Here is a 113046-nt window from a genome sequence, read left to right as displayed (position 1 = left end):
GTGGGGCGGCCGGGCGAACGCGCTGCCGGGGCTCCGGTCCTCGCTGGCGGCCCATTTCGGGCTGGACGAGAAGGAGCTGCTGGCCGAGCCCGGCGCGCCGGTGAAGGTGCCGGTGGAGCTGACGGAGCTGGTGGAGGGCCCGGCGCGGACCGCGTCCGACGCGATCGACCTGCTGGAGAAGCTGTGCCGGGGGATCGCGGAGGGCATGGAGGCGCGGGCGTGGGACCGTGCGGTCGTCCCGGCCGTCCTGCGCGGGGTGCTCCGCACCGAACTCCCGGACGCCGTGGCCGTGCTGGAGTTCGCGTGCGACGAGGTCGTACCGCGGCTGGCGAGGACCACGGACGAGATCGGGCACATCCTGCGGGCGCTGGACGGCGGTTACGTCCCGGCGGGTCCGTCGGGTTCGCCGACCCGCGGCCTGGTGAACGTGCTGCCGACCGGCCGGAACTTCTACTCGGTCGACCCCAAGGCCATTCCGTCCCGGCTGAGCTGGGAGGTCGGGCAGTCGCTGGCCGACTCGCTGGTGCAGAGGTACCTGCAGGACACGGGCGGCTACCCGAAGTCCGTCGGCCTCACGGTGTGGGGTACGTCCGCGATGCGTACGCAGGGCGACGACATCGCCGAGATCCTGGCGCTGCTGGGCTGCCGTCCGGTGTGGGACGACGCGTCGAGGCGGGTGACCGGGTTCGAGATCGTGCCGCTGGAGGAGCTCGGGCGGCCGCGCATCGATGTGACGGTCCGTATCTCCGGGTTCTTCCGGGACGCGTTCCCGCACGTCGTCGGGCTGATCGACGACGCGGTGCGGGCGGTGGCCGAGCTGGACGAGCCCGACGAGTCCAACTTCGTGCGGGCGCATGTGGAGGAGGACGCGGCCGAGCACGGTGACCGGCGGCGCGCGACGGCGCGCGTCTTCGGGTCGAAGCCCGGGGCGTACGGCGCGGGTCTGCTGCCGCTGATCGACGCCCGCAACTGGCGCAGCGACGCGGACCTCGCCGAGGTGTACGCCGTCTGGGGCGGCTACGCCTACGGGCGGGGGCTCGACGGGCGGGCGGCGCGCGGGGACATGGAGACCGCGTTCCGGCGGATCGCGGTGGCGGCGAAGAACGTCGACACCCGTGAGCACGACCTGGTCGACGCCGACGACTACTTCCAGTACCACGGCGGCATGGTCGCCATGGTCCGGCACCTGACCGGCGCCAACCCCGAGGCGTACGTGGGCGATTCCGCCGTACCGGACCAGGTGAGGACCCGCACGCTGGGCGAGGAGACGCACCGGGTCTTCCGGGCCCGGGTGGTGAACCCGCGCTGGATGGCGGCCATGCGCCGGCACGGCTACAAGGGCGCCTTCGAGATGGCGGCGACGGTGGACTACCTGTTCGGCTACGACGCCACGGCGGGCGTGGTCGACGACTGGATGTACGAGAAGCTCAGCGCGGAGTACGTCTTCGACCCGGAGAACCGGGACTTCATGAAGGCGTCCAACCCGTGGGCGCTGCGCGGCATCACCGAGCGGCTGCTGGAGGCGGCGGACCGCGGCCTGTGGGCGGAGCCGGACGCGGAGACGCTGGAGCGGCTGCGCGCCACCTACCTGGAGCTGGAAGGCGACTTGGAGGGCGACGACCAGTGACCACCCCCTTTCCTTTCACGGCCGTGGTCGGCCAGGACGACCTGCGGCTGGCGCTGCTGCTGAACGCCGTGTCCCCGGCGGTGGGCGGGGTGCTGGTGCGCGGCGAGAAGGGCACGGCCAAGTCGACGGCCGTGCGTGCTCTGTCGGCGCTGCTGCCGGAGGTGGCCGTCGTCCCGGGGTGCCGGTTCTCCTGTGATCCGGCGGCTCCGGACCCGTCGTGCCCGGACGGCCCGCACGAGCGGGGAGCGGGCGCGGCCCGTCCCGCCCGGATGGTCGAGCTGCCGGTCGGTGCCTCCGAGGACCGGCTGGTCGGGGCCCTGGACATCGAGCGGGCGCTCGCGGAGGGCGTGAAGGCGTTCGAGCCGGGCCTGCTGGCCGACGCGCACCGCGGGATCCTCTACGTCGACGAGGTCAACCTGCTCCACGACCACCTGGTCGACCTGCTGCTGGACGCGGCGGCGATGGGCGCGTCGTACGTGGAGCGCGAGGGTGTGTCCGTACGGCACGCGGCCCGGTTCCTGCTCGTCGGCACCATGAACCCCGAAGAGGGCGAGCTCAGGCCCCAGCTTCTGGACCGGTTCGGGCTGACCGTGGAGGTCGCGGCCTCCCGGGAGCCGGACCAGCGGGTCGAGGTGGTGCGGCGCCGGCTGGCGTACGACGACGATCCGGCCGGCTTCGCCGCCCGGTGGGCCGAGGAGGAGGCGGCCGTACGGCAACGGATCGTGGCCGCACGGGAGTTGCTGCCGCAGGTGCGGCTCGGTGACGGTGCGCTGCGGCAGATCGCGGCGACCTGCGCGGCCTTCGAGGTGGACGGCATGCGGGCCGACATCGTGATGGCGCGTACGGCGACCGCGCTGGCCGCCTGGGCCGGGCGGACGGACGTCCTCGCGGAGGACGTCCGGCAGGCGGCGCTGCTGGCGCTGCCGCACCGCAGGCGCCGCAACCCCTTCGATGCGCCGGGCCTGGACGAGGACAAGCTGGACGAGACGCTGGAGCAGTTCTCGGGCGAGAGCGAGGGCGACGACGACCCCGATCCGGACGGTCCCGGCGGGGGCGGTGGCCGGCCGCAGCCCGACTCCGGTCCGCAGGGGGGCGGGGACGCCGCCGCGCGGCCGGAGACCGGTGAGGGCGGGGAACCCCAGGCCTCCGGCGCGCGGGAGCAGTCGGCCGTACGGGCCGCCGAGCCGTTCCGGACCAAGGTGCTGAGCGTGCCCGGGATCGGCGAGGGGGCGGCCGGGCGGCGGTCACGGGCCCGGACCGAGCACGGGCGCACGACCGGGGCCCGGCGGCCCCGGGGCGCCCTGACCAAGCTGCACCTGGCGGCGACCGTGCAGGCGGCGGCCCCGCACCAGCGGGCGCGCGGCCGGTCCGGGCCGGGGCTGGTGGTCCGCCGGGACGATCTGCGGCAGGCGACCCGGGAGGGCCGCGAGGGCAACCTCGTGCTGTTCGTCGTGGACGCCTCCGGGTCGATGGCGGCGCGGCAGCGGATGAGCGCCGTGAAGGGGGCGGTGCTGTCGCTGCTCCTCGATGCCTATCAGCGGCGGGACAAGGTCGGGCTGGTGACCTTCCGGGGTTCCGGTGCGGACGTGGCGCTGCCGCCGACCTCGTCCGTGGAGGCCGCCGCCGCGCGGCTGGAGTCGCTGCCGACGGGCGGCCGTACGCCGCTGGCCGCCGGGCTGCTCAAGGCGCACGAGGTGCTGCGGGTGGAGCGGCTGCGGGACCCGGCGCGGCGGGCGCTCGTGGTCGTGGTGACCGACGGGCGGGCCACCGGCGGCCCCGAGCCGGTCGCCCTCGCCGGGCGTGCGGCGCGGCTGTTCGCGGCCGAGCAGCTCGCCTCGGTGGTCGTGGACTGCGAGTCGGGGCCGGTGCGGCTCGGGCTCGCCGGGCAGCTCGCGGGTGAGCTGGGCGGTACGGCGGTGACGCTCGACGAGTTGCGGGCGGACTCGATCGCCGGGCTGGTGAAGGACGTACAGAGGAGGGCCGCGTAATGCCGCAGGGGCAGCCGAGTGTCGTACCGGACGACGGACTGACGACCCGTCAGCGCCGCAACCGTCCGCTGGTCGTCGTGCACACCGGCGTCGGCAAGGGCAAGTCCACCGCCGCGTTCGGGCTCGCGCTGCGCGCCTGGAACCAGGGGTGGCCCATCGGGGTGTTCCAGTTCGTGAAGTCGGCCAAGTGGAAGGTCGGCGAGGAGAACGCGCTGCGCGTGCTCGGCGCCTCCGGCGAGGGCGGCACCGTGGACTGGCACAAGATGGGCGAGGGCTGGTCGTGGGTGCAGCGCGACCAGCAGATGGACAACGAGGAGAAGGCCCGGGAGGGCTGGGAGCAGGTCAAGCGGGACCTGGCCGCCGAGAGGTACCGGCTGTACGTGCTGGACGAGTTCGCCTACCCCATGCACTGGGGATGGGTGGACACCGACGAGGTCGTGGACGTGCTGCGGAACCGGCCCGGTACCCAGCATGTCGTGATCACCGGGCGCAACGCGCCCGACAAGCTGGTGGACTTCGCGGACCTCGTGACCGACATGTCCAAGGTCAAGCACCCCATGGACACGGGCCAGAAGGGCCAGAAGGGCATCGAGTGGTGATGTCGTCGGTGCCTCGGCTGGTCGTCGCCGCGCCCTCCTCGGGCAGCGGCAAGACCACCGTCGCCACGGGGCTGATGGCCGCGTTCGCCGCGCGGGGGCTCGCCGTGTCCCCGCACAAGGCCGGGCCGGACTACATCGACCCCGGGTACCACGCGCTCGCGACCGGGCGGGCGGGGCGCAACCTGGACGCGTACCTGTGCGGGCCGGAGCTGGTCGCTCCGCTGTTCCTGCACGGGGCGCGGGGGTGTGACATCGCCGTCGTCGAGGGTGTGATGGGGCTGTACGACGGTGCGGCGGGCGAGGGTGAACTCGCGTCCACCGCGCATGTCGCCAAGCTGCTGCGGGCACCGGTGGTGCTGGTGGTCGACGCGTCGTCGCAGTCGCGGTCGGTGGCGGCGCTGGTGCACGGGTTCGCTTCCTGGGATCCGGGGGTGCGGGTCGGGGGCGTGATCCTGAACAAGGTGGGCTCCGACCGGCACGAGGAGCTGCTCAGGGAGGCGTTGGACTCCTCCGGAGTGCCGGTGCTGGGTGTGCTGCGGCGGGTGCCGCGGGTGGATACGCCGTCTCGGCATCTGGGGCTGGTGCCGGTCGCCGAGCGGCGGTCCGACGCGGTGGACGCGGTGGCGGCGATGGCCGCTCAGGTGGAGCGGGGGTGTGATCTCGACGCTCTGCTGCGACTGGCACGGAGCGCGGGAGACCTGTCATGCGCTCCTTGGGAACCGCCCGTCACCCCGACGGGGAAGCGTGAGGTGGTCGCCGTGGCTGGCGGGTCCGCGTTCACCTTCTCCTACGCCGAGCACGCCGAGCTGCTCACCGCCGCCGGGGCCGAGGTCGTCACCTTCGATCCCCTGCGGGACGAGCAACTGCCCGACGGCACGGCCGGGTTGGTCGTCGGCGGCGGTTTCCCCGAGGTGTACGCCGCCGAGCTGTCCGCCAACGAACCGCTGCGCAAGGCCGTCGCCGAACTCGCCCTGAGCGGTGCTCCCGTCGCCGCCGAGTGCGCCGGGCTGCTCTATCTGTGCCGGGAGCTGGACGGGCAGCCGATGTGCGGCGTCCTCGACGCCACCGCGCGCATGACCGAACGGCTGACCCTCGGCTACCGCGACGCCGTGGCCGTCGGTGACAGTGTGCTGGCCGTCGCCGGGACCCGGATGCGGGGGCACGAGTTCCACCGCACGGTCGTCGAGCCCGGCGCCGGTGCGGCTCCCGCCTGGGGCGTGCGGGCGCCCGTACGGCGGGTCGAAGGTTTCGTACAGCAGGGCGTGCACGCGAGTTACCTGCACACGCACTGGGCGTCCGAGCCCGGTGTCGCCCGTCGGTTCGTGGAGAGGTGCCGGACGTCATGAGCAGCAGGCTGGTCGGAGTCGGCGTCGGTCCCGGTGATCCGGAGCTGGTGACCGTCAAGGGGGTCAACGCGCTGCGGGCCGCCGAGGTCGTCGTCGTACCCGTCATGGACACCGGTGAGCGGGGACGGGCCGAGGCGACCGTGTTGCACTACGTGCCCGGGGACAAGGTCGTCCGGGTGGTGTTCGCGCTGAACGAGCGGACCGACCGGGCGCGCCGGGAGGCGGCCTGGGACGCGGCGGGCGGGCGGGTCGCCGAGCTGCTCGCAGCCCACGGGTCCGTCGCCTTCGCCACCATCGGCGATCCGAACGTGTACTCCACGTTCACGTACCTCGCGCAGACCATCGTGGAGCTGGTGCCGGACGTGGTCGTGGAGACCGTGCCCGGGATCACCGCCATGCAGGATCTGGCGGCGAGGTCCGGTGCGGTGCTGACCGAGGGCACCGAGCCGCTGACCCTGGTGCCGGTCACCGCCGGGTCCGCCGTGCTCAAGGAGGCGCTGGCCGGACCGGGGACCGTCGTGGCGTACAAGTTCGGGCGGCAGGCCGCCGAGGTCGCCGAGGCGCTGCGGGAGACGGGCCGGCTCCAGGACGCCGTGTGGGGTTCGGCGCTGGGGCTGCCGGAGGAGTCGGTGCGGTCGGCCGGTGAGCTGGACGGGACGCCGTTGCCGTATCTGTCGACGCTGATCGCGCCCCCGCTGCGGGACGGCGGGCGGGGCGGGAAGCTGTGAGGCGGCCGGGGCGACCGGCCGGATCAGCCGCCGGAGAGGCCGACCACCAGCCAGATGAAGGCCGCGCCCGCCACCGTGCACAGCAGGGTGGAGCGGGCCGGGTGCTCGTGGTGGGCCTCGGGCAGGATCTCGGCGGCGGCGAGGTAGAGCAGTACGCCGCCGAAGAGGCCGAGATAGCCGCCGAGCACCGGCTCGGGGATGTGGATGAAGGCGGTCGACACCGCGCCGAGCAGGGGTGCGCACGCGTCGGCGACCAGCATGGCGATCGCGCGGCGGCGGGCGTTGCCGTACAGGCTCGTGATGGTGAAGGTGTTGAAGCCGTCCGCGAAGTCGTGCGCGATCACGGCGAGCGCGACGGCCGCGCCCATGCCGCCGCCCACCTGGAAGGCCGCGCCGATCGCCACACCGTCCATGGCGCTGTGCCCCACCATGGCACCGGCCGCCGTCAGGCCCACCTCGGGCGCCCTGTGGTTGTGGCCCTCGGCGCCGCCGTGCGCGGCCTGCCGGGCGGCCAGGGTGCGCTCCACCAGGTGGGCCAGCAGGAAGCCGGTCACGAACAGCAGCAGGGCGGCGGGTACGCCGAAGACCTCGCGGTGGGCCGCGTGCAGTGCCTCCGGCAGCAGGTCCAGGCCGACCACGCCCAGCATCAGACCGCCGGCCAGGCCCAGGACCAGGTGCCGACGGTCGGTCACGCGCTGTGCCGTCCAGCCGCCGGCCAGCGTCATCAGGAACGCGCCGAGCGCGACGAAGACCGCCATAGGCCCTTGCTATCCGATGAAGGCGCCTTCGCGCACATCCGGCCACGCCCACACCGGCGCAGAACCTGATATTTCCCCCGCTTTCCATTCGTGACCCCGTACGAGAGGACCCCTCCCATGGCCGATGCCCCCACCGGCAAGGTGACGTTCGTCGGCGCCGGCCCCGGCGCCGCCGATCTGCTGACGTTCCGTGCCGCGCGCGCGATCGCGGAAGCGGACGTGGTGATCTGGGCGGCGAGCCTGGTCCAGGCCGAGGTCCTGGCGCACGCGCGCGAGGACGCGCAGGTCCTCGACTCGGCGGCCATGTCCCTGGAGGACGTCGTCGCCGTCTACCGGCGCGCCCGTGCCGAGGGCCTGAAGGTGGCCCGGATCCACTCCGGCGACCCGGCGCTGTGGGGCGGCACGCAGGAGCAGCTGGACCGGTGCGCCGAGATCGGCATCGCGACGGAGGTCGTCCCGGGGGTCTCGTCCTTCTCCGCCGTCGCCGCGCTCGCGCAGCGTGAGCTGACCATCCCGGAGGTCGCGCAGTCCGTCGTCCTCACCCGGCTGGGCGGCGGCAAGACGCCGATGCCGCCCGGCGAGGAGGTGCGCGAGTTCGCCCGGCACGGCACCACCATGGCGGTCTTCCTGTCGGCGGCGCGCAGCGGACAGCTGGTGCGCGAGCTGCTGGAGGGCGGCTATCCGACGGACACGCCGGTGGTCGTCGCCTACCAGGCGACCTGGCCGGAGGAGCTGATCGCGCGCTGCACGGTGGGCACGCTGGAGGAGACGGTCAAGGAGCACAAGCTCTGGAAGCACACGCTCTTCCTGGTCGGCCCGGCGCTGGCCGCGCACGGCACCCGTTCGCACCTCTACCACCCGGGGCACTTCCACGGATACCGCAAGGCCGACCCGGAGGCCCGGCGGGCCCTGCGCGAGCAGCGGGCGAAGAGTTGATCACGGTCGTCGGTACGGGGACGGGTGCGCCGGTCGGCGAGGACGTCCTCGCGGGAGCCGCGCTGGTGGTCGGCGGGCGCCGGCACCTGGACGCGGTACGGCTGCCGGACGGCGCCGAGCGGGTCGTGCTGGGGCCGCTGGCACCGGCGCTGGACGTCATCGAGCGGCATCTGGAGAAGGAGAGCCGGGTCGTCGTGCTGGCCTCCGGTGACCCGGGGTTCTTCGGAATCGTGCGGGTGCTGGCCGAGCGGTTCGGCTCGCGGCGGCTGGAGGTGCGGCCCGGCGTCTCGTCCGTCGCCGCCGCGTTCGCACGGGTGGGCCTGCCGTGGGACGACGCCGTGGTCGTCAGCGCACACGGCAGGGAGCTCCGCACGGCGCTCAACGTGTGCCGCGCGCACCCGAAGGTGGCGGTCCTGACGGGACCGGGCGCGGGTCCGGCGGAACTGGGAGCGGCGCTGCGGCACCACGCGCGGGACGCCTCGGCCGGTCCGGTGGCCGTGCCCGCGGCCGGCTCCCCCGAGCCGGAGACCGCGTCGGCGCACGCGCCCCGCGAGCGCGTGCTCGTCGTCGCCTGCGCCCTCGGCTCCGCGGAGGAACGCGTCGAACGGGTCACGCCCGCCGAGGCCGCCGCCCGGAACTGGGGCTCGGACGTCAGCGTGGTGCTGTGCCTCGACGAGACACGCGCCCTCGGCGGGGTGCGTACGGTCGCCGGGGCACCGGCCGGACCGGCCCGATGGGCGCTGGACGAGGGCGGGTTCGCGCACCGCGACTCGATGATCACCAAGTTCGAGGTACGGGCGCTGGCGCTCGCGCGGCTGGGGCCGCGCCTCGGCGACCTGGTGTGGGACGTGGGCGCCGGCTCGGGCTCGGTGGCGGTGGAGTGCGCGCGGCTCGGCGCGGCCGTCGTCGCCGTGGAGAAGGCGGCGGACGGGGTGGCGCGGATCCGCGCCAACGCGCGCGCCCACGGGGTCGACGTGGACGTGGTGCACGGCTCGGCCCCCGAGTGCCTGGACGCGCTCGACGATCCCGACGCGGTGTTCGTCGGTGGTGGCGGCCGGGAACTGCCCGCCGTCGTCGGCGCCTGCGCGCGCCGGGCCCGGCGGACCGTGGTCGTCGCCATGGCCGCGCTGGACCGCGTACCGGCCGCCCGTCAGGCGCTCACGGCCGCCGGGTTCACCTGCGACGGGGTGCTGCTGCAGTCCTCGCGGCTGGCGCCGCTGCCCGGGGACGTGACCCGGCTCGCGGCCACCAATCCTGTGTTTCTGCTCTGGGGTGACAGGACCCCGGTACCGAGTGAGGGAGTTGTCCAGTGATCGGCCTGATTTCCGCCACCGCGGCGGGGGCGGTGGCGCGGGACCGGCTGGCCGCGGCCTGGCCGGACCGTACGCGCGTGTACGAGGGTCCCGTCGGGGAGGCGGTACGGGCCGCGTTCGCGGAGTGCGAGCAGCTGGTGTGCTTCCTGGCGACGGGCGCGACGGTACGGCTGCTCGCGCCGCTGCTCGGCGACAAGACGGCCGACCCGGGTGTGGTGTGCGTGGACGAGGGCGGCCGGTACGCGGTGTCCCTGGTCGGCGGGCACGGCGGCGGCGCCAACGAACTCGCCCGCGCGGTCGGCGCGTTGCTGGGCGCCGAGCCGGTGGTGACGACCGCGACGGACTCCGTGGGGCTGGCGGGCCTGGACACGCTCGGGCTGCCCTGCGAGGGCTCGGTCGCCCTGGTCTCCCGCGCCCTGCTGGACGGCGAACCGGTCGCCCTGGAGGCGGAGGTGCCGTGGCCGCTGCCGCCGCTGCCGGTCTCGGCGCAGGGGCCGTACACGATCCGGCTCACCGACCGCGATGTCGCACCGGGCGAGCGTGAGGTGCTGCTGCGTCCGCCGTCCCTGGTGGTCGGGGTCGGCGCGTCCAGGGGCGCGCCGGTGGACGAGGTCCTCGGGCTGGTCGAGGAGACGCTGCGGGAGGCGGGGCTCACGCCGAAGTCCGTGGCCGAACTCGCCACCGTGGACGCCAAGGCGGAGGAGCCGGGTCTGCTGGCCGCCGCCGAACGGCTCGGGGTGCCGCTGGTGACGTACTCCGCCGAGGAGCTGGCGGCGGTCGAGGTACCCAACCCGTCGGACGCGCCGCTCGCGGCGGTCGGCACGCCGTCGGTGGCGGAGGCGGCGGCTCTGCTGCGCGGCGGCGAACTCCTCGTGCCCAAGCGGAAGTCCAAGGCGCGGCCCGCGATGGCGACCTGCGCGGTCGTACGGCGTCCGGGACGCGGGCGGCTCGCGGTGGTCGGGCTCGGGCCCGGCGCCCGGGACCTGCTCACCCCGCGCGCGGCGGCCGAGCTGCGCCGGGCCTCGGTGCTGGTCGGGCTCGACCAGTACGTGGACCAGATCCGCGACCTGCTGCGGCCGGGCACCCGGGTGCTGGAGTCGGGGCTCGGCGCCGAGGAGGAACGGGCCCGCACGGCGGTCGCGGAGGCCCGCGAGGGGCATGCGGTGGCGCTGATCGGCAGCGGGGACGCGGGCGTGTACGCCATGGCCTCCCCGGCGCTCGCCGAGGCGTCGGACGACATCGACGTGGTCGGGGTGCCCGGGGTGACGGCCGCCCTGGCCGCGGGGGCGGTGCTGGGCGCGCCGCTGGGCCACGACCACGTCTCGATCAGCCTGTCCGACCTGCACACGCCGTGGGAGGTCATCGAGCGGCGGGTGCGGGCGGCGGCCGAGGCGGACCTCGTGGTGACCTTCTACAACCCGCGCTCCCGGGGCCGCGACTGGCAGCTGCCCAAGGCGCTCGCGATCCTCGCCGGGCACCGGGAGCCGACGACACCGGTGGGCGTCGTACGGAACGCCTCCCGCCCGGACGAGTCGAGCCGGGTGACCACGCTCGCCGGACTGGACCCGGCGACGGTCGACATGATGACCGTCGTCACCGTGGGCAACACCGCGACCCGCACCGTCGCGGGCCGCATGGTGACCCCGCGCGGCTACCGCTGGCAGGAGAGCGCCCGGTGAACCCCGCGGCCCGTGTGGTCCATCCGATCGAGCAGGAGTCCTTCCGGCGGCTGCGCGCCCGCCTGGACACCTCGCACCTCCCGCCGCTGACCCGGGCGGTGGTGGAGCGGGTCATCCACTCCGCCGCCGACCCGGAGTACGCGACCGACCTCGTCATGGCCGAGGACGACCTGGTCACGGCGCACGCGGCGCTGCACGCCGGGGCGCCGGTCGTCGTGGACGTGGAGGTGGTCGCGGCCGGCATCACCCGGCGGGAGACCGTGTGCCGGCTGGCGGACGCCAGGTCCGGCCCCGGGCCGACCCGTTCGGCACACGCCGTCCGGCTCGCCTACGAAGAGGTCGGGCCGGGCGCGCTGTGGGTGATCGGCTGTGCGCCGACCGCCCTGGAGGAGCTGCTCACCCTGGACGCCTCCCCCGCGCTCGTCATCGGCCTGCCCGTCGGCTTCGTCGGCGCGGCCGAGTCCAAGGCCGCGTTGCGCGAGAGCGGGCTGCCCGCCGTGAGCAACGTGTCCGAGAAGGGCGGTTCGGCGGTCGCCGCCGCCGCGCTCAACGCCCTGCTGTACCACCCCCTTTCGTCTGAGGAGATCTCGTGACCACCCCGCCCGCCCTGCTGATCGCCGGACACGGCACCCGTGACGACGCCGGAGCCGAGGCGTTCCGTGACTTCGTCCGCGAGCTGGGGCACCGCCACCCCGGGCTGCCCGTCGCGGGCGGCTTCATCGAGCTGTCCCCGCCGCCGCTCGGCGAGGCCGTCAACGAGCTGGTCGAGCGGGGCGTACGCCGGTTCGCCGCCGTGCCGCTGATGCTGGTGTCCGCCGGGCACGCCAAGGGCGACATCCCGGCCGCGCTGGCCCGCGAGAAGGAGCGCCACCCGGGCATCTCGTACACCTACGGCCGCCCGCTGGGCCCGCACCCGGCGCTGCTTAACGTGCTGGAGCGGCGGCTGGACGAGGTGCTGGGGGACACGGACCGCGCGGAGGTGACCGTGCTGCTGGTCGGGCGCGGGTCCACCGACCCCGACGCCAACGCCGAGGTGTTCAAGGCGGCGCGGCTGCTGTGGGAGGGGCGTGGGTACGCCGGGGTGGAGACGGCGTTCGTGTCGCTCGCGGCGCCGGACGTGCCGAGCGGCCTCGACCGGTGCGCGCGGCTGGGGGCTCGGCGGATCGTCGTCCTGCCCTACTTCCTGTTCACCGGGATCCTGCCGGACCGGGTGCGGCAGCAGACCGAGGAGTGGGCGGCCGGGCACCCCGAGACCGAGGTGCGTTCGGCGGACGTCATCGGGCCCGAGCCGGAGCTGCTGGACCTGGTGATGGAGCGGTACGAGGAGGCCGTCAAGGGCGATCTGCGGATGAACTGCGACTCGTGCGTGTACCGGATCGCGCTGCCCGGCTTCGAGGACAAGGTGGGGCTGCCGCAGCAGCCGCACTTCCACCCGGACGACGACGGCCACCACCACGGCCACGGGCACCACCACCACGGCGGGCACTCGCACAGCCATGCACACTGACGGCACCGGCGGGTCCGGGCACGATCTGCGGCACCACGGGGACGCCGAGGTGCGGGACGACGGGGCCGCGTTGACCGACCTCGCCGTCAACGTCCGCGCGGACACGCCCCCGCCGTGGCTGCGGGAGGAGATCGCCGCCTCGCTGTCGTCCCTCGCCGCCTACCCGGACGGGCGGGCCGCGCGGGCGGCGGTGGCGGCACGGCACGGGCTGCCGGTGGAGCGGGTGCTGCTGACGGCCGGCGCGGCGGAGGCGTTCGTGCTGCTGGCGCGGGCGCTGAAGGTACGGCGGCCGGTCGTGGTGCATCCGCAGTTCACCGAACCGGAGGCGGCGCTCAGGGACGCGGGGCACACCGTGGAGCGGGTGCTGCTGCGGGAGTCGGACGGGTTCCGGCTGGATCCGGCGGCGGTGCCGGAGGAGGCCGACCTGGTCGTGATCGGGAACCCGACCAACCCCACGTCTGTGCTGCATCCGGCCGGGGAGGTCACCCGACTGGCCCGGCCCGGGCGGGTGTTGGTGGTCGACGAGGCGTTCATGGACGCGGTGCCGGGTGAGCGGGAGGCGCTGGCCGGGCGGACGGATGTGCCGGGTCTGGTGGTGCTGCGCAGTCTGACCAAGACCTGGGGGCTGGCCGGGCTGCGGATCGGGTACGTGCTGGCTCCCGCGGACATCGTCGCCGAACTGGAGCGGGCTCAGCCGCTGTGGCCGGTGTCGACGCCCGCGCTCGCCGCGGCCGAGGCGTGCGTGACGCCGCGGGCGCTGGCGGAGGCGGGGCATGCGGCACATCGCATCGCGGCGGACCGGGCCCATCTGGTGGCGGGGCTGGCCGGGTTCGCTTCGCGGGGCGTGCGGGTGGTGGAGCCTGCCGAGGGGTCCTTCGTCCTGGTCCGTATGCCGGGGGCCGCGGTCGTACGGCGGCGGCTGCGCGAGCTCGGTTACGCGGTGCGGCGGGGGGACACGTTCCCGGGGCTCGGTGCGGACTGGGTGCGGATCGCCGTGCGGGACCGGGCCACCGTGCACGGCTTCCTGTCGGCACTGTCGGCTGCTCTGCCCTGACCGGGGCCCGGACGGCGTCGCCGCCGGAAGCCCGGTACGGCTGGGACAGCAGCGGCCCCAGCCGCGGCCGGGCCCGGCGGCGGCGTCAGCCCTTGCGGCGCCGGGCCACCGTCACCGCTCCCCCGCCCGCCAGCACCAGTGCCAGCGCCCCGCCCGCGACGTACGGGGTCGCGGAGCTGCCGCCGGTCTCCGCCAGGTCGGTGCGGGCCGTCTGCGGCCTGACGTCGGCGGCCGGGTCGTGGCTCGGCACCGGATGCCGGGCCGTCGGGGACTCGCAGGTCGCCTCGGCCAGGGTGACCGTGCCTTCGACGTCGGCCACGTTGAGCTTCAAGGGGTTGACGGACACCTTGAGTTCGAGGGCGGTGGCGGCGGCGGTGCGGGTGGTGGTGTGCCGCTGGGCGAGGGCGAGGCGGACCTCGCCGACGCCGGGCACCTTCACCTCGGCCGGGCCGCCGGCGGTGAGGGTGACGCGCTTGCCGAGGACGGTGACGCCGCCGAGGACGTTCGCCGAGGCGGCCGGTGCCCGGCCGGCCTCGCAGGTCGCCTCGGCGGTGACCGTACCGAGCTCGATCAGGGACAGCAGGGGCAGGCCGGGGACGTGCAGCCGGGCGCCGACGAGCCGGACCGAGCCCTCGGCGCGCTGGGCGGTCGCGGTGGCCTTCGCCGAGGCGGCGTCGGCACCGAGGACCGTGAACGGCTTGCCGCCGGCCACGCCGTCGAGGCGGGCGGACAACGCGGTCCGGTCGGCGCTCTGCGGTGCCTGGACCGCGTTGAGGGAGACCGCGAGCGGGACGTCGACGGTCTTGTTGAGCAGGGACACGTCGAGCCCGGTGCGCAGGACGACGGCGGAGGCGCGGCCGTGGCCGGTGGTCGCGTGCGCGGTGCCCGCGCCCAGGACCGCGGGACCGGCGGCCAGGGCGGTGACCGTCGCGGCGGTCGCGAGACGGCGTGCGGGCATACGGAAGTTGTTGCTGTTCAAGGCGGTGGGACCCCCAGAGGAATCGTGCTTGGGACCCGTCAACCTTGTACGCCCTGCGGGTGAACGGTCAGCGATCCCCGACCACTTCACCCGAACGTGAATACCCCGTACTCCCCTTCGAATCGCCGGGTACGGGCGTTCGCTCACCGCTACTGCACGATCCGCCCGTTCAGCACCACCCGGCGCGGCGCGGCCAGCACGCGTACGTCCGCGCGCGGATCGCCGTCGTACACCACCAGGTCGGCCGGTGCGCCCTCCTGAAGGCCGGGGCGGCCGAGCCAGGCGCGGGCGCCCCAGCTCGTCGCCGACACGGCGTCCACGGCCGGGATGCCGGCGGTGACCAGCTCCGCCACCTCGGCCGCGACCAGTCCGTGGGCGAGCGAGCCGCCGGCGTCCGTGCCGACGTACACCGGGATCCCGGCGTCGTAGGCGCCGCGCACCGTGTCGTAGCGCCGCTCGTGCAGCCGGCGCATGTGCGCGGACCAGCGCGGGTACCTGGTGTCGCCGCCGGCCGCGAGCTGCGGGAAGGTGGCGATGTTGACGAGGGTCGGGACGATCGCGACGCCGCGCTCGGCGAAGAGCGGGATGAGGTCGTCGGTCAGGCCGGTCGCGTGCTCGATGCAGTCGATGCCCGCCTCGACCAGGTCGCGCAGGGAGCTTTCGGCGAAGCAGTGCGCGGTGACGCGGGCGCCGAGCCGGTGGGCCTCGGCGATGGCGGCCTCCACCGCCTCGCGCGGCCAGCACGGCGAGAGGTCGCCGAGGTCGCGGTCGATCCAGTCGCCGACCAGCTTGACCCAGCCGTCGCCGCGCCGGGCCTCCTGGGCGACGTACGCGACCAGGTCGTCCGGTTCGATCTCCCAGGCGTAGTTGCGGATGTAGCGGCGGGTACGGGCGATGTGCCGGCCGGCCCGGATGATCTTCGGCAGGTCCTCGCGGTCGTCGACCCAGCGGGTGTCGGAGGGCGAGCCGGCGTCCCGGAGCAGCAGGGCGCCCGCCTCGCGGTCGGTGAGCGCCTGCTTCTCGGCGGTGTCCGCGTCGACCGGGCCGTCCGCGCCGAGGCCGACGTGGCAGTGCGCGTCGACCAGGCCGGGCAGCGTCCAGCCCTCGACGGTACGGATGTCACGTGCCCCGGCGGGGCGGTCGTAGGAGATCCGTCCCCCGACCACCCACAGCTCGTCACGGACGTCGTCCGGCCCGGCCAGAACCCGGCCCTTCACGTGCAGCACCGCGCCATCGCTCATGCACCGCACCCTAACGGCCTACGGCCGGTCCTTCCCCACCTGGCCGGAGGTCTCCTCCTCGACCTCGGCCATCGCCGGGTCGAGCAGCCGGGAGAGGAAGTGGCGGGTGCGCTCGTGCTGCGGGTCGCCGATGACCTGCTCGGGGCCGCCGTCCTCGACGATCACGCCGCCGTCCATGAAGACGACCCGGTCGGCGACCTCGCGGGCGAAGGTCATCTCGTGGGTGACGACCATCATCGTCATGCCCTCCTCGGCGAGCCTGCGCATCACCGCGAGGACGTCGCCGACCAGCTCGGGGTCGAGCGCCGAGGTCGGCTCGTCGAAGAGCATGACCTCCGGGCCCATCGCCAGCGCCCGGGCGATGGCCACGCGCTGCTGCTGGCCGCCGGAGAGGGAGGAGGGGTACGCCTCCGCCTTCTCGGCCAGGCCGACCCGGGCGAGGTTCTCGGCGGCGATCCTCGCTGCCTGCGCCTTGTCCCGCCGGAGGACCCTGCGCTGCGGGAGCGTGAGGTTCTCGGTGACGCTCAGGTGCGGGAAGAGGTTGAACTGCTGGAAGACCATGCCGATGCGGCGGCGCGCGGCGTCGATGTCGACGTCCGGGTCTGTCAGCTCGGTGCCGCCGACGATGACCTGGCCCCGGGTGGGCTCCTCCAGCAGGTTCACACAGCGCAGCAGCGTGGACTTGCCGGAGCCCGAGGGGCCGATGACGCAGACGACCTCGCCCTGGTGGATCTCCAGGTCGATGCCGCGCAGGACGTGGTTGTCGCCGAAGGACTTGTGCAGGTTCCGTACCTGAATCTCCGGGCGGCTCACCGGATCGCCTCCTGGGCCTTGGACTCCATGCGCCTGACGACATAGCTGAGCGGGATGGTGATCAGCAGGTAGCACAGGCCCGCGACCAGGATCGGCGTGGAGTTGGCGGTCGTGCTGGCGAGGTCGCGGCCGAACTTGGACAGCTCCCGCTGCTCCAGGGTGACACCGAGGAACAGCACCAGTGAGGAGTCCTTGAACAGCAGGACGAGTTCGTTGGTGAGCGGCGGCAGGATGATCCGGAAGGCCTGCGGGATGATGATCGAGACCATGGCCTTCGTGGGCGAGAAGCCGAGCGAACGGGCCGCCTCCATCTGTCCCTTGGGCACGGCCTGGATGCCGGCGCGGATGGTCTCCGCCATGTAGGCGGCCGAGACCAGGCCGAGCGCGATCGCGACCTGGCCGTAGGTGCCGCCGGGGATCTCCGTGCCGGGGAAGGCGAGCGGGACGGCCACACCGACGAAGATGAAGATCAGCAGGGCGGGCAGGCCCCGGAAGATCTCGATGTAGATGCCCGCCAGCCAGCGGTACGGGGCCACGGAGGACAGCCGCATCAGCGCGATGACCATGCCGAGCACGAGTCCGACGACAAAGCCGGACAGCGTGTAGAGCACGGTGTTCTTCAGCGCGAGCGTGATGACGTCCGGGAACATCTGCTGGGCGATGTCCGCCTGGGCGAACTGGTTCTGCAGCCGTCCCCAGTCCGCCGTGACCGCGAACGCGACCACGGCGGCGGCGAACACGACGTACTGCGCGCCTCGGGACAGACGCCGCTTCTGACGGCGCGTCAGTCCCTTCTTCTTCGGCTGGATCCGTACGTCCGTGTCGGTCATGAGGCGGCGGGAGAGGCCACGGAGGCGCTGTACGGGCCGATCCACTGCTCGTAGAGCTTCTTGTAGGTGCCGTCGGCCTTGGCGTCCTTGAGGGCCTTGTCGATGGCCTCGCGCAGCGCGGCGTTGCCCTTCTTGACCGTGAAGCCGTACTGCTCGCCGGTCTTGAGGTTGTCGACGACCTTGAACCTGTCCGCGGTGGCCTTGTCCTTCAGCCAGCCCTGGACGACCGGGTAGTCGATGACGACGGCCTGGACCTGGCCGGTGCGCAGGCCGTTGAGGACCGCGTCGGAGGACTCGAAGGAGATCGGGTCGTAGCCCTTGCTCTTGACGTAGTCCTCGCCGGTGGTCTGCGCCTGGGCGCCGAGCTTCTTGCCCTTGGCCTTGACGTCCGCGAGGGAGTTGACGCCGCTGTTCTTGGCGACCAGGACCGCCTGGGTGGCCTCGAAGTACGGGTCGGAGAAGTCGACGTTCTTCTTGCGCTCGGCGGTGATGGTCATGCCGGCGGCGGCCAGGTCGCACTTGCCGGAGTTGAGGAAGGCGCCGGTCTTGAAGTTCTCGAACGGCGTGTCGACGATCTGCTGCTTGACGCCGAGGTTCTTGGCGACGAGGTCGATGAGGGAGACGTCGAATCCCTGCACCTTGCCGTTGACCTCCGACTGGAACGGCGGGTAGGGCAGGTGGGTGCAGGTGGTCAGCTGACCGGCCTTGACGACGTGGACCCCCTTGACGGTGGCGCCGCCCCCGCCGGACGACGAGGAGCAGCCGGCCACGACGAGAACCAGCCCGGTGGTCGCGGTGGTGGCAGCCAGGAGGCGGGTCCGGCGCCCGAGGAGCGTTTTCATGGGGGATCTCCCTAGGGGGGAACTGAGGGTTCCGATTATAAGGAAAAGTTTGAGTCTCTCAAATCAAACCGATGGTAACGAAGCCGTTGCACCTAAGATCGGGGGAGTCCCGATGTCCGCACATGAAGAGAGCGCCGCCGTGAGCCACCCCTTCCTCGATCTGCCCCCGCTGAGTGCCGAGCGCTTCGCCGCCATCGAGGACGCCGTCGCCCGGCTGCTGGACACCCGGCAGGACGTGCTGATCACACAGGGTGAGGCACTGCTTCCACTGGAGGGCGCGATCCGCGCGGCGGCCGGTCCGGACACGGTGGCCCTGAATGTGATCACCGGCCCGTACGGGCAGACCTTCGGGAACTGGCTCCGGGACTGCGGCGCGACGGTGTACGACCTCTCGGTCCCCTTCCACACGGCCGTGACCGCAGGGCAGATCCGGGAGGCGTTCGCCGACCACCCGGAGATCGACTTCGTCTCGCTGGTGCACGCGGAGGCGGCGACCGGCAACACCAACCCGGTCGCGGAGATCGGTGAGGCGGTACGGGAGCAGGGTGCGCTGTTCTACCTGGACGCGGTCGCCTCCGTGGGCGCGGAGCCGGTGCTGCCGGACGCGTGGGGGGTGGACCTGTGTGTGATCGGCGCGCAGAAGGCGATGGGCGGTCCGGCGGGGGTGTCGGCGATCTCGGTGAGCGAGCGGGCCTGGGCCCGGATGGCGGCCAACCCGAACGCCCCGCGCCGCTCCTACCTGTCCCTGCTGGACTGGAAGGAGCGCTGGACCGACGCCGGCCGCGCGGTACTGCCGCACGCTCCGGCCCAGCTGGAGATGCTGGCGCTGGAGGCGTGCCTGGAGCGGATCGAGTCGGTGGGCCTGGACGCGGTGATGGACCGGCACCGGGCCGCCGCGCTGGCCACGCGGGCGGGTGCGGTGGCCCTGGGCGGGGGCCTTGAGCCGTATGTGCACGAGGCTTCGGACGCGGCCCCGGTGGCCACGACGCTTCGGGTGCCGTCGGGGGTGGTGGCGTCGGAGGTGGTGGCGCGGGCCCTGACCGCCGACCCGACGCTGCCGATCGCCGCCGGCGGCGGTGCGCTGGCCAAGGAGATGATCCGGGTCAACCATTACGGGGCAGACGCTTCCCCGGAGACGGTGGAGAGGTGCCTGACAGCGATCGGGGCGGCGCTCGGCAGGGCTTAGGCACTGCCGCCCTCCTCGCGGACGCGCGGCCCTGTCGATGTCAGCGCCCCGTGCGATCCTCCCCGCATGACCACGCCACAGACACCGCAGACCCTTCCCGACGGCCGGCCGGTCCCTCTGCTGACCGGCCCCGAGCGCCCCACGCTGGAAAGCTGGCTGGACTTTCACCGGGCCACGCTGGAGCTGAAGTGCCGGGGACTGGATGACGCGCAGGTGCGGCAGCCCTCCGCGGAGCCGTCGTCGCTGACGCTGCTCGGCCTCGTGCAGCACCTCGCCGAGGTCGAACGGAACTGGTTCCAGCGGGTGGTGGCCGGGCTGGACGTGCCGCCGGTGTTCGAGGAGGAGACGGGGTACGCCCTCGTTCCCGTGCGGGGGCTCGAAGAGGCACTGGACGTGTGGCGGCGGGAGATCGCGCGCGGCCGGGAGCTGCTCGCCGGACGGGCCCTGGAGGACACCGGACGGATCGCCGACGGGCCGATGGCCGGCGTCGAGGTGAGCGTGCGCTGGGTGCTGGTCCACCTCATCGAGGAGTACGCCCGGCACAACGGACACGCCGACATTCTGCGTGAACGAATCGACGGCGCCACCGGAGCCTGAATTCAATTGAGCTTCACAATTCTTTCCAATTTCCCAGACGACAGCTTCCCGTCTTCTTCTGCCCGCTTTTTGCAAGGCTAAACAGGGAAGTTTCCTGGCGGTTTTCTGACGGTTTCCGCGCTGTGACACACTCCACAGCGAGGTACCTTTGCCCCGATTTGATGTGGGTTAATTCGGGCATTTCACCTAAGCCTCTGCGCGGCGCAGTGACGACGGCCGTGCATTTTCTAATTCGCCTCGCTAAATTCGTGCCGCATGACTGCCGCACCCGCAGACCTGTTCATCGACCAGCCGGCGGTGACCGACGGAGCCGCGCTCTGGCGTCTCGCCAAGGACTCGAAAACCCTCGACCTGAACTCCTCGTACAGCTATCTGCTGTGGTGCCGGGACTTCGCCGGCACCTCGGCGGTGGCGCGCGGTGCGGACGGGGAGCCGGTCGGTTTCGTCACCGGCTATGTGCGGCCGGAACACCCCCGCACCCTGCTCGTCTGGCAGGTGGCCGTCGACGACGCACACCGGGGTCGCGGCATCGCCGCCCGGCTGCTGGACGGGCTGACCGCGCGGCTCGCCGACGCGCACGGCATCACCGGCGTGGAGACGACCATCACGCCCGGCAACACCGCATCCGAACGGCTGTTCACCTCGTTCGCCGCCCGGCACGGGGCGCACCTGGAGCGCGAGGTGCTGTTCCCCGCGGCGCTGTTCCCGGACGGCCCGCACGACCCCGAAGTCCTCTATCGCATCGGTCCGCTGACCGACTTCACCGCCCACTGAGGAGCGATTCACCGTGACCATCACCCAGCCCGACCTCAGCGTCTTCGAGACCCTTGAGTCCGAGGTGCGCAGCTACTGCCGCGGCTGGCCCACCGTCTTCGACCGCGCGCGGGGCAGCCGGATGTACGACGAGGACGGTCATGCGTACCTCGACTTCTTCGCCGGTGCCGGCTCACTCAACTACGGCCACAACAACCCCGTGCTCAAACGGGCGCTGATCGACTATCTGTCCCGGGACGGGGTCACCCACGGCCTGGACATGTCGACCACGGCCAAGCGGTCCTTCCTGCAGACCTTCCAGGATCTGGTGCTGCGCCCGCGGGACCTGCCGTACAAGGTCATGTTCCCGGGGCCGACCGGGACCAACGCCGTGGAGGCGGCGCTGAAGCTGGCCCGGAAGGTGAAGGGCCGGGAGGCGATCGTGTCGTTCACGAACGCCTTCCACGGGATGTCCCTGGGCTCCCTCGCCGTCACCGGGAACGCCTTCAAGCGGGCCGGCGCCGGCATCCCGCTGGTGCACGGCACGCCGATGCCGTTCGACAACTACTTCGACGGCACGGTCCCGGACTTCCTGTGGTTCGAGCGGCTCCTGGCGGACCAGGGCTCCGGGCTCAACAAGCCCGCCGCCGTGATCGTGGAGACCGTGCAGGGCGAGGGCGGCGTCAATGTCGCCCGGCCCGAATGGCTGCGCGCGCTCAAGGAGTTGTGCGAGCGGCAGGACATGCTGCTGATCGTCGACGACATCCAGATGGGCTGCGGGCGGACGGGGGCGTTCTTCTCCTTCGAGGAGGCCGGGATCACGCCCGACATCGTCACCGTCTCCAAGTCCATCGGCGGGTACGGGCTGCCGATGTCGCTGTGCCTGTTCACGCCGGAACTGGACATCTGGGAGCCGGGCGAGCACAACGGCACCTTCCGGGGCAACAACCCCGCGTTCGTGACGGCGACGGCCGCCCTGGAGGCGTACTGGACCGACGGTTCGGCCATGGAGAAGCAGACCCGCGCCCGTGGCGAGCAGGTCGAGCAGGCGCTGATCGCCGTCACCGAGGAGAACCTCGCCGATGTGAAGGAGTACCGCGGGCGCGGTCTGGTGTGGGGCATGGAGTTCCACGACAAGGGACGGGCGGCGCGGGTCGCGCGGCGGGCCTTCGAGCTCGGGCTGCTCATCGAGACGTCCGGGCCCGAGGGCGAGGTCGTCAAGCTGCTGCCCGCCCTCACCATCACCCCGGAAGAGCTGGACGAGGGCCTGAGCATCCTCGCCCGCGCCGTCCGCGAAACCGCGTGATCAACTAGGAGTTGCACCACTGTGATCGTCCGATCGTTCAAGGACATCGAAGGCACCGACCGGCACGTCAGGGCGAAGTCCGGCACCTGGGAGAGCAAGCGGATCGTCCTCGCCAAGGAGCGGGTCGGCTTCTCCCTGCACGAGACCGTCCTGTACGCCGGGACCGAGACGTCGATGTGGTACGCCAACCACATCGAGGCCGTCGTCTGCACCAAGGGCGAGGCCGAACTGACCGACCACGAGGCCGGGAAGACGTACACGATCACCCCCGGCACCATGTACCTCCTCGACGGGCACGAGCGGCACACCCTGCGCGTCAAGGAGGACTTCCACTGCATCTGCGTGTTCAACCCGCCGGTGACCGGACGGGAGGACCACGACGAGAACGGCGTCTACCCGCTGCTCACCGAGCCCGAGGAGGTGTGAGAACCCATGACCACCGCCCCCGTGAAGGATCTCTACCCGACCCGCGGCACCACCGAGGTGACCGTCCCGCGCCAGGACCCGGTCATCTGGGGCTCCCCGGACACGCCGGGCCCGATCCCGGCGTCCGACCTGCAGGCGTACGAGCGTGACGGCTTCCTCGCCGTCGAGGAGCTGATCACCCCGGACGAGGTCGAGGTCTACAAGCGTGAGCTGGACCGGCTGGTCACCGACCCGGCGATCCGCGCCGACGAGCGTTCCATCGTCGAGCCCAGGTCCAAGGAGATCCGCTCGGTCTTCGAGGTGCACCGGATCAGCGAGGTCTTCGCGAACCTGGTGCGCGACGAGCGGGTGGTCGGCCGAGCCCGGCAGATCCTCGGCTCGGACGTGTACGTCCACCAGTCCCGGATCAACGTCAAGCCCGGCTTCGGTGCGAGCGGCTTCTACTGGCACTCGGACTTCGAGACCTGGCACGCCGAGGACGGCCTGCCGCACATGCGCACGGTGTCCGTCTCGATCGCGCTGACCGAGAACCACGACACCAACGGCGGCCTGATGATCATGCCGGGCTCGCACCGGACGTTCCTGGGCTGCGCCGGTGCCACGCCCGAGGACAACTACAAGAAGTCCCTGCAGATGCAGGACGCGGGCACCCCGTCCGACGAGGCGCTGACCGCCCTGGCGGGCGAGCACGGCATCCGGCTGTTCACCGGCAAGGCCGGTTCGGCGACCTGGTTCGACTGCAACTGCATGCACGGCTCCGGCGACAACATCACGCCGTACCCGCGCAGCAACGTCTTCATCGTGTTCAACAGCGTGGAGAACGCCGCCGTGGAGCCCTTCGCGGCACCGGTGCGCCGACCGGAGTTCATCGGCGCGAGGGACTTCACCCCGGTGAAGTGACCCCCCGAGCACCGGGCCGGGGCCTCCTCGTGTGGGACGGGGGGCTCCGGCCCGGTCATGCCGTCAGCCGGCGAGCACGTCCAGCAGGCGGTCCACGTCCGCTTCCGTGGTGTACAGGTGGAAGGACGCCCGCAGGTTCCCCGCCCGGTCGGAGACCTCGACGCCCGCCTCGCTCAACTCGGGCTGCCGGCAGCCGAGTCGCGGCACCGAGACGATCGCCGAGCCGGGGGCGGGCACCGGCTCGTGGCCGAGGCGGGCCAGCCCCGCCCGGAACCGGTCGGCGAGGGCGATGTCGTGGGCGTGCACGGCGGCCACGCCCAGTTCCTCGATCAGCTCCAGCGAGCGTCGCAGGCCCGCGAAGGTGAACAGGGCGTGGGTGAGGTCGAACCGCCGTGCCGAGCGGGCGAGTTCGGCGACCGGGCCGTAGCAGCTGTCCCAGGGCCTCTCGGCCGCGACCCACCCGGCGAGCACCGGGCTCAGCCCGCCGAAGTCCTCGGGGACCGTGAGGAAGGCCGCGCCGTGCGGGCCGAGCAGCCATTTGAAGGAGACCGTGGCGGTGAAGTCGTAGGCGTCCGCGTCCATCGGCAGCCAGCCGGCGGCCTGGGAGAAGTCGACGTAGGTGCGGGCCCCGTGCGCGCGGGCGGCCTCCCTGAGGGCGGCCAGGTCGGCGATGCGCCCGTCGGCGGACTGGGCGGCGCTGACCGCGACGAGCGCGGTGCCGGGCCGGACGGACTCGGCGATCCGCTCCAGCGGGACCGTGCGGACCTTGAGGTCGCCGCGGACGTGGAACGGGTTGAGCACGGAGGTGAAGTCGTCCTCGGCGGTGAGGACCTCGGCACCGGCGGGCAGCGAGGCGGCGATCACCCCGGTGTGCGCGGCGACCGAGGCACCCGCCGCCACCCGGGTGGCCGGGACTCCGGCGAGCCGGGCGTACCCGGCCCGGCAGGCCTCCACGTCCTCGTACAGCGGGGTCAGCGGCCGGCCCTCGGCCCGCAGCAGCGCCGCCTCGTGCAGGGCGGCGACGGTGCGGGAGGGCAGCAGGCCGTTGCCGGCGGTGTTGAGATAGGTGCTCTTGGGGGCGAACTCGGCGCGGACGAGGCTTTCGAACGTCTCCGTGGTCTCCATGGGACCACTGTGCGGCCCCGTGAAGTCGTAGTCCATTGCGGATTTTTACGTGAATCCGCTTAGGAAGCCTTATACGTCCGCGCCGACCTGCGATTTCTCACTGCCGCGGCACCGCGCAGCCGTCCGGGCCGCAGGCGTCGGCACCGGTCTGCTCGACCGGCTTCAGCGGGGAGCGCTCGCCCCACGCCTGGGTCAGCGCCTGGGTGAAGACCGCGGCGGGCTGGGCGCCGGAGACGCCGTACGTCCGGTCGAGGACGAAGAACGGGACGCCGGTCGCGCCGAGCTCAGCGGCCTCGCGCTCGTCGGCGCGGACCTCGTCGGCGTAGCGGGAGGGGTCCGCGAGCACCGCGCGGGCGGCCCCGGTGTCGAGACCGGCCTCCACGGCCAGCTCGACGAGCCGCTCGTCGCCCTCGGTGAACACGGACCGCTCCTCGGCGAAGTTCGCCCGGTACAGGATCTGGATGAGCTCGTCCTGCCTGCCCTGCTCCTTGGCGAAGTGCAGCAGGCGGTGCATGTCGAAGGTGTTGCCGTGGTCCCGGTCCCGGGTGCGGTAGTCCAGGCCCTCGGCGGCGGCCTGGGCGCCCAGGTTGTCCTCGCCGGCCTGGGCCTGCGCCTCGCTCATGCCGTACTTCCTGGTGAGCATGGTGATCACCGGCTGCACGTCGCCCTTGGCGCGGCCCGGGTCCAGCTCGAAGGAGCGGTGCACCACCTCGACGTCGTCACGGTGCGGGAAGGCAGCGAGCGCCTTCTCGAAGCGGGCCTTGCCCACATAGCACCAGGGGCAGGCGATGTCGCTCCAGATCTCGACGCGCATGTCTTCGGCTCTTTCCAGGTCGTACGGGTGCGAAGGCCTTCTCCGCACCAGTACGTGAACGTTCAAACAGCCAGGTTCATTCCCTCCTGGAGGCGGCTGAACTGGGCCCGGTACGCGCTCGGGGTGAGGCCGGTGCGGCGGACCAGGTGGGCGCGCAGGGAGTCGGCGGTGCCGAGGCCGCAGGCGGCGGCCACCTGGTCCATGGGCAGGGTGGTGGTCTCCAGCAGTTCCTTCGCCCGCTCGACGCGCTGGTGCAGGAGCCACTGCAGGGGGCTGACGCCGCTCTCCGCGTGGAAGCGGCGGGTGAGGGTGCGCACCGAGACCCCGGCGTGCCGGGCCAGGTCGGTGAGGGTGAGCGGCTTGTCGAGGTTGCGCATGGCCCAGCCGCGGGTATCGGCGCAGGCGGTGCCGCGCTCGGGCGGCAGCGGGGTGTGCGCGAACTGGGTCTGGCCGCCGGGGCGGACCGGGGCGACCAGGGCGAGGCGGGCGACCTCGTTGGCGACGGCGGCGCCGTAGTCGCTGCGGATGAGGTGCAGGCACAGGTCGATGCCGGCGGCGTAGCCGGAGGAGGTGACGTACGGGCCGTCCTGGACATACAGAACGTCGTCCTGGAGCTGGACCCGCGGGTACCGCTTGCGCAGCTCGGCGGCGTGCGCCCAGTACGTGGTGGCCTTGCGGCCGTGCAGCAGGCCCGCCTCGGCGAGCTGGAAGGCGCCGGTGCAGATGGAGGCGATCCGCTTGCCGTCGGCACCGGCCGCACGTATGGCGGCGACGATCCGGGGCTCCGGCTCGAACGGGGCGCCGGTGCCCGCGACGACCACCGTGTCCGCCTCCCGCACGGCGTCCAGCCCGTGGCGTACGTACAGGTCGAGACCGCCGGTGGTGGGCACCGGGCCCGGGTCCGCGGCGCAGACGATCACCTCGTAGCACGGCCGGCCGTCCGCCTCCACCTTGCCGAACAGCAGCTCGGGAATCGCGACGTTGAACATCGAGACCGGCGACGGTGCGATGACGGCGACACGGTGCGGCATGGCCAGAACCTCCGGATGCATGGCATTCAGGCCACTACTGTACGGCAGCGGAGATACGCAGCATGGGGGACATGCCAACGAACCAGATGTCCAGGGCCGGACAACTCGCCCCTGACCAGGGCGGCTTGACGCCCCCGGGATCATCCGCCGCGCTCACCCTCACCGCCGCCCTGCTCGGCTTCGGGCTGATCTGCCTCGACGCCTCCGTGGTCAATGTGGCCCTGCCCGCCATCGGCTCCTCCCTGGGCGGCGGCATGTCCGGCCTGCAGTGGGTGGTGGACGCCTACACACTGGCCTTCGCGGCGCTGATGCTGTCCACCGGGGCCTTCTCCGACCGGGCCGGGGCGAGCCGGGCGTTCGCCCTCGGCACCGCGGTGTTCACGCTCGCCTCGGCGGCCTGCGGACTGGCGCCGGACCTGCCGGCCCTGATCGGCGCGCGGGTGGTCCAGGGCGTCGCTGCGGCCGTGGTCCTCCCGGCAACGCTGGCGCTGGTGCGGCAGGCGTACCCGGAACCGGCGCGGCGGGCCCGCGCGGTGGCGGCCTGGGCGGCGGGCGGTTCACTCGCCGTGGCGCTCGGGCCGGTGGCGGGCGGTGCGCTGACCACCGCCTGGGACTGGCGCGGCATCTTCTTCGTCAACCTGCCGGTGGGCGCCGCGATCCTGGCCCTGCTCGTCCGCGCCCCGCGCTCACGGCCCCGCCCGGCACCGCTGGATCTGCCCGGCCAGCTGATGGCGGTGGCGTCCCTGGTGTCCCTGACCTTCGCGGTCATCGAGGGCGGGACGGCGGGCTGGGCGGCACTGGCGGTGGCCGTCCTCGCGGGCGGGGCGTTCCTGCGCGTCGAGGCGCGCCAGTCGCACCCGGTGGTGCCCCTCGGTCTGTTCCGCAACCGGACCGTGGCCACGGCGGTGGCGGCCGGCTCCGCCTGCAGCGTGGCCTTCTTCGGCATGGTGTTCGTCTTCTCGCTGTTCTTCCAGCAGGTCCAGGGCCACTCCGCGCTGTCCGCCGGGCTGATGTTCCTGCCGATGACGGGCCTGATCGCGGTGACGAACGTGGTGGCGGGCAAGCTCGCGGGGCGCTACGGCCCCCGGTTGCCGATGCTCGTGGGCCAGCCGCTCGCCGTCGCCGGTCTGCTCCTGCTGCTGTACGTCGACGCCGGCACGTCCCCGGCCCTGGTGTCCGTGCTGCTGGTGCCGCTGGCCCTGGGCTGCGCGCTGACGGTGCCGCCCCTGACCGCCGCGATGATGGACGCCGTACCCGCCGAACGGGCGGGCCTGGCGGCCGGGGTGCTCAACTCGGCCCGGCAGGTGGCCGGTGGCCTGGGCATCGCCGTGTTCGGAGCGCTGCTCGGCCACGGCTTCCAGGCCGGTGTGCGCTGGAGCCTGGTCATCAGCGCGGCCCTGCTCACGGTGACGTTCGCGCTCAGCTTCCGTCTCGCAGGTCGCTCGGCCAGGAAGTCCTGAACCCGATGTGGTCGTACGTCACCACGCACCCCTCCCCCAGCGGCGACTGGGTCATGAAGCCGACCAGCGCGTCATCGGTCTCCTTCTCGTCGCCGAGGGTGAACAGCCGGACGAAGGTCCACCGCTCGCCGTCCCGCGAGGCGTGGAAGGCGAAGGCCCGCCCGGTCCGGCTGACCCGCAGCCACACCGAACTCCCCTCCACCGTGAAGGAGTTGGCGTCATCGGAGTGCCCCCGGGTGACCACCGTGCAGACGGTGGGCAGGTCCGGGGAGTACTCCAGGCACAGCTTGGCCCAGGCCCGCTCGCCGACGTGGACGTACAGGACGCCCGCGTCGAAGGCGGCCCGGAAGCCCACGGTGACCCGCGCGATCAGCTGGAAGTCGCCCTCGGGCGCGCCCAGCAGCCGGGGCGCGTCCGAGGCGGGGTCGAGCGCCTCCCCGGTGGGCGTGACGAACCGGTCCTGCCGGGGCCCGGCCCAGCCGGTCAGCACGCCGTCCTCGTACTCCCAGTGCCCCTCGGGTCCGTAGGTCCGGAGGGCGAAAGGGAGTTCGGGAAGTTCCACGTCCATCGCCCCATTGTCCCGCAGTGCCGTGAGCTACCGCTCCAGAACCCCGTTGAAGCGCCGGGGAAGCCCCAGCGGGTTCTCGTCGCGGAGCTCCTTCGGCAACAGAGCCGACGGCGCGTTCTGGTAGGCCACCGGCCGCAGCCACCGCTCGATGGCCGTACCGCCCACCGAGGTGGACGTGGAGGTCGTCGCGGGGTAGGGACCCCCGTGCTGCTGGGCCGGAGCAACCGCGACACCGGTGGGCCACGCGTTCACCACCACCCGCCCCGCCAACGGGGTCAGCCCGGCCAGGAGTTCCGGTCCCCGTCCCTCCCCGGCCGCCTCCTGAGAGGACAGCTGGACCGTCGCCGTGAGGTTCCCCGGCAACCGCGACAGCACGAGGGCGGCCTCCTCCTCGGAGGTGTAGCGGGCCACGACGGTGACCGGCCCGAAGCACTCCTCCAGCAGCAGGTCGTGGGTCCCCTCTTCGGCCAGCCGCTGTGCCGGCACCGTGAGGAACCCGGCGCTGACCGTGTGCTCACCGCCCGCGCCCGGCGTGACCGGCGTCTCCACACCGTCCAGGCCGGCCCGCTCCCGCACCCCGGCGACGAAGTCGTCCCGCATGCGGTGGTCGAGCAGCACCCCCGCGCCGGTGTCGCTCACGGCGTCGGTCAGGGCCTTCACCAGCCGGTCGCCCCCGGCGCCGGACGGCACCAGCACCAGTCCGGGCTTCACGCAGAACTGCCCGACGCCGAGCGTCATGGACCCGGCCAGCCCGGTGCCGATCTCCTCGCCGCGCTCGGCGGCGGCGGCCTCGGTCACCAGGACCGGGTTCAAGGACCCCAGCTCACCGTGGAACGGGATCGGCACCGGACGCGCGGCCGCCGCGTCGAACAGCGCCCGCCCGCCCCGTACCGAGCCGGTGAAGCCGGCCGCGGCGACCAGCGGGTGCCTGATCAGCTCGACGCCCGCCTCGAAGCCGTGCACGAGGCCGAGGACACCCTCGGGGATGCCGTGCTCGGCGGCTGCCCGGCGCAGCACCTTGGCGACCAGCTCGGACAGGGCCGGGTGGTCGGGGTGGGCCTTGACGACGGCCGGGCAGCCCGCGGCGAGCGCGCTGGCGGTGTCGCCGCCGGCGACGGAGAAGGCGAAGGGGAAGTTGGAGGCGGAGTAGACGGCGACGACGCCGAGCGGGACCTTGTAGCGGCGCAGGTCCGGGATGGGCGGGGTGGCGGTGTCGTCGGGGTGGTTGATGATGACGTCGAGGAAGGCACCCTCGTCGACGATGTCGGCGAAGGCCCGCAACTGGTAGCTGGTGCGGGCGAGTTCACCGGTCAGCCGGACCGGGCCGAGGGCGGTCTCGGCGTCGGCGGTCTCGACCAGGGCGTCCCGGGCCGCGTCCAGGCCCGCGGCGGCCGAGCGCAGGAAGGCGGAGCGCACCGCGCGGTCGGCGAGGGCGCCACGTGCGGCGTGGGCCGCCCCGACCACCGTGTCCACCTCCTGCGCCGTGGCCTCCACCGCAACCTGTTCACGCTGCTTCCCGGTGCGCGGGTCGACACTCCAGACTGGTGCTGCTGCCACCGCGGGTCCCTCCAGTAAGGCCGCAATATCCAAGGGCGGGCTTGGGTCGACCATCAGGGGCGTTCGATATACTGAACACCGTCTCTGATGATGAATGTGCTGCTCGGAGACTATTTCCCGGCGATTGAAGGGGTCAAGGGCGATGTCGGCTGGCGAGACAGGCGGGGCCCAGGTCAAGTCCGCGGTGCGGACCGTTGAATTGCTTGAGTACTTCGCCGGCCGGCCCGGAATGCACTCCCTCGCGGCCGTCCAGGAGGCCGTGGGGTACCCCAAGTCCAGCCTGTACATGCTGCTGCGCACCCTCGTGGAGCTGGGCTGGGTGGAGACCGACGCGACGGGCACGCGGTACGGCATCGGGGTCCGGGCGCTGCTGGTCGGCACGTCGTACATCGACGGCGACGAGGTGGTGGCCGCCGCCCGGCCCGCCCTGGACCGGCTCTCCGACGACACCACGGAGACCATCCACCTGGCCCGGCTCGACGGCACCAACGTGGTCTACCTCGCCACCCGTCAGTCCCAGCACTATCTGCGCCCCTTCACCCGGGTCGGGCGCCGGCTGCCCGCCCACTCCACCTCCCTCGGCAAGGCGATCCTCGCCACGTACAGCGACGAGCAGGTGCGCAAGCTGCTGCCGGAGACCCTGCCCGCGCTCACCGAGCACACCCTGACCGACCGCGAGAAGCTCATCGAGGAGCTCCACCAGGTGCGCGAGCAGGGCTTCGCGGTCGACCGTGAGGAGAACACGCTGGGCCTGCGCTGCTTCGGCGTGGCGATCCCCTACCGCACCCCGGCCCGGGACGCGATCAGCTGCTCGGTGCCGGTGGCCCGGCTGACCCCGGCCCACGAGCAGCTGATCAAGGACGCGCTGTTCGACGCGCGTGACCGGCTGGCCCTGGCGACGCGCCGGCTCTGAGCGCGGGCGGTGGCGGACGCGGCGCGGGAGCCGTCGTAGGCTCGGGCCCCATGGAGATCGCCCTGCGCGCCGTGGAGGACGGTGACCTGCCGGTGTTCCACCGGCAGATGACCGACCCGGAAGCCGTCCGGATGGCCGCGTTCGGCCCGGAGGACACGTCCGACCCGGAGGCCTTCGCGGCCTACTGGCTGCGCGTGCGCACCTCCTCCTTCGTCCTGCGCACGGTGCTGGCCGACGGCGAGGTGGCCGGTAACGCGGCCGTCTACGGCGTGACCGGCGAGCGCGAGGTGACGTACTGGATCGACCGCGCGTACTGGGGCCGGGGCGTGGCGACGGCCGCGCTGCGGGGTCTGCTCGCCGAGGTGTCCGAACGGCCGCTGTACGCGCGGGCGGCGGCCGACAACGCGGCGTCGCTGCGGGTGCTGGACAAGTGCGGCTTCCGCGAGACGGCCCGGGCCCGGGGGTATGCGAACGGGCGGGGGCAGGAGATCGACGAGGTCGTGCTCGTCCTGGAGGGCTGAGGCCCTCCGCCGTGCGGCGGAGACGGATCGTCGGGCCGCAGGAGGTGCGCACCCGGCGCGGCGCGGGAGCGTGGGGGCATGACGATCCCAACGGCCGCCCTCCCCGCCGGCGTCTCCACGCGACGCCGCCGGCTCCGACGCGTGGCCATCACCGCCTGCCTGCCGTACCTGTCCCTCAAGGCCGCCTGGATCGCCGGCAGTCACCTCGGCATCCCGGACGGCAGTCCGCTGCTGGAGCACCGGCTGACCGCGGCGCTCGCCAACGGCGTCACCGTGCTGATGGACGCGGCCGTCGTCGTGCTGGCGCTGCTGCTGACCCGTCCGTGGGGCCGGCGGGTGCCGGCCTGGCTGCTCGCCGTGCCGATGTGGCTCGCCGTGGGACTCCTCGCCCCCATCATGGTGGGCTTCCCGCTGCAACTGGTCCTGCACGGCGGCGGGGGCGGCCACGGCGACGGCGAACCCTTCCTGGCCGACTGGGTCTTCGCGGTGGTCTACGGCGGCTTCATCGTGCAGGGACTGGCGCTCGGCGCGCTGTTCACGGGGTACGCCCGCGAGCGCTGGGGTCACCTGTGGCAGGGCCGGGTGCGGGAGCTGCCGGCCGGGGGCGCGACGGGGGCGCAGCGGCTGACGGCCGTGACGGCCGCGCTTCTCGCGCTGCTCCCCGGCGCGGTGCGGCTGCTGCGCGCCGTCGGGGCGGCCGCGGCGGACGGCAGCGGCGCCCGGTCCATGCAGTGCGTCTTCGTCCTCTTCCTCGCCATGGCCGTCACCGGTGCCTGGCAGCTCGCCTTCCGCCGGGGCCGTGCACTGCCGGTCGCCGTGCCGCTGGCGCTGGCCTGGACCGGCTCCGGGGCCGTGGCGTGCTGGGGCGGCTGGATATCGCTCGGAACGCTGGTGACGGCTTACCGGCCGGCACCGCTGACCAGCCTCACCTACGCTGGGCAGATGATCACCGGCCTGCTCGTGGCGAGCGTCCTCGCCCACTTCCTCACCGACCGGACCGCCAAGGCACCGCGGTGACACGGGCGTTGCGGCCGCTCTTCGGCGGGCGGGCGCGGCGCCGCTGGATCCATCTGATCCTGGGCGGCGCGCTCGCCATGCCGTACGTCTTCGTCGGCTCGGTGATCGTCGGCCCGCTCACCGGCGTGGACGACGTCTTCCATTCGCTCCCCCTCCAACTCGGCTCGTTCGCCGTCGGGTTGCCCATCGCCGCACTCACCTCGCTGTTCCCGCTGACCCGGCCGCTGGAGTCGGCCGCCGTCCGGGCCCTGTGCGACGTCGACGCCGACGCTCTGGCCACCGGACCGGCCCGCACGGCGGCCGAACGGGCGCGTACGGCGGCCTGGTTCACGCTGCATCTCGGGCTCGGCGGGATCATCGCCGGCATGTCGCTGGCCGTGCCGCCGTTCGCGGCGGTGCTGGTCGTCCTGCCCGTGTTCGCCGGGCTGCGCCACTCCCCGCTCCGCCTGCCCGAAGCCCTCGACCACGGCTGGGCGCTGGCCCTGTCCCCGGTTGCGGGCCTGGCCATGCTGTGCGCGCTCGCCGGGTGCGCGGCGGGCTGCGGTGCCCTGCTGGCCCGCTGGGCGCCCGCGCTGCTCGGGCCCACCCCGCAGGACCGGCTGGCCGCCGCCGAGGCCCGGGCCGCCGACCTCGCCGTGCGCAACCGGCTCGCCCGCGAGCTGCACGACTCCGTCGGCCACGCCCTGAGCGCCGTCACCCTCCAGGCGGGCGCGGCCCGCCGGCTCCTCGGCACGGACCCGGAGTTCGTCCGCGAGGCGCTCACCGCCATCGAGGAGACCACCCGGCGCACGGTCGGCGAACTCGACGCCGTCCTCGGTGTGTTGCGGGACGGGGACGCGCCGGGCACCGCGCCGGCACCCACCCTCGCGACCGACCTCGACGGGCTGCTGCGCCGGACCCGGGCCGCCGGGCTGCCCGTGACGGCCACCGTCGGCCTCGACCCCGCCGCGCTGCCGGCGCTGGTCTCCCGGGAGGCGTACCGGATCGTGCAGGAGGGCCTGAGCAACGCGCTGAAACACGCCGGCGCACCCGTCGCCGTGCGCATCCGCGCCGGGGCCGGCCGGCTGGAGATCACCGTCGAGAACCCCCTGGGCACGGCCACGCCGCCGCGGCCCGGCGGCGGCCACGGTCTGCGGGGCGTCGCCGACCGGGTGCGGCTGCTGGGCGGCACGGCACAGGCCGGACCGTCGGACGGCAACTGGCGCCTGCACGTCCGACTGCCCCTGACCACGCCCGGGACGGCGGCCGACGCACGGCCCCGACCGCTTCCGAAAGGACCCGCATGACCCAGCCCGCCATCCGGATCGTCCTCGCCGACGACGAGCGCATGGTCCGCACCGCCCTGCGCGCCATCCTCTCCGCCGAGCCGGGCCTGGAGGTCGTCGGCGAGGCGACCACCGGCGCCGAGGCCGTTTCCGTGGTCCGGGAGCTGCGGCCCGACGTCGTGCTCATGGACGTCCGGATGCCCGAGGTCGACGGCATCCGGGCCACCGAGCAGATCGTCGCCTCCCTGGAACGGCCGCCGCGGATCGTCGTCGTGACCACCTTCGAGAACGACGCGTACGTGTACGACGCCCTGCGCGCCGGTGCCGCCGGCTTCCTGCTGAAGCGGTCCGACGCCGATGCCCTGGTGCAGGCGGTACGGCTGGTCGCGCGCTCCGACACCCTGCTGTTCCCGTCGGCCGTGCGGTCCCTCGCCGCCCAGCACGCGCGCGGCGCCGGCCGGGCCGCGCCCTGGGTGAGCAAGCTCACCGGCCGTGAGCGCGACGTGCTGCGGCACATGACCGACGGACTGACCAACGCCGAGATCGCCCGGCGGCTGGACGTGGGCCCCGCGACCGTGAAGTCGCACGTGGCGGCGGTCCTCGCGAAGACCGGCGCCCGGGACCGCACCCAGGCGGTGATCGCCGCGTACGAGGCCGGTTTCCTGAGCGGGGGATGAGAAAACGGGGCGTACGGGAACGATCGGCCCCGTCCCGATCGTCTTCGGAGCGGGATGAACAAGACGATCAGGCGGGCGTCCGTCTTCGCGCTGCTGCTCGTGCTCGCTCTGCTGGTCAGGGCGACCTGGGTGCAGTTCTACGACGGCAAGGCCCTCGCGGACGACAACAGCAACCGGCGGAACGCGATCCAGACGTACTCGCGGCCGCTCGGGAACATCATCGTGGCCGGAAACGCGATCACCGGCTCGACGCGGACGAAGGGGAGCGACCTCGCGTACAAGCGGACGTACACGGACGGCAAGCTCTACGCCGCGGTGACGGGTTACGCCTCGCAGGCCTATGCCCCGACACAGCTGGAGGGCATCTACGCGGACCTGCTGAACGGCACGGACAACCGGCTGAAGACCGTGATGGACACGCTCACCGGCAAGCGCGCCGACCCGGGCAACGTGCTCACCACGATCGACCCGGACGTGCAGAAGGCGGCGTACCGCGCGCTCGGCGGCAACAAGGGCGCGGCCGTCGCGATCGACCCGAAGACCGGCAAGATCCTCGCGGTGGTGTCCACGCCGTCGTACGACCCGTCCTCGCTCACCGACGCCAACACGGCCGGGATCGCCTGGAAGCGGCTCAACGCGGACAAGGAGAAGCCGCTCACCAACCGTGCGCTGCGCCAGCCGCTGCCGCCCGGCTCGACGTTCAAGCTGGTGGTGGCCGCGGCCGCGCTGGAGGACGGGCTGTACAAGAACGTGGACGACCCGACCGACAGCCCGGACCCCTACACCCCGCCGGGCACGACGCACGTGCTGGTGAACGAGAACAAGTCGGCGCCGTGCAGGAACGCCTCGATCCGCAAGGCCCTGCAGTACTCCTGCAACAACGTCTTCGGTCATATGGCCGTCCAGCTCGGCCAGGACAAGGTGAGGGCGATGGCCGAGAAGTTCGGCTTCAACGACGACGAGCAGGACGTGCCGGTGCGGGCCTACGCCAGTGTGTACCCGTCCGGCATGGACCAGGCGCAGACCGCGCTGTCCGGCATCGGTCAGTTCGACGTCACCGCGACCCCGCTGCAGATGGCCATGGTGTCGGCGGCCATAGCCAACGGCGGCAAGCTGGTCTCGCCGCACATGGTGTCGCAGATCACCGACAGCGGGGGTGCGGTGCTGCAGGACTACGACGACGACGCGGACAGCAAGGAGATCGTCAGTTCCTCCACCGCCGGGCAGCTCCAGTCGGCGATGGAGACGGTGGTCAAGGACGGCACCGGCACCAACGCCCTGATCGACGGCGTCACCGTCGGCGGCAAGACCGGCACCGCCCAGCACGGCGAGAACAACAGCAAGACGCCGTACGCCTGGTTCACGTCCTTCGGCAAGTCCGGCAGCAGCGGCAAGGAGGTGGCTGTCGCCGTGATGGTGGAGCAGTCGGACGCGGCACGGTCGGAGGTCAGCGGTAACGGTCTGGCGGCGCCGGTGGCCAAGGCGATGATGCAGGCGGCACTGAAGTGAGCGGCCTGACCGCCCGCCGGCCCTCGCCACGGCACGGTGCCGCCGGTGACGAGGGCCGGGTACGAGCGGCTGCTCACGGCCTGCGGATGACCGTCAGGAGACGAAGTAGGTCGGGTTCGGCAGCTTGTACGTGCGGTCGGCGTAGCCGCCGTCGAGGTCCGAGTACTGGTCGCCGAAGTTGGCGATGATCTCGTACCCCAGGTCGTCCTCGATGTGCTTGCGCGTTCCGGACTTGTACTGCACGGTCGTGCAGTTCCAGGCGCTCGGGGTGGCGCAGTCACCCAGGTAGGCCGGCGGGTTGGCCTTGTCCTTGAGGAACATGTGGTCGGCGTCCAGGTTCACATCGGCGCCGACCTTCTTCAGGTTGGCGACCGCGGCGGCGCGCTGCGCCTCGCTGAGGCCGGAGTTGTAGAAGACCTCGACGCCCTTGGAAGCGGCGTACTGGACCAGCTCGGGGCTGCCGAAGACCGCCGGGCGGTCGGCGCGGTTCACGTAGTCGTTCCACGTCGTGGGGTTGTACGTGTAGTTGTAGCGCTTCTCGTAGTCGAGGCTGAGCAGCAGCGTGTCGTCGATGTCGAAGACGACGGCCGGCTTCTCGCCGTGCCGGTGCGCCTTGCGAGCCGCCTTGTCGATATAGCGCTTGGCGGCTGCGTCCATGTCCGCCAGGTCCTTGGCGTACGGGCTGTCCGGGGACGCCTGGTAGACGCCGTTGCTGTCGGCGGTGGTGCCGTAATAGGTGTCTATGTCCTTCACCAACTGCCCGATGTTGTAGGGCTCGTGGGTGGAGTTCGCCGTCGACTGACCGGCGGTGGCAGCGCCCGCGCCGTACAGCGCGGCACCGGCGAGGGCACAGGCGGCACCGGCGGCGACGACTCTGTGGGACTTCCGCATGGATTCTCCGGATCTGGTGGATGAGAGCGATGTGCCAGGTCGGAGTATGTCTACGCGCATAACACCCTGCCCTGCGAGTAGTGTTATCCGATCGATATGAGAAAGGGAGCGCCACCCATGCCGTTCGCCGCCGCAGGGGCCCAGGGACCGTCACCGGTGTTGCTCGTCGTCTTCGCCGCGGGCGGCCTGACAGCCCTGTGGTGCGGGGTGAACTGGGCCTTCGACGTGCGGGGCATCACCACGAGCCGGTCCGAGCGGATTCGGCGCAGGTGGGGGGTCGCGGGGCGGCCCACACTCTTCTCGTCCGCGGGTTATCTGCGGTTCCTGGGCGCGGTGTTGGCGCTGGCGGGCTCGGTCCTGCTTCTCGCCGCATACGAGCTGTGGCATCTGAACTGACACTCACCACCAGGTAGGCGATGAAGCCCGGCATCCGCAGGGCCGCCGGGGCGCTCAGCCGGCGTAGGGGTCCGGCACCTGGCCCGGCCGGGCCAGGAACTCGAAGTCGCAGCCGGTGTCGGCCTGGGTGATGTGGCCGTTGTGGAGGACGCCGTAGCCGCGCTCGTACCGGGGCGGCGGCGGGGTCCACGCGAGCCGCCTGCGCTCCAGCTCCGCGTCGTCCACGTGGAGACGGAGGCTGCGTGCCTCGACGTCCAGGGTGATGAGGTCCCCGGCGCGCACGAGCGCGAGCGGGCCGCCGATGTACGACTCCGGGGCCACGTGCAGCACACAGGCGCCGTAGCCCGTCCCGCTCATCCGGGCGTCGGAGATCCGGACCATGTCCCGCACGCCCCGCTTGAGCAGGTGGTCCGGGATGGGCAGCATGCCGTACTCGGGCATGCCCGGCCCGCCCCTGGGCCCGGCGTTGCGCAGCACCAGCACGCTGCCGGCGGTGATGCCGAGGGCGGGGTCGTCGATGGTGCGCCGCATGGTCCGGTAGTCGTCGAAGACGACGGCCGGACCGGTGTGCCTGAGCAGGTGGGGCTCGGCGGCGATGTGCTTGATGACCGCGCCGTCCGGGCAGAGGTTGCCGCGCAGGACCGCGATCCCGCCCTCGCTCGCGACCGGGTTGTCGCGGGGGCGGATCACGTCGTCGTCGTGCACCCGCGCGCCCTGCAGCTGCTCGCGCAGGGTGTCGTACGACACCGTCGGCCGGTCCAGGTGGAGCAGGTCGGTGATCCGGGACAGGAAGCCGGGCAGGCCGCCCGCGAAGTGGAAGTCCTCCATCAGGTACCTCTCGCCGCCGGGGCGGACGTTGGCGAGGACGGGCACGGTGCGGGCGATGCGGTCGAAGTCGTCGAGGGTGAGTTCCACCCCGGCACGGCCGGCCATGGCGATCAGGTGGATCACGGCGTTGGTGGAGCCGCCGAGGCCGAGCACGGTGGTGACCGCGTCCTCGAAGGCCTCACGGGTGAGGATGTCGGTCGGTTTCCGGCCCCGGCGGACCAGTTCGACGGCCGTCATCCCGGCCTTGGCGGCCATCCGGTCGTGAGCGGAGTCGACGGCGGGGATGCTGGACGCGCCCGGCACGGTCACGCCGAGGGCCTCGGCGGCGGCCGTCAGCGTGGACGCCGTACCCATGGTCATGCAGTGCCCCGGGGAGCGCGCGAGGCAGCTCTCCAGCTCGCTCAGCTCGCAGTCGCCGATGAGACCCGCCCGCTTGTCCGCCCGGTGCCTCCACATGTCCGTACCGGACCCGAGCACCTCGCCCCGCCAGTGCCCCGGCAGCATGGGCCCGGCCGGCACGAAGACGGCGGGCAGATCCGCGCTGGCCGCACCCATCAGCAGCGCGGGCGTGGACTTGTCGCAGCCGCCCATCAGCACGGCCCCGTCGACCGGGTAGGACCGCAGCAGTTCCTCGGTCTCCATCGCCAGCAGATTCCGGTAGAGCATCGGCGTCGGCTTCTGGAAGGTCTGGCTCAGCGTCGAGACCGGGAACTCCAGCGGAAACCCGCCGGCCTGCCACACCCCCCGCTTCACCGCCCGGGCGCGGTCCCGCAGGTGCACATGGCACGGGTTGATGTCGGACCACGTGTTGAGCACGGCGATCACGGGCTTGCCGAGATGCTCCTCGGGCAGGTACCCGAGCTGCCGGGTCCGGGCGCGGTGGCTGAACGAGCGCAGCCCGTCGGTCGCGTACCACTGGTGGCTCCTCAGCTTCGTCACGGGGACCATCCGGCGGCGATGGCGGCGGCCTCGGCGCGCTCGTGTGCGGGCAGGGCCCGGCCGAGCAGCGGGTTGCCGCACGGCAGGTACAGGGCGCGGTGGAACTCCCGGTTGGCGAGCGGCCGTTCGGCGGCGTCGGTGGCGTGGTCGGCCCGGACCAGCGCGTCGCGCGCGGCGTCGAGGGAGGCTCCTCGCCCGACGGCCCGGCACAGCGCTTCCGGCTCCGGCAGCAGCCGCACGTCGTAGACCTCGCGCGCCATGTCCGCCGGCTCCGTCTCGACCAGGGCCTGTCCGGGCGTCAACCGGCCGGTCGGGATGCGGTGTTCGATCGCGTCCGGTACGTACTGCGTGCGGGACGGGATCGGGGTGGGCACGGAGGTCATGCGGCCCTCTCACATGTCGCGTCCCGTATATGACGTACGAAGTACGACGCGGTGAAAGGTAGGAGGGGGGCCGGTGTTTCGTCAACGCTTCTGACAAAAGAAGGACGGTGCCCCCCTCACGGGGCGGGCAGCGTGAGCACCAGGAACAGCACCCCGAGGGGCGGCACCAGTGCGAGGACCGCCGCCCAGGCGCGCGTCACGGACCAGCGGCGCTTCCAGGGCAGCAGCCAGGCCGTGAGCAGGGCGACCAGGCCCAGCGGGCCGCCGAGGACGAGCAGGTGGAAGATCCAGGACAGGGACCTGTTCAACGCGGCCGAGCAGTCGTCGGGGCCGCAGCTGTCCGTCGCCATCACGGAGAGCCCGGCGAACGCGACGGCGGCCGGACCGAGCACGCCCAGCAGAGCCGTCGCGATCGCCGGTGCCACCCAGGCCCGGGGGTCCCGCTCACCCAGGCCGGCCGGTCCCGGAAGCGGTGCGATGTGCTGTGTCGTCATGCGAACACTGAACCGGTGCGGAGGGGGCCGCCGCACCGGTGCACCTACTCAGGTCGTGGAGGTCCGCCTACTCAGTCACCGGGACGCCATCCCGGGTCCCGCCCGCTCAGCCCGACCGCCCGGTCCAGCAGGGGTGCCTCCGCCGGCACCGGGACGACCGGGCCGAACAGGCCGTTTCCGCGGTGCGGGTCCTCGGCGGCCGCCAGCAGGAAGCCGTGGGCCGAGTCCAGCGCCGCGGGGTCGGGAGCGTAGGGCCGGCCGATGGCGCGGGCCAGGTCCCAGCCGTGGACGACCAGTTCGTCGGCGACGACGGCACCGGCGACCTCGCCCGGCAGGTCCACCCCGCCCGCGCGGGTCATACCGGTCCAGGCGGCCGGGTCACGCCAGGCGTCGGCGACTTCTTCCAGGGCCTTGGGCAGCTCCTCGCGCCAGCCGGGGCCGATGTCCGGGACGGCGGCGGCCGGGTCGGTGTCGGTCGTCGTACCGAGATCCTTGCGGGCGGCGTCACGGAAGGCCACCGAGAGCAGCAGGATGTGGCCCAGCAGATTCCGCACCGCCAGGTCCGGGCACGGCGTGGGAGCGGACAGCCGCGCATCGGTCACGGACTCGGCGAGCCGCGCCACGATCCGGGCCTGCGGGCCGAGGTCGACGATGGTCATGCCGCACTCCTTCGGGTTGCGCTCGTCCTCCTCAGGGATGACCGGCCGGCAGGAGAGAACTCATCGGTGCGGGGCGCGGGAAATAAGGCGTTTCACCGATCCGCGCCCACCCCCCTCAGACCCACGATTCCCAGGCATGACGACTTCCCGGACCCTGCTGCGCGCCCTGCGCGACCGCGACGCGGGGCTGTATCTCACGGGCCTGGTGGTGTCCGCCTTCGGCACCTCCTCGCTGTCGCTGGCGTCGGGCATGTGGGTCAAGGACCTCACCGGGTCCGACAGCCTGCCCGCCCTGTGCATGCTCGCCGCCTGGTCCCCCACCCTCGCCGGCCCGGCGCTGGGCACCATCGCCGACCGGGTGCGCCGCACGCCCCTGCTCATCGGCCTGAACCTGGCACTGGCGGCGGCCCTGCCGGCGCTCTTCGCCGTCCGCTCGGCCGACGGGCTGTGGCTGCTGCTCACCGTCCTGTTCCTGTACGGCACCGCCGGCGCCGTCGCCGAGGCCGCCGAGTCGGCCCTGGTCACCGCCGTCGTCCCCGCGGAACTCCGCGGCGACTTCAACGGGCTGCGGATGACCGTCACCGAGGGCATGAAGCTCGTCGCTCCGCTGACCGGGGCGGGCCTGTACGCGGCCTTCGGCGGTCCGGCCGTCGCCTGCCTGGACGCGGTGACCTTCGTGATCGCCGCCGGGCTGTACGCCCTGCTGCGGGTGCGCGAGGAGCGGCCCGTCCCCTCCGGCGGCGGCTGGCGGAAGGAGACCGCGGAGGGCGTCCGGCACCTGCGGCGGCACCCGGTGCTGCGCCCGCTGGTCCGGGCCGGCGGCACGACGATGCTCCTCGCCTCGCTGAGCAGCACGACGGTGTACGCCGTCGTCGACCGCCTCGGCCACTCCGCGGCGTACACGGGCGTCCTGTCCGCCGTCCAGGGCGCCGGTTCGGTGACGGCCGGGCTGGTGTCGGGGACCGCGCTGCGGCGGCTCGGGGCGCGCCGGTTCGCGGCGGCGGGGATCGTGCTGACGGCGCTCGCGGTGGCCGCGCGTGCCGTGCCGTCGGACGCGGTGGCCCTCGTGTCCGCCGCGGCGATCGGGCTCGGTCTGCCCTGGGTGCTCGTCGCGGCGTTCACCGCCGTCCAGCAGCACACGCCCGGACCGCTGCTCGGCCGGGCGACGGCCACCGCCAACACCCTGGTCCTCGCCCCCACCGTCCTCGGACTGGGCGTCGGCGCCGGTCTGCTCGAACTCGCCTCCCCCGCCCTGCTGTCGCCGCTGTACGGCCTCGCGCTGCTCGGGACGGCGGCTTCGCTGGCTCAGCGCACCGGCAGCGCCTCGCGCACCGCGGCGAGGTCGCCGTCCGACGCCAGCCCGACGTGATAGAGCCGCAGTTCCGTCGCGCCCTGCGCACGCGCGCGTGCCGCGTCCGCAGCGAGGGTGCCGGGGCTGCCGCCCGCCCCGGAGACGACGGTGAGGTTGGCGGCCAGCACCGTCCGCTCCCCGGCCTGTTCGGCGAAGGGTGCCAGCAGGGCCGTACCCCCCGTGCAGGGCACCACCACGCCGTCGGCGACGGACAGGACGCGCGCGGGGTCGACGCCGGCGTCGGCACCGCAGTGGTAGGAGACCGGGTCGGCGTGCAGCAGGACCTGGAAGCCGGCCGGTGCGGCGGCGCGTACGGCGGCGACGGTCTCCTCCTGGAGGGTGCCCGCGGTGCCGTCACGCCACGCGCGCGTGCGGGCGGCCGTCTCCTCGCCGAGCGACCCGGCGACCGTGGGCCAGCCCTCGTCGTCCGCCGTGCCCCGCCACAGCGGCTCCAGCGCGGCCCGTACGGACGCGGCCAGCTCCTCGGGATCCAGGCCCTGTCCGGCGTACCCGGCGCGGCAGGACGGGCAGAAGCACAGGGACATCAGGTACTGCCCGGCCTCCCCCAGTCCCACCCCGGAGGTCTTGTCGTGGGCGTGCAGGTGCTGCAGTCCGTACCAGCCGAGGGACTCCAGCTCGGTGCCGTGCGCGCCGGGGCGCACGGCGGCCTCGGCGGCCAGGTCGACCAGGTACGCGCGCGTGGCGGGCTGGGCGATGCAGGGCGCCCAGGGGTAGGGGTCGCCGTAGGCGTTGACGACCGAGGTGTCCGGATGTTCGGCGCCCAGGCGGGAGTTGTGGGCGAGGACGACCCAGCTGTGGACCTCCAGGCCCGCCTCGGCCAGGGCTTCCGCGGCCTCGCCGTAGGCGTCGCCGGGGGCCCAGCGGCCGGCGGGGTACGGTCTGAGGCCGCGGCCCGCCCAGCGCTCGCCCGCCGGGTACAGGACGGCCGCGTGCTCGGCGGTGACGATGCGGTGGCGGGGGTGGCGGGGGGTCAGGGCGCGGGTGGAGTGGTAGGCGGCGGCGAGGGTCACCTGCTCGACGCCGAGCCCGGCGATGCGCGCCGGGGCCCCGGGGTCCCCGTTGACGTCCCAGGGGTAGACGAACGCCGACGCCTTCACCCGGCCTCCTCCGAGCTGTGCGGACGCCTGCTCACGCGTCGTCCCGCAGCAGCTCGTGTCCCCGCTCGATCAGCCGGGCGAGTTGTCCGACGTGGTCCTCCGACGGCTCGTGCAGCGGGGGCCGGACCTCGCCGACGTCCGGGCCGCGCAGCCGTACGCCCGCCTTGACGAGCGAGACGGCGTAGCCCCGGCCCTGGGCGCGCAGTTCCACGAACGGGCGGTAGAAGCCGTCCAGCAGGCGCTGGAGGGTCGCCGTGTCGCCCGTGGCCAGGGACCGGTGGTAGGCGAGGGCGATCTCGGGGGCGAAGCAGAAGACGGCCGAGGAGTACAGGGTGATGCCGAGGGCGTGGTAGGCGAGCTGGGTCTGCTCGGCGGTGGGCAGGCCGTTGAAGTAGAGGAAGCCGCCGGGAGCCTCGGTGCGTACGGCGCTGACGATCCGCTGCATCAGGTCGAGGTCGCCGAGGCCGTCCTTGAGGCCGACGATGCCCTCGGTGCGGGCGAGTTCCACCACCGTCCGCGGCGTGAAGACGGCGTTGTCGCGCTGGTAGACGATCACCGGCAGGGCGGTGGCCGCGGCGATCTCCCGGTAGTGCCGCAGCAGTCCCTCCTGGCCGGCGAGGACGAGGTAGGGCGGCATGGCGAGGAGGCCGTCGGCGCCCGCGGCCTCGGCCAGACGCGCGTAGCGGACGGCGAGCGCGGTGCCGTAGCCGGCGCCGGCGACCACCGGGACCCGTCCGTCGGCCGTCTCCACGGCCACCCGCACGCAGGCCTCGAACTCCTCCGGCAGCAGCGCGTGGAACTCCCCGGTGCCGCAGCAGGCGAACACGGCGGCGGCGCCGTCCGTGACGCCCCGGCGCACATGGGTGCGGTAGGCGTCGAGGTCGAGTGAGCCGTCGTGGCCGTAGGCCGTGACGGGGAAGAAGAGCGGCCCGCGTGCGTCGCTGAGCCGTTCGGTGAGAGGAGCTGGCGTCACGGGCTCTCCCTTGGGGCACGCCGGTACATATTTCTGATCAATGTCTATATTCCTGAACGCGTCCACGCTAGAGGCGCCCTGCAGGGCGGCTCAAGCAGGCGGACTCGCACCCACTCAAGCTTTCCCGGGAGACTTGACGGTGCACGGCAACACTCCTTAGCGTGTCCATACATGTGAATTCTGTTCACAAGGAGAATCCTGGATGCCCGCTCCCCGCACCGTTCTGCTCACCGGCGCCGCCGGCGGGCTCGGCACCCTGATGCGCTCCCTGCTGCCGGAGTACGGCTACACGCTGCGCCTGTTCGATGTGCGCCCCGTCGAGGGCGTGCCGGACGCGGTCACCGCCGACCTCGCCGACGGGGAGGCGCTGCGCGAGGCCGTGCGGGGCGTGGACGCGGTCCTCCACCTCGCGGGCATCTCCCTGGAAGCCCCCTTCGACAAGATCCTGAAGTCCAACATCGAGGGCACCTACAACCTCTACGAGGCCGCCCGCCAGGAGGGCGTGCCCCGGATCGTCTTCGCCTCCTCCAACCACGCCGTCGGCTACACCCCGGCGCCCCGCCCGGGCGAGCCGCTGATCCCGGTCGACACCCCGCGCCGCCCGGACACCTTCTACGGCCTGTCCAAGTCCTTCGGCGAGGACCTCGCCCAGCTGTACTGGGACAGGCACGGCCTGGAGACCGTGTCCGTGCGCATCGGCTCCTGCTTCCCGGAGCCGACCAGCGTGCGCATGCTCTCGGTGTGGATGAGCCCGGCCGACGGCGCCCGCCTCTTCCACGCGGCCCTGACCGCCGAGGAGGTGGGCCACACGGTCGTCTACGGCTCCTCCGCCAACACCCGGCTGTGGTGGGACCTGACCACGGCGCGGGCGCTCGGCTACGAGCCACAGGACGACTCCGAGCCGTACGCCGGGAAGCTGATCGCCGAGCAGGGCGAGCTGGACCCGGAGAACCCGGCGCACAGCCACCTCGGCGGGCACTTCGTGAGCGACCCGCCGATCTGGCCGTACTGAGCTGCTGAGGGCTCCGGGCGGCGGAAAACGATCGCTCACGCGCGCGGGCGGGCACCGAACGGGCCCGCCCGCCGCCGCATCCGGGCATCAGGGCCGCCCGCTCCCACCCCGCCGGGCACGGCCTCGCAGGTCCGCGCCGGGCACCGCCCCCGGTGAACGGGCGCAAGCGGGCAGTATCGGGCCGGCAACAAGCCTGGTCAGTGCCGCGCACCCGCTGTAGAACTTCCCCCATGGGCCCGAACGGGCGGTTCCGCGGGAAGGCGGGTGACGGCATGAGCACAGGGACGGCGGAAGAGCGCCGGCGCGCCATCGTACGGGCCGCGCGCGCCACCGGCTCGGTCGACGTCACCGCGCTCGCCACCGAGCTGGGCGTGGCCAAGGAGACCGTCCGGCGCGATCTGCGCGCCCTGGAGGACCACGGCCTGGTCCGTCGTACGCACGGCGGCGCCTACCCGGTGGAGAGCGCCGGTTTCGAGACGACCCTCGCCTTCCGCGCCACCAGCCACGTGCCCGAGAAGCGCCGGATCGCCGCCGCCGCGGCCGAGCTGCTCGGGGACGCGGAGACGGTCTTCGTGGACGAGGGCTTCACCCCGCAGCTCATCGCGGAGGCCCTGCCGACCGACCGGCCGCTGACGGTGGTCACCGCCTCCCTGCCGGTCGCGGGCGCCCTGGCGGAGGCCGGGCAGATCTCGGTGCTGCTGCTCGGCGGCCGGGTGCGGGCCGGGACGCTGGCCACCGTCGACCACTGGACGACGAAGATGCTCGCCGGTTTCGTCCTCGACCTCGCCTACATCGGCGCCAACGGCATCTCCCGCGAGCACGGCCTGACCACACCGGACCCGGCGGTCAGCGAGGTCAAGGCACAGGCCGTACGGGCCGCGCGCCGGACCGTCTTCGCGGGCGTGCACACCAAGTTCGGTGCGGTCAGCTTCTGCCGGTTCGCCGGGATCGGCGCGCTGGAGGCGATCGTGACGAGCGCCCAGCTCCCGGCCGCCGAGGCCCACCGCTACTCCCTGCTGGGCCCGCAGGTCATCCGGGTCTGAAAGTCCACCTCACCACCCGCAGGGGCGTTCCCCGCCCCTCAGTGCCCCTTATATCCACAAACCTCCTATCCCCGAATCTCCAGGAGCGATCCATGCGTATCCCGAGCCGACGGAGGCCGCGAGCCACGCTCGCCATGGCCGCCGCAGGGACGCTGCTCGCCCCGCTGCTCTCCGGCTGCTGGGTCGGTGCGGGCGGGACCGGTTCCGGCGGCGACTCCATCAATGTGCTGATGGTCAACAACCCCCAGATGACCGAGCTGCAGAAGCTGACCGCGGCCCACTTCACCAAGGAGACCGGCATCAGGGTCAACTTCACCGTGCTGCCCGAGAACGACGTGCGCGACAAGATCAGCCAGGACTTCGCCAACCAGGCCGGCCAGTACGACGTGGCCACCCTCTCCAACTACGAGATACCGATCTACGCCCGCAACGGCTGGCTGCACGAGATGAACGGGTACGTCGCCAAGGACCCCGCGTACGACGAGCAGGACGTCCTGAAGCCGATGCGCCAGTCCCTCACCGGCGACGACGGCAAGCTCTACGGTCAGCCCTTCTACGGCGAGTCCTCCTTCCTGATGTACCGCAAGGACGTCTTCGCGGCGAAGGGCCTCACCATGCCGGCCCACCCCACCTGGCGGCAGGTCGCGGACCTGGCCGCGCGGGTGGACGGCGCGAAGCCCGGCATGAAGGGCATCTGTCTGCGCGGACTGCCGGGCTGGGGGGAACTGACGGCCCCGCTGACGACCGTCGTGAACACCTTCGGCGGCACCTGGTTCGACCGGCACTGGAAGGCCCGCCTGGACTCCCCGGAGTTCGAGAGGGCGACGAAGTTCTACGTCGACCTCGTCCGGGCCCACGGTGAGTCCGGCGCAGCGCAGTCCGGGTTCGCCGAGTGCCTCAACGACATGACCCAGGGCAAGGTCGCCATGTGGTACGACGCCACCAGCGCCGCCGGCCTGCTGGAGGCCGCGGGCTCGCCGGTCAAGGGCAGGCTCGGCTACGCCCCGGCCCCGGTCGAGAGGACGCCGTCCTCCGGCTGGCTCTACACCTGGGCCTGGGGCATCCAGAAGGCGTCCCGCAACCCCGGCAACGCCTGGAAGTTCGTCTCCTGGGCGTCCGGCAAGGGGTACGAGCAGCTGGTCGGCGAGACCAGCGGCTGGTCGGACGTCCCCGCGGGCAAGCGGGCGTCGACGTACACGAACGCGGACTACCGCACCTCGGCGGCGGCCTTCCAGGAGATGACCAGGAAGGCCATTGAGAGCGCCCGCCCGGACGACCCCGGGGTGCAGCCGCGGCCCGCGCCCGGCATCCAGTTCGTCGGCATCCCCGAGTTCACCGACCTCGGCACCAAGGTCTCCCAGGAGATCAGCGCGGCCATCGCCGGACGCCAGTCCGTCGACTCGGCCCTCAAGAACTCGCAGGCGCTCGCCGAGAAGATCTCCAAGGAGTACGAGGGACGATGACAGCGACGACCACGGCCCCGTACGCCGCCGCTCCCGCGAGGACGGTGCAGCAGCCCCCGGCCCGGCTGCGCGCCTGGGCCACCCGGGCCCCGCTGCTGCCGGCCCTCGTCTTCATGATCGCCGTGACCCAGCTGCCGTTCGTGGCCACCCTGGTGATCTCCTTCTTCGACTGGAACGCCCTCTACCCCAAGGCCCGCCGCTTCACCGGCCTCGACAACTACCGCCAGGTGCTGACCGACGCCGGCCTGCGCCACTCGGTGTGGACGACCGTGCTGCTCACGGTGGCGGTGGTGCTGGCCAGCCTGGTGCTGGGACTGGCGCTGGCACTGCTGCTGGACCGGAGGTTCCGCGGCCGGGGCGTCGTCCGCACCATGCTCATCGCGCCGTTCCTGGTGGTCCCGGTGGCCGCCGCCCTGCTCTGGAAGCATGTGCTCTACAACCCCGAATACGGCCTGCTCAACGGGTTGTTGCACTATGTGGGCGGCCCACAGCCCGACTGGATCTCCCACACCCCGCTGCTCGCGGTCGAGGCCTCCCTGGTGTGGCAGTGGACGCCGTTCATGATGCTGATCTTGCTCGCCGGGCTGCAGAGCCGGGACCAGCAGCAGATCGAGGCCGCGCGGGTCGACGGCGCGAACGACTGGCAGGTCTTCCGCCATCTGACCCTGCCCCACCTGCGCCGCTATCTGGAGCTGGGCGCTCTGCTGGGCTCGATCTACATCGTCCAGAACTTCGACGCGGTCTTCACGATCACCTCGGGGGGACTGGGGACGGCGAACCTGCCCTACACCGTCTACCAGAGCTTCTACCAGGCCCATGAGAACGGGCTCGCCTCGGCCGCCGGCGTCCTGGTCGTCATCGGCTCCATCATCATCGCGACCTTCGCCCTGCGCGTCGTGTCGTCCCTGTTCCGCGAGGAGGTGTCCCGCGCATGAACGCCGTACTGCGCCGTCATGGGCTCGGCCTGGTGGCCTGGCTCGCCGGGATCGTGTTCTTCCTGCCGATCGCGTGGATGGCCCTGACGTCCTTCCACTCCGAGGCGGACGCGGCGACCAACCCGCCGGCCTTCGCCGCGTCGCTGACGCTCGACGGCTACCGCGAGTTCTTCGGCAGCGGCGGCGGGCCGAGCCCGTGGCCCGCACTGGTCAACTCCACGGTGGCGTCGGTGGCCTCCACCCTCTGTGTCCTCCTGCTGGCCCTCCCGGCGGCGTACGCGCTGTCCGTGCGGCCGGTGAAGAAGTGGACGGACGTGCTGTTCTTCTTCCTGTCCACGAAGATGCTGCCGGCCGTGGCGGGCCTGCTGCCGGTCTACCTGTTCGCCAAGGACGCCGGGATGCTCGACAACATCTGGCTCCTGGTCGTCCTCTACACCTCCATGAACCTGCCGATCGCGGTGTGGATGATGCAGTCCTTCCTCGCCGAGGTCCCGGTCGCCGTCATCGAGGCGGCCCGCGTGGACGGCGCCCGCCTGCCGACGATCCTCGCGCGCGTGGTGGCCCCGATCGCCCTGCCCGGGATCGCGGCGACGGCCCTGATCTGCTTCATCTTCAGCTGGAACGAGCTGCTGTTCGCCCGGGTCCTCACGGGCGTGGTCGCCGAGACCGCCCCCGTCTTCCTGACCGGCTTCATCACGAGCCAGGGCCTGTTCCTGGCCAAGGTGTGCGCCGCTTCGCTCGTCATCTCCCTGCCGGTGCTCGCCGCGGGGTTCGCCGCCCAGGACAAGCTGGTCCAGGGCCTGTCGTTGGGAGCCGTGAAATGAAGGCCGCCGTCATCGAGTCCGTGGGCCGCGCCGTCGTCACCGAGGTGCCGGACCCGGCGCCGGGCCCGCGCGAGGTCGTCGTCGAAGTGGCCGCGTGCGGCCTGTGCGGCACCGACCTGCACATCCTGCAGGGCGAGTTCGCGCCCAAGCTGCCGATCGTCCCCGGGCACGAGTTCGCGGGCTCGGTGGTCGGGGTCGGCGGCCAGGTCACCGAGGTCGCGATCGGCGACCGGGTGGCGGTGGACCCGTCGCTGTACTGCTACGAGTGCCGCTACTGCCGCACCGGCCACAACAACCTCTGCGAGCGGTGGGCCGCGATCGGCGTGACCACGGCGGGCGGCGCCGCCCAGTACGCGGTCGCCCCGGTGGCGAACTGCGTGAAGCTGCCCGAGCACGTGCGCACCGAGGACGCGGCCCTGGTGGAACCCCTGTCGTGCGCGGTCCGCGGCTACGACGTCCTGCGCTCCCGCCTCGGCGCCCACGTCCTGGTCTACGGCTCCGGGACCATGGGCCTGATGATGCTGGAGCTGGCCAAGCGGACGGGCGCGGCGAGCGTGGACATGGTCGACGTGAACCCGGCGCGCCTGGAGACGGCACGGCAGCTGGGAGTGTCCGCCTCGGCGGCGAGCGCCGACGAGCTGGACCGGCCCCAGGGCTGGGACGTGGTCGTCGACGCGACCGGGAACGCGGCGGCGATCCAGGACGGCCTGGGCCGGGTGGCGAAGGCGGGCACGTTCCTGCAGTTCGGGGTGGCCGACTACGCGACCCGGGTGACGATCGATCCGTACCGCATCTACAACCAGGAGATCACGATCACCGGTTCGATGGCCGTCCTGCACAGCTTCGAGCGGGCCGCCGAGCTGTTCGCGAACGGGGTGCTGGACCCCCGGGTGTTCATCAGCGACCGGATCCCGCTGGAGCGGTACCCGCAGGCGCTGGAGCAGTTCGCGGCCGGGGTGGGGCGGAAGATCGTGGTCGTGCCGTAGGCCGTCCGGCGGGCCGTTCGATGGGTTCGGCTGGTAAGGGAACGGTAAAGCGGTGTCGTTCGTTCACCCGGCATGACAGCTATGACCCCTGGCTCGAACATCCCTCTGTCGGCCGCCCGCGTCACGGTGGACGTGGCCGCGCCGGTGCGGCTCGACGTGTCGGGCCTGCTGCTCACCGCCGACGGCAAGGTGCGCTCGGACGACGACTTCATCTTCTACAACCAGCCGACGGGCCCGGGTGTGAACCACGCGTCCGGCGGGGGCACGTCCCCCGACGCGATCACGGTCGACACCGCCGCCGTCCCACCGGACATCGAGAAGATCGTGGTCACGGCCAGCCCGGACGCGGCCGGCCAGACTTTCCAGGGCATCGAGCCGACGGCCACCATCCGTGATGCGGACGGCGGCGCGGTGCTGGCCACGTTCACCCCGCCGCAGCTCGGCACGGAGACGGCGCTGGTCGTCGTGGAGGTCTACCGCCGGGGCGGCGCCTGGAAGGCCCGTGCCGTAGGCCAGGGGTACGCCGACGGACTGGCCGGCATCGCGACGGACTTCGGGGTGACGGTGGAGGAGCCCGCGGCGGCCCCGGCGGCCCCACCGCAGCCGGTGGCTCCGCCGGCACCCACCCCGCAGACCCCGGTCACCCCGCCCGCCCCGCCGGTGTCCGCTCCCCCGGCCCCGCCCGCGCCCGCTCCGGGCGCCGGGAAGATCAACCTCGACAAGGGCCGGGTCAGCCTCCAGAAGAACCAGACCGTCTCCCTGATCAAGGGCGGCCGCCCGCTGCTCTCCCAGGTCAAGATGGGGCTCGGCTGGGAACCGGCGTTCCACAGCGCGGACATCGACCTGGACGCCTCGGTCGTCGCCTACGGCCCGCAGCGCAACCACCTCGACAGCTGCTACTTCGGCAAGCTCACGATCCTGAACGGCGCGATCCGGCACTCCGGCGACAATCTCACCGGTGAGGGCGCGGGCGACGACGAGGTGATCACGGTCGACCTCGGCCGTCTGCCCCAGGAGGTCACCGGACTGGTCTTCACGGTGAACTCCTTCTCCGGCCAGAAGTTCACCGAGGTCGCCAAGGCCTACTGCCGTCTGCTGGACGCCACCACCGGCGAGGAACTGGTCCGCTTCGACCTCACCCACGCCGAGCCGCAGACCGGCGTGATGATGGCCAAGCTGATCCGGCAGTTCTCCGGCGAGTGGGACATGACCGCGCTGGGCGAGTTCGTGAAGGCCCGGACGGTGCGGAACATGGTGGAGCCGGGGGCGCGAGCGCTGTGACACCGTGCCGGTCGGAGCGGAGAGCCGTTCCCCTTCCGCTCCGACCGGGCGGGCGCATCCGACCAGCGGGTCTGCGGGCGGCGCCCGGATCTCACCCCGTCGGTCGCAGTCCCTCCGTCAGCAGGGTCAAGTAGCGTCGGAGCTGGCGCCCCTGGCCGTTCGCCAGCTCCGATGCCACGGCCACCCCGTGCGCAAGCCGCAGCACCTCGATCGGGTCGACATCGCCCCGCAGCGATCCCTCCGCCTGCGCCGCCTCCACCAGCCGCGCCACCGCCCCCGTGACCACGGCCGCGCACACCGTCGGCGCCGCCGGACCGCCGTCCGTGACCGCCGAGCCGAGCAGCGCCTTCATGCCCCGCACCTGGATCGTGCCGACGCCCAGCTCGTACAGCCACTCGGCCAGCGCCTCACCGGGCGGCAGCTCCCGCGCCAGCTCGTCGGCCCGCGTCCCCAACGCCTCGATGCGGTCCACGTACGCGGCCTCCAGCAGCTTCTGCCGCGTCGGAAAGTGCCGGTAGAGCGTGCCCGAGCCGACACCCGCCCGCCTGGCGATGTCATCGAGGGACGCGTTCTCCCCATGCTCGGCGAAGGCCTCCGCCGCCACCTTCAGCAACCGTTCGTAGTTGCGCCGAGCGTCCGCACGCATGGGTCTCACCTGCGGCATCCAGTCACTCCCCGCTCGTTGCCGTCCTCGCCGTCGTGACCACCGGGACGATGGCCGGCGCCGACACCCGAGTCTGCACCAGCGGGCCGGGCAAGGACACCTTCCCCCGCGAAGCGCCCGCCGGCGCCCGCTCAGTGCCGCTCGGGTGGCTCGTACCCGCCGGTGGCCGGATCCGGTCCGAGGTGCCGGTGCACGGCCCCGGTGCCCAGGCCGATGGTGGCCCGCGTCCGCATGGGGCCGTCACCGCGGCGGGCGAGCACGTCGATCTCGGTCACGCGCGCGTGCAGCTCGCCGAGCCGGGCGGCGCACTCGGCCGCGAGGACACGCGGGGCGCGGGTGCGGCCGAGCGAGAGGTGCGGCACGAAGCGCGGGAACCGCTCCGTGCAGTACGGGAAGGGCTCCGCCAGCGCGCGCTGGAGTTCCGTCCAGGGCGCGAGGCCGGCCGCCGCGGGGTCGAGCCACACGGTGGCGTACGACCGGTGGCGGAACGCGCGGACTCCGCTGAGCCGGATGTCGTAGGGCGCGCACCCGGCGGCCGCGGCGGCCAGCAGCGGGAGCGCCGCCGGGAAGTCCTCCTCCGGTACGAACCCGAAGACCAGGTTCACATGGGGTGGCCAGCGGCGGATCTGCGGGTCGTGTGCGACGCGGATGCGCTGGATGACGGGCCAGAGGTCGGCCGGAGGGAGCCACACCACGGCGGTCCGGGGCGTGGGGACCGACTCGCACCGACCGAAGGCTTCGGCAGGGCCGGGCGTCGAGGGGCAGGGCACACCGCCATCATGGCCCCGCCCGCCGACGGCCGCCGCCTCATTCCTCAAGCAACCGAAGCCAGCAGGGAAACCCAGGCGTCGGACAGGAAGCCGGCTGCACGCTCATTCCCGTCGCCGGCCTTCATGTCACCGGCCTTCCGGTCACTGACGGTCTCCTTGTCGAGCTTCTCGCCGTTGAGTTTCTCGCCGTTGAGTTTCTCACCGTTGAGCTTCTCGTCGTTGAGCTTCTCGGCGCTGGGCTTCGCGGCGTGGTACTTGTGGGTGTGTTTCCCTTCATGCTGCTTGTGGCCGGGCTTCGCGGCGTGCTCCTTGTGCTCCGGCTTCTTCGCCGGATGCTTGTCGCTGTGCTTCGCGCCGTGCTGCCCGCCTTCGTGCTTCGCGCCCTCCTCCCTGTGTGCGGGCTTCTTCGCCGGCTGCTCGTGATCGGGCTTCGCCACCGAAGGCTTTTGCTCCTGCTTCGGCTTGGAGGGCTTGTCCTCGGGCTTCGGCGTTGACGGTTTGTGCTCGGGCTTCGGCTTGGAAGGCTTCTCCTTCGACGGCTTTTGATCTTGCTTCGCCGGCTTCGTCGGCTCCTTCGACGGCTCCTTCACCGGCGGCGCCGCGACCGAGACGGACTGCGAGTCCGACTGCGAGACGGACTGCGAGTCGGAGTGCGAGTCGGAGTGCGTCTCGCTGTGCGGGGTCCCCCATGTGGCCACGGCGGTGGCCTGGGAGGAAGCCACCGCGGAGACCTGCTGCGGACCGTCGTCATCGTCGGCGAAACCGGTGCCGGCACCGAGGGCGGACAGTCCCGTGACCACCGCGGCCACGAGCGCTGCGCGCTGAAATCTACGCATGGTTGACCCTTTCTCACCTGAGCATGGAACTCTCCATCGACTACTCAGCGTGAGAATATAGGTACAGACGGTAGTAATTTGTGATCTGAGGCGAGGTGCCGTGTCGAGGACTCAGGCGCGCTTCTGGCGCTTCCACGGCCCCGTGACGGCCAACATGATGCCCGGCGTCTGGATGTTCGCGAACAGGGTCTTGCCGTCGGGTGAGAAGGTGACGCCCGTGAACTCGCTGTACTCGGGCCGGTCTTCGGTGCCGATGTTGAGTTCGTTGCGGGCGATCGGGTAGGTGCGGCCGCTCTCCGTGGCGCCGAACAGGTGCTGGACGCCCTCGCCGTCCTCGGCGACGACAAGGCCGCCATACGGGGAGACCGTGATGTTGTCCGGGCCGTCGAAGTTGCCGTCCCCGGACGGGTCGGGGTTCACCCCGAGCAGGACCTTCAGGGTGAGGGTGCGGCGCCGCGGGTCGTAGAACCAGACCTGCCCGTCGTGCTGGACCGGGCTCTCCGCGCGGGCGTAGGAGGAGACGACGTAGGCGCCGCCGTCGCCCCACCACATGCCTTCCAGCTTGCGGGCGCGGGTGACCTGGCCGTCGGTGAACTGCTTGCGGACGGCCACCGTCCGCGCGTCGCGGTCCGGGACGTCCACCCAGTCGACGCCGTACACCGTGCCGGTCTTCGTGGCGCGGGAGAGGTCGTCGACGAACTTGCCGCCGGAGTCGAAGCACCTGAAGGCCTGGAGGACACCGGCGTCGTCGGCGAGCGTGCGGAACCCGCCGCGGCCGTGCCGGAAGCCCTCCGGCGGGGTCCAGCGGTACAGCAGGCCGTTCGGGCCGGCGGCGTCCTCGGTGAGGTAGGCGTGGCCGCGCTTGGGGTCGATGACGACGGCCTCGTGGGCGTAGCGGCCGAGGGCCTTGACGGGCCTCGGGCCGAGGTTGGCGCGACGGTCGGCGGGGTCGACCTCGAAGACGTAGCCGTGGTCCTTGGTCATGCCGTTCTGACCGGCCCTGTCCTCGGTCTCCTCGCAGGTGAGCCACGTGCCCCAAGGGGTGCTGCCGCCCGCGCAGTTGGTGGAGGTGCCGGCGATGCCGACCCACTCGGCGACATGGTCGCGGCGCACCTCGACGACCGTGCAGCCGCCGGACGCGGCGGGGTCGTAGACGAGGCCCTCGGTGAGCGGCACGGGGTACTGCCAGGCCGAACGGGGGCCCTTGAGCTCGTGGTTGTTGACCAGAAGGGTGGCGCCGCGGGGACCCCCGAAGGCGGCGGTGCCGTCGTGGTTCGAGGGCGTGAACTCGCCGGACTCCAGCCTGGTCCTGCCGCTGTAGGTGACGATCCGGTACGTGAAGCCCGCGGGCAGGGCCAGGATGCCGTCCGGGTCGGGGAGCAGCGGTCCGTAGCCGACGCCGTGGTGGCCGCCGTGCGCCGGCTCCGCCTCGGCGCCCTCGATGTCCGCCGCGGCGAGGGCGTTCGGCGCGGTGGCGAGCACACCGACGCCGCCCGCCAGCGCGACCCCGGTGCCGGTGATCGCGCTCCTTCCGGCGAATTCCCTGCGGGTGAGCGACATGGTGTGTCTCCTGAGACGGTGGGAGTGCCGTAGAGGGGGACGGACCTCGTTCGGCGCACACGCTCTCGCCACACCGTGAACGGCAGCTGAACGCCGGGCCACGTCACCGGCCCTTGTTCAAGAATCCGTACGCACCGCGCCCGCGCCGGCCCATGACCGGCCTCAGGAGTCGTCAGGCACCTTGGTGCGACCGCGCCTTGAACGCCGCCTTCCGCGCTTCCTTCGCCACCTTCTTGTCCGGATGCAGCCGCCCCATCGCCTCCAGCACATCGGCCGTGGCCGGATGCTCCACCCGCCAGGCCGCGGAGAAGAACCCGCGGTGCTGCGCCGCCAGCCCCTCCACCAGCGCCTGGAGTTCCTCGGAGTTGCCCTCGGCGGCCAGCTGCGCGGCAACCGTGTCGATGGTCAGCCAGAAGACCAGCGCCTCGGACGGCGCCGGGACCCCCGCGGCCCCCCGTTCGCTCAGCCACACCCGGGCCAGACCGCCGAGCTCGGGGTCGTCCAGCACCTCGCGCAGCGCCGGCTCCGCCTCCGCGCCCACCAGCGACAGCGCCTGCTGACAGCGCAGCCTCCGCAGCGGCGCGCCCGCGTCGGCGCCCCGGGCCGCGGCCAGCAACTCCCGTGCCGCCGCCAGGGGTTCACGCCGTGCCAGCCACTGCTCGGTCTCGGCCCGGGCGGCGGCCTGCCCGAACCCCGCCGTCCCGTCGAGCAGCGCGTCCGCTCCCTTGTCGGCCAGTTCACCGACGGCCGGCGCCTGGAATCCGGCCTCCAGCAGCCGCGCCCGCAGCCCGTACACACCGAGCGGGGTGAGCCGGACCATGCCGTAGCGGGAGACGTCGGTGTCGTCCACCGGCGCGGCGGGCTCCTCGTCGGCGTCGGCCATCAGGGCCTCGTCCACCGGCTGGTACGCGACGAGCCCGACCGGCTCCAGCGCCCGGAACTGGTCGTCCAGCCGCATCATCGCGTCGGAGACCTGCTCCAGGACGTCGTTGCTCGGTTCGCCCATGCCGTCGGGGACGAGCATCGAGGCGGCCAGCGCGGGCAGCGGGACCGGGCCGTCACCGGGACCGTCCTCACTCACCGTCAGCAGATAGAGGTTGCCGAGGACGCCGTCGAGGAAGTCCGCCTCGGCCTCCGGGTCCCAGTCGAGTGACGAGAAGTCGATCTCCCCGCCCTCGTCCAGGGCGTCGACCAGATCCTCCAGATCGGGCACGCTCGCGTCGGCGACGACGGTCTCCAGCGCGGCGAGCCACACGGCGAGCACATCGGCCGGGGAACCCCCGGTGAGCCGCTTCAGCTCCTCGCCGGCCCGTACGGTCCCGGCCTCTTCGTCCGCGATCTCGACGAGTCCGGCGTCCACGGCGACCCGCCAGGCCTCACTGGCATGGGCGGCGGCGTCGTCACCGCTCAGTCCGAGCAGTTCGGCGGCGGCCGGAAGCTGCTCCTCGGCCAGTTGGCCGCCGGCGTCCACACGGGTGTCGGGGCCGGCCCAGCGGGCGAGGCGGGCGGCACGGGACAGCAACGGCGTGGACAGCGCGGCGCGCGCCAGCTCCGCTTCGGGGTGCAGCCGTACGGGCGGCAAGGGGGAGCTGTCTGACATCGGCTGGTTCTCCTCAACACCGTGAACGGGCTCAACCGCTCAGCCTAGACGGATTTCCACCCATGCCGCCCGGTTCATCTCCCGGTCGGCGACCGTACATGGCCGAAACCTTGACAACTCCCCGCGTCAGGCTGGAGATTGACGCGCGTAGAAGTTCGGGGGACAACTGTTCACTCGGCTCTATGCGTGTCACGGAGGGCTACGAGCCCCACACGCTCCCGTTCCACCCTCGTCCCGGCGCTCACACACGTCCCCGGAGGGATCCCTTGCCGAGCAGGTCTTCCGCGCGCCTCGCCGCGCTCACCGTCGCCGCCGTCTGCAGCGCGGCGTCCGCCGTCGTCCTCACCTCGCCCGCCCACGCGGACTCGGTGCGCATCCACGACATCCAGGGCACCACCCGAATATCGCCGCTCGCCGGCCGGCAGGTCACGGACGTGCCCGGCATCGTCACGGCCCTCCGCGGCTACGGCTCCTCCAAAGGTTTCTGGATCCAGGACCCGACCCCGGACGACAACCCTGCCACCAGCGAGGGCGTCTTCGTCTTCACCGGCTCCGCGCCGAAGGTCGCGGTCGGCGACTCGGTGACGGTGACCGGCACGGTCTCCGAGTACGTCCCGGGCGGCGCCTCCTCCGGCAACCAGTCGGTCACGGAGATCACCAAGCCGGCCGTCACCACCGTCTCCAGCGGCAACCCGGTCCCGGCGCCGGTCGTGATCGACGAGAACGCGGTGCCGGACGCGTACGCCCCCGAGGGCGACACCGCGGCGAACGGCTCCGTCAACGGCCTGCCCCTGGACCCGTCCGCGTACGCCCTGGACTACTACGAGTCCCTGGAGGGCATGAACGTCCAGGTCGCCGACGCCCGCGTGGTCACCGCGACCGACCCGTACAGCGAGCTGTGGGTCACGGTGAAGCCGTACGAGCACCGCAACCGCCGGGGCGGCACGGTCTACGGCTCCTACGACTCGCAGAACACCGGCCGGCTGCAGATCCAGTCGCTGGGCGCGACCGCCGACTTCCCGAAGGCGAACGTCGGCGACACCCTCTCCGGTACGACGACCGGCCCGCTGGACTTCAACCAGTTCGGCGGCTACACCCTGGCCGCGAGCAAGCTGGGCACGCTGGAGAGCGGCGGCCTGCAGCGCGAGACCACGCGGAAGCAGTCGCGCGGCGAGCTGGCGGTGGCGACGTACAACGTCGAGAACCTCGACCCGTCCGACGCCACCTTCGACAAGCACGCCGCCGCGATCGTGAACAACCTGCAGTCGCCGGACATCGTCTCCCTGGAGGAGATCCAGGACGACAACGGCGCCAAGGACGACGGCACGGTCGACGCGAGCGAGACCGTGCACAAGCTGATCGACGCGATCGCCGCGGCGGGCGGCCCGACGTACGACTGGCGCTCGATCAACCCGGTCAACGACCAGGACGGCGGCGAGCCGGGCGGCAACATCCGCCAGGTGCTGCTCTTCAACCCGGAGCGGGTGTCCTTCGTGGACCGTCCCGGCGGCGACTCCACCACGGCGGTCGGCGTCACGAAGGTGCACGGCAAGGCGCAGCTGACGGCCTCCCCGGGCCGGATCGACCCGGGGAACGCGGCCTGGACCAACAGCCGCAAGCCGCTGGCCGGCGAGTTCGTCTTCCACGGCAAGACGGTGTTCGTGATCGCCAACCACCTCAACTCCAAGGGCGGCGACCAGGGGCTGGCCTCCCAGTACCAGCCGCCGGTGCGCAGCTCGGAGATCCAGCGCCACGCCCAGGCGACCGAGGTGAACGCGTTCGTCAAGAGCATCCTCGACGTCCAGAAGAACGCGGACGTCATCGCACTCGGCGACATGAACGACTTCGAGTTCTCCGGGACGGCGAAGATCCTGGAGGGTGACGGCGAGCTGTGGTCGGCGATCAAGTCGCTGCCCAGGAGTGAGCGTTACACCTACGACTACCAGGGCAACGAGCAGGTCCTGGACCAGATCCTGATCAGCCCGGCGATCCGGCGCGGCTGCGACTTCGAGTACGACAGCGTGCACGTCAACTCGGAGTTCAACGACCAGATCAGCGACCACGACCCGCAGGTGCTGCGCTTCCACCCGTAGGCCTCCGCAGCTCAGGACCGGCTGGACACACCGTCCAGCCGGTCCCGCCGGTCAGTGGTGGCGCAGCCTGCGCCAGGCGATGCCGGCCGTCACCGCGGCCGCGCCCAGCACGCCCACCACGAGGACCGGACCGGGGTGGCGCATGCCCGTGCGCACAGCGCCGCGCAGCGGCTGCGGGACGGCACCCTGCACGGCGTGCCCCAAGCGTCCGGCCCGGCCCCGCACGCCGTGTCCGGCGCCGGCCGCCCGGCCCTGCACCGCATGCCCCGCCCTGGCCGCCCGCCCCTGCACCGCGTGCCCTGCCTGCACGGCCCTGCCCTGCACCGCGTGCCCTGCCTGCACGGCCCGGTCCTGGACACCGTGGCCGGCGTGGGCAGCGCTCGCACGCAGCTGCACGGTCATGGCGCCGGCCTTGTCCTTCAGGTCGGCGGCCCGCACCCGGGCCCGTTCCGTGACATCGGCCTTGCCGACCAACTGGGCGACGGCGTGCCCGAGTTGGTGCCTGGTCTGTTCGATCTGCTGCCGCAGCTCGTCGGGGCCCTTGGCGCCCGAGCGGTGCGGGGTCCTGTGCATCATCGGTGTGCCCTTTCCTGCTGTGGCGATGCGCATGGCGCCTCCTGGGGCCGCGCGGGGCGGCGAGGGCGTGCCGGGTGGTGTCCGCCCACGGCGGACGGCCCGCCGGACCGAGAACGGACACCACCCGGCGCGGCACCACTCACCGACCACCGTAGGCGCGACACCAGCCAGGACGCACCCGCACGGGCCGCCGCGGACCTGCGAACCCGCGCAGCCGCACGCGCGCCCCTGACCCGGGTACCCGGACCGAAGACCGTTAGCCCTGCCCGCCTCCGCCGCCCCCGCGCTCACCCAGGCGCGCGAGTTGGCTCTGGAACCAGTCGAGGCGCGCCTGCAACAGCGCCGCCTCGGCGGCGAGTTCCGGCAGATCCAGATCCGGCCCGTCCGCCAACCCGCCGGGGGAAGACCCCATGCCGCCACCGCGCGCCACCACTCTCAGGCCTTCCCCGGCCAGCCGGGCGAACCCGGCGAGCGAGACGGACGTACGGCCACGCACACAGCCGGCGCAGACGGGGACGAGGGCCCGCCAGCCGGGCCTGCCCCAGCCGGCGTCGGCCAGGGCGACCGCGGTGGCACCACAGGCGCACGGCCCCGCGACGGCCGTGCGCACCCGCTGCCGGGCATAGCGGAAGCCGCGCTCGAAGCGGATGTAGGCACCGAGCACGGAGACCTCCAGCAGCACGGCCGTCCGATGCTCGGCGGTGCACAGCATGGCCTCGGCGGCCCCGCGCTCATGGACGCAGTGGAACCCGCAGTCGCACAGCCTGGCCGGCGGCCGGTGCCGCCGCCCGTAGACGCACGCGGCGGCGTCGAGCACGCCGTACGGCAGCGCACCGCCGAGCGACACTCCGGTGAACCCGGCCCGGGTGCCGTCCTGGGACAGCACCGGGTGGGCGATCTTGTATCCGGTCGGCGGCTCCGTCGGGCGTTCCACGGGGAGCCGCAGTCTCATCGGGCGGCCGGAACCTCTTCGCGGGCCGGCTCGGCCGGTTCGACGTGGACGGTCTCCTCGGGCACCGGGATCTCCTCGTCGCGGACGAGCGGCCGCTCCTCGGCGACTCCGGTGGCCAGTGCCTTGCCGAGCTTCATGGTGCCTCCCATGACGACGTCGGTGACCCTCCGGCCATAGTGACCCATGAGGTGCCGAGTTGGACATAGGAGCCGACAACACTGAAGCGTAGCTTATCAATACATCGTAGAAGAATTAAGTAGAGCTTCACAGATGCACCGCCGACACTACTCCCATGACGACCCCTCGCACCACCGCCCGGCCCCGGCCCTTCGGCCGCACCCTCTGCGCGATGATCACGCCGTTCACCGAGGCGGGCGCCCTCGACCTGGACGGTGCCCGGAAGCTGGCCGCACGGCTGGTGGCCGAGGGCTGCGACGGACTGGTGCTGAGCGGCACCACCGGCGAGTCGCCCACCACCACGGACACCGAGAAGGCGGAGCTGATCGCGGCCGTCCGGGAGGCGGTCGGCGACCGGGTGTCCCTGGTCTCGGGCGTGGGCACGGCCGACACCCGGCACACCGTCGCTCTGGCCCGCGCGGCCGGGGAGGCGGGCGCCGACGGGGTGCTCGTGGTGACGCCGTACTACAGCAGACCGCCGCAGGAGGCGGTGGAGGCGCACTTCCGTGCGGTCGCCGACGCGAGCCCCCTGCCCGTGATGCTGTACGACATCCCCGGCCGCACCGGCACCCGCATCGAGCCCGAGACGCTGATCCGTCTCGCCGCGCACCCGGGGATCGTGGCCGTCAAGGACTGCTCGTACGACTTCCTCGGCACCCAGAAGGTGCTGGCCCACACCGACCTGGCGTACTACGCGGGCTGCGACGAACACGTGCTCGCGTTGTACGCGGTCGGCGCGGCGGGCTGTGTGAGCACGGTCGCCAACGCCGTTCCCGGACACATCACCGCGATCCTCGACGCGTTCGACGCGGGCGACACCGCCCGGGCGACAGAACTCCAGCTGCGGGCCACGCCGTTGATCGAGGCGATGATGGCCGCGGGCCTGCCCGGGACCGTCACCGCGAAGGCACTCCTGGCCCGCCTCGGCCTGCCCGCCGGCCCGGTGCGCGCACCACTGCTGCCCGCCGGCCGGGAGACGGCCGACGGGCTGCTGGCGGCGTACGCGGCGCTCACCGCCAGGCGATGAGGCACCTCTCGCCGGCCGGACGGCCGACGTTCCCGTACGGATTTACCGAGCCCTTTGCGACTTCCCGGAGGATGGGGCACTCACCCATTTAGCCGACCATATTTGAGAAACGCACTCGTACCTCTTACCCTGCGCGCGGATCAGCAGGCAACGGAAAGTCCGAGAGATAAAAATCGGAGGTACCGCATGAATGACCACGAGAGTTCCGACGGTTTGCCTCGGCGCCAGTTCGTCACTCTCTCCGGCACCGTTGGCGCGGCGGCGCTCCTGACCGGTGCGGGGGCAGGCAGTACAGCCGCAGCAGCCCACCCCGCGCACCGCGTACGTTCCTCCGACCCGTGCCCCTGCGCTGCACCTCCCCACGCAAGCCCCTGCCCCCCTGCCCAGCTCCAGCCTCTCTGCGGACGCCCCAGCGATCATGACCCGATCTGGGACGACGTCCAGTACTGCGTTCAGCACCCGAAGGAAGCCCGGTGCTTGAATACAACTTCGAACTACGTCGTGCTCCACGGCAAACCCGAGAGTGGACGCAATTTCCTGCTGTCCCCCACTTGTCGAATCAACGGCATCGAGTGTCCGTTTCTCGAACACGCCGACGTGGCGAACTACTGGAGCGATGCATGGGTCAACGCAAAGCCGGGAGGGGCCGTCCCCGTGAGAGCCGACTTCATCGGATTGGGGATCAACTCACAGACCGCCCGGCAGTTCAATCAGTTGCACATTCACATGGCCGGGGTGGTGGAGAAAACACAGCAGCAGCTCCATGACCTGGAAGCGCAAAAACGCATCGCAATTTCCCCGGGGCGATGGTCGCAGTACCTTGTGTTCCTCACGGGCACCAAAGGGAATCGCACGTACCGAGCACTCTTGCTCGACAGTCTGAATTACAATCTCTTCGCCCTGCTGGACAAGTACGTGGTGAGTCCGCCCACGACGATGACAATGGCGCACCAAACGCTGATCGTGGTGCCGAAGAAGGCGGGCAAGGACTACACCGGGGACTTCTACGTCCTGAACAGCGATGAGTCGCTTCACGACGGTACGGACACGTGCGATGAATTGCTCGTGTATGCGTAGGACGACGGCCGACGCCCACGCGTGAGCGCCCTCCCTGACCTCCCGGGTCCGTGGAAGGGCGCTCAATGGTGATCAGTTGTGGCTGTGCAGGATGTCGTTCAGCCCGCCCCAGACCGCGTTGTTCGGGCGGGCCTCGACGACGCCGGTGACCGAGTTGCGGCGGAAGAGGATGTTGGAGGCGCCGTTCAGCTCGCGGGCCTTGACGATCTGGCCGTCGGGCATGGTGACCCGGGTGCCCGCGGTGATGTAGAGGCCGGCCTCCACCACGCACTCGTCGCCGAGCGCGATGCCCACGCCCGCCTCGGCGCCGATCAGGCAGCGCTCGCCGATGGAGATGATCACGTTGCCGCCGCCGGACAGGGTGCCCATGGTGGAGGCGCCGCCGCCGATGTCGGAGCCGTTGCCGACCACGACGCCCGCGGAGATCCGGCCCTCGACCATCGAGGTGCCGAGCGTGCCGGCGTTGAAGTTGACGAAGCCCTCGTGCATCACCGTGGTGCCCTCGGCGAGGTGCGCGCCGAGGCGGACCCGGTCGGCGTCGGCGATGCGCACGCCCTTGGGGGCGACGTAGTCCGTCATGCGCGGGAACTTGTCGATCGAGGTGACCTGGAGGTGCAGGCCCTCGGCGCGGGCGTTCAGCCGCACCTTCTCGATGTCGTCCACGGCGACCGGGCCGAGGGAGGTCCAGGCGACGTTGGCGAGGTGGCCGAAGATGCCGTCCAGGCTCTGGCCGTGCGGCTTGACCAGGCGGTGCGAGAGCAGGTGCAGGCGCAGGTAGACGTCGTGGGCGTCGATCGGCTTCTCGTCCAGCGAGGCGATGACCGTACGGACCGCGACCACCTCGACGCCCCGGCGGGCGTCCGGGCCGATCGCCGCGGTCGCGCCGCCGCCCAGCAGCTGCGCCGCCTGCTCGGCGGTCAGCCGCTCGGTGCCGGCCGGGCCCGGCTCCTCGACCAGCTCGGGGGCCGGGAACCAGGTGTCGAGAACGGTGCCGTCGGAGGCGAGGGTGGCGAGGCCGGCGGCGACGGCGCCGGTGGTACGGGAAGCAGACTCGGTCATGGGAAAAACCTAACGTGAGCGGGGCCGCGAGGGCGAACCGCGTCTCACGTGCCGGGCGTTCCTTCAGGGGATCAGCCGAGCCAGCGCGGCGCGCGCGTACTCCGCGTCGTACGAACCGCCGGTCAGCAGCACCTGGAGGCAGATCCCGTCCATCAGGGCGAGCAGCGCGCGGGCCGTCACCGGGTCCGTGCGCCGCCCCAGCAGCGCCGCCGCGCCCTCGGTCCACTCGGCGGCGACGGGGCGCAGCGCGGGGCGCCGGAGCGCGGCGAGATACAGCTCGCACTCCAGCTCCACGCCCGTACGGTCGCCGCCCAGCCACTCGCCCAGCGCGTCGGCGAGGTCGCCGGCGAGGTCGCCGCTGTCGTCCTGCTCCGGCAGCCGCTCGGCGAGCACTCCGGCGAAGTTCTCGTTCGCCTGCCGCAGCGCGGCCACCAGCAGGTCCTCCAGGGTGGCGAAGTGGTACGTCGTGGAGCCGAGCGGGACGTCCGCCTCGGCGGCGACCGAGCGGTGGCTCAGGCCGGCGATGCCGTCCCTGCCGACCACGCGGATCGCCGCGTCGATGAGGCGCCGGCGCCGGTCGGGGTCGTAGCGGCGCGGCATCAGTGGCTCGCCCCGCCCAGGTTCAGCACGACCACTCCCCCGATGATCAGCAGGATCCCGCCCACCTTGGCGACGCCCAACCCCTCCCCGAACAGCAGCAGGCCGAGGACGGCGATGGCCGCGGTGCCCACTCCGGACCAGATCGCGTACGCCGTGCCGATCTGCACGGTCTTCAGCGTCTGGGCGAGCAGCGCGAAGGAGACGAGGTAGCCCAGAGCCGTCACCAGCGAGGGCCAGAGCCGGCTGAACCCCTCGCTGTACTTCATCGCCGTCGTCGCGGCGACCTCGGCGGCTATGGCGCCGGCGAGTGTCAGGTATCCCATGTGTACGAGCGTACACAACGATGTGTACGGCCGTACGCATGGGGGGCCGGGCGTCCGGGGTCCCCGCAGACGAAAAGGGGCCGCGGCGTGCTGCCGTGGCCCCTTTCACAGGCTCTGTCTCAGACGTTGAAGCCGAGCGCCCGCAGCTGCTCGCGACCGTCGTCCGTGATCTTGTCGGGGCCCCACGGGGGCATCCAGACCCAGTTGATGCGCAGTTCGTTGACGAGGCCGTCCGTGGCGGACTTGGCCTGGTCCTCGATGACGTCCGTCAGCGGGCAGGCCGCGGAGGTCAGGGTCATGTCGATCGTCGCGATGTTCGCGTCGTCGATGTGGATGCCGTAGATCAGGCCCAGGTTGACGACGTCGATGCCCAGCTCGGGATCGACCACGTCGTACAGCGCCTCCCGGAGTTCCTCCTCCGTGGCCGGCTTCATCTCAGCGGTGTCGGTCATGCCGTCTTCCTTTCGGCGTCGGCGCCACCCAGCGCCTGGGCCGTCGCGTCCTTCCACGCCATCCAGCTCAGGAGGGCGCACTTGACCCGCGCGGGGTACTTGGAGACACCGGCGAACGCGACCGCGTCCTCCAGGATGTCCTCCATCGCGTCGTCCGGCTCGATCCGGCCCTTGGACTGCATCAGCTCCAGGAAGGTCTCCTGGATCTTCTGCGCCTCGGTCAGGTCCTTGCCGACCAGCAGCTCGTTCAGCACGGAGGCGGAGGCCTGGCTGATGGAGCAGCCCTGGCCCTCGTACGAGACGTCCGCGATCTTGGTGCCGTCGTACTTCACGCGGAGGGTGATCTCGTCGCCGCACGTCGGGTTCACATGGTGCACCTCGGCGTCGCCATCCCGCAGACCACGCCCGTGGGGGTTCTTGTAGTGGTCCAGGATGACTTCCTGGTACATGGAGTCCAGCTTCACGGTTTCAGCTCACGCCTCTCAGCCGAAGAAGTTCCGTACGTGCTCCAGGCCGTCGACCAGTGCGTCGATCTCGGCCGGCGTGGAGTACAGATAGAACGACGCTCGCGTGGTCGCAGGAATTCCGTAGCGGAGGCAGACGGGCCGGGCGCAGTGGTGGCCGACGCGGACCGCGATGCCCTGCTCGTCGAGGACCTGGCCCACGTCGTGCGGGTGGATGTCGCCCAGCGTGAAGGAGATCGCGGCGCCCCGGTCCTCGGCCGTCGTCGGGCCGATGATGCGGAGGTCCGGGACCTCGCTCAGCTTCTGCACGGCGTACTCGGTGAGCGCGTGCTCATGGGCGAGGACCTTGTCCATGCCGATCGACTGGAGGTAGTCGATCGCGGCGCCGAGGCCGACCGCCTGAGCGATCGGGGGCGTGCCCGCCTCGAACTTGTGCGGCGCCGGGGCGTAGGTGGACGAGTGCATCGAGACGGTCTCGATCATCTCGCCGCCGCCCAGGAAGGGAGGAAGGTCCTCCAGCAGCTCCTGGCGGCCCCACAGGACGCCGATGCCGGTCGGTCCGCACATCTTGTGGCCGGTGAAGGCCACGAAGTCGGCCTGCAGCGCCTGCACGTCCAGCGGCATGTGCGGGGCGGCCTGGGAGGCGTCGATGCAGACGAGCGCTCCGACCTCCTGGGCGCGGCGGATTATCGTCTCGACCGGGTTGACGGTGCCCAGGATGTTCGACACCAGCACGAAGGAGACGATCTTCGTCTTCTCCGTGATGATCTCGTCGATGTTGGAGAGGTCCAGGCGGCCGTCGTCGGTGAGGCCGAACCACTTCAGCTTCGCGCCCGTGCGCTGCGCCAGCAGCTGCCACGGCACGATGTTGGAGTGGTGCTCCATCTCCGTGATGACGATCTCGGTCTCGTGGTCCACCCGGTAGGGCTCGTCGGCCCAGCCCAGCATGTTCGCCACGAGGTTCAGCGACTCGGAGGCGTTCTTGGTGAAGATCACCTCGTCGCGGCTGGGCGCGTTGATGAACGCGGCGACCTTGTCGCGCGCGCCCTCGTACAGCGCCGTGGCCTCCTCGGCGAGCACATGCACACCGCGGTGGACGTTGGCGTTGTAGCGCTCGTAGTACTCGCTCAGGGCGTCCAGCACCTGGCGCGGCTTCTGGCTGGTCGCCGCGTTGTCCAGGTACACGAGCTTCTTGCCGTCGTGGACCACGCGGTCCAGGACGGGGAAGTCCTTGCGGATCGCCTCGGTGTCGAGGAGGCCCGGCAGCTGTGTCACGCGGATGCGCCACCCTTCGTGTATGCCTCGTAGCCCTCGTCCTCCAGCTTGTCGGCGAGCTCGGCGCCGCCGGACTCGACGATCCGGCCGCCGGAGAAGACGTGGACGAAGTCGGGCTTGATGTAGCGCAGGATGCGCGTGTAGTGCGTGATCAGCAGGGTGCCGACCTCGCCGGTCTCGCGGACGCGGTTGACGCCCTCGGAGACGATGCGCAGCGCGTCGACGTCGAGACCGGAGTCCGTCTCGTCCAGGATCGCGACCTTCGGCTTGAGCAGCTCCAGCTGGAGGATCTCGTGGCGCTTCTTCTCACCGCCGGAGAAGCCCTCGTTGACGTTGCGCTCGGCGAAGGAGGGGTCCATGTTGAGGCGCTCCATGGCCTCCTTGACCTCCTTCACCCAGGTGCGCAGCTTGGGGGCCTCGCCGCGGATCGCGGTGGCGGAGGTGCGCAGGAAGTTGGAGACCGAGACACCGGGGACCTCGACCGGGTACTGCATCGCCAGGAACAGGCCCGCGCGGGCGCGCTCGTCGACGGACATCTCCAGGACGTCCTCGCCGTCGAGCAGCACGGTGCCCTCGGTGATCGTGTACTTCGGGTGACCCGCGAGGGAGTAGGCGAGGGTCGACTTGCCCGAGCCGTTGGGGCCCATGATGGCGTGCGTCTCGCCCTGCTTCACGGTGAGGTCGACGCCCTTGAGGATCTCCTTCGTGGCGTTGTCGGCCTCGACGGTGACGTGCAGGTCTCGGATTTCAAGCGTTGCCATGGGTGCCTCAGGACTCCTGGGTGAGGGAGACGAGAACGTCGTCCCCTTCGATCTTTACGGGGTATACGGGGACGGGGCGCGTGGCCGGGAGGCCGGACGGCTTGCCGGTGCGGAGGTCGAAGGAGGAGCCGTGCAGCCAGCACTCGATCTGGCAGTCCTCCACCTCACCCTCGGACAGCGAGACGTTCGCGTGGGAGCAGATGTCGTAGATGGCGAACACCTCCCCCTCGGTCTTGACGACCGAGACCGGCGTGCCGTCGAGTTCCACCCGCTTCGGGGTGTCCTCCTCCAGCTCGCTCAGCCCGCAGGCGCGTACGAACGACGTCATGCGACCGACGCCTCCAGCTCTTCCTCGATCTTGGCGAGCAGGCGCTCCTCGATGTCGGTGACACCGATCTGCTGGACCAGCTCGGCGAAGAAGCCGCGGACCACCAGGCGGCGGGCCTCGTGCTCCGGGATGCCGCGGGCCATCAGGTAGAAGAGCTGCTCGTCGTCGAAGCGGCCGGTGGCGGAGGCGTGGCCGGCGCCGACGATCTCGCCGGTCTCGATCTCCAGGTTCGGCACCGAGTCGACGCGCGCGCCGTCGGTGAGGACCAGGTTGCGGTTCATCTCGTAGGTGTCCGTGCCCTCGGCCTTGGCCTCGATGAGCACGTCGCCGATCCAGACCGCGTGCGCGTCGTCGCCCTGGAGCGCGCCCTTGTAGACGACGTTCGACTTGCAGTGCGGGGTGTTGTGGGTGACCAGCAGGCGGTGCTCCTGGTGCTGCCCGGCGTCGGTGAAGTACAGGCCGAACAGTTCGGCCTCGCCACCGGTGCCGGCGTAGGTCACGCGCGGGTGCAGGCGTACGAGGTCGCCGCCGAAGGTGACCACGAACGACTTGAAGGTGGTGTCCCGGCCGATCAGCGCGTTGTGCTGGCCCACGTGCACGGCCTTGTCGTCCCAGTCCTGGACGGAGACGACGGTCAGCTTGGCGCCGTCGCCCAGGACGTAGTCGACGTTGGCGGCGAGCACCGCGTCACCGGTGTGGTCGATGACCACGACGGCCTCGGCGAAGGCGCCCAGCTCGATCACCTGGTGGCCGTAGGCGACCCCGCCCTCGCCGTGCACGGCGATCCGGATCGGCTCGGTGAGCACCGTCTCCTTGGGCACGGTGACCACGCCGGCCTGCTCGAAGGCGGAGTACGCCTGGGCGGCGACGCGGTCCACCGGGGTGCCGGCCCTGCCGATGCGGGCGTCGTCACGGCCGACGGTCTCGACGGTCACGCCCTCGGGGGCCTGGACGTCCACCTTCACGCCGTCGCCGGTCGCGACCGCGGTGCCGTCGTGCAGCCCGCGCAGCCGCTCCAGCGGCGTGAACCGCCACTCCTCCTCACGACCGTGCGGGACCGGGAAGTCCGCCACGTCGAAGGACGGGGGCGCGCTCATGCGCGAGACGACGGTCGACTCGGCGGCGACCGCGATCTGGCCCGCGGTGGTGGACCCCACGGGGATGTTCTGAGCCTCAGCCATGGCTGTCGGTCTGCTCTCTTCCTACGTCAGAAATTGCTGGCTGCTGTCCGGGGCGGGTCCTAGCCGACCGCGCCCTCCATCTGCAGCTCGATCAGCCGGTTGAGTTCCAGCGCGTACTCCATGGGCAGTTCCTTGGCGATCGGCTCGACGAAGCCGCGCACGATCATCGCCATCGCCTCGAACTCGGACAGACCGCGGCTCATCAGGTAGAAGAGCTGGTCCTCGGAGACCTTGGAGACGGTCGCCTCGTGGCCCATGGACACGTCGTCCTCGCGGACGTCGACGTAGGGGTACGTGTCGGAGCGGGAGATGGTGTCGACCAGCAGCGCGTCACACAGCACGTTGGACTTGGAGCCGTGGGCACCCTCGCCGATCTCGACCAGGCCGCGGTAGGAGGTACGGCCGCCGCCGCGCGCCACCGACTTGGAGACGATGTTGGACGAGGTGTTCGGCGCCATGTGGACCATCTTGGAACCGGCGTCCTGGTGCTGGCCCTCGCCCGCGAAGGCGATGGACAGGGTCTCGCCCTTGGCGTGCTCGCCCATCAGGTAGACGGCCGGGTACTTCATCGTCACCTTGGAGCCGATGTTGCCGTCGATCCACTCCATGGTCGCGCCCTCGTAGGCCACGGCGCGCTTGGTGACCAGGTTGTAGACGTTGTTCGACCAGTTCTGGATGGTCGTGTAGCGGCAGCGGGCGTTCTTCTTGACGATGATCTCGACGACCGCGGAGTGCAGCGAGTCCGACTTGTAGATCGGGGCCGTACAGCCCTCGACGTAGTGCACGTAGGCACCCTCGTCGACGATGATCAGGGTCCGCTCGAACTGGCCCATGTTCTCCGTGTTGATGCGGAAGTAGGCCTGCAGCGGGATCTCGACGTGCACGCCCTTGGGGACGTAGATGAAGGAGCCGCCCGACCACACGGCGGTGTTCAGGGCCGCGAACTTGTTGTCACCGGCGGGGATGACGGTCCCGAAGTACTCCTTGAAGAGCTCCGGGTGCTCCTTCAGGGCGGTGTCGGTGTCGAGGAAGATGACACCCTGCTCCTCCAGGTCCTCGCGGATCTGGTGGTAGACGACCTCCGACTCGTACTGGGCGGCGACGCCGGCGACCAGGCGCTGCTTCTCGGCCTCCGGGATGCCCAGCTTGTCGTAGGTGTTCTTGATGTCCTCGGGCAGGTCCTCCCAGGACTCCGCCTGCTTCTCCGTGGAGCGCACGAAGTACTTGATGTTGTCGAAGTCGATGCCCGAGAGGTCGGAGCCCCAGTTCGGCATCGGCTTCTTCTCGAAGAGCTTCAGGCCCTTCAGGCGCAGCTTGGTCATCCACTCCGGCTCCGACTTCTTGCCGGAGATGTCGCGGACGACCTCCTCGTTCAGGCCACGCCTGGCGGAGGCACCGGCCACGTCGGAGTCGGCCCAGCCGTATTCGTACTTGCCCAGGCCCTCAAGTTCGGGGTGGGCAGTCTCCGTGGGGAGAGTCATGCGGGGTTCCTCCCGGCCGTGCTTGCAGGTGCGTCAGTGGATGTCTTGGGGATGAACGTCGTGCAGACGCCGTCGCCGTGCGCGATGGTCGCCAGTCGCTGGACGTGGGTACCCAGCAGCTCTGCGAAGATCTCCGTCTCCGCCTCGCACAGCTGCGGAAACTGCTCCGCGACATGGGCGACCGGGCAGTGGTGCTGGCACAGCTGCTCGCCGACCGGTGCGCTGCGCGCCGTAGCAGCGTACCCGTCCACGCTCAAGGCCTTGGCCAGTGCTTCGGCGCGCTTGTCGGGCGTCACGGCCTCGATCGCCTTGCGGTACGCGCTCGCCTGGGCGGCGATCCGGGCGCGGGCGAAGGCGGCGACCGCCTCGGGGCCGCCCCCCTGCTCGGCGATCCAGCGGAGCGCGTCCACGGCGAGCTTGTCGTACGACTGGTCGAAGGCGTCGCGGCCGCAGTCGGTGAGCGCGAAGACCTTGGCGGGGCGGCCACGCGTGCGCGTGCCGTACACGCGCTGTTCGCGGGCCTCCACGACGTTCTCCGCGACGAGTGCGTCCAGGTGACGCCGGACGGCCGCCTGGGTCAGTCCCAGCCGGCCGGCGAGTTCGGCGACGGTCGACGGGCCGTGGTCCAGGATGGAGCGCGCGACACGGTTGCGCGTGGAGCGCTCACCGGTCGCGAGTTCCTCCTGTGGGGCCCCCAGGGGAGCCTCCCGAGCCTCGCCGACGTTTTTCACAACGCCATTGTTGCGTAATTCTTCGGAGCCTGACAAGCGCCGTCCGGATCATCGAGCGGTGCCCTGCGTCACTTAGGCATACCTAATCTGACCTGCGGAAACGATCTCCGGTCAGTCCTCCGGCGCTGTCCTGAGCAGGGAAATCACTGGCGGTGCAGGGGCCCGTCGGCCAGACTCGCGAACCATGCCCGCACCCCCTCCGACCGGCCCTCTTGTCACCCGCGACACCATCGCCGCACAGCTGCGTCTGCTGGGTGTCGAGTCCGGCGAGATCCTCCTCGTGCACTCCTCCCTCAGTTCCCTCGGCTGGGTCAACGGAGGCGCCGTCGCGGTGGTCCAGGGACTTCTCGACGCCCTCGGCCCGTCGGGCACGCTGGTCGTCCCGGCCCAGTCCGGTGACCTGTCCGACCCGGCCGGGTGGGCGAACCCGCCGGTGCCCGAGGAGTGGTGGGACCGGATCCGCGCCACGATGCCCGCCTACGACCCGCTGATCACCCCCACGCTGGGCGTCGGCGTGATCCCGGAGACCGTACGGACCTGGCCCGGCGCCCTGCGCAGCGCGCACCCGCAGACCTCCTTCGCCGCGCTCGGCCCGCACGCGCACGACATCACCGACGGCCACGCGCCCGACTGCCGGCTGGGAGAGCGCAGTCCACTGGCGCGGCTGGAGAAGCTGGGGGCCCGGGTGCTGCTGCTGGGCGCGGGATACGGCTCCTGCACCGCCTTCCACCTGGCCGAGTACCGGATACCCGCGCCGCTCGTCGAGGTCGGGCGGCCCGCGCCCGGGGGCGGCTGGGAGACGGTGGTCGAGGTGTCGATCGACGAGGACCGGTTCGACGAACTGGGCCACGACTTCGAGCGGGACCGGCCGGTCGTGCGCGGGACGGTGGGCGCTGCCGGGGTACGGCTGTTCCCGGTGGCGGACGCCGTGGCCTACGCCGAGCGCTGGCTGGCCGTCCACCGGCCCCGTGGGGAGGAGATCTCCCACCCCCGCGCCTGAGCGGTCCGGCATCTCCCTAGACTCTGGGTTCATGCAAACTGAGCCCGTGGTCCAGGTACAGGCCCTGGTGAAGCGGTACGGCACGAAGACCGCGGTGGACGGCCTCGACCTTGTGGCCGGGGCGGGTGTGACCGCCGTACTCGGTCCCAACGGGGCGGGGAAGACGACCACGGTCGAGACCTGCGAGGGGTACCGGAAGCCGGATTCCGGCACGGTGCGCGTCCTGGGCCTCGACCCGGTGCGCCAGTCCGCCGAGCTGCGTCCCCGTATCGGTGTGATGCTCCAGTCCGGCGGCGTGTACTCCGGCGCGCGGGCCGACGAGATGCTGCGGCATGTCGCCAAGCTGCACGCGCATCCGCTGGACGTGGACGCGCTGATCGAGCGGCTGGGTCTCGGCAGCTGCGGGCGGACCGGCTACCGGCGGCTGTCCGGCGGCCAGCAGCAGCGGCTCGCGCTCGCCATGGCCGTGGTGGGGCGCCCGGAGCTGGTCTTCCTGGACGAGCCGACGGCCGGCCTCGACCCGCAGGCCCGCCGGGCCACCTGGGACCTGGTGAAGGACCTGCGCGCCGACGGCGTATCGGTGATCCTCACCACGCACTACATGGAAGAGGCCGAGCAGCTCGCCGACGACGTGGCGATCATCGACGGCGGCCGGGTCATCGCCCAGGGCTCCCCGGAGGAGCTGTGCAAGGGCGGCGCGGAGAACACCCTGCGCTTCACCGGCCGCCCCGGCCTCGACGTCGGCTCCCTGCTGAAGGCGCTCCCGGCCGACTGCACGGCCGCCGAGCTGACCCCGGGCAGCTACCGGGTCGTCGGCAAGGTCGACCCGCAGCTGCTGGCCACCGTGACCTCCTGGTGCGCCCAGCACGGGGTGATGCCGGACCGCATCTCGGTGGAGCGGCACACGCTGGAGGACGTCTTCCTGGAACTGACCGGCAAGGAGCTGCGCTCGTGACTGTTGGTACGTACGCCCCGAAGCCGGGTGCGGCGCCCCTCCCCCGCATGATCGCGGCGCAGGCGGCGCTGGAGACGAAGATGCTGCTGCGCAACGGCGAGCAACTGCTGCTGACGGTCGTCATCCCGACGCTGCTGCTGGTGCTCTTCAGCTCCGTGGACATCGTGGACACCGGCAAGGGCGAGGCGGTGGACTTCCTGGCCCCCGGCATCCTGGCGCTGGCCGTGATGTCGACGGCGTTCACCGGGCAGGCCATCGCGACCGGCTTCGAGCGCCGCTACGGCGTGCTCAAGCGGCTCGCCTCCTCGCCGCTGCCCCGCTGGGGCCTGATGACCGCGAAGACGGTGTCCGTGCTGGTCACCGAGGTTCTCCAGGTGGTCCTGCTGACGGTGATCGCCTTCGCGCTGGGCTGGTCCCCGCACGGCAACCCCGCCGCCGTCCTGCTCCTCCTCGTGCTCGGTACGGCCGCCTTCTCCGGGCTCGGGCTGCTGATGGCGGGCACGCTCAAGGCGGAGGCGACCCTGGCCGCCGCCAACCTGGTCTTCCTGCTGCTGCTCGTCGGCGGCGGCGTCATCGTGCCGCTGGAGAAGTTCGGTCCGGCCGCCCAGCACGTGCTGGGCCTGCTGCCGATCTCCGCGCTCTCGGGCGGCCTGCGGGACGTGCTCCAGCACGGGGCCGGGGTGCCCTGGGGCGACCTGGGGATTCTGGCGGTGTGGGCGGTCGTCGCTCTGGCGGCCGCGGGAAAGTTCTTCCGCTGGGAGTGAGCCGTCACGGGACCCTCGTGAAAGCGTGCACAAGCGGCGGCCTACGATGGGGGGCGTGCCCAAGCTGAACCCCGCCGACGCCGTAGCGGCTCTGCGCAATCCGCTCGCCTTCATCGCCGACCGCTGGACCCCGCGGCCCCGGACCGTCCAGCGGGCGGCTCTCTCCGCCCTCGTGATGGCGGTGGTCATCGTCGTCACCGGCGGTGTCGTCCGGTTGACCGCCTCGGGCCTCGGCTGCCCGACCTGGCCCGAGTGCACCGACGGCTCGCTCACGCCGACGAACGCGCTGAGCTACCACAGCGCGATCGAGTTCGGCAACCGGATGCTGACGTACGTGCTGTGCGCCGCGGTCGGCTGGGCGATCATCGCCGCGCGCTCCGAGAAGCCGTACCGGCGCAGCCTGACCCGGCTGGGCTGGGCGCAGTTCTGGCTGGTGATGAGCAACGCGGTCATCGGCGGCATCGTGGTGCTGGTGGGCCTCAACCCGTACACCGTCGCGGTCCACTTCCTGTCGGCGACGGCTCTGGTGGCGGTCGCCGCGGTGATGTGGCAGCGCACCCGCGAGGGCGACGGAGCGGCCCGGCCGCTGGTCGGCAAGGCCGTGCAGCAGCTGGTGTGGTTCCTGGTGGCCGCGTCCCTGCTGCTCATCGTCGCCGGCACGGCGGTGACCGGTGCCGGTCCGCACGCGGGTGACTCCAGCGAGGTCAAGCGGATCCCCGTCGACTGGGAGACCGTGGCCAAGCTGCACGCGGTGCTCGCGTGGATCGTGGTGACGCTGACGTTCGCCCTGTGGTTCGTGCTGAAGGCCGTGGACGCGCCGAAGGGGCCGCTGGCGCGCACGCGCGAACTGTTCCTGATCCTGCTCGCTCAGGGCGTGATCGGTTACGTGCAGTACTTCACCCACCTGCCCGGGGTGCTGGTCGCGCTGCACATGTTCGGCTCCTGCCTGGTGTGGATCGGCGCCCTGCGGGTCCTGCTGTCGCTCCGCGAACGCCCGGAGGCCGCCCTCGACCTGCCCGGCCCCTCGGCCGAGGTGACGGTGGGCACGCGCGCGTAGCGGCCGCCGGCCGCTCGGCCCGTCCTCCCGGCGCTCAGCCCAGCCCGTACACCCGGCGCGCGTTGTCCGCCGCGACCATCCGGGCCACCCGCTGGGCGTCCTCCAGCGACCAGGCGCCGTCGGCGACCCAGGTGCCCAGGATCCGGTTCAGGGCCTCGCGGAAGAGGCGGGCGCCGACGACGTGCAGCTCGGGCAGGCCATGGGCGCCGGTGGAGAAGAGGATCTTGCCGAAGGGGGCCAGCTCCAGGATCTCGGCGAGGACCGTGGACGCACGGGCGCCGGTCCGCACGAGGGCGGCGCCGGAGTCGGCGTAGACGTGCGGGAAGACCCCGGCCAGATGGGCGGCGTGCCGGTGGTACGGATAGCCGTGCAGCAGGATCAGGTCGGTGCCGAGGCCGGCCGTGGCCCGGACGAAGTCGGTGAGCAGCACGGGGTCGGTGCGGTCGATGCGGGAGCCCGGCTCGCCGAGCCCGGCGTGCAGCTGCAGCGGCAGCCCCGAGGCGACGGCGATCCACAGCAGGTGCCGCAGCAGTACGGGATCGGTGAGCGCGCCGCCGACCCGCCGGCCGGCCAGCCAGCGGCCCGCCGCGCCCCGTACCTCCCCCGGTCCCGGCGGCTCGGGCGCGAGGGCCAGGCCGTGTCTGAGGCCCGCGACGGAGGTGAAGGCGACGGCGTGCGCGGCCGCGCCGTGCACGGACTCGGCGAGGTTGGCGAGGAAGGACTCGACGGTGCCGGAGGTGTCCGCGACCTGCTCCGCGAGCAGCTCCAGCCGGACGATCTCGCGGGCCTCGGCGCCGCCGTCGCAGGCCATCTCGGCGGGGCCGGTGAGATCGCCGGGCAGACCGGTGTCGACCAGGTACGTGGTGATGCCGCTGCCGCGCAGCAGCCTGCGGCCCGTTTCCAGGACGCCCAGCTCCCGGCGCCGGGCCAGATAGCGGGCGGGCGGGCAGTGCGGTTCCAGGCCGAGCAGGGGCGGGCACCAGCGTCGTACGGCGAAGCCCGTCTGGGTGTCGAAGAGGGTGGTGCCGGGTGCGGGAGGGCCCTCGGTGCGGGCCAGCTGGGCCTCGAAGGTGCCGAGGCCCAGTTCCGTCCGCAGTACGCCGTGGCAGTACTGGTCCACGAGGGACGGCGTTTCGATCATCCGAGGCTCCCCGTAGAGGACGCGCTGTGCTGCCTTACCCGTCCTAACGGGTGAACCGAGTTCAGGTGGCGGCAGCCGACCCAAAGGGGCGCGGGGAACTGCGCGAGCAGCCAGCGGACCGGCGGTCGGCGCACCAGCACCGCCCGGGCTAGCCGCCGATCTGGATGCCCGCCATCCTCTTCCACTCGTACGACCCCGTCGTCACCTTCGCCGCGAACTCGCCGTCGAACGACTCGTGGACGGTGATGCCGGACTTCGCGACCGCCTGCTCGGCGATCTCCGTGCTGGGTGCCACCAGGTCCCCCCAGCCGCCGTCCTCGCCGACGAGCACGATGCGGGCGCCGCGTTCGCCGATGTGGGCCACCTGGCCCTCGGCGCCGCCGTGGGCCTTGGCGAAGGTGCTGATCTGGTGGGCGAGCTTCGCCGCCCTGCGCTCGGCCTTCGGGTCAACCTGCTGCGTGTCTGCCATGACCAGGATGCTACTCACGAGTAGATCGACTGGCGAGAGCAGGCCCGTGTGACGTACGCCCGGCGGAGGCCAGCGCAGGAACAGGTCAGCGCAGGAACGGGTCCACCGCGACCGCGACGAACAGGATCGACACATAGGTGATCGACCAGTGGAAGAGCCGCATTTCCTTGAGCTTCGCGCCCGTCACCTCGGCCTTCGCCCGGTTCTGCAGCCCGTGCGCCTCCCACAGCCAGAAGCCGCCGGCCGCGAGGGCGACCACCGTGTAGAACCAGCCGGTGTAGCCGAGCGGGGTGAGGAGCAGGGAGACCAGGACCATCACCCAGCTGTAGATGACGATCTGGCGGGCGACGACCTTGTTGGAGGCGATGACCGGGAGCATCGGCACGCCCACGCGCGCGTAGTCCTCCTTGACCTTCATGGACAGCGGCCAGTAGTGCGGCGGCGTCCAGAAGAACATGACGAGGAAGAGGATGACCGGCGCCCAGGACATCGAGTTCGTGACCGAGGACCAGCCGATGAGTACCGGGAGGCAGCCGGCGATGCCGCCCCACACGATGTTCTGCGACGTACGCCGCTTGAGGATCATCGTGTAGACGACGACGTAGAAGAGGAGGGCGCCGAGGGAGAGCCAGGCGGACAGCCAGTTGACGGTGAGCCCGAACAGCAGCGTCGAGACGACCGCCAGGGTGATGCCGAAGGCCAGGCACTCGGGCGGGCTGACCATGCCGGTGACCAGCGGCCGCTGCGAGGTGCGGTCCATCAGGGCGTCGATGTCCCGGTCGATGTACATGTTGAGCGCGTTGGCGCCGCCCGCGGAGAGGTAGCCGCCGACGCAGGTGAGCAGGACCAGCTTGAGGTCCGGCACGCCCCGCTGCGCCAGGAACATCACCGGAACGGTGGTGATGAGCAGCAGCTCGATGATCCGCGGCTTGGTCAGAGCCACGAACGCCTTGACACGGGCCCCGAACGGCCGGTGCACCGGGCCCTGGCTCGCGCCACCCAGCTCGCCCTCCCCCAGTGCCTTAAGGGCCTGGGAGGTGCCCCCAGGACGGGATTCGACGGCCGTCACGCACACCCCTGACAGAGACATCCCAGCAAGCCTCCCCGTGTGAAGTCCCGGTAAAGGCTCGCGCGTACCACGCCACTTTAGACGTTGCCCATACCCCGGCCTTCGCGGGGGTGGGGTCGTGTTGGCGGCCCCCATGAGAGGGGCCCCATAAGAGAGGTCCCACCACTCGGTTGAGCGCTCAGATGTCAGCGTGCGTATTCATGTGCCGAATGCGGCGCTCGGCCAGTCGGGAGGCGGATCGTACGGACTCCCGGCAGTCTGGAAACACTCGAAAAAACGCACGTCCTTACGGGGGTAGGCTCGTCAGCGGCCGGTGGGCGCCAAGCCCGCCGGCGGCCGGGTGGGGGCATGCCCCGAAGACCGGCGACCGACATGTGGAGAGGAGCCCTGACCCAGGGTGAGCACCAAGCCGACCACCACAGACCTTGAGTGGACCGAGCTGGACCAGCGGGCCGTGGACACCGCCCGCGTCCTGGCCGCCGACGCCGTACAGAAGGTCGGCAACGGCCATCCCGGTACGGCGATGAGCCTGGCTCCGGCCGCCTACACCCTCTTCCAGAAGGTGATGCGGCACGACCCGGCCGATCCGGAGTGGGTGGGGCGCGACCGCTTCGTGCTGTCCGCCGGCCACTCGTCCCTGACGCTGTACACCCAGCTGTACCTGGCCGGTTTCGGCCTGGAGCTGGAGGACCTGAAGGCCTTCCGGACCTGGGGTTCGAAGACCCCGGGCCACCCGGAGTACGGGCACACCAAGGGCGTGGAGACCACCACCGGCCCGCTCGGGCAGGGTGTCGCCAACGCGGTGGGCATGGCGATGGCCGCCCGCTACGAGCGCGGCCTGTTCGACCCGGACGCGCCGGCCGGTGAGTCGCCGTTCGACCACTTCGTCTACTGCATCGCCGGTGACGGCTGCCTGCAGGAGGGCATCTCCGCCGAGGCCTCCTCGCTGGCCGGGCACCAGAAGCTGGGCAATCTGATCCTGCTGTGGGACGACAACCACATCTCGATCGAGGGCGACACGGAGACGGCCGTCTCCGAGGACACGGTCAAGCGGTACGAGGCGTACGGCTGGCACGTGCAGCGGGTGGAGGCCCAGGCCAACGGTGACCTGGACCCGGCCGCGATCCACGCCGCGATCCAGGAGGCGAAGGCCGTCACCGACCGGCCGTCCTTCATCGCGATGCGCTCCATCATCGCCTGGCCCGCCCCGAACGCGCAGAACACCGAGGCCGCGCACGGCTCGGCGCTGGGCGAGGAGGAGGTCGCGGCCACCAAGCGCGTGCTCGGCTTCGACCCGGAGCAGACCTTCGAGGTCTCCGACGAGGTGATCGGCCACACCCGCAAGGCCCTGGAGCGCGGTGCCCAGGCGAAGGCCGAGTGGGAGAAGTCCCTGCAGCTGTGGCGGGACGCCAACCCGGAGCGCGCGGCGGAGTTCGACCGCATCAGCGCGGGTGAGCTGCCCACCGGCTGGGAGGAGAAGATCCCGGTCTTCGAGCCCGGCAAGGGCATCGCCACGCGTGCCGCCTCCGGCAAGGTGCTGCAGGCGCTGGGCGCGGTGATCCCCGAGCTGTGGGGCGGCTCCGCCGACCTGGCCGGGTCGAACAACACCACCATCGACAAGGACAGCTCCTTCCTGCCCGAGGGCAACCCGCTGCCCGAGGCCAACCCGTACGGGCGCACGATCCACTACGGCATCCGTGAGCACTCCATGGGCGCCGAGATGAACGGCATCGCCCTGCACGGGAACACCCGGATCTACGGCGGCACCTTCCTCGTCTTCTCCGACTACATGCGCAACGCCGTGCGCCTGTCGGCCCTGATGCACCTGCCGGTGACGTACGTGTGGACGCACGACTCCATCGGTCTGGGCGAGGACGGCCCCACCCACCAGCCGGTCGAGCACCTGGCCTCGCTGCGCGCCATCCCCGGCCTGAACATCGTCCGCCCGGCCGACGCCAACGAGACCGCGATCGCCTGGCGCGAGATCCTCAAGCGCTACACCAAGGAGTTCGGCAAGGGCCAGCCGCACGGCCTGGCGCTGACCCGTCAGGGCGTGCCGACCTACGAGCCCAACGAGGACGCCGCGCGCGGTGGCTACGTGCTGTTCGAGGCGGAAGGCGGCGAGCCGCAGGTCATCCTGATCGCCACCGGTTCCGAGGTGCACGTGGCCGTCGAGGCGCGCGAGCAGCTGCAGGCCGAGGGCGTGCCCACGCGGGTCGTGTCCATGCCGTCGGTCGAGTGGTTCGAGCAGCAGGACCAGGGGTACCGGGACTCCGTGCTGCCGCCGTCCGTCAAGGCCCGGGTCGCCGTGGAGGCTGGTATCGGGCTGACCTGGCACAAGTACGTGGGGGATGCCGGCCGCATCGTTTCCCTGGAGCACTTCGGTGCTTCCGCCGACGGCAAGCTCCTCTTCCGCGAGTTCGGTTTCACTGCGGAGAACGTGGCCGCCAAGGCCCGGGAATCCCTCACCGCCGCCCAGCGCTGACGCTCATATACGACACGTAGGAGATGTAATTCCATGACAGACGCACTCAAGCGCCTCTCCGAGGAAGGCGTCGCGATCTGGCTGGACGACCTGTCGCGCAAGCGGATCACGTCCGGCAACCTCGCCGAGCTGATCGACCAGCAGCACGTCGTGGGCGTCACCACCAACCCGACGATCTTCCAGAAGGCGATCTCCGCCGGCGACGGCTACGAGCAGCAGCTGTCGGACCTCGCCGCCCGCAAGGTCACCGTCGAAGAGGCCATCCGCATGATCACCACGGCGGACGTCCGCGACGCCGCCGACATCCTGCGCCCGGTCTTCGACGCCACCGGCGGCAAGGACGGCCGGGTCTCCATCGAGGTCGACCCGCGCCTGGCGCACAACGAGAAGGCGACCGTCGCCGAGGCCAAGCAGCTCGCCTGGCTCGTCGACCGCCCGAACACCCTGATCAAGATCCCGGCCACCCGGGCGGGCCTGCCGGCGATCGCCTCCACGATCGGTCACGGCATCAGCGTCAACGTCACCCTGATCTTCTCCCTGGAGCGGTACCGGGCCGTCATGGACGCCTACCTCTCCGGCCTGGAGAAGGCCAAGGAGCGCGGCCTGGACCTGTCGAAGATCCACTCCGTGGCGTCGTTCTTCGTGTCCCGCGTGGACACCGAGATCGACAAGCGCCTGAACGGGATCGGCACCGACGAGGCCAAGGCGCTGCGCGGCAAGGCCGCCGTCGCCAACGCCCGCCTCGCCTACCAGGCGTACGAGGAGGTCTTCTCCTCGGACCGCTGGAGCGCGCTGGAGAACGCGGGCGCCAACAAGCAGCGTCCGCTGTGGGCGTCGACCGGTGTGAAGGACCCGGCGTACCCGGACACGCTGTACGTCACCGAGCTGGTCGCCCCGAACACGGTCAACACCATGCCGGAGGCCACGCTGGAGGCCACCGAGGACCACGGCGAGATCACCGGTGACACCGTCGCCGGCACCTATGAGCAGGCGCGTGCCGACCTGGACGCGCTGGAGAGGCTCGGCGTCTCGTACGACGACGTCGTGCAGGTGCTGGAGGACGAGGGCGTCGAGAAGTTCGAGGCGTCCTGGAACGACCTGCTGAAGTCCACCCAGGCGGAGCTTGAGCGCCTCGCCCCTACGGAGGGCTGACTTGTCACCCCTTTCCGGTTCCGGAGCGAACCCGCTTCGTGACCCGGCCGACCGACGGCTCCCGCGGATCGCGGGGCCGTCCGGTCTGGTCATCTTCGGTGTCACGGGCGACCTGTCGCGCAAGAAGCTGATGCCCGCGGTGTACGACCTCGCCAACCGGGGTCTGCTGCCGCCGGGCTTCTCGCTGGTGGGCTTCGCCCGCCGCGACTGGGAGCACGAGGACTTCGCCGAGGTCGTGCACGACGCGGTGAAGGAGCACTCGCGCACACCGTTCCGTGAGGAGGTCTGGCAGCAGCTCATCCAGGGGATGCGCTTCGTCCAGGGCACCTTCGACGACGACGACGCCTTCGACCGGCTGCGCGCCACCATCGAGGAGCTGGACAAGGCGCAGGGGACGGGCGGCAACTTCGCCTTCTACCTGTCGGTGCCGCCGCGCTCCTTCCCGGTGGTCATCCAGCAGCTGAAGAAGCACGGGCTGGCCGACCAGTCGGGCGGTTCCTGGCGGCGCGCGGTCATCGAGAAGCCGTTCGGCCACGACCTGAAGTCGGCCGAGGAGCTGAACAAGGTCGTGCACGAGGTGTTCTCGTCGGACCAGGTCTTCCGGATCGACCACTACCTCGGCAAGGAGACCGTCCAGAACATCCTGGCGCTGCGGTTCGCCAACCAGATGTTCGAGCCGATCTGGAACCGGTCGTTCGTGGACCATGTGCAGATCACCATGGCCGAGGACATCGGCATCGGCGGTCGCGCCGGTTACTACGACGGCATCGGCGCCGCCCGTGACGTCATCCAGAACCACCTGCTCCAGCTGATGGCCCTCACGGCCATGGAGGAGCCCGCCTCCTTCGGCGCGGACGCGCTGGCCGCGGAGAAGGAGAAGGTGCTCGGCGCGGTACGGCTGCCCAGGGACCTGGGCCGCAGCACCGTGCGCGGGCAGTACGCGGGCGGCTGGCAGGGCGGCGAGAAGGTCATCGGCTACCTCGAAGAGGAGGGCATCGACCCCAAGTCGAAGACCGACACCTACGCGGCGATCAAGCTGGAGATCGACAACCGCCGCTGGGCGGGCGTCCCCTTCTATCTGCGCACCGGCAAGCGCCTCGGCCGCCGCGTGACGGAGATCGCCGTCGTCTTCCAGCGGGCCCCGCACTCCCCCTTCGACACCACGGCGACGGAGGAGCTGGGCCAGAACGCGATCGTCATCCGCGTCCAGCCCGACGAGGGCGTGACGGTCCGCTTCGGCTCGAAGGTGCCGGGCACCTCGATGGAGATCCGGGACGTCTCCATGGACTTCGCCTACGGCGAGTCGTTCACGGAGTCCAGCCCGGAGGCGTACGAGCGGCTGATCCTCGACGTGCTGCTCGGCGACGCCAACCTCTTCCCGCGCACGGAGGAGGTCGAGCTGTCCTGGAAGATCCTCGACCCGATCGAGGAGTACTGGGACAAGCACGGCAGGCCCGCGCAGTACAAGTCGGGCACCTGGGGCCCCGCCGAGGCGGACGAGATGCTCGCACGAGACGGACGGAGCTGGCGCCGGCCATGAAGATAGACCTGACCGACACCACCGCCGGCGACATCAACAAGGCGCTCGTGCGGGGCCGCCGCGCCATCGGCACCCCCGCCGTCGGCATGGTCCTCACCCTCGTCATCGTCACCGACGAGGAGAACGCCTACGACGCCCTGAAGGCCGCCAACGACGCCTCGCGCGAGCACCCCTCGCGCACGCTGGTGGTCATCAAGCGGGTCTCCCGCTCGCCGCGCGACCGCACCACCTCGCGGCTGGACGCCGAGGTGCGGGTGGGCGCGGACGCGGGCACCGGCGAGACGGTGGTCCTGCGGCTGTACGGCGAGGTCGCCGGCCACGCCGACTCGGTCGTACTGCCGCTGCTGCTGCCGGACGCGCCCGTCGTCGTGTGGTGGCCGGTGAACGCCCCGCTGGAGCCGGCGAAGGACCCGCTGGGCGCGCTCGCCCAGCGCCGGGTCACCGACACCTACGCCGCCGAGCAGCCGGTGCGGGAGCTGTCCGCCCGCGCCGCGGCCTACACGCCCGGCGACACCGACCTGTCCTGGACCCGGATCACGCCGTGGCGTTCGATGCTCGCGGCGGCCCTGGACCAGGTGGTCTGTGAGGTGAAGGCCGTCGAGGTGGAGGGCGAGGAGTTCAACCCGAGCTGTGAGCTGCTGGCGATGTGGCTCGCGGACCGGCTGGACGTGCCGGTGAAGCGCTCGCTGTCCTCGGGCCCGGGCCTCACCGCCGTGCGCATGGACACCGACTGCGGTCCGATCGTGCTGGACCGGGCGGACGGTTCGCTGGCCACGCTGTCCATCGAGGGCCAGCCGGCCCGCGCGGTGGCGCTGAAACGGCGGGAGACCGCCGAGCTGATCGCGGAGGAGCTGCGCCGGCTCGACCCGGACGACACCTACGCGTCGGCGCTGCGCTATGGCGTGGAGCGGCTGAACACGGTCCCGGAGCAGTCCGTTCGGGAGCCGGTGGCCGAGCCCGAGCCCGAGCCCGAAGAGGAAGTGGCCAAGGCTCCGGCAAAGAAGGCCGCGGCCAAGACCGCGAAGAAGGCACCGGCGAGGAAGGCGGCGGCGAAGTGAGCACTCCGCAGCTGGTCGTCCACCGCGACAAGGAACTGATGGCGCAGGCCGCCGCGGCCCGCCTGATCACGAAGATCGTGGACGCGCAGGCCTCCCGGGGCACCGCGTCCGTGGTCCTCACGGGCGGCCGCAACGGCAACGGCCTGCTGGCCGCGCTGGCGGCGGCGCCCGCGCGGGACGCCATCGACTGGGGCCGTCTCGACCTGTGGTGGGGCGACGAGCGCTATCTCCCCGAGGGCGACCCGGAGCGCAATGTCACGCAGGCCCGCGAGGCCCTGCTCGACTCGGTCCCGCTGGACCCGGAGCGCGTGCACGCCATGCCCGCCTCCGACGGCCCCCACGGCACGGACGTCGACGCGGCGGCCGAGGCGTACGCGGCGGAGCTGGCGAAGGCGGCCGGGCCCGAGAACCACGGCTCGGTACCCACCTTCGACGTCCTGATGCTGGGCGTCGGCCCGGACACCCATGTGGCCTCGCTCTTCCCGGAGCTGCCGGCCGTACGGGAGACCGAGCGCACGGTGGTCGGCGTGCGCGGCGCGCCCAAGCCGCCGCCGACCCGGATCAGCCTGACCCTTCCGGCGATCCGGTCGGCCCGCGAGGTCTGGCTGCTCGCGGCCGGTGAGGACAAGGCGGAGGCCGCGGCCATCGCCCTGTCGGGTGCCGGTGAGATCCAGGCACCGGCGGCGGGCGCGTACGGCCGTGCCCGCACCCTGTGGCTGCTGGACGCGGCCGCGGCTTCGCAGCTGCCGCGGTCGCTGTATCCGCCCGCGTCGCCCTGAGGCTCGAACTACCTGGAACAGACGTACCTGGAACAGCGGACGGCGGGAACTCCGGTTCCCGCCGTCGCTCATTTCACCGACCCCGCCATCACGCCCTGCACGAAGTGCCGCTGGAACGCGAAGAACACCACCACCGGCACGATCAGGGACAGGAACGCGCCCGGCGCCAGGACGTCGATGTTGCTGCCGAACTGCCGGATCTGGGACTGGAGTTCCACGGTCAGCGGCTGGGAGGAGCTGTCGGCGAAGAGCAGGGCGACCAGCATGTCGTTCCAGACCCAGAGGAACTGGAAGATCGCGAGCGAGGCGATCGCGGGCCGGCCCACCGGCAGGACCAGGCGCGTGAAGATGCGCCACTCGCTGCCGCCGTCCATCCGCGCCGCCTCCAGCATCTCCTTCGGCATCTCCGCGAAGTAGTTGCGCAGCAGGAACACCGCGAACGGCAGCCCGTACGCCACGTGGAACAGGACGACACCGGGGATCGTGCCGAACAGGCCCAGCGCGCCGAAGAGTTTGGCCACCGGCAGCAGACCGATCTGGACCGGCACCACCAACAGGGCCACCACCAGCAGGAAGAGCGGCTCGCGCAGCGGGAAGTCCAGCCAGGCGAAGGCGTATCCGGCGAGGGCGGCGATCACCACGACGAGGGTGGTGGCCGGCACCGAGATCAGGACCGTGTTCCAGAAGGCCTGCGTCATCCCGGAGTTCTTCAGCAGCGCCGCGTAGTTGGCGAAGGACAGCTGGCCGGGGCTCGCCAGGGCCGTCCACCAGCCGCCCTTGGCGGTGTCCTGCGCGGAGCGCAGAGAGGACAGGAACAGTCCCGCGAGCGGGGTCAGCCAGGCCAGGCCGACGACGACGAGGACGGCCTGGACGAGACCGTTGCCCAGGGAGCGCCGTAGGGCGTTCATCGCTGACTCCTCATCGTTGACTGCTGCGGAAGCGGCGGACGTTGAAGACCATCGCGGGGATCACCAGGAGCAGGAGCAGCACGCCGAGGGCGCTGCCGAGGCCCTGGTTGTTGCCGCCGCCGAAGGACACGAGCCACATCTGGGTGGCGAGGACGGTGGCGTCCTCCTGCACGGGTCCGGGCGCGATGATGTAGACGAGGTCGAAGACCTTCATCACATTGATCACGAGGGTCACGAAGACCACGGTGAGCACGGGTGCGAGCAGGGGGACCGTGATCCGGCGGAAGATCTGCCACTCGTTCGCGCCGTCCATCCGGGCCGCTTCCAGCGCGTCCCGGGGCAGTGTGGACAGGCCCGCGCCGATCAGGACCATGGCGAAGCCGGTCCAGATCCACAGGTACGCGCCGATGATCGCCGGGGTGACGAGGGTCGGTCCGAGCCAGGAGACGCCCTGGTAGGGCGGCGCGAAGTTGGACTCGGGGAGTCTCACCGTGTACGGGCCCGCGTGCAGTCCGGAGAGGCGGAAGGAGCCGTCGGCCGCGGTCGTCGTGCTCGCGACCGTGGCGCCGTCCCGCACCGCCTCGACCTTCATGCCGGGCAGCCCGCTCTCCTTCGGGTCGACCTTGCCCTGCCTGCCGCCCCCGCCGGGGGTGAAGTCCAGGTAGACGACACCGCGCAGTTCGCCGGGTGCGGCCTTGCGGGAGGCCGCCGCGTCAGCGGGCCCGGCTCCCTTGGGCAGGTCCTTGGGCAGGACGCCGACCATCGGGAGCGCCAGCGAGTGGCCGGCGCTGGCGGTCGTACTCCAGGAACCGTCCTTGTCCTGGGTCAGCAGGCCCTGGCGGCTCCGGGCCGTCGGATACGACGACGTGCCCTGGAAGGCGTCGTGGACGGAGACGACAGCCGCGTTGAGCACGCCCTTGTTCGGGTCCTGGTCGTAGGCGAGCCGGAAGATGATGCCGGCGGCGAGGAAGGACACCGCCATCGGCATGAAGAGCAGCAGCTTGAACGCCGTGGCCCAGCGGACCTTCTCCACCAGGACGGCCAGGATCAGGCCGAGGCCGGTGAGCAGGGCCGGGGCCACGACCACCCAGATGGTGGTGTTGCGGATGGCCTTCAGGGTCGCCGGGTCGCGGAACATCTCGGCGTAGTTGTCGCCGCCCACGAACCGGGTGCCGGAGGCGTCGAAGAAGCTGCGGCCGACGGAGAACAGCACCGGGTAGACGACGAGCGCGCCGAGCAGGAGCAGCGCGGGGAAGACGAAGAGCAGGGCGACCAGCCGGGCACGCCGCCGGCCGCGGCGCACGGGCGCCGGGCCGGTGGCGGCCCGCGGGCCCGCCTGCTGTTTCTCGACAGTGGTGGCGGTCATGGTGCTGCCGCTCAGCCCTGGTAGGCCTTGGCCGCCGCGGCTTCCAGCTTCGCCGCGGTGCCCTTCGGGTCGGACGGGTCGCGCAGGAAGTCCTGCAGCAGCTTCCATTCGCCGGCCCCCTTGGTGCCGCCGAAGGCCGCCGGAGCCTGGTCGGACATGTCGAAGCGGACCGAATCACCGGCGCCCACCAGGGACTTGGCGGTGGCGCGGGTGACGGCGTCGCCGTACGCCGAGAGGTCGAGCCTCTTGTTCGGGGACAGGAAGCCGCCCGCCTTCGCCCAGACGGCCGCGGCCTCGGGCGTGGCGAGGTACTCCAGGAGCTTCATGCCGGCCTTGGTGTTCTTGCCGTCCTTGAGGACGACGGCCGCGTCACCGCCGCTGACCACCGGTGCGGTGCCGCCGTCGACCGCCGGGAACGGGAAGAAGTTCGCGTCCTTGCCGATCGCCTTGCCGAACTGGTCGTGCGCGACGCCGGCCACGAAGTCGCCCTCGAACACCATGCCGGCCTCGGGCTTGGGTCCGAAGACCTTCTCCACCGAGCCCGGGAAGTCGGTGTTCAGGGCCTCCTTCTGGCCTCCGGCGACGAGCTGCTTGTCCTTGAACAGCTTGCCGAGCGTGGTGAGCGCCTTGACGACGGACGGGTCGGTCCACTTCAGCTTGTGCGCGGCGAGGGCGTCGTACTTCTGGGGTCCGGCCTGGGAGAGGTAGACGTTCTCGAACCAGTCGGTGAGGGTCCAGCCGTCCTCACCGCCGACGGCGAAGGCGGCGAGGCCGGAGTCGGAGACGGTGTGCCCGGCCTTCAGCATCTCGTCGTACGTCTTCGGCGGCTTGACCCCGGCCTGGGTGAGGGCGTCGGGGCTGTACCAGACGGTCGACTTGTGGGCGGCCTTGAAGTACAGGCCGTACAGGGTGCCGTCGACGCTGCCGTACTTCTTCCACACGGGCGCGTAGTCGGCGGTGACCGTCTGCCGGGCGGCCGGCGACAGCGGCTTGAGCCAGCCCTTCTTCGCGAACTGGTCGAGGACGCCGACCTGCGGGACCATCACGACGTCGGGCGCGTTGCCGCCCTCGATCTTGCTGCCGACGACGGTGGAGACGTTGTCGCCGGTGGAGATGAACTGCGTCTTGGCGCCGGTCTTCGCGGTGAAGGCGTCCAGCACCTTCTGGAAGTTCTTCTGTTCGCTGCCGGTCCAGACGCCGGCCACGGTGACGGTCTGGCCGCTGAGCGCCTTGTCGCCGCCGCCGGCCGAGACCGGTCCGCCGCCGCAGGCGGTGGCGCCGAGGGCCAGGGCGAGCGCGGTGCAGCCGGTGAGCAGGGTGGTACGTCGTCGCATCATCGTTGATGTCCCTTCGGGGGATGGGAGGTGACGGGTCGGGTCAGAGGTCGCTCAGCCACCAGGCCGCCGTGGCGCCGGGCAGTACGCCGGCCGGGCAGGGGCCGCTGGAGAGCAGGGGGGTGCCGGAGACGGGGGCGGGTGTGGGGGCCGTTCCGAAGTTGACGGCGCAGACCAGGCCGTCGCCGCGGGTGAAGGCGAGGACGCCGGGCGGGGAGTCCAGCCAGCGGAGCGTGCCCTCGCCCAGCTGGGGCAGGGAGTGCCGCAGCTGGAGGCCGTCGCGGTACAGGTGCCAGAAGGAGCGGGTGTCGGCGAGGGCCCGGTCGGTGGCGTACTCGGCGAAGTACTCCGGCTGCGGCAGCCAGGGCTTGGCGGACTCGGCGCCGGAGGTGAAGCCGAACGGGGAGGCCTGCCCGGACCAGGGCAGCGGGACCCGGCAGCCGTCGCGTATGCGGGCGCGGCTGCCGGTGCGGCGGAAGATCGGGTCGGTGAGGACGTCGTCGGGCAGGTCGACGACCTCGGGCAGGCCAAGCTCCTCGCCCTGGTAGATGTACGCGGCTCCGGGCAGCGCCAGCATCAGCAGTGCGGCGGCGCGGGCGCGGGCCGGTCCGAGGCCGCTGCCTTCGGGGGTCGGTTCACCGTAGCGGGTGACGGTCCGGACCTGGTCGTGGTTGTTGAGGACCCAGGTGACGGTGGAGCCGGTGCCGGCGATGTCCTGCATGGCCTCGGAGATGACCTTGCGGAAGGCGTCGGCGTCCCAGGGGGCGCCGAGCAGGTCGAAGAAGAAGGCCTGGTGGAGTTCGTCCGGGCGGACGTACAGGGCGTGTTCGCGGGCGGTGGGGACGGAGACCTCGCCGACGAGGAGGCGGTCGCGGCCGTCGCGGGCGGTGTACTCCTCGCACACGGAGCGCCACCAGCGCCACACCTCGTGCACCTCGGGCTGGTTCCAGGCGAGCGGGTTGACCGAGTCGCGGGTGCGGGCGTCGGCCTCGGGGTCGTCGGAGTCGGGCAGTTCGGGGTGCTTGTACAGCCCGGCCGCCACATCGATGCGGAAGCCGTCGACGCCCCGGTCCAGCCAGAAGCGCAGCACACGGTCGAACTCGGCGGCGACCTCGGGGTCGCGCCAGTTCCAGTCGGGCTGCTCGGGCGTGAACATGTGCAGGTACCACTGGCCGTCGGCGACCCTGGTCCAGGCGGGTCCGCCGAACATGGCGTGCCAGTTGTTGGGCGGCTCGCTGCCGTCCGGGCCGCGGCCGTCGGCGAAGTGGAAGCGGGCGCGGGCCTGGCTGCCGGGTGCGCTCCGCAGTGCCTCGCGGAACCACGGGTGCTCGCTGGAGCAGTGGTTGGGGACGATGTCGAGCAGCACCTTGATGCCGAGCCGCCGGGCCGCCGCCATCAGCAGGTCGAACTCGGCGAGGTCGCCGAAGAGCGGGTCGACGTCGCAGTAGTCGGCCACGTCGTAGCCGTGGTCGTGCTGCGGCGAGGGGTAGAAGGGGCTCAGCCAGATGCCGTCGACACCGAGCTTCTTCAGATACGGCAACCCCGCGCGGACCCCGGCCAGATCGCCGATGCCGTCGCCGGTGCTGTCCAGGAAGCTGCGGACGTACACCTGGTAGATGACGGCGTCGCGCCACCAGTGGTGCTTACTCAACATGCATGCATGTTAGGTAGGCGTATCGCGAGGGTGTCAATGAAAAGAACTTTTGTTACCGCCAAGTCAGGGCGTTAAATCCGGACTTATCGGTACAGGCAAGCGGCAGATGAGATGTCGGCGTTACTTAACAAGTAACTAGCGACTGGAGACGGCCGCCAGCTCCCGCGCCAGTCGGCGCACCGCCGCCGCCGGCGTCTCGTGCCCGGCCAGGACGTCCTGGACGACCGCCTGGACCACCAGGCTGACCTGGTCGTAGTGCGCGCTCTTGGGGCGCGGGGCGGCGGTGAGCACGGCGGTGCGCAGGGTCGGCAGATAGGGGAACCGCCGCACCAGCGCGGGGTCCTGGTAGAGCGCGGCCCGCACGGGCGGCAGCGCACCCCGGATGAGCACCTGGCGCTGGACGGGCGCACTGGTGAGGTAGGCGATCAGGCGCGCGGCCGAATCGGGGTGCCGGGTATGGGAGTTGACCGCGAGGTTCGAGCCGCCGAGCACACTCGTCCCCGGCCCGTGGGGGCCGGGGATCGGTACGGCGCCGATCCTGCCGGCGACCTTGGAGCCCCTGGCGGAGGCGACGGCGTAGACGTAGGGCCAGTTGCGCAGGAAGAGCAGCCTGCCGTCCTGGAAGGCCTGTTTGGACTCCTCTTCCTTGTACGTCAGCGCCGCCCTGGGTATCCAGCCCTCACGGATGCCGCGGGCGAGGAAGCCGATGCCCTCGCGGGCGGCGGCCGAGTCGACGGTGACCCGGGTGCCCTCGTCGCCGAGGATCGTGCCGCCCGCCGAGTACACGGCTTCGGCCGCGTTCACGGTGAGTCCCTCGTAGGGCAGGAACTGGCCCGCGTAGCCCGCGAGTCCGTACTTCGGCGCGATCGTCCTGGCGTCGCGTTCCAGCTCGGCCCAGGTGCGCGGCGGGGGCACGCCCTCCTTGGCGAGGATGTCCTTGCGATACAGGAGGAGTCCGGCATTCGTGACGTACGGGACCGCGTACAGCCGTCCGTCATAGGTGGCGGTGTCCACGACCGGCGGCAGGAAGCTCCGCAGCGGGAAGCGGTCACGCGGCAGTGGGCGGATCCAGCCGGCCGCCGCGAACTCCGAGGTCCAGTTGACGTCGATGTTCAGGACGTCGAAGCGGCCCCGGTCGCCGCCGCGCAGGTCGGTGGTCATCTGCGCATGGGTCTCGTCGGCGGAGTCCGGCAGCTCGACGAGCGTGACCTTCTCGCCGGGATGCGTGCGGTTCCAGCCCTGGAGCAGCGGGCCGAGATAGCCGGTGAGGTCACCGGCGGTGGCCAGGGTGAGCGGGCCGCGGCCATCGCCGGCCACCTCGTCGGCCCGCGCGCCGGAGGCGACGTACCCGGTCATGATCACGGCGAGAACGAGGAGGCCCCTACCGGCGGCGCGTATCCACCGCATAGGTTCCTCCCTGAACACGTACACACGGCTCCGGGCACCTTCGCCCGGGAGTCAGAGGCCATGTATACCTGTTAGGTATGGGCGATACTAGGGCCTGGAGCACATTGTGAGCAGACAGGAGGACAGCACGAGTGCGCCTGCCCCTCCTGGCACTCCTCGCCCGTGGTCCGGCCCATGGCTACGAACTGAAGCAGGACCTTGAGCAACTGCTGGGCTCCGCGTACCCTCAGCCGAACGTCGGCCAGATCTACGTCACCCTCGGCCGCCTCGAGAAGTCGGGACTGATCGAGGGCGAGGACGTCGAGCAGTCCAGCCGGCCCAACAAGAAGGTCTACCACCTCACCGACGCCGGGCGGGAAGCGCTGCACGCCTGGTTCGAGGAGACCGAGGACGAGCCGCGGGTGCGGGACGAGTTCTTCATGAAGCTCGCCCTCGCCCCGCAGACCGGTCTCGCCGACCAGATCGCCCTCATCAACAAGCAGCGGCGCCAGTACCTCACCACCATGCGCAACCTGTCGAAACTGGCCGCGGCCGAGAGCCGGGACAACCGAATCGCCCACCTGCTCATCGAGGGCGCGATGCTGCATCTGCAGGCCGACCTCGACTGGCTGGAGCGGTGCCAGGAGGAACTGGAATGAGCGAGCACGCCGCCGCGCCGCCGCGCGCCGAGGGCACCCCGGTGCTGCGCGCCGAGGGGCTGGTGAAGACCCACCACGGCGAGGGCGCGCCCGCGCATGCCGTGCGCGGGGTCGATCTCTCCGTGGCGCGCGGCGAGTTCGTGGCGATCACCGGTCCGTCCGGTGCCGGCAAGTCCACGCTCCTCCACCTGCTCGGCGGGCTGCAACGGCCGGACGCGGGCAGCATCTGGCTCGACGGACGGCGCACGGACTCGTTCGGCGAGGCCCGCTGGGCGGTCGAGCGCCGCAAGGCCATCGGGATCGTGTTCCAGTTCTTCAACCTGGTGTCGAACCTGTCCGTCGCCGACAACGTCGAGCTGCCCGCCCTGCTCGCCGGCGTCCCGCCGAAGAAGGCACGCGCCGAGCGCGAGGAACTGCTGGCCGAGCTGGGGCTCGCGGGCAAGGAGCGCAGCATGCCGGGCGAGCTGTCCGGCGGCGAACAGCAGCGGGTCGCGCTCGCCCGGGCCCTGGTCAACCACCCGCCGCTGCTGCTGGCCGACGAGCCCGCCGGAAGCCTGGACAGCAAGGGCACACGCGAGGTGATGCGGCTTTTGTCCCGCTTCCACGGGCGCGGGCAGAGCATCGTCCTGGTCACGCACGACGCCCGGCTGGCGAGCGCCGCCGACCGCGTCATCAGCTTCTTCGACGGCCGCATAGCCGACGACGCGCGCCTGGACGGCGCACCGCCGTCCCGGAAGTCGGGGATCTCGGGCGTGCTGGAGCTGAGGGACTGATGGTGCGTCGCGGGTCAGGGGGCACGGGCGTGGCGCGTCGCGGGGCAAGGGGCTGAGGTACGTGCGGGCGACGCTGCGCTGGGCGCACTCCGATCTGCGGACGCATCGTGGCGAGGCGCTGTTCCTCGTGCTGGCCACCGCCGGCATCGTCGCCTCGCTGCTGCTGGCCACCGCCCTGTTCGGCTACGCCACCAACCCGTGGCAGCGGATCTTCGCACAGGCCCGCGGGGCACACGTGTGGATCCACACGGCCCCGTCCGCGGACACCCGCAGGCTCGCCCGCCTGGACGGCGTCGAGTCCGTCGCCGGTCCCTACCGCACCGAGTCCGCCACCGTCGCCGTACGCGGCAGCCGTGCCTCCGTGGAACTGCGCGACGTCTCCCGGCCGCCCTCCGTCGGCCGGCCGCTGGTCACCGCCGGGCACTGGCTGGATCCGGCCGAACCGGACGGCGTGGTGCTGGACAGCAGCCTGGCCCGGGCTCTGCTGGCCGAGCCGGGCGACACCCTCACCCTGCCCGGTACCGCCCGCACCCTGACCGTCGAGGGCATCGCGGACACCGCCGAGCCGCACTACAGCCCGGGTGAGCAGCCGGGGCTGGTCTGGGCGCTGCCGTCCGCCGTGCGCGCCCCCGGCGGCCAGGTGATCGGGCTGCGCCTCACCGACCCGGGTGACACGGACTACGCGGTGCAGCGTGCCGTCACGGTGCTGGGCGCGGGCGCGGTCGACGAGGTCTCCACGTGGCAGCAGGCGCGCGCCGCGGCCCAGGGTGACAACCGGCTGCTCGGCCAGGTGCTCGGCCTGTTCGGCCTGGGCGCCCTGGTCGCCGCGGGGTTCGCCGTGCACGGCGCGATCGCCACCCGCATCCGGGGGCATCTGCGGGATCTGTCGGTGCTGAAGGCGATCGGCTTCACGCCCGGCCAGGTCGTCCGGGTCTTCCTGCTCCAGCACCTGGCGTACGCGCTGCTCGGCGCGGTGGCCGCCGCGGCGCTCACCGAGGCCCTGGGCAGCCGGATCCCCGGCCGGCTCGGCGACGCCGTGGGCGTGTGGCAGGGGCTGCCGGGGCACACCGTGGCACTGGTCGCGGTACCCGTCGGCGCGGTGCTGTTCATCGGCCTGACCACGGGGCTCGCGGCCTGGCGGGCCGGGCGGGTGCCGCCGGTTCCGGTGCCGCGCCCCGCCGCGCCGGCCGGCGGCGGGCTGACCGGGCCGGCCCGGCGGGCGCTCGGACTGCGGCTGCCGGCCGCGCTGGTCCTCGGCTGCCACAAGGCGTACGCGGGGCGCGGCCGGTCGCTGGCCACCGTGGCCCGGCTGACGCTGCCGCTGCTGCTGATCGTCGTGGCGCTCAGCGCCTGGACCACGATCGACCGCTTCCACAGCAGCCCGGAGCGCGTGGGCATGCCGACGTCCCTCACGGTCCGCTCCGACGGCGCCCTGGACGCGTCCGCGGTACGGGCCCTGCTCACCGCCGATCACCGGGTCACCGGCGCCTATCCCGGAGTCGAGGTCGCCGCGCTGGTCCCCGGCCAGACCGGCACCATCGCGCTGCGCGGCGTCGGCACCCGCGCCGCGCCCTACCCCTACGCCCTCGCCGAGGGCCGGACCGCGCGGGGACCGGACGAGGCGGTGGCCGGCCAGGGCCTGCTGGACCTGCTGCACGCGCGGGTCGGTGACTGGGTGCGCATGACGGTGGGCGACCGGCCGCAGATCCTGCACATCGTGGGCCGCAGCATCGAACCGCAGAACGCCGGCCGGGTCGTCACCACCTCCCTGGACACCCTCCGCGCGAACGACCCCGGCCTGTCACCGGCCTTCTACGAGCTGCGGCTGCGCCCCGGCGCCGACCCGCAACGGGTGGCCACCGCGCTGTCCGCGGCCGGCCGGGGCCACCTGGACGTGCATCCCGTGGACAACCCCGCCGACGGGCTGTCCCCGCTGCGCGCCGTCGTCGCCGGGCTGATCGCCGTGCTGGCCCTGATCGGGCTGGTCGAGCTGCTCACCGCCATCGGCGGCAGCGTCCGCGAGAGCGAGCGGGATGTGCTGGCGCTGAAGGCGATCGGCATGTCCCCGCGGCAGATCACGGCGATCACCGTCACGGCGACGAGCTGTACGGCCCTGGCCGCGGCGCTCGCCGCTACGGCGCTGGGGCTGCCGCTGGCCCGCCGGCTGATCGACGCCCAGGGCAGCTCCAGCGGTATCGGTGCCGGTATCGCCCAGTCCCCCTCGCCCGCGCTGCTGCTCGCCCTGGGCGCGGCAGCCGTACTCGGGGCGGCGGCGCTCGCCGCGCTCCCCGCGGCCCGCGCGGCCCGCAGACGGCTCGCGGAGACGCTGAGCGCGGTGGCCTGAGGTCAGGGCGCGGGCGCAGCGGGTCAGGGGTTCGGCTTCCGCCACTCCTCCGGGTGGGCCCGGATCTTCGCGAGCAGACCGGAGAAGACGTCACCGTCGAACAGTACGCCGTTGTACTCGGCAGGGACGCGTGCGCCGTTGATGTCGACGGTGGGGGTGCCGGGGCCCTTGGGGCTCTGCGCTCCGCCGGCCTTCTCGTACGCCTGCTCGGACCGGGTCACGAACGAGCGGTACTTCATGGTCTTCACGGCGGAGTCGAAGTCCGGCCCGCGCAGTCCGGGGACCCGCCCGGCCAGCTTCAGCAGATACGCGTCGGTGAAGCCGTCGACGCTCTCGGCGGGCTGGTGGGCGTAGAGCACGTCGTGGTATTCGGCGAACCTGCCCTTGTCCAGCGCGGCCCGCAGGGCGTTGACCGCCTTCTCGGACCCCGAGCCGGTGAGCCGGGCGTCCAGGAAGGAGGCCAGGGTGTACTGGGTCTTCGTCTCCCGCCGGACGGTCGCGCCGCGCAGCCGCGGGGCGCCGCCGGTGGTCTCGAACTCCTTGCACACCGGGCACCGGAGGTCCTCGTACAGGTGCACGGTCACCGGGGCGGCCGGGTCCCCGACCGTGATGGTCGTCCCGTCCTTCTCCAGCCGCTCCGGCACCTCCGACAGCCCGGAGTAGCCCGGCCGGGCCGGGCTCGTGGCCTTTCCCCCGGCCGCGGGCCCGTCGTTCCTGGACTCCGCCGGCTGGTGTCCGCCGCCGCAACCGACCGCCGACAGCCCGATGACGGCCGCCGCGACCGCCGCGGCGAACCCTCTGTGCACCATGCGCCTTCCTCCCCTGAAGATCATCCGAACCTTAAGGGATAGGCAAAGAAAACGCACAAAAACGGTCGCCGCGACGGCTCGGCCGGTGGATCAGCTCCGGCCGCGCAGCTCCCGGTACGTCGCGACCAGCGCCTTGGTCGAGGCGTCGAGGCCCGGGACCTCGGCGCCCTCGGTGAGGGCCGGCTCGACCCGCTTGGCGAGGACCTTGCCCAGCTCCACGCCCCACTGGTCGAAGGAGTCGATGTTCCACACCGCGCCCTGCACGAACACCTTGTGCTCGTACAGCGCGACCAGCTGGCCGAGGACGGACGGGGTGAGTTCCTTCGCCAGGATGGTCGTCGTCGGCCGGTTGCCCGGGAAGGTCTTGTGCGGGACCAGCTCCTCCGGGACGCCCTCGGCGCGGACCTCCTCGGCCGTCTTGCCGAAGGCGAGCGCCTGGGTCTGGGCGAAGAAGTTGGCCATCAACAGGTCGTGCTGGGCCTTCAGTTCACCGCTCAGCTCGGCCACCGGCTCGGCGAAGCCGATGAAGTCCGCCGGGATCAGCTTGGTGCCCTGGTGGATCAACTGGTAGTAGGCGTGCTGCCCGTTGGTGCCCGGCGTGCCCCACACGACCGGCCCGGTCTGCCACTCCACCGGCCGGCCGTCCCGCGCCACGTACTTGCCGTTGGACTCCATGTCCAGCTGCTGGAGATAGGCGGTGAACTTCGACAGGTAGTGGCTGTAGGGCAGGACGGCGTGCGACTGGGCGTCGTGGAAGTTGCCGTACCAGATGCCCAACAGGCCGAGCAGCAGAGGGGCGTTGGCCTCGGCGGGGGCGGTGCGGAAGTGCTCGTCCATCAGCCGGAAGCCGTCCAGCATCTCCCGGAAGCGGTCGGGCCCGATCGCGATCATCAGGGAGAGGCCGATCGCCGAGTCGTACGAGTAGCGCCCGCCGACCCAGTCCCAGAACTCGAACATGTTGTCCGGGTCGATGCCGAACTCGGCGACCTTCTCGGCGTTCGTGGACAGGGCGACGAAGTGCTTGGCCACCGCGCTGTCGTCACCGAGCGCGGCCAGCAGCCAGGTACGGGCGGAGGTGGCGTTGGTGATCGTCTCGATGGTGGTGAAGGTCTTGGAGGCGATGATGAACAGCGTCTCGGCCGGGTCCAGGTCCCGGGTGGCCTCGTGCAGGTCGGCACCGTCCACGTTGGAGACGAAGCGGACCGTCAGCTCGCGGTCGGTGAAGCTGCGCAGCACCTCGTGGGCCATCGCGGGGCCCAGGTCGGAGCCGCCGATACCGACGTTGATCACGTTCTTGATGCGCTTGCCGGTGTGACCGGTCCAGCTGCCGGAGCGGACGCGGTCGGCGAAGTCGCTCATCTTGTCCAGCACGGCGTGCACGGCCGGCACCACGTTCTGCCCGTCGACCTCGATCACCGCGTCGCGCGGGGCGCGCAGCGCGGTGTGCAGCACCGCGCGGTTCTCGGTGACGTTGATCTTCTCACCGCGGAACATGGCGTCCCGGAGGCCGAACACGTCCGTGGCGGCGGCCAGCTCGCGCAGCAGCCGCAGCGTCTCATCGGTGACCAGGTGCTTCGAGTAGTCGAGGTACAGATCGCCGACCCGGAGCGTGTATCCGGCGCCGCGCCCGGGATCGGCGGCGAACAGCTCCCTCAGATGGGTGCCGGCCAGCTCCTCCCGGTGCTTGGCGAGAGCGGTCCATTCGGGCGTCTGGTTGAGCCTGGTCCGGCCGTCTGCGTTCATTTCCGACTTCCGCCTTCTTTCGTACCTGTCCCAGCTGTTCCAACCTAATTGATCACCGTGCGGCGCGAGCCGTCGTGACGCCGTCGTGCGGCGCAACAACAGGTACGTCCGGCTTGCGGGCCGGTATCAGCGCGGTGACGGACAGGACGAAGAAGGCGGCCGTGAGCAGGGCCGGGGTGTTCCGCCCCCAGGCCATGTCCACGGCGCCGCCGAGCAGGGCACGCTGCTGCATCAGGGTCGTCGTGTTGACGTCCCACGGCATGCCCGTGCAGCCGAGGACGGCGAGCGCGGCCGTGGTCCACCGGTTCAGCGCGCCGCCGGCCAGACCGCCCACGGTGTACGCGGTGGCCGCCACCGCGTACCCGGTCGTGCCCGCGTCCGGCCGGCCGGTCACGAGGACCACCAGGGTGGCGATCAGCGCGCCCATGCCGAGGGTGCACAGGGCCGTGGCGGCGTCGGCCGCGAAGGCGTTGTCGAACAGCGTCTGGAGCGTGGCCAGGGTGAAGGCCAGGGCGATGGGCAGCACGATCGAGGCGTGGCAGGGCGACGGCCACCGCGAACGAACCCATGAGCAGAGCGCGTACGGCGCCCGCGGTCGCCCGCATCCTCCGCGCCACGCGGGCGCGTGCCTCTCCCCCGTCTCGACCGGCGTCACAACTCCCCCTCGTGGTTCTCGTCTTCACGAAAAACCGTAGAGGGTGCCACTGACAACGGGCCGGCAGAGCGGGCCAGGACGGCTCCGGCCAGGCACCTCAGGGCGCCCGGCCGGTGTGAAGTGTCAGATCTCGCCGCGCAGTTTGGCGAGCGCCTCGGCGAGGATAGCCTCGCCGTCCGCGTCGCTGCGCCGCTCCCGTACGTACGCGAGATGCGTCTTGTACGGCTCGGTGCGCGGCGGGTCCGGCGGGTTGTCCCGGTCCTGGCCGGCCGGGAAGCCGCAGCGGGGGCAGTCCCAGGTGTCGGGGACCTGCGCGTCGCTGGCGAAGCTCGGCTGCGTCTCGTGCCCGTTGGAGCACCAGAAGGAGATGCGCAGACGCGGCGCGGACTCGCCGCGCTCGGCCTCGCCCATCGGCCCCGCCCCGACCCGGCTACCTCGGATCGCGTTGCCACTTGCCACGGTCGTAACTCCCTGCGTGATGGTGCCGCGAAGCGAGTCGGCGTTTCGCTTCGCCGCGAGCGCCTCAGTCTACGTAAGGCCCAACGCGCGTCCAGTGATTGGAGTTACAAGGTCCCCGCTCATAGACGCAAGCCCCATGATAGGCCGCGCTCAGGAGCACGTACCGAACATGGGGCCTTACGTACCGAATATGCGTGATGTGGGCACTGCGCGGGTGTCAGCCGTCCCGTCCTCAGCTGCCCGTCCTCAGCTGTTCGTCCTCAGCTGTTCGTCTTCATCACGATGCCGAGGACGATGATGCACGCGAACCAGAGCAGACCGATCACGATGGTGATCCGGTCGAGGTTGCGCTCGGCGACCGAGGAGCCGCCGACGGACGACGCCATGCCACCACCGAACATGTCGGAGAGGCCGCCGCCCTTCCCCTTGTGCATCAGCACCAGCAGCATCAGCAGCAGGCTGAAGACGATCAGGGCGATCGAGAACCCCAAAACCACGGCTGGACCAACTTCCTCGGATTCGGATGGAGACGGGGGCACAGCCTCTCGGCCGTGCCCCCGCAAGGGTACGACGTATCGCCGCTACCGCCTACTCACAGCTCGTGTCACTGATCGCGGAAGCGCACGATCTTGACGAACTCGTCGGCGTCCAGCGAGGCACCGCCCACCAGCGCGCCGTCGATGTCGGCCTGGGCCATGATCTCGGCGACGTTGCCCGCCTTCACGGAGCCGCCGTACTGGATGCGGACCTTGTCGGCCACGTCCTGCGAGTACAGCTCGGCGATCTTGGCGCGGATGGCGGCGCAGACCTCCTGGGCGTCCTCGGCGCCGCAGACCTTGCCGGTGCCGATGGCCCAGACGGGCTCGTAGGCGATCACGACGGTCTCGGCCTGCTCGGCCGGGAGGTCCTTCAGACCGCCCTCGACCTGGGCGAGGGTGTGGGTGACGTGGTTGCCCGCCTCGCGGACGTCCAGCTCCTCGCCGACGCACAGGATGGGGGTGATGCCGTGCTTGTAGGCGGCCTTGACCTTGGCGTTGACCAGCTCGTCGGTCTCGTTGTGGTACTGGCGGCGCTCGGAGTGGCCGATGACCGCGTAGGTGCACTTCAGCTTGGCCAGCATCGGGCCGGAGATCTCGCCGGTGTAGGCACCGGAGTCGTGCTGCGAGATGTCCTGGGCGCCGTACTTGATCTTGAGCTTGTCGCCGTCGACCAGGGTCTGCACGGAGCGCAGGTCGGTGAAGGGCGGCAGGACGGCGACCTCGACGGCCTCGTAGTCCTTGTCGGCCAGGGCGAAGGCGAGCTTCTGGACGTGTGCGATGGCCTCCAGGTGGTTGAGGTTCATCTTCCAGTTGCCCGCCATGATCGGCGTGCGGTTGCTCAAGGGTCAGTCCTCCAGTGCGGCGAGGCCGGGGAGCGTCTTGCCCTCAAGGTATTCGAGGGAGGCGCCGCCGCCGGTCGAGATGTGGCCGAATGCGTTCTCGTCGAAGCCGAGCGTACGCACGGCCGCGGCGGAGTCACCGCCGCCTACGACGCTGAAGCCGTTCGAGTCGACGAGGGCCCGGGCGACCGCCTTGGTGCCCTCGGCGTAGTCGGGGTGCTCGAAGACGCCCATGGGACCGTTCCAGAACACGGTCTCGGCGTCGGCGAGCTTCGAGGCGTACAGCTCTCGGGTCTTCGGGCCGATGTCCAGGCCCTCCTGGTCGGCGGGGATCTTGTCCGCGTCGACCACGGTGTGCTCGGTCGGGGCCTTGGTCTTCAGGTCCGGGAAGGTCCGGGAGACCACGACGTCGACGGGGAGCAGCAGCTCCACGCCCTGCTTCTCGGCGCGCTGCATGTACTCGGTGACGGCCGGGAGCTGGTCCTCCTGCAGGAGGGAGATGCCTACCTCGTAGCCCTTGGCCTTGAGGAAGGTGTAGGCCATGCCGCCGCCGATGAGCAGCCGGTCGGCCTTGCCGAGCAGCTGGTCGATGACGGCGAGCTTGTCGGAGACCTTCGCGCCGCCGAGCGCGACGACGTAGGGGCGCTTGACGTCCTCGGTGAGCTTCTTGAGGACGCCGACCTCGGTGGCGATGAGGTGGCCGGCGTAGTGCGGCAGCTTCTTCGCGAGGTCGTAGACCGAGGCGTGCTTGCGGTGCACGGCGCCGAAGCCGTCGCCGACGTAGACGTCGGCGAGGGCGGCCAGCTGGTCGGCGAACGCGCCGCGCTCGGCGTCGTCCTTGCTGGTCTCGCCGGGGTTGAAGCGCAGGTTCTCCAGGACGGCGACGTGGCCGTCGGCGAGACCCGCGACCGTGTCCTGGGCGGACCGGCCGACGGTGTCGGTCGCGAAGGCCACGGCGGAGCCGAGGAGTTCACCCAGGCGGGAGGCGGCCGGAGCGAGGGAGAAGGCGGGGTCCGGGGCGCCCTTGGGGCGGCCCAGGTGCGAGGCGACGACCACCTTGGCGCCCGCGTCCGCGAGCGCCTTGACGGTGGGCAGGACGGCACGGATACGGCCGTCGTCGGTGATGGTGCCGCCGGCCAGCGGCACGTTGAGGTCGGCGCGGACGAAGACCCGCTTGCCGCTCACGCCGGCGGCGAGAAGTTCGTCGATCGTCTTCATTGAGTGGACTCCTGAGGAGGGCTCGTGGTGCACCTGATCGTAAGAGGACGCGGTCCGTACGCGGGACAGGGCCCGGGCAGCGCGGCGATGCGCTGCCCGGGCCCTGGTCTCACTGCGGGGTCCTGCTGCGATCAGAGCTGGTTGCCGACGAAGACCGTGAGGTCGACGAGGCGGTTGGAGTAGCCCCACTCGTTGTCGTACCAGCCGATGACCTTCACGTTCTTGCCCTCCTGGACCATGGTCAGGGAGGAGTCGAAGGTGCAGGACGCCGGGGCGTTGACGATGTCGGAGGAGACGATCGGGTCCTCGGTGTAGTCGAGGAGGCCCTTCAGCTCGCCCTCGGCGGCCTTCTGGAAGGCGGCGTTGACCTCTTCCTTGGTGACCTCGCGGCCGAGCTCGACGACCAGGTCGGTGACCGAGCCGGTGGGGACCGGGACGCGCATGGCGATGCCGTCCAGCTTGCCCTTGAGCTGCGGCAGGACCAGGGCGGTGGCCTTGGCGGCACCAGTGGTGGTCGGGATGATGTTCTCGGCGGCGGCACGGGCGCGGCGCAGGTCCTTGTGCGGGAAGTCCAGGATGCGCTGGTCGTTCGTGTACGCGTGCACCGTCGTCATCAGGCCCTTGACGATGCCGAAGTTCTCGTCGAGGACCTTCGCCATCGGCGCCACACAGTTGGTGGTGCAGGAGGCGTTGGAGATGACGTGGTGGTTCGCCGGGTCGTACTTGTCCTGGTTGACGCCCATCACGATGGTGATGTCCTCGTCCTTGGCCGGAGCCGAGATGAGGACCTTCTTGGCGCCGCCGGCGATGTGCTTGGCGGCGTCCGCCTTGCTGGTGAAGATGCCGGTCGACTCGATGACGATGTCGACACCCAGCTCGCCCCAGGGGATGTCGGCCGGGTTGCGCTCGGAGAGCACCTTGATGGTGTGGCCGTCGACGGTGATGGTGTCGGCGGTGTGGGAGACCTCCTGCTTGAGGCGGCCCAGGATCGTGTCGTACTTGAGCAGGTGGGCGGTGGTAGCGGTGTCACCCAGGTCGTTGACAGCCACAACCTCGATGTCCGCACCCTGCTCCAGCAGCGCGCGGAAGTAGTTACGGCCGATGCGGCCGAAGCCGTTGATGCCTACGCGGATCGTCACGAACCGATCTCCTCGTTGGTACGCCGGCCATGCGGTGCCGGCGAGCTCTGTTTGGGATGTCCCCGACCACCACCGACCCTACCTCCCGGAGAGCCCCGGAGTGACATCGAGATGGCGCATACACGGGCAGGCGTTTCTTACCCGCCAGTAGGGGTACGGACCGTCCCGGAACGGCAGTGGATTCACCCGTATTTAGCATGGAATGCCGGGCGGTTTTTGCGCTGTCTTCACTCGTTCGTGAGCGGGTCGGCTCACTTGATCAGGACCCCTTCCACGCACCGTTGAGAGGGCTCCCGCTCACCTGTTGGAACAAGGCGAGCGGGATCTGTCAACGTGGCGGCCCTCACCCACCGAGCGCCGCGAACGCCTTCCTCACCAGGGCTGCCCGATCGGCCGCCGACGACACCTGCTCCAGGCCGAACCCGAGCAGCACGGTGTCGCCCGTGGTGACCGCTCCGTACGTCTGGAAGAGCGCTCCGGTGCGCGCCCAGTCCTTCCGGACGGCCGGGCTGCCCGGGGGCGGTCCGGGCACGTGCCAGGCGCCCAGGGACGACTCGAATCCCTCGGTCTCCTTCGCTGTGCCGCCGACGACCAGCGAGGCGTCGTCGGCGAGGACTCCGTGTCCGCCGGTGCCCGAGTCGGTGAGGTAGCTGATCGAGACCTCGACGGACTTCCCCGCGTAGGCGCTCAGGTCGAAGGTGAGCCGCTGCCAGCCACCGGAGCTGCCGGTGAGGCTGTTCCAGGAGCCGGTGGTGCCCCTCGCGGTGCAGGCCTTGTCCGCGAGTGTCAGATAGTGCTTCAGCCACGGGTGCTCGGCGACCAGGAAGCCCTGCCCGCAGTCCGCCGGCACGGCCGCCTTCGTGGCGCCGCCGGCCTCCGGCAGGGTCGTCCAGTCGTCCGCGCCCACGGTGTGCGCCTCGATCACCGCGTGGTCGTAGCCCGGCTCGGTGTCCCACAGCATCCGGGTGGTCAGGGCCGGCTTGGCGGCGGCGCTGACGCCGGTGAGGTCGATGGTGCGGGTGAGGCGCTTGTAGGCGTCGTCGGTGTGCACGGCGGCGGCCATGTACGACCCGGAGTACGGCCCGTAGGGATTGACGGCCCCGGCGAACCGGCCCGCCCCCGCGCTCTTGAACTGCGGGTGCGTGGCCACGGGCAGCTCGTCGGAGGTGACGCCGTACACGCCGGCCTGGTCCAGCGGGTTGCCGGACGCGTCACCGAGGGCGCCGGTGTAGCCGTCCAGGGCGCCGGAGCCGGTGAAGCCGGTGGCTCCCTTGGCCGACGTACGGCTGTAGGCGCCCAGGTAGTACTGGCTGAAGTCGTCCGAGACGCTGCCGTCGCCGAGCCTGACGCCGCCGCCGGCCAGCTCACCGGCCTCGATCAGCCTGCCGCCCTCGTTGAGGTAGGCGCGCAGCTGCAGCTGGGTGGCGTTCTGGGGACCCTTCGCGCCGGAGTAGTGCACGACCGTCCTGAAGTGCTTCAGCACGCCGAGCGCGTCCGGAGCCCCTCGCCGGGCCACGTCCCACACGATCGCCCGGTGCCCGGCCGCCTTGAGCGCGTCGACGTACTTCTGCGCCTGCGTGGCCGTCGTGCCCTCCTCGGCGACGACGAGCGTGTCGGCTCCGGGCCGCTCGGCGACCGTGTAGGTGAACGGGGAGCTGGAGACCTTCTTGCTGCTCCTGCCGCTCTTCGTCACGCCGGTGAACCACACCTCGACCTTGTCGCCCGGCTCGCCGCCGTGCACCGTGGCCCGGTACTCGTCGAAGTACAGGTCGTCCGCGCCTCCGTAGGTGGTGCCGCCCTTCCAGTGCCGCAGCGTCCGCTCGTGCACGCGGCCGCCGTTGACCCGGTACCTCAGTTCCTTGTCGCGGATCGCCTTGCGGGCGACCACGGAGACCTCCTGGTCCGCGCCCCGGGAGTACGACGTGGAGAACGCGCCCGGGGTGAAGTCGGCCGCGCTCAGCCCGACCGAGGAGGCCGGCCTGTCCGGGTGTACGGCGGTCTCGGCGACGGAGAGCGCGAACGGGATGTTCTTGGCGAACTCCTGCTGGATCAGCTTCTCGTCGTCGGGGAAGCTGAAATCCGACGGGCAGTCCTCGGGCTTCCAGGCGTCGTTCGGGTCGACGTTCGACGCGGTCTGGCAGGTCGACATCTCGGGGGTGAACATCGCGACCCCGTTGACGTTCGACGCGTGCCCGTCCGCCTCGCCGTTGGTGGTGTAGAGCTCCGAGGAGAGCTGCGAGTGGTAGCCGGGGATGGCGGGCTTGTCCGGGGTGCCGGCCAGCGCCTTGTAGAGGACGTCGTCGGGGCTCGGCGTGGCGACCTGCCAGCCGACGCCGTACAGGAGCAGTTCGGCGGCGGAGTGGTAGTTGACGGCGTATCGGAACCCGATGCGCTTCTCGAAGCCGTCCAGCGCCCTGGTCTCGGGCTCCGACTCGGGGCTCGCGCCACGGTAGGTCTCGCTGGTGGGGCTGGGCGACGAACCCTCGTCGTCATAGCCCCACTTGTAGGGGAAGTTGCGGTTGAGGTCGACGCCGTCGCCCGCGCCGATGACACCGTCGCCGTTGACGTCCCGCAGGTTCTTGCGCCACAGGCGGGTTCCGGCGTTCTTGAACGTGTAGTCGTAGCCGTCGGGGTTGGCCGAGATGACGAACCACAGCTCGGTCGAGTCGACGATCTTCCGAATGCGTCTGTCCGTCCGGTAGTTGTCCAGGTAGTAGTGCATCAGACGCCGGGTCATCTCGGTCGTGATCCACTCACGCGCGTGCTGGTTGGACAGATACAGCACGGACGGCCTGGAGCCGTCCTTCGTCTTCCCGGCGTTCCTGGTCAGTTTGAGGGCGAGGATGTCCTGTCCGTTGATCGTCTTCCCGAGGGACTCGACCTTGGTCAGGCCGGGGTTGGCCCGAGCGGTCCGGAGGATCTCCTCCTTCAGGCCGCCGCTGCCGCTGTACGGGCGGAACACGCCCTGCGACGCGGTCGTGATGCGCGCCTGCGCCCGCGCCGACAGGGTGTGCTCGGTGAGGTCGACACCCTCTTTGCGCAGCCTCGCCGCCTGCTTGCCGGTGAGGTAGACCTCGACCTCGGTCTTCCCGGGTCCGGCGACCTGCTCGCCGAGTTCCTGCCCGTCCTGCCCGGCCTTCAGGAGAAGAGGGATCTGCTGCGGTGTGACGTCGGCGCGGTAGACCCTGACCTCGTCCGGGCCGGACGTCGCCGGGTTGCCGCTCTGGGCCTGGGCGTGGGGTGCGAGGCTCGCTCCGCCGATGAGAAGCGCGCCGACAGCGAGGATCGATTTCGCTCTGTGTCTCATGAACCCCCCTAGCGGTGGTCCGCCACAGCGGCGAACAGGTTGCCAGGCTCATGTCACCTCATGATCGAGTCAAGAGCGCCTCACGGACACGCAACGCCGGTGCCGACCACCCGAACGGGCGTACGGCACCGGCGTCTTCGGACGGCGGCGGTCAGCCGGCCAGGTTGTCCGCCAGCTCCTCCGTGAGGTTCGCCTCCGTGCCCGGGATGCCCAGGTCGGCGGCGCGCTTGTCGGCCATCGCCAGCAGGCGCCGGATACGGCCCGCGACCGCGTCCTTGGTCAGCGGCGGGTCGGCGAGCGCGCCGAGCTCCTCCAGGGAGGCCTGCTTGTGCTCCATGCGCAGCCGGCCCGCCGCCGCGAGGTGTTCGGGGACCTCCTCGCCGAGGATCTCCAGCGCCCGCTGGACGCGGGCACCGGCCGCCACGGCGGCCCGGGCCGAACGGCGCAGGTTGGCGTCGTCGAAGTTGGCGAGCCGGTTGGCGGTGGCCCGCACCTCGCGGCGCATCCGGCGCTCCTCCCAGGCCAGCACGGACTCGTGCGCGCCGAGCCGGGTCAGCAGCGCCCCGATCGCGTCACCGTCCCGGACGACGACCCGGTCCACCGTCCGCACCTCGCGCGCCTTGGCGGCGATGGACAGCCGACGGGCGGCACCGACCAGCGCGAGCGCGGCCTCCGGGCCCGGGCAGGTCACCTCCAGCGAGGAGGAACGGCCGGGCTCGGTCAGCGAACCGTGCGCCAGGAAGGCCCCGCGCCAGGCCGCCTCCGCGTCACACGTGGCCCCGGAGACCACCTGCGGGGGCAGGCCGCGGATCGGGCGGCCCCGGCCGTCCACGAGGCCGGTCTGCCGGGCCAGCTGGTCACCGCCTGCGACGACCCGCACGACGTACCGCGAGCCCCGCCGCAGACCGCCGGGCGCCATCACGATCAGCTCGGAACTGTGGCCGAAGATCTCCAGGATGTCCCGCTTGAGACGGCGGGCCGCCATCGCGGTGTCCAGCTCCGCCTCGATCACGATGCGCCCGCTCACCAGGTGGAGGCCGCCGGCGAACCGCAGAATGGCGGAAACCTCCGCCTTCCTGCAGCAGGTCCGGGTGACGGGGAGCCGGGAGATCTCATCCTTCACCGCTGCCGTCATCGCCATGGGCCGATCCTTCCATGCATCCGAAAAATACGGTCGTACGCGGCGGCCAACAGCTCCGGATCATGCCGGGGTGATCCATCGGTCCGGGCCACCGGTGCCAGCTCGATCGCGGCTCCCAGCCGTTTGGCGGCCTCGGTGAGCGAGTCGCGGTCGGGCACGGCAGCCTCGTCGGCCAGCACCACGTCCAGGGCGAGTTTAGGGGCGTGTCGCCCCAAAACCTCCAAATGACGCTGCGGGGAGAAGCCCTCGGTTTCTCCGGGCTGCGGGGCGAGGTTCAGGGACAGCACCTTGCGCGCCTTGGTCTCCGTGAGGGCGTCCAGCAGCTCAGGGACGAGCAGATGCGGGATCACCGAGGAGAACCAGGAGCCGGGGCCGAGCACCACCCAGTCCGCGTCCAGGACCGCCGCCACGGCCTCCGGCACGGCCGGCGGGTCGTGCGGCACCAGGTGCACCGACTGGACCTCGCCCGGCGTCAGCGCGACCGTCGCCTGCCCGCGCACGGTGTCCACGTCGTCCGGGCGCTCGGGATCGTGCCCCTTGACCAGGGCCTGCAGCTCCAGCGGTACGGCGGACATGGGCAGCACGCGCCCGTGCGCGCCGAGCAGCTTGCCGACCAGGTCCAGGGCCTGCACATGGTCGCCGAGCTGCTCCCACAGGGCGACGATGAGCAGATTGCCGACCGCGTGGTCGTGCAGGTCTCCTTGGGAGGTGAAACGGTGCTGGATGACCCGGGCCCAGGTCTGGCCCCAGTCGTCGTCACCGCAGAGCGCGGCCAGCGCCTTGCGCAGGTCGCCGGGCGGCAGCACGCCCAGCTCGTCGCGCAGCCGGCCGCTGGAACCTCCGTCGTCGGCCACCGTGACGACGGCCGTGAGATCGCCGGTGATCCGGCGCAGCGCGGCGAGCGAGGCGGACAGGCCCATGCCGCCGCCGAGCGCGACCACCTTGGGCTGTGCGCCCCGGCGGCGGGGCCGGCCACCGCGGGCCTCAGCGGGGCGGGCCGGCCGGGACTCGGCGGCCGCACGGCTCGCGCGTCCCTCGGGCACCATCCTGCGCAGCCGGCTGAGCCGCCGTGTACGTTCCGTCATTCCCGTCCCATGTCCCGGTGTACGACCACCGTCTCCACACCCTCGGCCGCGAGGCGCGCGGCGAGCTTCTCCGACATCGCGACCGAGCGGTGCTTGCCGCCGGTACAGCCGATCGCGATGGTCACATACCGCTTGCCCTCGCGCCGGTAGCCGGCCGCGATGAGCCGCAGCAGTTCGGCGTACCGGTCGAGGAACTCCTTCGCGCCGGGCTGGTTGAAGACATACGCGGCGACCTCCTCGTTGAGCCCGGTGTACGGGCGCAGCTCCGGGACCCAGTGCGGGTTGGGCAGGAACCGCATGTCCGCGACCAGGTCGGCGTCGACCGGGAGGCCGTACTTGAAGCCGAAGGACATCACGGTGGCCCGCAGCTCGGGCTCCTCCTCGCCGGCGAACTGGGCGTCCATCTTGGCGCGCAGCTCGTGCACGTTCAGGCTGGAGGTGTCGATCACCAGGTCGGCGTCGCCGCGCAGCTCGCGCAGCAGCTCCCGCTCGGCGGCGATGCCGTCGACGATGCGGCCGTCACCCTGCAGGGGGTGCGGGCGGCGTACCGACTCGAAGCGGCGCACCAGGGCGTCGTCGGAGGACTCCAGGAAGACGATGCGCCGGGTGACACCCCGGGTGTCCAGGTCGGCGAGGGATTCGCGCAGGTTGTCGAAGAAGCGCCGGCCCCGCACGTCCACGACGACCGCGATCCGCGCCACGTTGCCCTGCGAGCGGGCGCCCAGCTCGACCATGGTCGGGATGAGCGCGGGCGGGAGGTTGTCCACGACGAACCAGCCGAGGTCCTCCAGGCACTTGGCCGCCGTCGACCGTCCCGCTCCGGACATGCCGGAAATGATCACCAGTTCCGGGATGGCCGCTTCTGGGGCCTGGGCGGGCGTACCGTCCGTGCTCACCTGTGCTCCGTTGTCCTGCGCCACGGGCTGTTCACCGGCCGCGGCCTGTGGCTGGTCCTGCCCCGCTCCCTTGCGGGCCGGATCTCGCTCCGCTGCGGGCTGTGCGTCGTGCTCGGTCATGTCTCCTGCCCCCGTCGTTCGTCCGGGAGACCCGCGGTTACGGGCTCCCCCGAGGAACCCGCCGTCGTATCGGGTTCCTCATCATCAATGATCTCTCCGGTCGCCGTGTTCACGGCGGGTGCGGCCGGGGCCGCCTGGGCGAGGGCCGCGGCGATCGTCTCGGCCGTCTTCCGGCCTATCCCGGGCACCTCCTGGATCTGTTCGATTGTGGCGGACCGCAGCTTCTTCACCGAGCCGAAATGCTTGATGAGCGCCTGTTTGCGGGTCTCGCCGAGGCCGGGAACCTCGTCCAGGGGGCCGGCCCGGAATCGCTTGGCGCGCTTGGTGCGCTGGTAGGTGATCGCGAACCGGTGCGCCTCGTCCCGGACGCGCTGGAGCAGATACAGGCCCTCGCTGGTGCGGGGCAGGACCACCGGGTCGTCCTCGCCGGGCACCCAGACCTCCTCCAGCCGCTTGGCGAGGCCGCAGACGGCGATGTCGTCGATGCCCAGCTCGTCCAGGGCGCGCCGGGCCGCGGCGACCTGCGGCTGACCACCGTCGACGACGACCAGCTGCGGCGGGTAGGCGAACTTCCTGGGACGGCCGTCGTCGTCCTTCAGCGAGCTGGTGAGCGGCTCGCCGTCGGGAAGGGCGCTCTCCCCGTTCGTGGCGGTCTCCTCGCCGTCGGACCACTCCCCCGTCTTCTCCTTCTCGGCGAGGTAACGCCGGAAGCGGCGGGTGATCACCTCGTGCATGGAGCGGACGTCGTCCTGGCCCGCGAAGCCCTTGATCTGGAAACGGCGGTACTCGCCCTTGCGCTGCAGGCCGTCCTCGAAGACGACCATGGAGGCGACCACGTCGTCCCCCTGCAGATGCGAGATGTCGTAGCACTCGATGCGCAGCGGCGCGCTGTCCAGGTCGAGGGCCTCGGCGATCTCCTCCAGGGCGCGCGAGCGCGTGGTCAGGTCGGAGGCGCGCTTGGTCTTGTGCAGTGCGAGGGCCTGCTGGGCGTTGCGCTGCACGGTCTCCATCAGCGCCTTCTTGTCGCCGCGCTGCGGGATGCGCAGGGAGACGTTCGCCCCGCGGCGGGCGGCCAGCCAGTCCTGGACCGGCTCGACCGGCTCGGGCAGCGCCGGGACCAGGACCTCCTTGGGGACCGCGTCCCCGGTCTCCTCGCCGTAGAGCTGCTGCAGGGCGTGCTCGACCAGGGCTCCGGTGGTGATCTCCTCGACCTTGTCGGTCACCCAGCCGCGCTGGCCCCGCACCCGGCCGCCGCGCACATGGAAGATCTGCACGGCCGCCTCCAGCTCGTCCTCGGCGACGGCGATCAGGTCGGCGTCCGTCGCGTCGGCGAGCACGACGGCGTTCTTCTCCATGGCCTTCTTCAGGGCCCCGATGTCGTCACGCAACCGGGCGGCCCGCTCGTACTCCATCTCCTCGGCCGCCTCCGTCATCTGCTTCTCCAGACGGCGGAGGTAGGTGCCGGTGCGGCCGGCCATGAAGTCGCAGAACTCCTCGGCCAGGTCCTTGTGGTCCTCGGGGCCGATCCGGCCGACACAGGGGGCGGAGCACTTGCCGATGTAGCCGAGCAGGCAGGGACGGCCCGTACGGGCGGCGTTCTTGAACACGCCGGCCGAGCAGGTGCGCACCGGGAACACGCGCAGCAGCAGGTCGACGGTGTCCCGGATGGCCCACGCATGTCCGTACGGCCCGAAGTACCGGACGCCCTTCTTCTTGTGACCGCGCATCACCTGCACGCGCGGGAACTCCTCGTTCATCGTCACCGCGAGGTACGGGTAGCTCTTGTCGTCGCGGTACTTGACGTTGAACCGGGGGTCGTACTCCTTGATCCAGGAGTACTCCAGCTGGAGGGCCTCGACCTCCGTGGACACCACGGTCCACTCCACGGACGCGGCGGTGGTCACCATCGTCCGGGTGCGCGGGTGCAGGTTCGCCAGGTCCTGGAAGTAGTTCGCCAGGCGCTGGCGCAGGCTTTTCGCCTTTCCGACGTAGATCACCCGGCGGTGCTCGTCACGGAACCTGTACACCCCCGGAGAGTCCGGGATCTCACCCGGCCTGGGGCGGTAGCTGGAGGGGTCGGCCATGTCTCACACCCTACTGGCGAGCACCGACACCGCGTCGGGCCTGTGGACAACGCCCGCCCCATGCCGCTCAGCCGTCCACAGGCCGGCCGGTGTCCTCCGACGGCAGGCCCGTACCGATCAGTGCAGGACGATCCGGACACCGGCCCATGGCCGGCGGCTGTGCTCCGGTTCGCGCGGCCCGGCCGGCCGCGGCCGTGGCGGGTTCCAGGTGTTGTCGGGGTCTGGTCAACACGCTTCAATGCGGGGGAACTCGGGGCCGTGCACGCACGCGTACCGGCACGGCGTGCGCAGTCACAGGCGTCCACCAGCGCCCACGGGGGTGGCCCCGAACACCGCTCAGACGGTCTGACCAGCCGTTGTGACACCTCACAGAAAGGCGCCCCGGCATGCGGCATGCCACGGAGCACGCGCACCTCCCCACCGCGGAACTGGACACGGCCCTGCGGGGCGGCCCCTTCCATGTGGCGCTGCGCGCCGCGATCGCCGCACGCGGGCTGCCGCTCCAGCGCGTCCAGCACCATCTGTCCCGCCACGGGGTGAAGGTCGGTGTCACCAGCTTGAGTTACTGGCAGCAGGGCGCCCGCCGCCCCCAGCGCCCGGAGTCGTTGCGTGCGGTACGGGCGCTGGAGGAAATCCTCCATCTACCGGAGGAGTCGCTGATCCGGCTGCTCACGGAGGCCGACGAGCGCGCTGTCGCCGGTCACCCGGCCGTGCGCTCCTACCGGTCCCTGATCGAGGCCTCGGACGTGCTGGACCGGCTCGGGGCCGAGCTGGGCTGGGCCCTCGACGGCGGCCTGCACACCCTGGGCCACCACGAATGCGTCCGCATCGGCGCCCGGCGCGAGCTGGCGGGCCGCGAGGCCCACCACATCGTGCGTGCCCACCGCGACGGGGTCGACCGCTTCCTCGCCGTGCACCACGGCGACCCCGGCTGCCGTCCGCACGACATCAGGGTGCGGGCGCTGGAGAACTGTCGCACGGGACGCGTCCGCTGGGACCAGGACACCGGCGTGCTGGTGGCGGAATTGCTCTTCGGCACCCGGCTGCGCTCCGGGGACACCTTCCTCTTCCGGTACGCCATCGAGGACGGCACGGCCGGGGCCTCCCGCGAGTACCTCCACCGCTTCGGCTTCCCCGGCGGCCAGTACGCCCTCCAGGTGCGGTTCGACGCGGCCGCGCTGCCGGTGCGCTGCCATCGCTTCACCCAGCACTCGACGGCGGCGCCGCGCAGCGGCCGGCACGACCTGCCGGTCACCGCCCCCCACCGCTGCGTCCACCTGGTGCAGCCACGGATACGTCCGGGGATCGTCGGCATTGCGTGGGAGTGGGAGTGAAGCCGTCTCGACGCGGTGCGGTGCGGGTCGGTTTACCCGGGCACGGGCAGCGGTCACCTTGGCCCGAGGCACGACGGGAATGACGCACGCTTCGACAGCAGGGGCAGCGGGCTGGCGGCAGCTGAGCGGCACAGCGACGTGAACGCAGGGCGGCACGGGCGGCGGCCCAGGGCGCAGAACACCGGGAGGCGGAGAGTACCCGGGCACGGGCAGCGGTCACCTTGGCCCGAGGCGCGACGGGAATGACGTGCGCTTCAGCAGCAGGGGCAGCGGGCTGGCGGCAGCTGAGCGGCACAGCGACGTGAACGCAGGGCGGCACGGGCGGCGGCCCAGGGCGCAGAACACCGGGAGGCGGAC

106 protein-coding genes and 1 pseudogene (1 of these 107 cut by a window edge) are annotated in these 113046 nt (G+C 71.7%); 49 read left to right on the top strand and 58 right to left on the bottom strand.

Features of this window, described 5'->3' with window-relative positions:
- The 5 genes in view from cobN to cobI are tightly spaced (each overlapping or abutting the next) and all read left to right on the top strand, a layout consistent with a single transcriptional unit that may run on beyond the window.
- Window positions 1-1627, top strand: the final stretch of a protein-coding gene (gene cobN / locus ABT171_RS25225) for a cobaltochelatase subunit CobN (RefSeq protein ID WP_351247459.1). It extends 2027 nt beyond the left edge of the window; only the last 1627 of its 3654 coding nucleotides appear in the window; its start codon lies beyond the left edge, outside the window; it ends in the stop codon at window positions 1625-1627.
- On the top strand, window positions 1624-3615 hold the full coding sequence (locus tag ABT171_RS25220; protein ID WP_351247457.1) for a putative cobaltochelatase: 1992 nt from the start codon (window positions 1624-1626) through the stop codon (window positions 3613-3615). The genes cobN and ABT171_RS25220 overlap by 4 nt, the downstream gene beginning before the upstream one ends.
- Entirely contained in the window at window positions 3615-4214 is a 600-nt protein-coding gene (gene cobO / locus ABT171_RS25215) for a cob(I)yrinic acid a,c-diamide adenosyltransferase (RefSeq protein ID WP_351247455.1), read from the top strand. Before ABT171_RS25220 ends, cobO begins: the two co-directional genes overlap by 1 nt.
- Window positions 4214-5560, top strand: coding sequence for a cobyrinic acid a,c-diamide synthase CobB (locus tag ABT171_RS25210; protein ID WP_351247453.1), 1347 nt, complete (start codon window positions 4214-4216; stop codon window positions 5558-5560). Before cobO ends, ABT171_RS25210 begins: the two co-directional genes overlap by 1 nt.
- The gene (gene cobI, locus ABT171_RS25205; protein WP_351247451.1) at window positions 5557-6288 is read left to right on the top strand and encodes a precorrin-2 C(20)-methyltransferase; all 732 of its coding nucleotides are present in this window, start codon (window positions 5557-5559) and stop codon (window positions 6286-6288) included. The genes ABT171_RS25210 and cobI overlap by 4 nt, the downstream gene beginning before the upstream one ends.
- A gap of 23 nt (window positions 6289-6311) precedes the next feature.
- Here cobI and ABT171_RS25200 read toward each other — a convergent pair whose 3' ends face one another.
- Window positions 6312-7046 (bottom strand): ZIP family metal transporter, encoded by a 735-nt coding sequence (locus ABT171_RS25200; protein WP_351247449.1) that lies wholly within the window; start codon window positions 7044-7046, stop codon window positions 6312-6314.
- 117 nt (window positions 7047-7163) lie between these two features.
- Between ABT171_RS25200 and cobM the strand changes: the two genes are divergently transcribed.
- Genes cobM through cobC form a run of 6 tightly spaced genes read left to right on the top strand, consistent with a single transcriptional unit; the run spans window position 7164 to window position 13535 of the window.
- Window positions 7164-7982: a precorrin-4 C(11)-methyltransferase gene (gene cobM, locus ABT171_RS25195; protein WP_351247447.1), complete on the top strand. Its 819-nt coding sequence runs from the start codon at window positions 7164-7166 to the stop codon at window positions 7980-7982.
- Window positions 7979-9295 (top strand): precorrin-6y C5,15-methyltransferase (decarboxylating) subunit CbiE, encoded by a 1317-nt coding sequence (gene cbiE, locus ABT171_RS25190; protein WP_351247445.1) that lies wholly within the window; start codon window positions 7979-7981, stop codon window positions 9293-9295. The genes cobM and cbiE overlap by 4 nt, the downstream gene beginning before the upstream one ends.
- Complete coding sequence (gene cobJ / locus ABT171_RS25185; RefSeq protein WP_351247443.1) at window positions 9292-10974, top strand: precorrin-3B C(17)-methyltransferase; 1683 nt, start codon at window positions 9292-9294, stop codon at window positions 10972-10974. The genes cbiE and cobJ overlap by 4 nt, the downstream gene beginning before the upstream one ends.
- Complete coding sequence (locus ABT171_RS25180) at window positions 10971-11567, top strand: precorrin-8X methylmutase (RefSeq protein WP_351247441.1); 597 nt, start codon at window positions 10971-10973, stop codon at window positions 11565-11567. The genes cobJ and ABT171_RS25180 overlap by 4 nt, the downstream gene beginning before the upstream one ends.
- Window positions 11564-12481: a sirohydrochlorin chelatase gene (locus tag ABT171_RS25175; protein WP_351247439.1), complete on the top strand. Its 918-nt coding sequence runs from the start codon at window positions 11564-11566 to the stop codon at window positions 12479-12481. The genes ABT171_RS25180 and ABT171_RS25175 overlap by 4 nt, the downstream gene beginning before the upstream one ends.
- Complete coding sequence (gene cobC / locus ABT171_RS25170) at window positions 12471-13535, top strand: Rv2231c family histidinol phosphate aminotransferase CobC (protein WP_351247437.1); 1065 nt, start codon at window positions 12471-12473, stop codon at window positions 13533-13535. Before ABT171_RS25175 ends, cobC begins: the two co-directional genes overlap by 11 nt.
- 85 nt (window positions 13536-13620) lie before the next feature.
- On the opposite strand, the gene ABT171_RS25165 is transcribed toward cobC, so the two are convergent.
- The 5 genes from ABT171_RS25165 to ABT171_RS25145 form a co-directional block, all read right to left on the bottom strand.
- Window positions 13621-14514: an SCO1860 family LAETG-anchored protein gene (locus ABT171_RS25165; protein WP_351247435.1), complete on the bottom strand. Its 894-nt coding sequence runs from the start codon at window positions 14512-14514 to the stop codon at window positions 13621-13623.
- A 149-nt stretch (window positions 14515-14663) separates the two neighbouring features.
- Window positions 14664-15755, bottom strand: coding sequence for an amidohydrolase family protein (locus ABT171_RS25160; RefSeq protein WP_351247433.1), 1092 nt, complete (start codon window positions 15753-15755; stop codon window positions 14664-14666).
- A gap of 18 nt (window positions 15756-15773) precedes the next feature.
- Complete coding sequence (locus ABT171_RS25155; RefSeq protein ID WP_351247431.1) at window positions 15774-16568, bottom strand: amino acid ABC transporter ATP-binding protein; 795 nt, start codon at window positions 16566-16568, stop codon at window positions 15774-15776.
- Window positions 16565-17398 carry an amino acid ABC transporter permease gene (locus ABT171_RS25150; RefSeq protein WP_351247429.1) on the bottom strand — a complete coding sequence of 278 codons (834 nt, stop codon included), beginning with the start codon at window positions 17396-17398 and terminating at the stop codon, window positions 16565-16567. Before ABT171_RS25150 ends, ABT171_RS25155 begins: the two co-directional genes overlap by 4 nt.
- Window positions 17395-18240, bottom strand: a complete 846-nt coding sequence (locus tag ABT171_RS25145) for a transporter substrate-binding domain-containing protein (protein ID WP_351247427.1) — start codon at window positions 18238-18240, stop codon at window positions 17395-17397. Before ABT171_RS25145 ends, ABT171_RS25150 begins: the two co-directional genes overlap by 4 nt.
- A gap of 139 nt (window positions 18241-18379) precedes the next feature.
- On the opposite strand from ABT171_RS25145, the gene ABT171_RS25140 reads away from it, so the two are divergent.
- The 6 genes from ABT171_RS25140 to thpD all read left to right on the top strand — a co-directional run bounded on the left by ABT171_RS25140 (window position 18380) and on the right by thpD (window position 23408).
- Window positions 18380-19426 carry a pyridoxal-phosphate-dependent aminotransferase family protein gene (locus ABT171_RS25140; protein WP_351247586.1) on the top strand — a complete coding sequence of 349 codons (1047 nt, stop codon included), beginning with the start codon at window positions 18380-18382 and terminating at the stop codon, window positions 19424-19426.
- Between the two features lie 66 nt (window positions 19427-19492).
- Window positions 19493-20023, top strand: a complete 531-nt coding sequence (locus ABT171_RS25135; RefSeq protein WP_351247425.1) for a DinB family protein — start codon at window positions 19493-19495, stop codon at window positions 20021-20023.
- Between the two features lie 255 nt (window positions 20024-20278).
- Complete coding sequence (gene ectA / locus ABT171_RS25130) at window positions 20279-20797, top strand: diaminobutyrate acetyltransferase (RefSeq protein WP_351247423.1); 519 nt, start codon at window positions 20279-20281, stop codon at window positions 20795-20797.
- Window positions 20798-20810: 13 nt separating this feature from the next.
- Window positions 20811-22082, top strand: a complete 1272-nt coding sequence (gene ectB / locus ABT171_RS25125; RefSeq protein WP_351247421.1) for a diaminobutyrate--2-oxoglutarate transaminase — start codon at window positions 20811-20813, stop codon at window positions 22080-22082.
- A gap of 21 nt (window positions 22083-22103) precedes the next feature.
- A complete protein-coding gene (locus tag ABT171_RS25120) occupies window positions 22104-22508 on the top strand; it encodes an ectoine synthase (protein ID WP_351247419.1) in 405 nt (134 codons plus the stop codon).
- A 6-nt stretch (window positions 22509-22514) separates the two neighbouring features.
- On the top strand, window positions 22515-23408 hold the full coding sequence (gene thpD, locus ABT171_RS25115; protein WP_351247417.1) for an ectoine hydroxylase: 894 nt from the start codon (window positions 22515-22517) through the stop codon (window positions 23406-23408).
- Between the two features lie 63 nt (window positions 23409-23471).
- Here the strand turns inward: thpD and ABT171_RS25110 are convergent, their stop codons facing one another.
- The 3 genes from ABT171_RS25110 to ABT171_RS25100 all read right to left on the bottom strand — a co-directional run bounded on the left by ABT171_RS25110 (window position 23472) and on the right by ABT171_RS25100 (window position 26378).
- The gene (locus tag ABT171_RS25110) at window positions 23472-24533 is read right to left on the bottom strand and encodes an aminotransferase class V-fold PLP-dependent enzyme (protein ID WP_351247415.1); all 1062 of its coding nucleotides are present in this window, start codon (window positions 24531-24533) and stop codon (window positions 23472-23474) included.
- Window positions 24534-24630: 97 nt separating this feature from the next.
- A complete protein-coding gene (locus ABT171_RS25105; protein WP_351247413.1) occupies window positions 24631-25347 on the bottom strand; it encodes a DsbA family oxidoreductase in 717 nt (238 codons plus the stop codon).
- 62 nt (window positions 25348-25409) lie between these two features.
- Window positions 25410-26378: a GlxA family transcriptional regulator gene (locus tag ABT171_RS25100; protein ID WP_351247584.1), complete on the bottom strand. Its 969-nt coding sequence runs from the start codon at window positions 26376-26378 to the stop codon at window positions 25410-25412.
- A 71-nt stretch (window positions 26379-26449) separates the two neighbouring features.
- Here ABT171_RS25100 and ABT171_RS25095 point away from each other — a divergent pair, with 71 nt between their 5' ends.
- Window positions 26450-27838 carry an MFS transporter gene (locus ABT171_RS25095; RefSeq protein ID WP_351247411.1) on the top strand — a complete coding sequence of 463 codons (1389 nt, stop codon included), beginning with the start codon at window positions 26450-26452 and terminating at the stop codon, window positions 27836-27838.
- On the opposite strand, the gene ABT171_RS25090 is transcribed toward ABT171_RS25095, so the two are convergent.
- Both ABT171_RS25090 and ABT171_RS25085 read right to left on the bottom strand, forming a co-directional pair.
- Window positions 27798-28406 carry a DUF1349 domain-containing protein gene (locus tag ABT171_RS25090; RefSeq protein ID WP_351247409.1) on the bottom strand — a complete coding sequence of 203 codons (609 nt, stop codon included), beginning with the start codon at window positions 28404-28406 and terminating at the stop codon, window positions 27798-27800. The two genes, ABT171_RS25095 and ABT171_RS25090, sit on opposite strands and share 41 nt — an antisense overlap.
- Before the next feature lie 27 nt (window positions 28407-28433).
- The gene (locus ABT171_RS25085; protein WP_351247407.1) at window positions 28434-29963 is read right to left on the bottom strand and encodes an aldehyde dehydrogenase (NADP(+)); all 1530 of its coding nucleotides are present in this window, start codon (window positions 29961-29963) and stop codon (window positions 28434-28436) included.
- A 142-nt stretch (window positions 29964-30105) separates the two neighbouring features.
- Here ABT171_RS25085 and ABT171_RS25080 point away from each other — a divergent pair, with 142 nt between their 5' ends.
- The 6 genes from ABT171_RS25080 (at window position 30106) to ABT171_RS25055 (ending at window position 35865) form a co-directional block, all read left to right on the top strand.
- Window positions 30106-30876, top strand: a complete 771-nt coding sequence (locus tag ABT171_RS25080) for an IclR family transcriptional regulator (protein WP_351247405.1) — start codon at window positions 30106-30108, stop codon at window positions 30874-30876.
- Between the two features lie 50 nt (window positions 30877-30926).
- On the top strand, window positions 30927-31397 hold the full coding sequence (locus ABT171_RS25075) for a GNAT family N-acetyltransferase (RefSeq protein WP_351247403.1): 471 nt from the start codon (window positions 30927-30929) through the stop codon (window positions 31395-31397).
- A 78-nt stretch (window positions 31398-31475) separates the two neighbouring features.
- Window positions 31476-32414 (top strand): hypothetical protein, encoded by a 939-nt coding sequence (locus ABT171_RS25070; RefSeq protein WP_351247401.1) that lies wholly within the window; start codon window positions 31476-31478, stop codon window positions 32412-32414.
- A complete protein-coding gene (locus tag ABT171_RS25065) occupies window positions 32411-33700 on the top strand; it encodes a sensor histidine kinase (RefSeq protein ID WP_351247399.1) in 1290 nt (429 codons plus the stop codon). Before ABT171_RS25070 ends, ABT171_RS25065 begins: the two co-directional genes overlap by 4 nt.
- The gene (locus ABT171_RS25060; RefSeq protein ID WP_351247397.1) at window positions 33697-34356 is read left to right on the top strand and encodes a response regulator transcription factor; all 660 of its coding nucleotides are present in this window, start codon (window positions 33697-33699) and stop codon (window positions 34354-34356) included. Before ABT171_RS25065 ends, ABT171_RS25060 begins: the two co-directional genes overlap by 4 nt.
- Before the next feature lie 54 nt (window positions 34357-34410).
- A complete protein-coding gene (locus ABT171_RS25055; protein WP_351247395.1) occupies window positions 34411-35865 on the top strand; it encodes a peptidoglycan D,D-transpeptidase FtsI family protein in 1455 nt (484 codons plus the stop codon).
- A 93-nt stretch (window positions 35866-35958) separates the two neighbouring features.
- Here ABT171_RS25055 and ABT171_RS25050 read toward each other — a convergent pair whose 3' ends face one another.
- Window positions 35959-36756 (bottom strand): HAD family acid phosphatase, encoded by a 798-nt coding sequence (locus ABT171_RS25050; RefSeq protein ID WP_351247393.1) that lies wholly within the window; start codon window positions 36754-36756, stop codon window positions 35959-35961.
- Window positions 36757-36873: 117 nt separating this feature from the next.
- Here ABT171_RS25050 and ABT171_RS25045 point away from each other — a divergent pair, with 117 nt between their 5' ends.
- On the top strand, window positions 36874-37152 hold the full coding sequence (locus ABT171_RS25045; RefSeq protein ID WP_351247391.1) for a hypothetical protein: 279 nt from the start codon (window positions 36874-36876) through the stop codon (window positions 37150-37152).
- Window positions 37153-37206: 54 nt separating this feature from the next.
- Here the strand turns inward: ABT171_RS25045 and araD are convergent, their stop codons facing one another.
- The 4 genes and pseudogenes from araD to ABT171_RS25025 form a co-directional block, all read right to left on the bottom strand.
- A complete protein-coding gene (gene araD, locus ABT171_RS25040) occupies window positions 37207-38928 on the bottom strand; it encodes an L-arabinonate dehydratase (protein ID WP_351247389.1) in 1722 nt (573 codons plus the stop codon).
- A pseudogene (locus tag ABT171_RS25035) lies at window positions 38922-39302 on the bottom strand (FCD domain-containing protein); the annotation flags it as partial. The pseudogene ABT171_RS25035 and the gene araD, both read right to left, overlap by 7 nt.
- A gap of 116 nt (window positions 39303-39418) precedes the next feature.
- Complete coding sequence (locus tag ABT171_RS25030) at window positions 39419-39796, bottom strand: hypothetical protein (RefSeq protein ID WP_351247387.1); 378 nt, start codon at window positions 39794-39796, stop codon at window positions 39419-39421.
- Between the two features lie 71 nt (window positions 39797-39867).
- Window positions 39868-40455 carry a TIGR03086 family metal-binding protein gene (locus tag ABT171_RS25025; RefSeq protein ID WP_351247385.1) on the bottom strand — a complete coding sequence of 196 codons (588 nt, stop codon included), beginning with the start codon at window positions 40453-40455 and terminating at the stop codon, window positions 39868-39870.
- A gap of 136 nt (window positions 40456-40591) precedes the next feature.
- On the opposite strand from ABT171_RS25025, the gene ABT171_RS25020 reads away from it, so the two are divergent.
- The gene (locus tag ABT171_RS25020) at window positions 40592-41824 is read left to right on the top strand and encodes an MFS transporter (protein ID WP_351247383.1); all 1233 of its coding nucleotides are present in this window, start codon (window positions 40592-40594) and stop codon (window positions 41822-41824) included.
- On the opposite strand, the gene ABT171_RS25015 is transcribed toward ABT171_RS25020, so the two are convergent.
- Together ABT171_RS25015 and ABT171_RS25010 are read right to left on the bottom strand one after the other, a co-directional pair.
- A complete protein-coding gene (locus ABT171_RS25015) occupies window positions 41761-42924 on the bottom strand; it encodes a hypothetical protein (RefSeq protein ID WP_351247381.1) in 1164 nt (387 codons plus the stop codon). The genes ABT171_RS25020 and ABT171_RS25015 overlap by 64 nt on opposite strands.
- Before the next feature lie 31 nt (window positions 42925-42955).
- A complete protein-coding gene (locus ABT171_RS25010) occupies window positions 42956-43897 on the bottom strand; it encodes a 5-dehydro-4-deoxyglucarate dehydratase (protein WP_351247379.1) in 942 nt (313 codons plus the stop codon).
- A gap of 202 nt (window positions 43898-44099) precedes the next feature.
- Between ABT171_RS25010 and ABT171_RS25005 the strand changes: the two genes are divergently transcribed.
- The 7 genes from ABT171_RS25005 (at window position 44100) to ABT171_RS24975 (ending at window position 51441) form a co-directional block, all read left to right on the top strand.
- Window positions 44100-44909 (top strand): NAD-dependent epimerase/dehydratase family protein, encoded by an 810-nt coding sequence (locus ABT171_RS25005; protein ID WP_351247377.1) that lies wholly within the window; start codon window positions 44100-44102, stop codon window positions 44907-44909.
- Between the two features lie 272 nt (window positions 44910-45181).
- Window positions 45182-45952, top strand: a complete 771-nt coding sequence (locus ABT171_RS25000) for a DeoR/GlpR family DNA-binding transcription regulator (protein ID WP_351247375.1) — start codon at window positions 45182-45184, stop codon at window positions 45950-45952.
- Window positions 45953-46044: 92 nt separating this feature from the next.
- The gene (locus tag ABT171_RS24995) at window positions 46045-47415 is read left to right on the top strand and encodes an ABC transporter substrate-binding protein (protein WP_351247373.1); all 1371 of its coding nucleotides are present in this window, start codon (window positions 46045-46047) and stop codon (window positions 47413-47415) included.
- On the top strand, window positions 47412-48350 hold the full coding sequence (locus ABT171_RS24990) for a carbohydrate ABC transporter permease (protein ID WP_351247371.1): 939 nt from the start codon (window positions 47412-47414) through the stop codon (window positions 48348-48350). Before ABT171_RS24995 ends, ABT171_RS24990 begins: the two co-directional genes overlap by 4 nt.
- Window positions 48347-49174, top strand: a complete 828-nt coding sequence (locus ABT171_RS24985) for a carbohydrate ABC transporter permease (RefSeq protein ID WP_351247369.1) — start codon at window positions 48347-48349, stop codon at window positions 49172-49174. Before ABT171_RS24990 ends, ABT171_RS24985 begins: the two co-directional genes overlap by 4 nt.
- Window positions 49171-50160: a zinc-dependent alcohol dehydrogenase family protein gene (locus ABT171_RS24980; protein WP_351247367.1), complete on the top strand. Its 990-nt coding sequence runs from the start codon at window positions 49171-49173 to the stop codon at window positions 50158-50160. The genes ABT171_RS24985 and ABT171_RS24980 overlap by 4 nt, the downstream gene beginning before the upstream one ends.
- A gap of 81 nt (window positions 50161-50241) precedes the next feature.
- Window positions 50242-51441, top strand: coding sequence for a TerD family protein (locus ABT171_RS24975; RefSeq protein WP_351247365.1), 1200 nt, complete (start codon window positions 50242-50244; stop codon window positions 51439-51441).
- A gap of 91 nt (window positions 51442-51532) precedes the next feature.
- Here the strand turns inward: ABT171_RS24975 and ABT171_RS24970 are convergent, their stop codons facing one another.
- The 5 genes from ABT171_RS24970 to ABT171_RS24950 form a co-directional block, all read right to left on the bottom strand.
- Window positions 51533-52105, bottom strand: coding sequence for a TetR/AcrR family transcriptional regulator (locus ABT171_RS24970; protein ID WP_351247364.1), 573 nt, complete (start codon window positions 52103-52105; stop codon window positions 51533-51535).
- A gap of 131 nt (window positions 52106-52236) precedes the next feature.
- On the bottom strand, window positions 52237-52800 hold the full coding sequence (locus ABT171_RS24965) for a 2'-5' RNA ligase family protein (protein WP_351247362.1): 564 nt from the start codon (window positions 52798-52800) through the stop codon (window positions 52237-52239).
- Between the two features lie 119 nt (window positions 52801-52919).
- Window positions 52920-53684, bottom strand: a complete 765-nt coding sequence (locus ABT171_RS24960; RefSeq protein WP_351247360.1) for a hypothetical protein — start codon at window positions 53682-53684, stop codon at window positions 52920-52922.
- 138 nt (window positions 53685-53822) lie between these two features.
- A complete protein-coding gene (locus ABT171_RS24955) occupies window positions 53823-55271 on the bottom strand; it encodes an alkaline phosphatase PhoX (RefSeq protein ID WP_351247358.1) in 1449 nt (482 codons plus the stop codon).
- 172 nt (window positions 55272-55443) lie between these two features.
- Window positions 55444-56871, bottom strand: coding sequence for a hypothetical protein (locus ABT171_RS24950; RefSeq protein WP_351247356.1), 1428 nt, complete (start codon window positions 56869-56871; stop codon window positions 55444-55446).
- A gap of 266 nt (window positions 56872-57137) precedes the next feature.
- On the opposite strand from ABT171_RS24950, the gene ABT171_RS24945 reads away from it, so the two are divergent.
- Window positions 57138-58964: a DUF8508 domain-containing protein gene (locus ABT171_RS24945; protein WP_351247354.1), complete on the top strand. Its 1827-nt coding sequence runs from the start codon at window positions 57138-57140 to the stop codon at window positions 58962-58964.
- A 51-nt stretch (window positions 58965-59015) separates the two neighbouring features.
- Here ABT171_RS24945 and ABT171_RS24940 read toward each other — a convergent pair whose 3' ends face one another.
- From ABT171_RS24940 to ABT171_RS24930, 3 genes are all read right to left on the bottom strand, one after another.
- The gene (locus ABT171_RS24940; protein WP_351247352.1) at window positions 59016-59573 is read right to left on the bottom strand and encodes a DUF3618 domain-containing protein; all 558 of its coding nucleotides are present in this window, start codon (window positions 59571-59573) and stop codon (window positions 59016-59018) included.
- Between the two features lie 223 nt (window positions 59574-59796).
- A complete protein-coding gene (locus ABT171_RS24935) occupies window positions 59797-60492 on the bottom strand; it encodes a hypothetical protein (protein WP_351247350.1) in 696 nt (231 codons plus the stop codon).
- Window positions 60489-60641 carry a hypothetical protein gene (locus ABT171_RS24930; RefSeq protein ID WP_351247590.1) on the bottom strand — a complete coding sequence of 51 codons (153 nt, stop codon included), beginning with the start codon at window positions 60639-60641 and terminating at the stop codon, window positions 60489-60491. Before ABT171_RS24930 ends, ABT171_RS24935 begins: the two co-directional genes overlap by 4 nt.
- A 143-nt stretch (window positions 60642-60784) precedes the next feature.
- Between ABT171_RS24930 and dapA the strand changes: the two genes are divergently transcribed.
- Together dapA and ABT171_RS24920 are read left to right on the top strand one after the other, a co-directional pair.
- Entirely contained in the window at window positions 60785-61696 is a 912-nt protein-coding gene (gene dapA / locus ABT171_RS24925; protein WP_351247348.1) for a 4-hydroxy-tetrahydrodipicolinate synthase, read from the top strand.
- A 426-nt stretch (window positions 61697-62122) separates the two neighbouring features.
- Window positions 62123-62773 (top strand): CDP-diacylglycerol diphosphatase, encoded by a 651-nt coding sequence (locus tag ABT171_RS24920; protein ID WP_351247582.1) that lies wholly within the window; start codon window positions 62123-62125, stop codon window positions 62771-62773.
- Window positions 62774-62845: 72 nt separating this feature from the next.
- On the opposite strand, the gene dapD is transcribed toward ABT171_RS24920, so the two are convergent.
- The 11 genes from dapD to ABT171_RS24865 form a co-directional block, all read right to left on the bottom strand.
- On the bottom strand, window positions 62846-63832 hold the full coding sequence (gene dapD, locus ABT171_RS24915; protein WP_351247346.1) for a 2,3,4,5-tetrahydropyridine-2,6-dicarboxylate N-succinyltransferase: 987 nt from the start codon (window positions 63830-63832) through the stop codon (window positions 62846-62848).
- Between the two features lie 63 nt (window positions 63833-63895).
- Window positions 63896-64432, bottom strand: a complete 537-nt coding sequence (locus tag ABT171_RS24910; RefSeq protein WP_351247344.1) for a TetR/AcrR family transcriptional regulator — start codon at window positions 64430-64432, stop codon at window positions 63896-63898.
- Window positions 64432-64755: a DMT family transporter gene (locus tag ABT171_RS24905; protein WP_351247342.1), complete on the bottom strand. Its 324-nt coding sequence runs from the start codon at window positions 64753-64755 to the stop codon at window positions 64432-64434. Before ABT171_RS24905 ends, ABT171_RS24910 begins: the two co-directional genes overlap by 1 nt.
- A 119-nt stretch (window positions 64756-64874) precedes the next feature.
- Window positions 64875-65207 (bottom strand): metal-sulfur cluster assembly factor, encoded by a 333-nt coding sequence (locus ABT171_RS24900; RefSeq protein WP_067232234.1) that lies wholly within the window; start codon window positions 65205-65207, stop codon window positions 64875-64877.
- Window positions 65204-65671, bottom strand: coding sequence for a Fe-S cluster assembly sulfur transfer protein SufU (gene sufU, locus ABT171_RS24895; RefSeq protein ID WP_076092461.1), 468 nt, complete (start codon window positions 65669-65671; stop codon window positions 65204-65206). Before sufU ends, ABT171_RS24900 begins: the two co-directional genes overlap by 4 nt.
- Window positions 65672-65689: 18 nt before the next feature.
- Window positions 65690-66946: a cysteine desulfurase gene (locus ABT171_RS24890; RefSeq protein WP_351247340.1), complete on the bottom strand. Its 1257-nt coding sequence runs from the start codon at window positions 66944-66946 to the stop codon at window positions 65690-65692.
- On the bottom strand, window positions 66943-67707 hold the full coding sequence (gene sufC / locus ABT171_RS24885; RefSeq protein WP_351247338.1) for a Fe-S cluster assembly ATPase SufC: 765 nt from the start codon (window positions 67705-67707) through the stop codon (window positions 66943-66945). The genes ABT171_RS24890 and sufC overlap by 4 nt, the downstream gene beginning before the upstream one ends.
- A gap of 7 nt (window positions 67708-67714) precedes the next feature.
- Window positions 67715-68035 (bottom strand): non-heme iron oxygenase ferredoxin subunit, encoded by a 321-nt coding sequence (locus ABT171_RS24880; RefSeq protein WP_132784024.1) that lies wholly within the window; start codon window positions 68033-68035, stop codon window positions 67715-67717.
- Window positions 68032-69216, bottom strand: coding sequence for a Fe-S cluster assembly protein SufD (gene sufD, locus ABT171_RS24875; protein WP_351247335.1), 1185 nt, complete (start codon window positions 69214-69216; stop codon window positions 68032-68034). Before sufD ends, ABT171_RS24880 begins: the two co-directional genes overlap by 4 nt.
- 59 nt (window positions 69217-69275) lie before the next feature.
- A complete protein-coding gene (sufB, locus tag ABT171_RS24870) occupies window positions 69276-70697 on the bottom strand; it encodes a Fe-S cluster assembly protein SufB (protein ID WP_023551622.1) in 1422 nt (473 codons plus the stop codon).
- Window positions 70694-71428: a helix-turn-helix transcriptional regulator gene (locus ABT171_RS24865; protein ID WP_351247333.1), complete on the bottom strand. Its 735-nt coding sequence runs from the start codon at window positions 71426-71428 to the stop codon at window positions 70694-70696. Before ABT171_RS24865 ends, sufB begins: the two co-directional genes overlap by 4 nt.
- A 184-nt stretch (window positions 71429-71612) precedes the next feature.
- Here ABT171_RS24865 and ABT171_RS24860 point away from each other — a divergent pair, with 184 nt between their 5' ends.
- From ABT171_RS24860 to ABT171_RS24845, 4 genes are read left to right on the top strand one after another with little or no spacing between them, the layout of a single operon-like run.
- A complete protein-coding gene (locus ABT171_RS24860; protein ID WP_351247331.1) occupies window positions 71613-72428 on the top strand; it encodes an AAC(3) family N-acetyltransferase in 816 nt (271 codons plus the stop codon).
- Between the two features lie 31 nt (window positions 72429-72459).
- Window positions 72460-73383, top strand: coding sequence for an ABC transporter ATP-binding protein (locus ABT171_RS24855; protein ID WP_351247329.1), 924 nt, complete (start codon window positions 72460-72462; stop codon window positions 73381-73383).
- 47 nt (window positions 73384-73430) lie between these two features.
- Window positions 73431-74147: an ABC transporter permease gene (locus ABT171_RS24850; protein WP_351247580.1), complete on the top strand. Its 717-nt coding sequence runs from the start codon at window positions 73431-73433 to the stop codon at window positions 74145-74147.
- 46 nt (window positions 74148-74193) lie between these two features.
- Window positions 74194-75204, top strand: coding sequence for a COX15/CtaA family protein (locus ABT171_RS24845; protein ID WP_351247327.1), 1011 nt, complete (start codon window positions 74194-74196; stop codon window positions 75202-75204).
- Window positions 75205-75238: 34 nt separating this feature from the next.
- Here the strand turns inward: ABT171_RS24845 and ABT171_RS24840 are convergent, their stop codons facing one another.
- From ABT171_RS24840 to ABT171_RS24830, 3 genes are all read right to left on the bottom strand, one after another.
- Window positions 75239-76345 (bottom strand): amidohydrolase family protein, encoded by a 1107-nt coding sequence (locus ABT171_RS24840; protein ID WP_351247325.1) that lies wholly within the window; start codon window positions 76343-76345, stop codon window positions 75239-75241.
- A gap of 148 nt (window positions 76346-76493) precedes the next feature.
- Window positions 76494-76814: a hypothetical protein gene (locus ABT171_RS24835; protein WP_351247323.1), complete on the bottom strand. Its 321-nt coding sequence runs from the start codon at window positions 76812-76814 to the stop codon at window positions 76494-76496.
- A gap of 85 nt (window positions 76815-76899) precedes the next feature.
- The gene (locus ABT171_RS24830; protein ID WP_503076563.1) at window positions 76900-77889 is read right to left on the bottom strand and encodes a heme o synthase; all 990 of its coding nucleotides are present in this window, start codon (window positions 77887-77889) and stop codon (window positions 76900-76902) included.
- Window positions 77890-78280: 391 nt separating this feature from the next.
- Here ABT171_RS24830 and tkt point away from each other — a divergent pair, with 391 nt between their 5' ends.
- The 5 genes from tkt to pgl are packed head-to-tail and all read left to right on the top strand — an operon-like array spanning window position 78281 to window position 84897.
- Window positions 78281-80368: a transketolase gene (gene tkt, locus ABT171_RS24825; protein ID WP_351247321.1), complete on the top strand. Its 2088-nt coding sequence runs from the start codon at window positions 78281-78283 to the stop codon at window positions 80366-80368.
- Between the two features lie 33 nt (window positions 80369-80401).
- Window positions 80402-81520 (top strand): transaldolase, encoded by a 1119-nt coding sequence (gene tal, locus ABT171_RS24820; RefSeq protein WP_351247319.1) that lies wholly within the window; start codon window positions 80402-80404, stop codon window positions 81518-81520.
- A 1-nt stretch (window position 81521) separates the two neighbouring features.
- Complete coding sequence (gene zwf, locus ABT171_RS24815; RefSeq protein WP_351247317.1) at window positions 81522-83060, top strand: glucose-6-phosphate dehydrogenase; 1539 nt, start codon at window positions 81522-81524, stop codon at window positions 83058-83060.
- Window positions 83057-84118, top strand: coding sequence for a glucose-6-phosphate dehydrogenase assembly protein OpcA (gene opcA, locus ABT171_RS24810; RefSeq protein ID WP_351247315.1), 1062 nt, complete (start codon window positions 83057-83059; stop codon window positions 84116-84118). The genes zwf and opcA overlap by 4 nt, the downstream gene beginning before the upstream one ends.
- The gene (gene pgl / locus ABT171_RS24805; RefSeq protein ID WP_351247313.1) at window positions 84115-84897 is read left to right on the top strand and encodes a 6-phosphogluconolactonase; all 783 of its coding nucleotides are present in this window, start codon (window positions 84115-84117) and stop codon (window positions 84895-84897) included. The genes opcA and pgl overlap by 4 nt, the downstream gene beginning before the upstream one ends.
- 68 nt (window positions 84898-84965) lie before the next feature.
- Here the strand turns inward: pgl and ABT171_RS24800 are convergent, their stop codons facing one another.
- The 5 genes from ABT171_RS24800 to ABT171_RS24780 form a co-directional block, all read right to left on the bottom strand.
- The gene (locus ABT171_RS24800) at window positions 84966-85805 is read right to left on the bottom strand and encodes a carbohydrate ABC transporter permease (protein WP_351247311.1); all 840 of its coding nucleotides are present in this window, start codon (window positions 85803-85805) and stop codon (window positions 84966-84968) included.
- A gap of 10 nt (window positions 85806-85815) precedes the next feature.
- Complete coding sequence (locus tag ABT171_RS24795; RefSeq protein ID WP_351247309.1) at window positions 85816-87171, bottom strand: carbohydrate ABC transporter permease; 1356 nt, start codon at window positions 87169-87171, stop codon at window positions 85816-85818.
- Window positions 87172-87182: 11 nt separating this feature from the next.
- A complete protein-coding gene (locus ABT171_RS24790; RefSeq protein WP_351247307.1) occupies window positions 87183-88508 on the bottom strand; it encodes an ABC transporter substrate-binding protein in 1326 nt (441 codons plus the stop codon).
- A 40-nt stretch (window positions 88509-88548) separates the two neighbouring features.
- Window positions 88549-90159 carry a glycoside hydrolase family 13 protein gene (locus ABT171_RS24785; RefSeq protein WP_351247305.1) on the bottom strand — a complete coding sequence of 537 codons (1611 nt, stop codon included), beginning with the start codon at window positions 90157-90159 and terminating at the stop codon, window positions 88549-88551.
- A gap of 135 nt (window positions 90160-90294) precedes the next feature.
- A complete protein-coding gene (locus ABT171_RS24780; RefSeq protein ID WP_351247303.1) occupies window positions 90295-91566 on the bottom strand; it encodes an ABC transporter substrate-binding protein in 1272 nt (423 codons plus the stop codon).
- Window positions 91567-91697: 131 nt separating this feature from the next.
- Between ABT171_RS24780 and ABT171_RS24775 the strand changes: the two genes are divergently transcribed.
- From ABT171_RS24775 to ABT171_RS24765, 3 genes are all read left to right on the top strand, one after another.
- Window positions 91698-92204, top strand: coding sequence for a PadR family transcriptional regulator (locus tag ABT171_RS24775; RefSeq protein ID WP_351247301.1), 507 nt, complete (start codon window positions 91698-91700; stop codon window positions 92202-92204).
- On the top strand, window positions 92201-92977 hold the full coding sequence (locus ABT171_RS24770) for an ABC transporter ATP-binding protein (protein WP_351247299.1): 777 nt from the start codon (window positions 92201-92203) through the stop codon (window positions 92975-92977). Before ABT171_RS24775 ends, ABT171_RS24770 begins: the two co-directional genes overlap by 4 nt.
- 61 nt (window positions 92978-93038) lie before the next feature.
- Window positions 93039-95321 (top strand): ABC transporter permease, encoded by a 2283-nt coding sequence (locus tag ABT171_RS24765; protein WP_351247297.1) that lies wholly within the window; start codon window positions 93039-93041, stop codon window positions 95319-95321.
- A 23-nt stretch (window positions 95322-95344) separates the two neighbouring features.
- Here the strand turns inward: ABT171_RS24765 and ABT171_RS24760 are convergent, their stop codons facing one another.
- From ABT171_RS24760 to uvrC, 13 genes are all read right to left on the bottom strand, one after another.
- On the bottom strand, window positions 95345-96130 hold the full coding sequence (locus ABT171_RS24760; RefSeq protein WP_351247295.1) for a DsbA family protein: 786 nt from the start codon (window positions 96128-96130) through the stop codon (window positions 95345-95347).
- A 90-nt stretch (window positions 96131-96220) separates the two neighbouring features.
- The gene (pgi, locus tag ABT171_RS24755; RefSeq protein ID WP_351247293.1) at window positions 96221-97873 is read right to left on the bottom strand and encodes a glucose-6-phosphate isomerase; all 1653 of its coding nucleotides are present in this window, start codon (window positions 97871-97873) and stop codon (window positions 96221-96223) included.
- A gap of 52 nt (window positions 97874-97925) precedes the next feature.
- Complete coding sequence (locus tag ABT171_RS24750) at window positions 97926-98399, bottom strand: hypothetical protein (protein ID WP_503076388.1); 474 nt, start codon at window positions 98397-98399, stop codon at window positions 97926-97928.
- Between the two features lie 252 nt (window positions 98400-98651).
- Window positions 98652-98987 (bottom strand): RNA polymerase-binding protein RbpA, encoded by a 336-nt coding sequence (locus ABT171_RS24745; RefSeq protein WP_003957010.1) that lies wholly within the window; start codon window positions 98985-98987, stop codon window positions 98652-98654.
- Between the two features lie 260 nt (window positions 98988-99247).
- Complete coding sequence (secG, locus tag ABT171_RS24740; protein WP_351247291.1) at window positions 99248-99484, bottom strand: preprotein translocase subunit SecG; 237 nt, start codon at window positions 99482-99484, stop codon at window positions 99248-99250.
- 107 nt (window positions 99485-99591) lie between these two features.
- Window positions 99592-100368, bottom strand: a complete 777-nt coding sequence (gene tpiA / locus ABT171_RS24735; RefSeq protein WP_351247289.1) for a triose-phosphate isomerase — start codon at window positions 100366-100368, stop codon at window positions 99592-99594.
- 3 nt (window positions 100369-100371) lie between these two features.
- Window positions 100372-101583: a phosphoglycerate kinase gene (locus tag ABT171_RS24730; protein WP_351247287.1), complete on the bottom strand. Its 1212-nt coding sequence runs from the start codon at window positions 101581-101583 to the stop codon at window positions 100372-100374.
- Window positions 101584-101714: 131 nt separating this feature from the next.
- Complete coding sequence (gene gap / locus ABT171_RS24725) at window positions 101715-102722, bottom strand: type I glyceraldehyde-3-phosphate dehydrogenase (RefSeq protein ID WP_351247285.1); 1008 nt, start codon at window positions 102720-102722, stop codon at window positions 101715-101717.
- A gap of 343 nt (window positions 102723-103065) precedes the next feature.
- Window positions 103066-106029, bottom strand: coding sequence for a M14 family metallopeptidase (locus ABT171_RS24720; RefSeq protein ID WP_351247283.1), 2964 nt, complete (start codon window positions 106027-106029; stop codon window positions 103066-103068).
- 151 nt (window positions 106030-106180) lie between these two features.
- A complete protein-coding gene (gene whiA / locus ABT171_RS24715) occupies window positions 106181-107170 on the bottom strand; it encodes a DNA-binding protein WhiA (RefSeq protein ID WP_351247281.1) in 990 nt (329 codons plus the stop codon).
- Entirely contained in the window at window positions 107161-108255 is a 1095-nt protein-coding gene (locus ABT171_RS24710; RefSeq protein WP_351247279.1) for a gluconeogenesis factor YvcK family protein, read from the bottom strand. Before ABT171_RS24710 ends, whiA begins: the two co-directional genes overlap by 10 nt.
- On the bottom strand, window positions 108252-109271 hold the full coding sequence (gene rapZ / locus ABT171_RS24705) for an RNase adapter RapZ (RefSeq protein WP_351247278.1): 1020 nt from the start codon (window positions 109269-109271) through the stop codon (window positions 108252-108254). The genes ABT171_RS24710 and rapZ overlap by 4 nt, the downstream gene beginning before the upstream one ends.
- On the bottom strand, window positions 109268-111355 hold the full coding sequence (gene uvrC, locus ABT171_RS24700; protein WP_351247276.1) for an excinuclease ABC subunit UvrC: 2088 nt from the start codon (window positions 111353-111355) through the stop codon (window positions 109268-109270). Before uvrC ends, rapZ begins: the two co-directional genes overlap by 4 nt.
- Window positions 111356-111741: 386 nt before the next feature.
- On the opposite strand from uvrC, the gene ABT171_RS24695 reads away from it, so the two are divergent.
- On the top strand, window positions 111742-112689 hold the full coding sequence (locus ABT171_RS24695) for a hypothetical protein (RefSeq protein WP_351247274.1): 948 nt from the start codon (window positions 111742-111744) through the stop codon (window positions 112687-112689).
- The last annotated feature ends 357 nt before the right edge of the window (window positions 112690-113046 follow it).

Origin of the sequence: Streptomyces sp. NPDC001851 (assembly GCF_040297165.1) — a bacterium.
GTDB lineage: Bacteria > Actinomycetota > Actinomycetes > Streptomycetales > Streptomycetaceae > Streptomyces.
This window is presented reverse-complemented; position numbering and strand designations above follow the sequence as displayed.

Bases quoted from the DNA above. Each gene is read 5' to 3' on its own strand.
- ABT171_RS24835 (WP_351247323.1), bottom strand. From the start codon at position 76,814: ATGGCAGACACGCAGCAGGTTGACCCGAAGGCCGAGCGCAGGGCGGCG.
- ABT171_RS24770 (WP_351247299.1), top strand. From the start codon at position 92,201: ATGAGCGAGCACGCCGCCGCGCCGCCGCGCGCCGAGGGCACCCCGGTG.
- ABT171_RS25095 (WP_351247411.1), top strand. From the start codon at position 26,450: ATGCCAACGAACCAGATGTCCAGGGCCGGACAACTCGCCCCTGACCAG.
- ABT171_RS24900 (WP_067232234.1), bottom strand. From the start codon at position 65,207: ATGACCGACACCGCTGAGATGAAGCCGGCCACGGAGGAGGAACTCCGG.
- ABT171_RS25150 (WP_351247429.1), bottom strand. From the start codon at position 17,398: ATGACCGACACGGACGTACGGATCCAGCCGAAGAAGAAGGGACTGACG.
- cobM (WP_351247447.1), top strand. From the start codon at position 7,164: ATGGCCGATGCCCCCACCGGCAAGGTGACGTTCGTCGGCGCCGGCCCC.
- ABT171_RS24970 (WP_351247364.1), bottom strand. From the start codon at position 52,105: ATGCCGCAGGTGAGACCCATGCGTGCGGACGCTCGGCGCAACTACGAA.
- ABT171_RS25030 (WP_351247387.1), bottom strand. From the start codon at position 39,796: ATGACGACACAGCACATCGCACCGCTTCCGGGACCGGCCGGCCTGGGT.
- ABT171_RS25110 (WP_351247415.1), bottom strand. From the start codon at position 24,533: ATGGAGACCACGGAGACGTTCGAAAGCCTCGTCCGCGCCGAGTTCGCC.
- opcA (WP_351247315.1), top strand. From the start codon at position 83,057: ATGAAGATAGACCTGACCGACACCACCGCCGGCGACATCAACAAGGCG.
- ABT171_RS24995 (WP_351247373.1), top strand. From the start codon at position 46,045: ATGCGTATCCCGAGCCGACGGAGGCCGCGAGCCACGCTCGCCATGGCC.
- ABT171_RS24730 (WP_351247287.1), bottom strand. From the start codon at position 101,583: ATGAAGACGATCGACGAACTTCTCGCCGCCGGCGTGAGCGGCAAGCGG.
- ABT171_RS24760 (WP_351247295.1), bottom strand. From the start codon at position 96,130: ATGGTGCACAGAGGGTTCGCCGCGGCGGTCGCGGCGGCCGTCATCGGG.
- ABT171_RS24850 (WP_351247580.1), top strand. From the start codon at position 73,431: ATGATCGCGGCGCAGGCGGCGCTGGAGACGAAGATGCTGCTGCGCAAC.
- ABT171_RS25060 (WP_351247397.1), top strand. From the start codon at position 33,697: ATGACCCAGCCCGCCATCCGGATCGTCCTCGCCGACGACGAGCGCATG.
- cobC (WP_351247437.1), top strand. From the start codon at position 12,471: ATGCACACTGACGGCACCGGCGGGTCCGGGCACGATCTGCGGCACCAC.
- ABT171_RS24840 (WP_351247325.1), bottom strand. From the start codon at position 76,345: ATGATCGAAACGCCGTCCCTCGTGGACCAGTACTGCCACGGCGTACTG.
- ABT171_RS25135 (WP_351247425.1), top strand. From the start codon at position 19,493: ATGACCACGCCACAGACACCGCAGACCCTTCCCGACGGCCGGCCGGTC.
- cobI (WP_351247451.1), top strand. From the start codon at position 5,557: ATGAGCAGCAGGCTGGTCGGAGTCGGCGTCGGTCCCGGTGATCCGGAG.
- ABT171_RS24940 (WP_351247352.1), bottom strand. From the start codon at position 59,573: ATGCGCATCGCCACAGCAGGAAAGGGCACACCGATGATGCACAGGACC.
- tal (WP_351247319.1), top strand. From the start codon at position 80,402: ATGACAGACGCACTCAAGCGCCTCTCCGAGGAAGGCGTCGCGATCTGG.
- ABT171_RS24795 (WP_351247309.1), bottom strand. From the start codon at position 87,171: ATGACCGCCACCACTGTCGAGAAACAGCAGGCGGGCCCGCGGGCCGCC.
- thpD (WP_351247417.1), top strand. From the start codon at position 22,515: ATGACCACCGCCCCCGTGAAGGATCTCTACCCGACCCGCGGCACCACC.
- sufB (WP_023551622.1), bottom strand. From the start codon at position 70,697: ATGACTCTCCCCACGGAGACTGCCCACCCCGAACTTGAGGGCCTGGGC.
- ABT171_RS25020 (WP_351247383.1), top strand. From the start codon at position 40,592: ATGACGACTTCCCGGACCCTGCTGCGCGCCCTGCGCGACCGCGACGCG.
- ABT171_RS25045 (WP_351247391.1), top strand. From the start codon at position 36,874: ATGCCGTTCGCCGCCGCAGGGGCCCAGGGACCGTCACCGGTGTTGCTC.
- ABT171_RS24990 (WP_351247371.1), top strand. From the start codon at position 47,412: ATGACAGCGACGACCACGGCCCCGTACGCCGCCGCTCCCGCGAGGACG.
- ABT171_RS24980 (WP_351247367.1), top strand. From the start codon at position 49,171: ATGAAGGCCGCCGTCATCGAGTCCGTGGGCCGCGCCGTCGTCACCGAG.
- ABT171_RS25025 (WP_351247385.1), bottom strand. From the start codon at position 40,455: ATGACCATCGTCGACCTCGGCCCGCAGGCCCGGATCGTGGCGCGGCTC.
- ABT171_RS24905 (WP_351247342.1), bottom strand. From the start codon at position 64,755: ATGGGATACCTGACACTCGCCGGCGCCATAGCCGCCGAGGTCGCCGCG.
- ABT171_RS25000 (WP_351247375.1), top strand. From the start codon at position 45,182: ATGAGCACAGGGACGGCGGAAGAGCGCCGGCGCGCCATCGTACGGGCC.
- ABT171_RS25100 (WP_351247584.1), bottom strand. From the start codon at position 26,378: ATGCCGCACCGTGTCGCCGTCATCGCACCGTCGCCGGTCTCGATGTTC.
- ABT171_RS24710 (WP_351247279.1), bottom strand. From the start codon at position 108,255: ATGACGGAACGTACACGGCGGCTCAGCCGGCTGCGCAGGATGGTGCCC.
- uvrC (WP_351247276.1), bottom strand. From the start codon at position 111,355: ATGGCCGACCCCTCCAGCTACCGCCCCAGGCCGGGTGAGATCCCGGAC.
- ABT171_RS25200 (WP_351247449.1), bottom strand. From the start codon at position 7,046: ATGGCGGTCTTCGTCGCGCTCGGCGCGTTCCTGATGACGCTGGCCGGC.
- ABT171_RS24955 (WP_351247358.1), bottom strand. From the start codon at position 55,271: ATGTCGCTCACCCGCAGGGAATTCGCCGGAAGGAGCGCGATCACCGGC.
- ABT171_RS24950 (WP_351247356.1), bottom strand. From the start codon at position 56,871: ATGTCAGACAGCTCCCCCTTGCCGCCCGTACGGCTGCACCCCGAAGCG.
- ABT171_RS25145 (WP_351247427.1), bottom strand. From the start codon at position 18,240: ATGAAAACGCTCCTCGGGCGCCGGACCCGCCTCCTGGCTGCCACCACC.
- ABT171_RS25160 (WP_351247433.1), bottom strand. From the start codon at position 15,755: ATGAGCGATGGCGCGGTGCTGCACGTGAAGGGCCGGGTTCTGGCCGGG.
- ABT171_RS25075 (WP_351247403.1), top strand. From the start codon at position 30,927: ATGGAGATCGCCCTGCGCGCCGTGGAGGACGGTGACCTGCCGGTGTTC.
- ABT171_RS24880 (WP_132784024.1), bottom strand. From the start codon at position 68,035: ATGACGTCGTTCGTACGCGCCTGCGGGCTGAGCGAGCTGGAGGAGGAC.
- ABT171_RS25210 (WP_351247453.1), top strand. From the start codon at position 4,214: ATGTCGTCGGTGCCTCGGCTGGTCGTCGCCGCGCCCTCCTCGGGCAGC.
- sufC (WP_351247338.1), bottom strand. From the start codon at position 67,707: ATGGCAACGCTTGAAATCCGAGACCTGCACGTCACCGTCGAGGCCGAC.
- ABT171_RS25050 (WP_351247393.1), bottom strand. From the start codon at position 36,756: ATGCGGAAGTCCCACAGAGTCGTCGCCGCCGGTGCCGCCTGTGCCCTC.
- ABT171_RS25105 (WP_351247413.1), bottom strand. From the start codon at position 25,347: ATGCGCGTCGAGATCTGGAGCGACATCGCCTGCCCCTGGTGCTATGTG.
- ABT171_RS24800 (WP_351247311.1), bottom strand. From the start codon at position 85,805: ATGAACGCCCTACGGCGCTCCCTGGGCAACGGTCTCGTCCAGGCCGTC.
- ABT171_RS24985 (WP_351247369.1), top strand. From the start codon at position 48,347: ATGAACGCCGTACTGCGCCGTCATGGGCTCGGCCTGGTGGCCTGGCTC.
- dapA (WP_351247348.1), top strand. From the start codon at position 60,785: ATGACGACCCCTCGCACCACCGCCCGGCCCCGGCCCTTCGGCCGCACC.
- ABT171_RS24780 (WP_351247303.1), bottom strand. From the start codon at position 91,566: ATGCGGTGGATACGCGCCGCCGGTAGGGGCCTCCTCGTTCTCGCCGTG.
- pgi (WP_351247293.1), bottom strand. From the start codon at position 97,873: ATGAACGCAGACGGCCGGACCAGGCTCAACCAGACGCCCGAATGGACC.
- ectA (WP_351247423.1), top strand. From the start codon at position 20,279: ATGACTGCCGCACCCGCAGACCTGTTCATCGACCAGCCGGCGGTGACC.
- ABT171_RS24860 (WP_351247331.1), top strand. From the start codon at position 71,613: ATGCCCGCACCCCCTCCGACCGGCCCTCTTGTCACCCGCGACACCATC.
- dapD (WP_351247346.1), bottom strand. From the start codon at position 63,832: ATGACCGAGTCTGCTTCCCGTACCACCGGCGCCGTCGCCGCCGGCCTC.
- ABT171_RS25090 (WP_351247409.1), bottom strand. From the start codon at position 28,406: ATGGACGTGGAACTTCCCGAACTCCCTTTCGCCCTCCGGACCTACGGA.
- ABT171_RS24930 (WP_351247590.1), bottom strand. From the start codon at position 60,641: ATGGGAGGCACCATGAAGCTCGGCAAGGCACTGGCCACCGGAGTCGCC.
- ABT171_RS25055 (WP_351247395.1), top strand. From the start codon at position 34,411: ATGAACAAGACGATCAGGCGGGCGTCCGTCTTCGCGCTGCTGCTCGTG.
- ABT171_RS24790 (WP_351247307.1), bottom strand. From the start codon at position 88,508: ATGATGCGACGACGTACCACCCTGCTCACCGGCTGCACCGCGCTCGCC.
- ABT171_RS24785 (WP_351247305.1), bottom strand. From the start codon at position 90,159: ATGTTGAGTAAGCACCACTGGTGGCGCGACGCCGTCATCTACCAGGTG.
- ABT171_RS24855 (WP_351247329.1), top strand. From the start codon at position 72,460: ATGCAAACTGAGCCCGTGGTCCAGGTACAGGCCCTGGTGAAGCGGTAC.
- ABT171_RS25005 (WP_351247377.1), top strand. From the start codon at position 44,100: ATGCCCGCTCCCCGCACCGTTCTGCTCACCGGCGCCGCCGGCGGGCTC.
- ABT171_RS25080 (WP_351247405.1), top strand. From the start codon at position 30,106: ATGTCGGCTGGCGAGACAGGCGGGGCCCAGGTCAAGTCCGCGGTGCGG.
- ABT171_RS24975 (WP_351247365.1), top strand. From the start codon at position 50,242: ATGACCCCTGGCTCGAACATCCCTCTGTCGGCCGCCCGCGTCACGGTG.
- ABT171_RS25070 (WP_351247401.1), top strand. From the start codon at position 31,476: ATGACGATCCCAACGGCCGCCCTCCCCGCCGGCGTCTCCACGCGACGC.
- araD (WP_351247389.1), bottom strand. From the start codon at position 38,928: ATGGTCCCCGTGACGAAGCTGAGGAGCCACCAGTGGTACGCGACCGAC.
- ABT171_RS24910 (WP_351247344.1), bottom strand. From the start codon at position 64,432: ATGCCGCGCCGCTACGACCCCGACCGGCGCCGGCGCCTCATCGACGCG.
- ABT171_RS24720 (WP_351247283.1), bottom strand. From the start codon at position 106,029: ATGAGACACAGAGCGAAATCGATCCTCGCTGTCGGCGCGCTTCTCATC.
- ABT171_RS24845 (WP_351247327.1), top strand. From the start codon at position 74,194: ATGGGGGGCGTGCCCAAGCTGAACCCCGCCGACGCCGTAGCGGCTCTG.
- ABT171_RS24695 (WP_351247274.1), top strand. From the start codon at position 111,742: ATGCGGCATGCCACGGAGCACGCGCACCTCCCCACCGCGGAACTGGAC.
- sufD (WP_351247335.1), bottom strand. From the start codon at position 69,216: ATGGCTGAGGCTCAGAACATCCCCGTGGGGTCCACCACCGCGGGCCAG.
- whiA (WP_351247281.1), bottom strand. From the start codon at position 107,170: ATGGCGATGACGGCAGCGGTGAAGGATGAGATCTCCCGGCTCCCCGTC.
- rapZ (WP_351247278.1), bottom strand. From the start codon at position 109,271: ATGACCGAGCACGACGCACAGCCCGCAGCGGAGCGAGATCCGGCCCGC.
- cobO (WP_351247455.1), top strand. From the start codon at position 3,615: ATGCCGCAGGGGCAGCCGAGTGTCGTACCGGACGACGGACTGACGACC.
- ABT171_RS24935 (WP_351247350.1), bottom strand. From the start codon at position 60,492: ATGAGACTGCGGCTCCCCGTGGAACGCCCGACGGAGCCGCCGACCGGA.